The organism is Halorussus limi, from assembly GCF_023238205.1.
Taxonomy (GTDB): domain Archaea; phylum Halobacteriota; class Halobacteria; order Halobacteriales; family Haladaptataceae; genus Halorussus; species Halorussus limi.
The window spans coordinates 223879-333356 of the sequence record NZ_CP096659.1 but is presented as its reverse complement, the minus strand read 5'-3'; the positions used below and the strand labels follow the sequence as shown (position 1 = coordinate 333356).

At 66.6% G+C, this 109478-nt stretch carries 120 protein-coding genes, 1 tRNA gene and 2 pseudogenes (2 of these 123 only partly in view); 68 read left to right on the top strand and 55 right to left on the bottom strand.

Features of this window, described 5'->3' with window-relative positions:
- On the bottom strand, positions 1 to 651 hold the 5' portion of the coding sequence (locus tag M0R89_RS01725; protein ID WP_248650845.1) for a hypothetical protein. The gene continues 21 nt to the left of window position 1, outside the view; the window shows 651 of its 672 coding nt (coding positions 1–651); it begins with the start codon at positions 649 to 651; its stop codon lies beyond the left edge, outside the window.
- A 257-nt stretch (positions 652 to 908) separates the two neighbouring features.
- Here M0R89_RS01725 and M0R89_RS01720 point away from each other — a divergent pair, with 257 nt between their 5' ends.
- The gene (locus tag M0R89_RS01720) at positions 909 to 2096 is read left to right on the top strand and encodes a phosphotransferase family protein (protein WP_248650844.1); all 1188 of its coding nucleotides are present in this window, start codon (positions 909 to 911) and stop codon (positions 2094 to 2096) included.
- A 39-nt stretch (positions 2097 to 2135) separates the two neighbouring features.
- Entirely contained in the window at positions 2136 to 2870 is a 735-nt protein-coding gene (locus M0R89_RS01715) for a metallophosphoesterase family protein (RefSeq protein ID WP_248650843.1), read from the top strand.
- Positions 2871 to 2874: 4 nt separating this feature from the next.
- Here the strand turns inward: M0R89_RS01715 and M0R89_RS01710 are convergent, their stop codons facing one another.
- Together M0R89_RS01710 and M0R89_RS01705 are read right to left on the bottom strand one after the other, a co-directional pair.
- Entirely contained in the window at positions 2875 to 3183 is a 309-nt protein-coding gene (locus M0R89_RS01710; RefSeq protein ID WP_248650842.1) for a DUF8060 family membrane protein, read from the bottom strand.
- On the bottom strand, positions 3180 to 4202 hold the full coding sequence (locus M0R89_RS01705) for a DUF7490 domain-containing protein (protein ID WP_248650841.1): 1023 nt from the start codon (positions 4200 to 4202) through the stop codon (positions 3180 to 3182). The genes M0R89_RS01710 and M0R89_RS01705 overlap by 4 nt, the downstream gene beginning before the upstream one ends.
- 199 nt (positions 4203 to 4401) lie before the next feature.
- Here M0R89_RS01705 and M0R89_RS01700 point away from each other — a divergent pair, with 199 nt between their 5' ends.
- The 6 genes from M0R89_RS01700 (at position 4402) to M0R89_RS01675 (ending at position 7561) form a co-directional block, all read left to right on the top strand.
- Positions 4402 to 5175, top strand: coding sequence for an HAD-IIA family hydrolase (locus M0R89_RS01700; protein ID WP_248650840.1), 774 nt, complete (start codon positions 4402 to 4404; stop codon positions 5173 to 5175).
- A 123-nt stretch (positions 5176 to 5298) separates the two neighbouring features.
- Positions 5299 to 5772 (top strand): Lrp/AsnC family transcriptional regulator, encoded by a 474-nt coding sequence (locus tag M0R89_RS01695; protein WP_248650839.1) that lies wholly within the window; start codon positions 5299 to 5301, stop codon positions 5770 to 5772.
- A gap of 175 nt (positions 5773 to 5947) precedes the next feature.
- Positions 5948 to 6202 (top strand): HalOD1 output domain-containing protein, encoded by a 255-nt coding sequence (locus M0R89_RS01690; RefSeq protein WP_248650838.1) that lies wholly within the window; start codon positions 5948 to 5950, stop codon positions 6200 to 6202.
- Entirely contained in the window at positions 6199 to 6531 is a 333-nt protein-coding gene (locus tag M0R89_RS01685) for a hypothetical protein (RefSeq protein WP_248650837.1), read from the top strand. The genes M0R89_RS01690 and M0R89_RS01685 overlap by 4 nt, the downstream gene beginning before the upstream one ends.
- A gap of 481 nt (positions 6532 to 7012) precedes the next feature.
- A complete protein-coding gene (locus M0R89_RS01680; protein ID WP_248650836.1) occupies positions 7013 to 7210 on the top strand; it encodes a DUF7996 family protein in 198 nt (65 codons plus the stop codon).
- A 90-nt stretch (positions 7211 to 7300) separates the two neighbouring features.
- Positions 7301 to 7561: a DUF8006 family protein gene (locus M0R89_RS01675; RefSeq protein ID WP_248650835.1), complete on the top strand. Its 261-nt coding sequence runs from the start codon at positions 7301 to 7303 to the stop codon at positions 7559 to 7561.
- A gap of 91 nt (positions 7562 to 7652) precedes the next feature.
- Here M0R89_RS01675 and M0R89_RS01670 read toward each other — a convergent pair whose 3' ends face one another.
- Positions 7653 to 8627 carry a succinylglutamate desuccinylase/aspartoacylase family protein gene (locus tag M0R89_RS01670; RefSeq protein WP_248650834.1) on the bottom strand — a complete coding sequence of 325 codons (975 nt, stop codon included), beginning with the start codon at positions 8625 to 8627 and terminating at the stop codon, positions 7653 to 7655.
- Positions 8628 to 8821: 194 nt separating this feature from the next.
- Between M0R89_RS01670 and M0R89_RS01665 the strand changes: the two genes are divergently transcribed.
- Entirely contained in the window at positions 8822 to 10342 is a 1521-nt protein-coding gene (locus M0R89_RS01665) for an outer membrane protein assembly factor BamB family protein (RefSeq protein ID WP_248650833.1), read from the top strand.
- Between the two features lie 214 nt (positions 10343 to 10556).
- Positions 10557 to 10718: a hypothetical protein gene (locus M0R89_RS01660; protein ID WP_248650832.1), complete on the top strand. Its 162-nt coding sequence runs from the start codon at positions 10557 to 10559 to the stop codon at positions 10716 to 10718.
- A 103-nt stretch (positions 10719 to 10821) separates the two neighbouring features.
- On the opposite strand, the gene M0R89_RS01655 is transcribed toward M0R89_RS01660, so the two are convergent.
- The 4 genes from M0R89_RS01655 to M0R89_RS01640 all read right to left on the bottom strand — a co-directional run bounded on the left by M0R89_RS01655 (position 10822) and on the right by M0R89_RS01640 (position 15105).
- The gene (locus M0R89_RS01655) at positions 10822 to 11175 is read right to left on the bottom strand and encodes a DUF7521 family protein (RefSeq protein ID WP_248650831.1); all 354 of its coding nucleotides are present in this window, start codon (positions 11173 to 11175) and stop codon (positions 10822 to 10824) included.
- Position 11176: 1 nt separating this feature from the next.
- A complete protein-coding gene (locus M0R89_RS01650) occupies positions 11177 to 11521 on the bottom strand; it encodes an ArsR/SmtB family transcription factor (protein WP_248650830.1) in 345 nt (114 codons plus the stop codon).
- A 117-nt stretch (positions 11522 to 11638) separates the two neighbouring features.
- The gene (locus tag M0R89_RS01645; RefSeq protein WP_248650829.1) at positions 11639 to 13897 is read right to left on the bottom strand and encodes an NADP-dependent malic enzyme; all 2259 of its coding nucleotides are present in this window, start codon (positions 13895 to 13897) and stop codon (positions 11639 to 11641) included.
- Between the two features lie 89 nt (positions 13898 to 13986).
- Positions 13987 to 15105: a M24 family metallopeptidase gene (locus M0R89_RS01640; protein ID WP_248652304.1), complete on the bottom strand. Its 1119-nt coding sequence runs from the start codon at positions 15103 to 15105 to the stop codon at positions 13987 to 13989.
- A 230-nt stretch (positions 15106 to 15335) separates the two neighbouring features.
- Between M0R89_RS01640 and M0R89_RS01635 the strand changes: the two genes are divergently transcribed.
- The 9 genes and pseudogenes from M0R89_RS01635 to M0R89_RS01595 all read left to right on the top strand — a co-directional run bounded on the left by M0R89_RS01635 (position 15336) and on the right by M0R89_RS01595 (position 23956).
- The gene (locus M0R89_RS01635; RefSeq protein ID WP_248650828.1) at positions 15336 to 15812 is read left to right on the top strand and encodes a COX15/CtaA family protein; all 477 of its coding nucleotides are present in this window, start codon (positions 15336 to 15338) and stop codon (positions 15810 to 15812) included.
- A gap of 94 nt (positions 15813 to 15906) precedes the next feature.
- Positions 15907 to 16704 (top strand): annotated as a pseudogene (locus tag M0R89_RS01630) (basic amino acid ABC transporter substrate-binding protein); the annotation flags it as partial.
- A 144-nt stretch (positions 16705 to 16848) separates the two neighbouring features.
- The gene (locus M0R89_RS01625) at positions 16849 to 17763 is read left to right on the top strand and encodes an amino acid ABC transporter permease (protein ID WP_248650826.1); all 915 of its coding nucleotides are present in this window, start codon (positions 16849 to 16851) and stop codon (positions 17761 to 17763) included.
- Complete coding sequence (locus tag M0R89_RS01620; protein ID WP_303657509.1) at positions 17760 to 18533, top strand: amino acid ABC transporter ATP-binding protein; 774 nt, start codon at positions 17760 to 17762, stop codon at positions 18531 to 18533. The genes M0R89_RS01625 and M0R89_RS01620 overlap by 4 nt, the downstream gene beginning before the upstream one ends.
- A 277-nt stretch (positions 18534 to 18810) precedes the next feature.
- Entirely contained in the window at positions 18811 to 19623 is an 813-nt protein-coding gene (locus tag M0R89_RS01615; RefSeq protein WP_248650825.1) for a basic amino acid ABC transporter substrate-binding protein, read from the top strand.
- 4 nt (positions 19624 to 19627) lie between these two features.
- A complete protein-coding gene (locus M0R89_RS01610) occupies positions 19628 to 20302 on the top strand; it encodes an amino acid ABC transporter permease (protein WP_368408849.1) in 675 nt (224 codons plus the stop codon).
- A complete protein-coding gene (locus M0R89_RS01605; protein WP_303657508.1) occupies positions 20299 to 21048 on the top strand; it encodes an amino acid ABC transporter ATP-binding protein in 750 nt (249 codons plus the stop codon). The genes M0R89_RS01610 and M0R89_RS01605 overlap by 4 nt, the downstream gene beginning before the upstream one ends.
- Positions 21041 to 22021, top strand: coding sequence for an amino acid ABC transporter permease (locus tag M0R89_RS01600; protein ID WP_248650824.1), 981 nt, complete (start codon positions 21041 to 21043; stop codon positions 22019 to 22021). The genes M0R89_RS01605 and M0R89_RS01600 overlap by 8 nt, the downstream gene beginning before the upstream one ends.
- A gap of 201 nt (positions 22022 to 22222) precedes the next feature.
- Complete coding sequence (locus tag M0R89_RS01595) at positions 22223 to 23956, top strand: Na+/H+ antiporter NhaC family protein (protein ID WP_248650823.1); 1734 nt, start codon at positions 22223 to 22225, stop codon at positions 23954 to 23956.
- A gap of 269 nt (positions 23957 to 24225) precedes the next feature.
- Here M0R89_RS01595 and M0R89_RS01590 read toward each other — a convergent pair whose 3' ends face one another.
- Both M0R89_RS01590 and M0R89_RS01585 read right to left on the bottom strand, forming a co-directional pair.
- Complete coding sequence (locus tag M0R89_RS01590; protein WP_248650822.1) at positions 24226 to 24927, bottom strand: DUF7096 domain-containing protein; 702 nt, start codon at positions 24925 to 24927, stop codon at positions 24226 to 24228.
- Positions 24928 to 25000: 73 nt separating this feature from the next.
- Entirely contained in the window at positions 25001 to 26152 is a 1152-nt protein-coding gene (locus M0R89_RS01585) for a helix-turn-helix transcriptional regulator (RefSeq protein WP_248650821.1), read from the bottom strand.
- A 243-nt stretch (positions 26153 to 26395) separates the two neighbouring features.
- Here M0R89_RS01585 and M0R89_RS01580 point away from each other — a divergent pair, with 243 nt between their 5' ends.
- Positions 26396 to 26704: a HalOD1 output domain-containing protein gene (locus tag M0R89_RS01580; RefSeq protein ID WP_248650820.1), complete on the top strand. Its 309-nt coding sequence runs from the start codon at positions 26396 to 26398 to the stop codon at positions 26702 to 26704.
- 36 nt (positions 26705 to 26740) lie between these two features.
- Here M0R89_RS01580 and M0R89_RS01575 read toward each other — a convergent pair whose 3' ends face one another.
- Positions 26741 to 28198 (bottom strand): replication factor C large subunit, encoded by a 1458-nt coding sequence (locus M0R89_RS01575; protein WP_248650819.1) that lies wholly within the window; start codon positions 28196 to 28198, stop codon positions 26741 to 26743.
- A gap of 141 nt (positions 28199 to 28339) precedes the next feature.
- Here M0R89_RS01575 and M0R89_RS01570 point away from each other — a divergent pair, with 141 nt between their 5' ends.
- Positions 28340 to 28939, top strand: a complete 600-nt coding sequence (locus M0R89_RS01570; protein ID WP_248650818.1) for a GNAT family N-acetyltransferase — start codon at positions 28340 to 28342, stop codon at positions 28937 to 28939.
- Between the two features lie 16 nt (positions 28940 to 28955).
- A complete protein-coding gene (locus tag M0R89_RS01565; RefSeq protein ID WP_248650817.1) occupies positions 28956 to 29186 on the top strand; it encodes a DUF7385 family protein in 231 nt (76 codons plus the stop codon).
- On the opposite strand, the gene M0R89_RS01560 is transcribed toward M0R89_RS01565, so the two are convergent.
- The gene (locus M0R89_RS01560; RefSeq protein WP_248650816.1) at positions 29176 to 30378 is read right to left on the bottom strand and encodes a metal-dependent hydrolase family protein; all 1203 of its coding nucleotides are present in this window, start codon (positions 30376 to 30378) and stop codon (positions 29176 to 29178) included. The two genes, M0R89_RS01565 and M0R89_RS01560, sit on opposite strands and share 11 nt — an antisense overlap.
- A gap of 132 nt (positions 30379 to 30510) precedes the next feature.
- Between M0R89_RS01560 and M0R89_RS23615 the strand changes: the two are divergent.
- Positions 30511 to 31103: pseudogene (locus M0R89_RS23615) on the top strand (DUF7978 family protein).
- A 60-nt stretch (positions 31104 to 31163) separates the two neighbouring features.
- Here M0R89_RS23615 and M0R89_RS01550 read toward each other — a convergent pair.
- Both M0R89_RS01550 and M0R89_RS01545 read right to left on the bottom strand, forming a co-directional pair.
- Entirely contained in the window at positions 31164 to 31748 is a 585-nt protein-coding gene (locus M0R89_RS01550) for a GNAT family N-acetyltransferase (RefSeq protein ID WP_248650814.1), read from the bottom strand.
- A gap of 135 nt (positions 31749 to 31883) precedes the next feature.
- On the bottom strand, positions 31884 to 32615 hold the full coding sequence (locus M0R89_RS01545) for a metal-dependent hydrolase (RefSeq protein WP_248650813.1): 732 nt from the start codon (positions 32613 to 32615) through the stop codon (positions 31884 to 31886).
- Positions 32616 to 32722: 107 nt separating this feature from the next.
- On the opposite strand from M0R89_RS01545, the gene M0R89_RS01540 reads away from it, so the two are divergent.
- From M0R89_RS01540 to M0R89_RS01525, 4 genes are all read left to right on the top strand, one after another.
- Positions 32723 to 33436 carry a helix-turn-helix domain-containing protein gene (locus M0R89_RS01540; protein WP_248650812.1) on the top strand — a complete coding sequence of 238 codons (714 nt, stop codon included), beginning with the start codon at positions 32723 to 32725 and terminating at the stop codon, positions 33434 to 33436.
- A gap of 116 nt (positions 33437 to 33552) precedes the next feature.
- Positions 33553 to 34275 carry an Ntn hydrolase family protein gene (locus tag M0R89_RS01535; RefSeq protein ID WP_248650811.1) on the top strand — a complete coding sequence of 241 codons (723 nt, stop codon included), beginning with the start codon at positions 33553 to 33555 and terminating at the stop codon, positions 34273 to 34275.
- A complete protein-coding gene (gene psmA / locus M0R89_RS01530) occupies positions 34275 to 35021 on the top strand; it encodes an archaeal proteasome endopeptidase complex subunit alpha (protein WP_248650810.1) in 747 nt (248 codons plus the stop codon). Before M0R89_RS01535 ends, psmA begins: the two co-directional genes overlap by 1 nt.
- A 135-nt stretch (positions 35022 to 35156) precedes the next feature.
- A complete protein-coding gene (locus M0R89_RS01525) occupies positions 35157 to 35447 on the top strand; it encodes a hypothetical protein (RefSeq protein WP_248650809.1) in 291 nt (96 codons plus the stop codon).
- Positions 35448 to 35762: 315 nt separating this feature from the next.
- On the opposite strand, the gene M0R89_RS01520 is transcribed toward M0R89_RS01525, so the two are convergent.
- The 5 genes from M0R89_RS01520 to M0R89_RS01500 form a co-directional block, all read right to left on the bottom strand.
- Positions 35763 to 36839, bottom strand: coding sequence for a DUF7351 domain-containing protein (locus M0R89_RS01520; RefSeq protein WP_248650808.1), 1077 nt, complete (start codon positions 36837 to 36839; stop codon positions 35763 to 35765).
- 199 nt (positions 36840 to 37038) lie between these two features.
- On the bottom strand, positions 37039 to 38376 hold the full coding sequence (gene hmgB / locus M0R89_RS01515; RefSeq protein WP_248650807.1) for a hydroxymethylglutaryl-CoA synthase: 1338 nt from the start codon (positions 38374 to 38376) through the stop codon (positions 37039 to 37041).
- Between the two features lie 79 nt (positions 38377 to 38455).
- Positions 38456 to 40705, bottom strand: coding sequence for a hypothetical protein (locus M0R89_RS01510; RefSeq protein WP_248650806.1), 2250 nt, complete (start codon positions 40703 to 40705; stop codon positions 38456 to 38458).
- A 79-nt stretch (positions 40706 to 40784) separates the two neighbouring features.
- Positions 40785 to 41369, bottom strand: coding sequence for a DUF2150 family protein (locus M0R89_RS01505; protein WP_248650805.1), 585 nt, complete (start codon positions 41367 to 41369; stop codon positions 40785 to 40787).
- A 153-nt stretch (positions 41370 to 41522) separates the two neighbouring features.
- Complete coding sequence (locus M0R89_RS01500; protein WP_248650804.1) at positions 41523 to 42371, bottom strand: TatD family hydrolase; 849 nt, start codon at positions 42369 to 42371, stop codon at positions 41523 to 41525.
- Between the two features lie 339 nt (positions 42372 to 42710).
- Here M0R89_RS01500 and M0R89_RS01495 point away from each other — a divergent pair, with 339 nt between their 5' ends.
- Positions 42711 to 43217, top strand: a complete 507-nt coding sequence (locus M0R89_RS01495; RefSeq protein ID WP_248650803.1) for a DUF8009 family protein — start codon at positions 42711 to 42713, stop codon at positions 43215 to 43217.
- Positions 43218 to 43232: 15 nt separating this feature from the next.
- Here M0R89_RS01495 and M0R89_RS01490 read toward each other — a convergent pair whose 3' ends face one another.
- The gene (locus tag M0R89_RS01490) at positions 43233 to 43703 is read right to left on the bottom strand and encodes an NYN domain-containing protein (RefSeq protein ID WP_248650802.1); all 471 of its coding nucleotides are present in this window, start codon (positions 43701 to 43703) and stop codon (positions 43233 to 43235) included.
- 175 nt (positions 43704 to 43878) lie between these two features.
- On the opposite strand from M0R89_RS01490, the gene M0R89_RS01485 reads away from it, so the two are divergent.
- The 3 genes from M0R89_RS01485 (at position 43879) to M0R89_RS01475 (ending at position 47843) form a co-directional block, all read left to right on the top strand.
- On the top strand, positions 43879 to 45456 hold the full coding sequence (locus tag M0R89_RS01485) for a S8 family peptidase (RefSeq protein ID WP_248650801.1): 1578 nt from the start codon (positions 43879 to 43881) through the stop codon (positions 45454 to 45456).
- A 181-nt stretch (positions 45457 to 45637) separates the two neighbouring features.
- Entirely contained in the window at positions 45638 to 47365 is a 1728-nt protein-coding gene (locus tag M0R89_RS01480) for a cation:proton antiporter (RefSeq protein ID WP_248650800.1), read from the top strand.
- Positions 47366 to 47507: 142 nt separating this feature from the next.
- Positions 47508 to 47843, top strand: a complete 336-nt coding sequence (locus M0R89_RS01475; RefSeq protein WP_248650799.1) for a hypothetical protein — start codon at positions 47508 to 47510, stop codon at positions 47841 to 47843.
- Here M0R89_RS01475 and M0R89_RS01470 read toward each other — a convergent pair.
- Complete coding sequence (locus M0R89_RS01470) at positions 47819 to 48307, bottom strand: hypothetical protein (protein WP_248650798.1); 489 nt, start codon at positions 48305 to 48307, stop codon at positions 47819 to 47821. The genes M0R89_RS01475 and M0R89_RS01470 overlap by 25 nt on opposite strands.
- 147 nt (positions 48308 to 48454) lie before the next feature.
- On the opposite strand from M0R89_RS01470, the gene M0R89_RS01465 reads away from it, so the two are divergent.
- Positions 48455 to 50548 (top strand): hypothetical protein, encoded by a 2094-nt coding sequence (locus tag M0R89_RS01465; RefSeq protein ID WP_248650797.1) that lies wholly within the window; start codon positions 48455 to 48457, stop codon positions 50546 to 50548.
- A 4-nt stretch (positions 50549 to 50552) separates the two neighbouring features.
- Here the strand turns inward: M0R89_RS01465 and M0R89_RS23525 are convergent, their stop codons facing one another.
- Positions 50553 to 50687: a DUF7503 family protein gene (locus tag M0R89_RS23525; protein WP_438267672.1), complete on the bottom strand. Its 135-nt coding sequence runs from the start codon at positions 50685 to 50687 to the stop codon at positions 50553 to 50555.
- Positions 50688 to 50943: 256 nt separating this feature from the next.
- Here M0R89_RS23525 and M0R89_RS01460 point away from each other — a divergent pair, with 256 nt between their 5' ends.
- The 6 genes from M0R89_RS01460 to gcvPB all read left to right on the top strand — a co-directional run bounded on the left by M0R89_RS01460 (position 50944) and on the right by gcvPB (position 56870).
- Positions 50944 to 51630 carry a DUF7504 family protein gene (locus M0R89_RS01460; RefSeq protein ID WP_248650796.1) on the top strand — a complete coding sequence of 229 codons (687 nt, stop codon included), beginning with the start codon at positions 50944 to 50946 and terminating at the stop codon, positions 51628 to 51630.
- Positions 51631 to 51996: 366 nt separating this feature from the next.
- Complete coding sequence (locus M0R89_RS01455; RefSeq protein ID WP_248650795.1) at positions 51997 to 52176, top strand: AbrB/MazE/SpoVT family DNA-binding domain-containing protein; 180 nt, start codon at positions 51997 to 51999, stop codon at positions 52174 to 52176.
- Between the two features lie 97 nt (positions 52177 to 52273).
- Positions 52274 to 53365, top strand: a complete 1092-nt coding sequence (gene gcvT / locus M0R89_RS01450) for a glycine cleavage system aminomethyltransferase GcvT (protein ID WP_248650794.1) — start codon at positions 52274 to 52276, stop codon at positions 53363 to 53365.
- A gap of 2 nt (positions 53366 to 53367) precedes the next feature.
- Positions 53368 to 53751 carry a glycine cleavage system protein GcvH gene (gene gcvH / locus M0R89_RS01445; protein WP_248650793.1) on the top strand — a complete coding sequence of 128 codons (384 nt, stop codon included), beginning with the start codon at positions 53368 to 53370 and terminating at the stop codon, positions 53749 to 53751.
- A gap of 263 nt (positions 53752 to 54014) precedes the next feature.
- Complete coding sequence (gcvPA, locus tag M0R89_RS01440; protein WP_248650792.1) at positions 54015 to 55358, top strand: aminomethyl-transferring glycine dehydrogenase subunit GcvPA; 1344 nt, start codon at positions 54015 to 54017, stop codon at positions 55356 to 55358.
- Entirely contained in the window at positions 55359 to 56870 is a 1512-nt protein-coding gene (gene gcvPB, locus M0R89_RS01435) for an aminomethyl-transferring glycine dehydrogenase subunit GcvPB (protein WP_248650791.1), read from the top strand.
- Positions 56871 to 56898: 28 nt separating this feature from the next.
- Here the strand turns inward: gcvPB and M0R89_RS01430 are convergent, their stop codons facing one another.
- Positions 56899 to 57255 carry a response regulator gene (locus M0R89_RS01430; RefSeq protein WP_248650790.1) on the bottom strand — a complete coding sequence of 119 codons (357 nt, stop codon included), beginning with the start codon at positions 57253 to 57255 and terminating at the stop codon, positions 56899 to 56901.
- Between the two features lie 150 nt (positions 57256 to 57405).
- Between M0R89_RS01430 and M0R89_RS01425 the strand changes: the two genes are divergently transcribed.
- Entirely contained in the window at positions 57406 to 58266 is an 861-nt protein-coding gene (locus M0R89_RS01425) for a class I SAM-dependent methyltransferase (protein WP_248650789.1), read from the top strand.
- A gap of 185 nt (positions 58267 to 58451) precedes the next feature.
- Here the strand turns inward: M0R89_RS01425 and thrS are convergent, their stop codons facing one another.
- The 4 genes from thrS to M0R89_RS01405 form a co-directional block, all read right to left on the bottom strand.
- Positions 58452 to 60380 (bottom strand): threonine--tRNA ligase, encoded by a 1929-nt coding sequence (gene thrS, locus M0R89_RS01420; RefSeq protein ID WP_248650788.1) that lies wholly within the window; start codon positions 60378 to 60380, stop codon positions 58452 to 58454.
- 201 nt (positions 60381 to 60581) lie between these two features.
- Positions 60582 to 61352, bottom strand: a complete 771-nt coding sequence (locus M0R89_RS01415; protein ID WP_248650787.1) for a hypothetical protein — start codon at positions 61350 to 61352, stop codon at positions 60582 to 60584.
- Positions 61353 to 61468: 116 nt separating this feature from the next.
- A complete protein-coding gene (locus M0R89_RS01410; RefSeq protein WP_248650786.1) occupies positions 61469 to 61651 on the bottom strand; it encodes a hypothetical protein in 183 nt (60 codons plus the stop codon).
- A gap of 192 nt (positions 61652 to 61843) precedes the next feature.
- On the bottom strand, positions 61844 to 62683 hold the full coding sequence (locus M0R89_RS01405; RefSeq protein ID WP_248650785.1) for a hypothetical protein: 840 nt from the start codon (positions 62681 to 62683) through the stop codon (positions 61844 to 61846).
- Positions 62684 to 62863: 180 nt separating this feature from the next.
- Between M0R89_RS01405 and M0R89_RS01400 the strand changes: the two genes are divergently transcribed.
- Positions 62864 to 63637 (top strand): helix-turn-helix transcriptional regulator, encoded by a 774-nt coding sequence (locus tag M0R89_RS01400; protein ID WP_248650784.1) that lies wholly within the window; start codon positions 62864 to 62866, stop codon positions 63635 to 63637.
- 83 nt (positions 63638 to 63720) lie between these two features.
- On the opposite strand, the gene M0R89_RS01395 is transcribed toward M0R89_RS01400, so the two are convergent.
- Positions 63721 to 63888, bottom strand: coding sequence for a DUF7838 family putative zinc beta-ribbon protein (locus M0R89_RS01395; protein WP_248650783.1), 168 nt, complete (start codon positions 63886 to 63888; stop codon positions 63721 to 63723).
- A 401-nt stretch (positions 63889 to 64289) separates the two neighbouring features.
- Between M0R89_RS01395 and M0R89_RS01390 the strand changes: the two genes are divergently transcribed.
- From M0R89_RS01390 to M0R89_RS01370, 5 genes are all read left to right on the top strand, one after another.
- Positions 64290 to 64529, top strand: coding sequence for a glutaredoxin family protein (locus M0R89_RS01390; RefSeq protein ID WP_248650782.1), 240 nt, complete (start codon positions 64290 to 64292; stop codon positions 64527 to 64529).
- Between the two features lie 126 nt (positions 64530 to 64655).
- Positions 64656 to 65189 carry a cob(I)yrinic acid a,c-diamide adenosyltransferase gene (locus M0R89_RS01385; RefSeq protein WP_248650781.1) on the top strand — a complete coding sequence of 178 codons (534 nt, stop codon included), beginning with the start codon at positions 64656 to 64658 and terminating at the stop codon, positions 65187 to 65189.
- A 187-nt stretch (positions 65190 to 65376) separates the two neighbouring features.
- Complete coding sequence (locus M0R89_RS01380) at positions 65377 to 65928, top strand: hypothetical protein (RefSeq protein ID WP_248650780.1); 552 nt, start codon at positions 65377 to 65379, stop codon at positions 65926 to 65928.
- A 97-nt stretch (positions 65929 to 66025) separates the two neighbouring features.
- Positions 66026 to 66481: a nuclear transport factor 2 family protein gene (locus tag M0R89_RS01375; RefSeq protein WP_248650779.1), complete on the top strand. Its 456-nt coding sequence runs from the start codon at positions 66026 to 66028 to the stop codon at positions 66479 to 66481.
- A 2-nt stretch (positions 66482 to 66483) separates the two neighbouring features.
- Positions 66484 to 66681, top strand: coding sequence for a DUF8527 family protein (locus tag M0R89_RS01370; protein ID WP_248650778.1), 198 nt, complete (start codon positions 66484 to 66486; stop codon positions 66679 to 66681).
- A gap of 47 nt (positions 66682 to 66728) precedes the next feature.
- Here M0R89_RS01370 and M0R89_RS01365 read toward each other — a convergent pair whose 3' ends face one another.
- Positions 66729 to 67682 (bottom strand): zinc-dependent metalloprotease, encoded by a 954-nt coding sequence (locus M0R89_RS01365; protein WP_248650777.1) that lies wholly within the window; start codon positions 67680 to 67682, stop codon positions 66729 to 66731.
- A gap of 813 nt (positions 67683 to 68495) precedes the next feature.
- Between M0R89_RS01365 and M0R89_RS01360 the strand changes: the two genes are divergently transcribed.
- The 6 genes from M0R89_RS01360 (at position 68496) to purF (ending at position 75858) form a co-directional block, all read left to right on the top strand.
- Positions 68496 to 69725: a Cdc6/Cdc18 family protein gene (locus M0R89_RS01360; RefSeq protein WP_248650776.1), complete on the top strand. Its 1230-nt coding sequence runs from the start codon at positions 68496 to 68498 to the stop codon at positions 69723 to 69725.
- 193 nt (positions 69726 to 69918) lie between these two features.
- Complete coding sequence (locus M0R89_RS01355) at positions 69919 to 70095, top strand: DUF7501 family protein (protein ID WP_248650775.1); 177 nt, start codon at positions 69919 to 69921, stop codon at positions 70093 to 70095.
- Between the two features lie 552 nt (positions 70096 to 70647).
- The gene (locus M0R89_RS01350; RefSeq protein ID WP_248650774.1) at positions 70648 to 73434 is read left to right on the top strand and encodes an AAA domain-containing protein; all 2787 of its coding nucleotides are present in this window, start codon (positions 70648 to 70650) and stop codon (positions 73432 to 73434) included.
- Positions 73435 to 73548: 114 nt separating this feature from the next.
- Positions 73549 to 73740: an LSM domain-containing protein gene (locus tag M0R89_RS01345; RefSeq protein WP_248650773.1), complete on the top strand. Its 192-nt coding sequence runs from the start codon at positions 73549 to 73551 to the stop codon at positions 73738 to 73740.
- Positions 73737 to 73910 (top strand): 50S ribosomal protein L37e, encoded by a 174-nt coding sequence (locus M0R89_RS01340; RefSeq protein ID WP_128476151.1) that lies wholly within the window; start codon positions 73737 to 73739, stop codon positions 73908 to 73910. Before M0R89_RS01345 ends, M0R89_RS01340 begins: the two co-directional genes overlap by 4 nt.
- A 403-nt stretch (positions 73911 to 74313) precedes the next feature.
- Entirely contained in the window at positions 74314 to 75858 is a 1545-nt protein-coding gene (gene purF, locus M0R89_RS01335; RefSeq protein ID WP_248650772.1) for an amidophosphoribosyltransferase, read from the top strand.
- Between the two features lie 46 nt (positions 75859 to 75904).
- Here purF and M0R89_RS01330 read toward each other — a convergent pair whose 3' ends face one another.
- Positions 75905 to 76648: a YqcI/YcgG family protein gene (locus M0R89_RS01330; RefSeq protein WP_248650771.1), complete on the bottom strand. Its 744-nt coding sequence runs from the start codon at positions 76646 to 76648 to the stop codon at positions 75905 to 75907.
- Positions 76649 to 76747: 99 nt separating this feature from the next.
- Entirely contained in the window at positions 76748 to 77383 is a 636-nt protein-coding gene (locus tag M0R89_RS01325; protein ID WP_248650770.1) for a DUF1989 domain-containing protein, read from the bottom strand.
- 91 nt (positions 77384 to 77474) lie between these two features.
- Here M0R89_RS01325 and M0R89_RS01320 point away from each other — a divergent pair, with 91 nt between their 5' ends.
- The 3 genes from M0R89_RS01320 (at position 77475) to M0R89_RS01310 (ending at position 79014) form a co-directional block, all read left to right on the top strand.
- The gene (locus M0R89_RS01320; protein WP_248650769.1) at positions 77475 to 78203 is read left to right on the top strand and encodes a hypothetical protein; all 729 of its coding nucleotides are present in this window, start codon (positions 77475 to 77477) and stop codon (positions 78201 to 78203) included.
- Between the two features lie 83 nt (positions 78204 to 78286).
- Positions 78287 to 78685: a hypothetical protein gene (locus M0R89_RS01315; protein ID WP_248650768.1), complete on the top strand. Its 399-nt coding sequence runs from the start codon at positions 78287 to 78289 to the stop codon at positions 78683 to 78685.
- Positions 78686 to 78795: 110 nt separating this feature from the next.
- The gene (locus M0R89_RS01310; RefSeq protein ID WP_248650767.1) at positions 78796 to 79014 is read left to right on the top strand and encodes a hypothetical protein; all 219 of its coding nucleotides are present in this window, start codon (positions 78796 to 78798) and stop codon (positions 79012 to 79014) included.
- Here M0R89_RS01310 and M0R89_RS01305 read toward each other — a convergent pair.
- Positions 79011 to 79568: a DUF420 domain-containing protein gene (locus tag M0R89_RS01305; RefSeq protein WP_248650766.1), complete on the bottom strand. Its 558-nt coding sequence runs from the start codon at positions 79566 to 79568 to the stop codon at positions 79011 to 79013. The two genes, M0R89_RS01310 and M0R89_RS01305, sit on opposite strands and share 4 nt — an antisense overlap.
- 175 nt (positions 79569 to 79743) lie before the next feature.
- Between M0R89_RS01305 and M0R89_RS01300 the strand changes: the two genes are divergently transcribed.
- Positions 79744 to 79828: transfer RNA gene (locus M0R89_RS01300), tRNA-Leu, on the top strand.
- A gap of 218 nt (positions 79829 to 80046) precedes the next feature.
- Here M0R89_RS01300 and M0R89_RS01295 read toward each other — a convergent pair.
- The 4 genes from M0R89_RS01295 to M0R89_RS01280 all read right to left on the bottom strand — a co-directional run bounded on the left by M0R89_RS01295 (position 80047) and on the right by M0R89_RS01280 (position 82143).
- Positions 80047 to 80361: a hypothetical protein gene (locus M0R89_RS01295; RefSeq protein WP_248650765.1), complete on the bottom strand. Its 315-nt coding sequence runs from the start codon at positions 80359 to 80361 to the stop codon at positions 80047 to 80049.
- Between the two features lie 134 nt (positions 80362 to 80495).
- Positions 80496 to 80897 carry an acyl-CoA thioesterase gene (locus M0R89_RS01290; RefSeq protein ID WP_248650764.1) on the bottom strand — a complete coding sequence of 134 codons (402 nt, stop codon included), beginning with the start codon at positions 80895 to 80897 and terminating at the stop codon, positions 80496 to 80498.
- Positions 80898 to 81017: 120 nt separating this feature from the next.
- Positions 81018 to 81728, bottom strand: a complete 711-nt coding sequence (locus M0R89_RS01285; RefSeq protein ID WP_248650763.1) for a DICT sensory domain-containing protein — start codon at positions 81726 to 81728, stop codon at positions 81018 to 81020.
- The gene (locus M0R89_RS01280; protein ID WP_248650762.1) at positions 81715 to 82143 is read right to left on the bottom strand and encodes a DUF7344 domain-containing protein; all 429 of its coding nucleotides are present in this window, start codon (positions 82141 to 82143) and stop codon (positions 81715 to 81717) included. The genes M0R89_RS01285 and M0R89_RS01280 overlap by 14 nt, the downstream gene beginning before the upstream one ends.
- 130 nt (positions 82144 to 82273) lie before the next feature.
- Between M0R89_RS01280 and M0R89_RS01275 the strand changes: the two genes are divergently transcribed.
- From M0R89_RS01275 to M0R89_RS01260, 4 genes are all read left to right on the top strand, one after another.
- Entirely contained in the window at positions 82274 to 82774 is a 501-nt protein-coding gene (locus M0R89_RS01275) for a helix-turn-helix domain-containing protein (RefSeq protein ID WP_248650761.1), read from the top strand.
- A gap of 120 nt (positions 82775 to 82894) precedes the next feature.
- Positions 82895 to 83863, top strand: coding sequence for a sugar phosphate isomerase/epimerase family protein (locus M0R89_RS01270; protein ID WP_248650760.1), 969 nt, complete (start codon positions 82895 to 82897; stop codon positions 83861 to 83863).
- Positions 83864 to 83960: 97 nt separating this feature from the next.
- Positions 83961 to 84344, top strand: a complete 384-nt coding sequence (locus M0R89_RS01265; protein ID WP_248650759.1) for a DUF7522 family protein — start codon at positions 83961 to 83963, stop codon at positions 84342 to 84344.
- Positions 84345 to 84419: 75 nt separating this feature from the next.
- Positions 84420 to 85547, top strand: a complete 1128-nt coding sequence (locus M0R89_RS01260; protein WP_248650758.1) for a Gfo/Idh/MocA family protein — start codon at positions 84420 to 84422, stop codon at positions 85545 to 85547.
- A 36-nt stretch (positions 85548 to 85583) separates the two neighbouring features.
- Here the strand turns inward: M0R89_RS01260 and M0R89_RS01255 are convergent, their stop codons facing one another.
- Entirely contained in the window at positions 85584 to 86048 is a 465-nt protein-coding gene (locus M0R89_RS01255; protein ID WP_248650757.1) for a hypothetical protein, read from the bottom strand.
- A gap of 60 nt (positions 86049 to 86108) precedes the next feature.
- Positions 86109 to 86960: an eIF2B alpha/beta/delta subunit family protein gene (locus M0R89_RS01250; RefSeq protein WP_248650756.1), complete on the bottom strand. Its 852-nt coding sequence runs from the start codon at positions 86958 to 86960 to the stop codon at positions 86109 to 86111.
- A 184-nt stretch (positions 86961 to 87144) separates the two neighbouring features.
- Here M0R89_RS01250 and M0R89_RS01245 point away from each other — a divergent pair, with 184 nt between their 5' ends.
- Positions 87145 to 87591 (top strand): DUF7969 family protein, encoded by a 447-nt coding sequence (locus M0R89_RS01245; RefSeq protein WP_248650755.1) that lies wholly within the window; start codon positions 87145 to 87147, stop codon positions 87589 to 87591.
- Between the two features lies 1 nt (position 87592).
- On the opposite strand, the gene M0R89_RS01240 is transcribed toward M0R89_RS01245, so the two are convergent.
- The 7 genes from M0R89_RS01240 to M0R89_RS01210 form a co-directional block, all read right to left on the bottom strand.
- Positions 87593 to 87772, bottom strand: coding sequence for a ribbon-helix-helix protein, CopG family (locus M0R89_RS01240; RefSeq protein ID WP_248650754.1), 180 nt, complete (start codon positions 87770 to 87772; stop codon positions 87593 to 87595).
- Between the two features lie 151 nt (positions 87773 to 87923).
- The gene (locus M0R89_RS01235; protein WP_248650753.1) at positions 87924 to 88133 is read right to left on the bottom strand and encodes a DUF8015 family protein; all 210 of its coding nucleotides are present in this window, start codon (positions 88131 to 88133) and stop codon (positions 87924 to 87926) included.
- 200 nt (positions 88134 to 88333) lie between these two features.
- A complete protein-coding gene (locus tag M0R89_RS01230; RefSeq protein ID WP_248650752.1) occupies positions 88334 to 88987 on the bottom strand; it encodes a hypothetical protein in 654 nt (217 codons plus the stop codon).
- A gap of 68 nt (positions 88988 to 89055) precedes the next feature.
- Positions 89056 to 89310 carry a hypothetical protein gene (locus tag M0R89_RS01225; protein ID WP_248650751.1) on the bottom strand — a complete coding sequence of 85 codons (255 nt, stop codon included), beginning with the start codon at positions 89308 to 89310 and terminating at the stop codon, positions 89056 to 89058.
- A gap of 209 nt (positions 89311 to 89519) precedes the next feature.
- A complete protein-coding gene (locus M0R89_RS01220; protein ID WP_248650750.1) occupies positions 89520 to 90998 on the bottom strand; it encodes an RtcB family protein in 1479 nt (492 codons plus the stop codon).
- The gene (locus tag M0R89_RS01215; RefSeq protein ID WP_248650749.1) at positions 90995 to 92104 is read right to left on the bottom strand and encodes a DoxX family protein; all 1110 of its coding nucleotides are present in this window, start codon (positions 92102 to 92104) and stop codon (positions 90995 to 90997) included. The genes M0R89_RS01220 and M0R89_RS01215 overlap by 4 nt, the downstream gene beginning before the upstream one ends.
- Positions 92105 to 92137: 33 nt before the next feature.
- Positions 92138 to 92551 carry an archease gene (locus M0R89_RS01210; protein ID WP_248650748.1) on the bottom strand — a complete coding sequence of 138 codons (414 nt, stop codon included), beginning with the start codon at positions 92549 to 92551 and terminating at the stop codon, positions 92138 to 92140.
- 165 nt (positions 92552 to 92716) lie between these two features.
- Between M0R89_RS01210 and M0R89_RS01205 the strand changes: the two genes are divergently transcribed.
- From M0R89_RS01205 to M0R89_RS01195, 3 genes are all read left to right on the top strand, one after another.
- Positions 92717 to 93205, top strand: a complete 489-nt coding sequence (locus tag M0R89_RS01205) for a GNAT family N-acetyltransferase (protein ID WP_248650747.1) — start codon at positions 92717 to 92719, stop codon at positions 93203 to 93205.
- Positions 93206 to 93244: 39 nt separating this feature from the next.
- On the top strand, positions 93245 to 94402 hold the full coding sequence (gene priS / locus M0R89_RS01200; protein WP_248650746.1) for a DNA primase small subunit PriS: 1158 nt from the start codon (positions 93245 to 93247) through the stop codon (positions 94400 to 94402).
- Between the two features lie 70 nt (positions 94403 to 94472).
- Positions 94473 to 95396, top strand: coding sequence for a hypothetical protein (locus M0R89_RS01195; RefSeq protein ID WP_248650745.1), 924 nt, complete (start codon positions 94473 to 94475; stop codon positions 95394 to 95396).
- Between the two features lie 338 nt (positions 95397 to 95734).
- On the opposite strand, the gene M0R89_RS01190 is transcribed toward M0R89_RS01195, so the two are convergent.
- Both M0R89_RS01190 and M0R89_RS01185 read right to left on the bottom strand, forming a co-directional pair.
- Entirely contained in the window at positions 95735 to 97999 is a 2265-nt protein-coding gene (locus tag M0R89_RS01190) for a CDC48 family AAA ATPase (RefSeq protein WP_248650744.1), read from the bottom strand.
- Positions 97996 to 98241 carry a DUF7127 family protein gene (locus tag M0R89_RS01185; RefSeq protein WP_248650743.1) on the bottom strand — a complete coding sequence of 82 codons (246 nt, stop codon included), beginning with the start codon at positions 98239 to 98241 and terminating at the stop codon, positions 97996 to 97998. Before M0R89_RS01185 ends, M0R89_RS01190 begins: the two co-directional genes overlap by 4 nt.
- Before the next feature lie 186 nt (positions 98242 to 98427).
- Here M0R89_RS01185 and M0R89_RS01180 point away from each other — a divergent pair, with 186 nt between their 5' ends.
- Positions 98428 to 99207, top strand: a complete 780-nt coding sequence (locus tag M0R89_RS01180) for an alpha/beta fold hydrolase (protein WP_248650742.1) — start codon at positions 98428 to 98430, stop codon at positions 99205 to 99207.
- A 58-nt stretch (positions 99208 to 99265) separates the two neighbouring features.
- Here the strand turns inward: M0R89_RS01180 and panB are convergent, their stop codons facing one another.
- Positions 99266 to 100081 carry a 3-methyl-2-oxobutanoate hydroxymethyltransferase gene (gene panB / locus M0R89_RS01175; protein ID WP_248650741.1) on the bottom strand — a complete coding sequence of 272 codons (816 nt, stop codon included), beginning with the start codon at positions 100079 to 100081 and terminating at the stop codon, positions 99266 to 99268.
- Between the two features lie 124 nt (positions 100082 to 100205).
- On the opposite strand from panB, the gene M0R89_RS01170 reads away from it, so the two are divergent.
- Positions 100206 to 100532 (top strand): hypothetical protein, encoded by a 327-nt coding sequence (locus M0R89_RS01170; RefSeq protein WP_248650740.1) that lies wholly within the window; start codon positions 100206 to 100208, stop codon positions 100530 to 100532.
- Between the two features lie 55 nt (positions 100533 to 100587).
- On the top strand, positions 100588 to 100866 hold the full coding sequence (locus tag M0R89_RS01165) for a DUF5822 domain-containing protein (RefSeq protein ID WP_248650739.1): 279 nt from the start codon (positions 100588 to 100590) through the stop codon (positions 100864 to 100866).
- Here the strand turns inward: M0R89_RS01165 and M0R89_RS01160 are convergent.
- The 5 genes from M0R89_RS01160 to M0R89_RS01140 form a co-directional block, all read right to left on the bottom strand.
- Positions 100863 to 101396: an HAD family hydrolase gene (locus M0R89_RS01160; RefSeq protein WP_248650738.1), complete on the bottom strand. Its 534-nt coding sequence runs from the start codon at positions 101394 to 101396 to the stop codon at positions 100863 to 100865. The genes M0R89_RS01165 and M0R89_RS01160 overlap by 4 nt on opposite strands.
- Before the next feature lie 79 nt (positions 101397 to 101475).
- Entirely contained in the window at positions 101476 to 101883 is a 408-nt protein-coding gene (locus M0R89_RS01155; protein ID WP_248650737.1) for a hypothetical protein, read from the bottom strand.
- A 51-nt stretch (positions 101884 to 101934) separates the two neighbouring features.
- Complete coding sequence (locus M0R89_RS01150; protein ID WP_248650736.1) at positions 101935 to 103062, bottom strand: acyl-CoA dehydrogenase family protein; 1128 nt, start codon at positions 103060 to 103062, stop codon at positions 101935 to 101937.
- A gap of 161 nt (positions 103063 to 103223) precedes the next feature.
- Positions 103224 to 104426, bottom strand: coding sequence for an alanyl-tRNA editing protein (locus M0R89_RS01145; RefSeq protein ID WP_248650735.1), 1203 nt, complete (start codon positions 104424 to 104426; stop codon positions 103224 to 103226).
- A gap of 59 nt (positions 104427 to 104485) precedes the next feature.
- On the bottom strand, positions 104486 to 104935 hold the full coding sequence (locus M0R89_RS01140; RefSeq protein WP_248650734.1) for a hypothetical protein: 450 nt from the start codon (positions 104933 to 104935) through the stop codon (positions 104486 to 104488).
- Positions 104936 to 105055: 120 nt separating this feature from the next.
- Between M0R89_RS01140 and M0R89_RS01135 the strand changes: the two genes are divergently transcribed.
- The gene (locus tag M0R89_RS01135) at positions 105056 to 106234 is read left to right on the top strand and encodes an outer membrane protein assembly factor BamB family protein (protein WP_248650733.1); all 1179 of its coding nucleotides are present in this window, start codon (positions 105056 to 105058) and stop codon (positions 106232 to 106234) included.
- Positions 106235 to 106405: 171 nt separating this feature from the next.
- Here M0R89_RS01135 and M0R89_RS01130 read toward each other — a convergent pair whose 3' ends face one another.
- Positions 106406 to 107737: a class-III pyridoxal-phosphate-dependent aminotransferase gene (locus M0R89_RS01130; RefSeq protein ID WP_248650732.1), complete on the bottom strand. Its 1332-nt coding sequence runs from the start codon at positions 107735 to 107737 to the stop codon at positions 106406 to 106408.
- A 175-nt stretch (positions 107738 to 107912) separates the two neighbouring features.
- Positions 107913 to 109178, bottom strand: a complete 1266-nt coding sequence (locus M0R89_RS01125; protein ID WP_248650731.1) for an MgtC/SapB family protein — start codon at positions 109176 to 109178, stop codon at positions 107913 to 107915.
- 201 nt (positions 109179 to 109379) lie between these two features.
- Between M0R89_RS01125 and M0R89_RS01120 the strand changes: the two genes are divergently transcribed.
- A protein-coding gene (locus tag M0R89_RS01120) for an AI-2E family transporter (protein ID WP_248650730.1) crosses the window boundary here: on the top strand, positions 109380 to 109478 show its 5' end (the start). The gene runs 1182 nt beyond the window's last position; 99 of the gene's 1281 nt are visible here — the first part of the coding sequence; its start codon is at positions 109380 to 109382; its stop codon lies beyond the right edge, outside the window.

Genomic DNA, 109478 nt, shown 5'->3' with positions numbered 1-109478 from the left:
GAACAACCGCCCCGCGTTCCGTTCTGCGACGCCAGTGTCGATTCGGGACTGGACTCGCTCGTCGTTCGTCCGGTGGAGCGTTCCGTTGTCCGCACCCATCACGAAGGCGAGGACGGTCACGTGGAGCGTGAGCGCGACGAGAACACCGGTGAGCGGTGACAGGACTGCGAACAACTCGCCGGCCGTGGCGAGTAGTGCGAGTATCGCCCCGGGACCCGCGAGCGGTGCGTCGTCGTGATGAGCGTCGACGAGATACATCCACGACTGATAGCGACTCGCACCGGTTCCGGGAAGCGTTCCGAACATGTCGTCGGGAAGCCGTCGGAACACCGCGACCGCTGCAAAGAACTCGACGTGCAGATACACGGTCAGTACGACCGCGGTCAACGGCAACGCAACCAGAAGTATTTCGCCGAGGAGGGCTGTCGGTACGCCGGCCGTCAGCGGAAGGTCGAACAGCGTCGCGATAGCGAGCAGGCTCAGGAGGGTAGTCGGGACGGCGATACCGCCGACGAACTGGTGGAATCGCTGGTCGCTGTGGAGAGCGACAGCAACCGCCTGCACTTCCGGACACGACCGCATCCAGTACACGACCGGACTGAGGAAACACACGCCGAGGACGCCCATCGGGATGACTCCGGACGCAAACATGAATCGGACAATTCACGATACCGTCTTATATATTACTGCGTCACGTGTGTCCGCTGGTCGGACGCAGCAGATTCGGCCTGCGGACGGTGAAGAGGTCCGGAACGCTCAGGAGATCTTCATGCGCGAGGCCGAACAGGCGCCGGGCCAGCGAGACGTTCGCGGGTCTCGGGTCGGGCGTCGGTCGTTGACGTGGGCTCGCGACGGGCGATTCGACGGTGGCCGGAACGCTGACGGACATCGCAGTCCTAACTGGTGCGATGACCGAGACGCCCGACGGGACGGACGCCGATTCGGCCGAGGCCCGGTCCGACGCTTCCCCGTCTAACGTCGACTCGACCGGCGCTTCCCTGTCCAGCGTCGAGCAGTCCGACGCCGACCGATCCGGTGCCGAAAGCGACGGCGTCGAGTGGGCGGACGTGCTGGAGATGGTCGCCGCCGTCGCGCCCTCGTGGTCGGTCGAGCGCATCCGACAGTCGGACGGCGGGACCGACGAGGTCGCCTTCCTCACGGTCACGACCCCGGACGGTCTCCGCGAGGTGGTTCTGAAGGCCTTCTCCGGGGACGGCGTTCCCGCGGCGGTCGCGCGCTCGGAACCCAGAGTCCTCGAACTACTCTCCCGAGAGACCGAAATTCCGGTCCCCGAGGTAATCGGATTCGTGGACCAACACCCCGACCTCCCGGCCCCGTTCTTCCTCGCCGAGCGACTCCCGGGCGAGGACGGGTCGGGTCGGTTCCCCGACCTCTCGCCCGCCGCGCTCGAAACCGTCTTCGCCGACGCGGGTACCCACCTCGCGGCACTCCACGAGCGCCGGTCGTTCGACCGCTTCGGACGCGTCGGCGTCGAGGACGGCGACCTCGCCGTGGTCGGCGACCAATTCGGCCCGCGGAAGCAGTGGACCGACTGGTTGCTCGCGGACGCGGAGGACACCCTCGACGGGTTGGCCGGCGGTCGGTTCGACGACCTCGTTGGGCCGCTCCGGAACTACGTCCGTGACGCGATTCCCGCGCTCGACGGACCGGAAACGGCGTCGCTCGTCCACTGGGACTACCGACTCGGGAACATCCTCGTGGACCCCGAGACCGGCGAGACGACCGGCGTCCTCGACTGGGCGGACCTCGTCGCGGGCGACCCCGTCTACAACCTCGTCACTGTCGAAGACCACAACGTCAACTGGCAGACCCGCGACGTGGTCCTGCGCGAGCGACTGCGCGGGGCGCTGCTCGACGCCTACGCCGAGCGTCGGACCGACGGACTCCCGACCGACGCCGAGCGACGGGGCGGCGACCGCTCCGCGGAGTTCCGGGAGCGAAAGCGCGTCTACCACCTCTGCAACAGACTGAACGCGATGGCCTGCCTCCCGGACTGGTACGCCGACGCCGACGAGGCGGTCCGCGAGGAACGCGCGGCCGAGCATCGCATGTTCGTCAGGAGCTATCTCGAGTGAAAGAACAAGCCTATAATCGACCCTCCCTATCCCTCTCCCGTGCCCCGGACGCTCATCGTTTCGGACGTACACGCCAACGCCGCCGCCCTCGACGCCGTTCTCGCCGCTGAACCCGACCGCGAGTCGGTCGTCTTCCTCGGCGACGCCGTCGACAACGGCCCGCACCCCGACGCGGTCTGCGACCGCCTCCGCGAACTGAACCTCGCCGCGGGCGTTCGCGGGAATCACGACCGGACCGTCCTCGACGCCGTATCTTCGCGCGACTCGCGCGGCAGTGCGGGCGACGACCCCTTCGCAGAGTGGCAGGAGTGGACCGGCGAGCGCCTCTCGCCGGAGAACCGCGAGTTTCTCGCGTCGCTCGACAGCACGGCGACGCTGACGCTCGGCTGCCGGACGCTCCGCCTGCACCACGGCGACTTCCCCGCGCCGGACGGTCGGGAGGAGACGTGGCGGACCCGCGTGACCCCAGACGAGGACCCCGCGCCCTTCGAGACGGTCGCCGCCCGCTACGACGAGGACGTGATTCTGCACGGTCACTCGCACTTCCCGTTCGTCGCCACCGTCGCGGGAACGACGTTCGTGAATCCGGGGAGCGTCGGTCTCCAGCGCCCCGGGTGGCCCGCCGACGAGGCGCGCTACGCGGTGGTCGAGGACGGCGCGTTCGACCTCCGGAGCGTCGCCTACGACCCGGGCCCGGTCGCGGCCGACTCGCGGGAACTGAACAGTCCGTTCGTCGATTTGTGGGAACCGCCGAGTGCGACCGTGAGCGACTGAGACGCTACTCCTCGCTCAACTCCCGCACGGTCCACGAGATGCCGATACCCGAGACCAGCAGCACGACCAGATTGAACGCCGCCCGAAAGAGCGACCGGTACTCGCGGGCGACGAACGTGTCGATAGTCGCGTTCACGCTCGTGTAGAGTTGAATCACCGCGACGACCGCGAGCAGGACGAACAGACCCAGCGCGGCCCGGTAGAGGTTCGTCCGCGTCGCGAACCCGCCGGTCGAACTCGCCGAATCGGTCGCGGTCTGGGGTCGTCGAGTCGATTCCTCGGGAATCTCGGTGTCGGTGTTCGTCTCGGTCATGATTGCCTCCGTGCGAGCAAGAGCGCGCCGCCCAGTGCGACGGCGGCCGCTCCGACGCCGAAACCGGGGACGCTGCCCGCGGAGTCTGCCGCGTAGCCTCCTTCGACTGTCGTTTCGGGCGCTCCTCGTCCGTTCTTGCCGTCGCCCTCGAAGTCGCTGACCTCGATGCCGACTTCGCGGACCGTCTCGTTCGCTCGGACGGTCTCGGTCGGGTTCAGGTTCGCCACGCTCCGGGTCGTCCCGACGATGACGCCGTCCTTCCACAGCACCGCGTCGAGGTAGTAGTTGTACCCGTCGGGAACCGTCAGTTCGACGCTCGGGGTCGCGGTCCGACCCGGTCGGACGGTGCCGACCGCGACCGCGGTCCGGTCGGCGACGACGTTCGAGTCGGCCTGTCGCGCGGTGAAGACGACCCGCAACTCCTCGGACGCCGCGTCGCCCTCGTTGGTCAGGTACGTCGACACGTCGAGCGTCACCCGGTCGCTCTCCGCGTTCTTCACGGTGTACTCGACGGGCGGGTGTCCGTCGCCGCCGCGCCAGTGGAACCGGACGCTGGTCCGGGCGTACTCGGGCGTGAGCGTGCCGACGCCCCGGACCTCCTTGCTCCCCTGAGCGATGCGCGCGCCGTCGCGGTAGACGACGGTCTCGATTCGGTAGCCACCCGACCGTTCGACCGAGAGGTTCTGGACGACCGAGACCTCTCGCTCGCCGGTGATGGTCGGGACCGCGGTCTCGCTCGTCGTCTCGACCAGTCCGGAGTCGAGGTGGACCGCCCGGACGCGGACCGTGACGTTCTCGGACGTTCCGTCCGAGTGCGCGAGGCGCGTGTCGACCTGCAGGGTCGCGGTACCGCCCGACACCTCGCCGGGCGCGATGGCGACCTCTTGAATCGAGAGGTGGCCGGGCCGAACCGGGTCGGATTCGGTCTCGGCTAACGCGCCGGGGACCACGGCGACGGCGACGAGCGACACCGCGACGACGGCGACGATTCCGCCCGCCAGCATCGTCTCGCGGTTCATATCGGGAGACTCACAGGAGGGTATGAAGTGTCTTGTGGTCGAGTAGTCTCTCGGCGTACAGTATCGCGGGGCCGCGGACAAATCCAAGTCGAACGAGGCCTAACCCTCCGACGATGGACACCGGGAAGACCCAGACGCCCTGCCGTCGCCGCGACGACTCGGAGGCGAGGGCCGACGCCATCGCGGGGGCGAGCGACAGATGACGGTCCGTAGCGTCGTCCTTGACGTGGACGGGACGCTAGTCCGGGGCGACGAACCCGTACCGGGAGCGATAGCGACCGTGGACCGCCTCCGCGAGCGCGGCGTGGACCTCCTGTTGCTCTCGAACAATCCGACGGAGACGCCCGCGGACTACGCCGCCCGACTCGCGGACCTCGGCTTCGCGGTCGGTCCCAACGACGTGGTGACGTCGGGGTCGCTGACCGCCGACTACGTGGCCGCCGAGTACCCCGGCGCGGCGACCTACCTGCTCGGCGAGGCGGGCCTGCGCGAGATGCTGGCCGCCCGGGGCGTACCGCTGGTGACCGACCCAGACCGCGCCGAGGTGGTCGTCGCCTCCATCGACCGCGAGTTCACCTACGACCGACTCAGGGACGCGCTCTGGGCGCTCGACGGCGCGGCCTTCGTGGCCTCGGACCCCGACCGGACGATTCCCGCGCCCGACCGCCCGGTGCCGGGGTCGGGTGCCATCGTCGCGGCGCTGGCCGAGGCCGCTGACCGCAAGCCGGACGCGACGCTCGGAAAGCCCGGCCGGACCGCCGCCGAGGCGGTCGAATCGCGGGTGGTCGGACGCAACGAAGAGGTCCTCGTCGTCGGTGACCGACTCGACACCGACATCGCGCTCGGCGAGAACGCGGGCCTGACGACCGCGCTGGTCCTCACGGGCGTCACGACGCGGGCGGACGCGGCGTCCTCGCCGGTCTCTCCCGACCACGTCCTCGACTCGGTGGCCGACGTGGACGCGCTGTTGTAGCTTGCGCCGACGGCCTGTCGTCGGACTCGGCCACTGTTTGCAGTCTCGGAGACGGCTTGGGTCTCGGACGGACTCACCAGCGAGTCAGAACGGACTTAAACGGTACGGCCGGTAGCCCCCCACATGGACACCTACGAACTCGACGAGGTGGACAAGGGCATCCTCTACTATCTCCAGCAGGACGCGCGCAACAGCACCAGCACGGAGATGGCCGAGGAGTTGGACATCACGGCCAGCACCGTCCGCAACCGCCTCTCGCGCTTGGAGGACGAGGGCATCATCGAGAAGTACATCCCACAGCTCGACTACGAGAAGGCCGGCTTCCAACTCAGGGTGCTGTTCACTTGCACGGCCCCCGACGAACCCGAGAACTTCGGCCACGACGTCCTCGAACAGGAGGGCGTGGTCGCAGTCCGCGAACTCCTCGCCGGGACCGAGAACCTCCACGTCGAGGCGGTGGGGACCGACACCGACCACCTCACCGAAATCGCCGACTCCCTCCGCGAGATGGGTCTGGACATCGTCCGGTCGGACGTGTTGAAGACCCAACTCCACCAACCGTTCAACCACTTCGGGACGTCCGTCAGCGACGAGTGATGGTTCGACTGTCCGAGTTTCTACACCGCCGATACGTCTGCGCTCGTAACGGGTCTGACGGCGAGGAGGCGAGAAGCTATGCAGGTGACAGAATAGCAGTAAAGTTTGGCTTTTTAGGACGGGAAGATATACGTTCCGCCATATTTTTGCGTCTGTGTCCGAATCACTCGGCCAGATGTGCGACGAGCCACGGCCAATAAGTGAAAAAATAATTACAAAAATTTCGGAACGAAACGGTACGGACCCGACGGACCTGCATCCGCCGCTTTACGAAGTTGTGGACTTGGAGGCGCTGGACGACCTCTTCGCGCCCGGCCGGGGCTCCAACCTCCGGAACTGCGACGGACACGTCGAGTTCGCGTACGGTCCGTGGCGGATTCGAGTCGAGAGCGACGGAAGCGTCGCCGTCAGTCCGGGTGAAGACGAGTGAGCGGCTTTCGATTCGAGTGCGCCTACTGTGACGAACTCGTCGTCAGCGAGAGCGTCGACGCGGTGAAAGCGAACGCCGAAGCCCACCTCGAAGCCCACCGCGACGAGATGCGGGATGTGTTCACCGTCGCGTTCGGCGGCACCGACTGTCAGAACGAGTGCGGATACGTCTTCCCGGAGGACGTAGACGAGGAGGTCGGCTTCGAGTGTCGGGCGTGCGGCCACGACAACTTTCCGCCGTTCGTGACCCAGTACGTCTACTGGCGAATCGAGAAGACGGAGTCGGTCGATACGCCACGCTCCGAGACCGACTCCGACGACGACCGCTGACCGCCCGTCGGTTCGTGACACCGAAACAGCGCCGCTCCTCCGCGGCGGGCCGTGATTCTACGTCGCCGGTATCGGTCCGGTGACTGGTCGCAGGTTCGGAGGTATTCACCCGAGGGACGGAGTCGGTCGACCGCCACCGCTGACAGTCTCCCGCGGACGGGTACTGCTATTGAGTGATATATCGAACAATTAGCGAGGCTTTTGACACCTCGGCGAATCGCTCGAAACGTGGCGTGCTGTCCCGTCCGCCGCGTCGAACGCCGCCGTGAACGGCACCTGTCATCGACTCGCCTCGCACGCCACGAACCAACCAGCCAACGGTCGTCGCCGCGACGTTTCCCGCAGTTCCCCCGCTTTCCCTTTTCGGATTCCGTCCTACGAGCGACCGGTAGCGAATCGGCGGTTCGCCCCGAACCGAGGAGTTGACCTTCTTCGAGTCCGTAGCGCCGCGCATGACCCGACGCAACGGCGGTGGTCGGTGATGGGAAGCGGCGAGAAACTCCGGTTCGGTCTGGCGCTCGCGGCCGGCGTCGTGATTCCGGGGTTCCTCAAGTACGCCTTCACGTCTATCGGCTACGAGGCGTTCGGGACTGCAGTGTGGGTTAGCGGCTACCTGACCGCCATCCTCGTCATCTGGTACGTCTGGATTCGACCGCTCGACCTGCAAGGCACGAGTTAGCGATTTCCGGTTCGACCGAGGGGCCAACGGGCGGCCGACCGGCGTATAGCGGAACTTTAAAGGGTATTTCGGGGTGAGTTTTGAGTAACGATGTTAGAGTTCGCGCCACTGCCCCTCATCGACGACTTCCTGCTCAAGTACAACCTCGGGCAGGTATTCGTGTTCCTGTTCGTCCTGTCGGTGTTGGCGGCAATCCCGCTCGGCTCGCGCAAGGTGCTGTCGCTGAACGCCATCACGTTCGGACTGCTGTTCGTCGTGACCCCGGCGAGCATGGCACCGCTGCCGTTCAAGTTCCTCGGCATCGCGCTCCTCGTCATCGCGCCCGTGCTGTACGTCACGGCGCGAACGTGAGGACGGAGAACCGATTCGGCGTCCCCGTTTCTCGTCACCCGTTCCGGAACCGCGACTGCGACTCGTCCGGACTCGCTGCTTCTCGTCGACGTTACTCCCGTCCGTCTCTGGGGAGAGCGACGCTCAACAGCGTCTCGCCCGCCGAGACGGTCGCCTCTCGCGTCAGCGAGTAGAGGACTCCCGCGCGGTCGGTCTCGGCCTCCTGTAACACCTCGTAGGTCGTCGGGTCGTAGAGCGTGCCGACGCGTTCGCCGGGTTCGACCCGCTGGCCGACCTCGCGGTCGGGGTCCACCCGGAACAGGCCCGCGTCGTCGGCCGTGACCCGGCCGAGGTGGTTGCGCGCCACCCGGCGCTCGCCGTCGGCGTCCGGGTCGCCGTCGAGTACGTCGAGATGTCTGAGGACCGCCAGCGTGCCCGCGACGCCCGCCTCGACGGCGTCCTCCACGAGTTGCTTGTTGTGCGCGAGTTCGGGCGTGATGGTCGGGATGCCCTCGCGGGTCGCCGCCACCCGGAGTTTCCCGTCGAAGTCCCGCTTCGCCCACTCGGCGTCGGCGTCCTCGCCCGCCTCTTCCGAGAGCAGGAGGTCGGTGCCGAACGCCTCCGCGAGGGCGCGGGACTCCTCGTGGCCCTCCATGAACACGACGTGGGTCAGCATGTCGGCGCTCCCGGTGTGGAGGTCCACCACGGCGTCGGCGTCCTCTACGTACTCCCAGAGCGCCGCGGCCATGCGCTCGTGGACGGTGCCGTCGGGGTCGCCGGGCCACACCCGGTTCATGTTCGGGTTGACGCTGTCCAACTGCTCGGGCGTGGTGTACGACACCCGGTCGAACGTGAGGGGGTCGGCGACCGGGACCACGACGCGACCCGCGAGTTCGATTTCGCCCGCGGTCAGTCGGTCGTGGACCCGGCGCAGGGTCTCGGTCCCGTTTATCTCCCGGCCGTGCTGTGCGGCCTGCACGTAGACCGTCGGCCCGTCGGCGTCGCCGTCGTAGGCGTGGACCGTCGTCTCGATTTCGACGCCCGACGGGAGGCGCGCGAGCGTGACGCGCTCTGTGCTGTGTTCCATGGTTGGTACTCCGTCGCGCGATAATTGAAGGTACTGTCTCCGTCGGTCCGCGTCGCTTTCTTTGGTGGACGCGTCGGCGGGAAGCGGCGTCAACGGCGCATCGGCGGGCCGAACCCTCGCGGCGGGTCGGTACGTACAACGCTCGTTTGAGCCTCCGGTGATTACTAATGGGTCGGCTGACACGAGTCGAACCGATGACCACTCCCTCCGACTCTGACGACTCGACGCGGCGGCGGTTCCTCGCGACCGCCGGTCTCCTCGCCGGAACGGCCGGACTCTCGGGATGCCTCTCGGGCACGGGGTCCGAACCGACGACCGGTGTCACCGAGACGACGACCGACGACGGACCGACGGCCGACGACGGGCAGGCGACCGAGGACGCGGCCGAGGAGTCGCCCGGCGCGGCGACCGCGTGGCCGCAGTTCGGGTTCGACGCCCGCAACTCGGGCCACGCGCGGTCGGCCAGCGGTCCCGGCGCGGACGCCGCGATAGCGTGGCGGTTCGACGCCGGGACGCCGACGATGAACACCTCGCCCGTGGTCGCCGACGGTACGGTTTACGCGCCGGGCAGCGGCGGCCCCGGCTACCTCCACGCCGTGGACGCCGAGACCGGCGAGTCCGTGTGGCGCTTCGAACCGGCCGGCTACGCGAACTCGGCCCCTGCGGTCGCCGACGGTCGACTCTACGTCGGCACGTGGGGCAAGACGTTCTACGCGGTGGACGCCGAGACCGGCGAGCAGGTGTGGGCGAACGACGTCGGCCACCGGTTCGGGTCGTCCTCGCCCGCCGTCGCGGACGGCACGGTCTACGTCGGAACCGTCGGCGACGGTCCGATGGTGGTCAGCGGCGAGGACGACGAGGAGAAGTTCGAGTCCTGCGCGGTCCTCGCGCTCGACGCCGAGACCGGCGACGAGCGGTGGCGCTACGACGACTTCGGCGAGAAGGAGAACGTGGAGTCGTCGATTGCGGTCGCCGGGGGCCGGGTCTACTTCGGCGGCGAGTCGGCGGTGTACGCGCTCGACGCCGACTCGGGGTCGGTCGCGTGGTCGCGCGAGATTGCCGCCCACCCGCAGTCCTCGCCCGCAGTCGCGGACGGCACGGTCTACTACGGCGCGCCGTCGTCCGGCGGCGAGGGCGGTCCCCCGGCGAAACTGTTCGCCCTCGACGCCGCGACCGGCGAGACGGTCTGGAGCGCCGGTATCGAGGACATCAGCCTCCGGACCTCGCCCGCCGTCGCCGATGGGACGGTGTACGTCGCGGCGTCCTCGACGCGCGTCTGCGCGTTCGGCGGGGGCGGCGGCGTCTCGACGGAGACCGAAGACGGCGGCGGGACGACAGGGAGCGGCGAGACGACCGACGACAGGACCGAGAGCGGCGCCACGACGACGAGCGACGCGGAGGGTCCCGACTCGAACTGCTCGGGCCGGAATCGGGGTCGCCTCTACGCCATCGACGCCGCCAGCGGCGAACGCGAGTGGACCGCCGAGTTCCGGACCGACACTCGCTCGTCGCCCGCCGTGGCCGATGGCGCGGTCTACGTCGGGAACGGAAACGGCCTCTCTGCGGTGACGACCGACGGCGAGACCCTGTGGCGAATCGGCTTCGAGAGCGACCGGGACGGCGGTCCCTACGTCGACTCGTCGCCCGCGGTCTCCGGCGGCCGTGTCTTCGTCGGCGCGTCGGACGGCCGTCTCCGCGCCGTCGGAACGAAATAGGGTGGGAAAACAATTGTATTTCTGTTTCTAAGAAATATACGTATGTTCACTCAGTAGTTCGCAGAGCGGTTTCTTGCTACCGTCACTGTAACGTCCGCAATACAGGGCGCGGATTGAGCACGAGATAACTGTCGTGTCGCTCCGCCGGTTGGAACTCGACGGAACGATCAGGGGGTATTAATACTCTATTCACCCAGAAAATCACACTACTACGATGACGGTGGGCTACTTCATCCTCGTGAGCCTCGTGATGTTGGTCTTCGGAATGAGTGGGCTCTACCTATCCGCATCCCCGCCGTCACCGGACCCTGACGCGCCGAGTCCGCGCGAGATGATGAGCGCGAGCGTCCGCTACTCCGACGACGCCAACGAGTAGTCTCGTCCTCGCCGATAGAGCGACGATACTCTTCGGGGCGCGTTACGAAACGACGATAGAGCGCGAGACGAGCGCCGACTCGGGTCCGACTCCCCCGGCGCGCTCAACTCGGCATCCGGAGCGCGTAGAGGATACAGCCCAGACCGACCAGCGTGCTGCCGTTCCCGAGGATGACGAACGCCGACACCGCCGCGGGGTTGTCCCCGAACAGCAGCATCGGACCCAGCAGCACGAACGGGAGACCGACGGTCAGCGCGAAACCGATGGCGATGAACAGCATGGGCCTGCTGTCGTTGCGCCGGTAGCCCCGGTAGGCCTGATAGGCGATGAGCAGGCCGATGAACGCCGCGACGAGGTTCATCGACTGCGAGACGATTCGGACCCAACCGGGCACGTCCGGCGGCGTGAGTTGGAGCGGCGTCACCGTCCCGATGAGCGACGCGGGCGACATCGCCATCTCACATCCCCTCCACGAGGTCGGTGAACCGGTCGGCAACGTCCTCGCGGCGCTTCACCGAGAGCGCGAGCGACCCCTCGTTCAGTTCGACGGTCACGCGCTCCAGTCGCGGCGAGTACACCTTGTGGTGGTGGCCCGCGGTCGGGTCGAGTTTGGTCCGCTCTTCGACGAGGTCGCACGCTCGCAGGTCCTCCAGACGCCGGTAGATGGTCGGCTCCGATGCGCCGCATCGTTCGCTCAGTGCGTTGGCTGACATGGGTTCGATGCTCGTTGCTGTGAGGATGTCGCGAACGGTCTCGTCTTCGAGGAGCGCGGCGATGTCCTCGACGTCGCAGTCCTCACTCACTGTTGTCGAATCACTTACGGGACGACCATAAAAACCTGCCGAGAGCTTCAGTGCGTGAAGTTCCGTCGCCCGCCTCTCGACCCGACCGAAAGCGGGTCCGAGGCCGCTAGGGGCCGACTACTCGTTCTGCTGGGCGTCGACCACCGCGACGCCGGCGAGGTTCACGATGTCTTTGACCTCGTCGCCCCGCTGGATGACGTGGACCGGCTTGTCCATCCCGACCAGCATCGGGCCGATGGCGTCCGCGCCGCCCAGTCGCTGGAGGAGTTTGTAGCCGATGTTGCCCGCTTCGAGGTTCGGGAAGACCAGCAGGTTCGCGGGGTCGTCGAGTTCCGAGAACTCGTAGGTCCCCTCCAGAATGTCCTCGACGACCGCGGTGTCGGCCTGCATCTCGCCGTCGACCGGGAAGTCGACGTTCGGGTCCGCGCGGAGTTGCTTGGCGGCTTTCCGGGGCTTGCGGGTGCCCTCGTTGTCCACGCTCCCGAAGTTCGAGTACGACAGCATCGCCGCACGGGGTTCGACGTTGAACCGGCGGGCGAGGTCGGCGGTGTGGCGGGTGATTTCGGCCAGCACGTCCTCGTCGGGGTCCTGGTTCACCGTGGCGTCGGCACAGAAGATGACGCGGTTCTTGAACGTGAGCATGTACACCCCGGCAGCGTAGTCGGCGTCGTCGGCCGTGCCGATGACCTGCAGGGGCGGCCGGAGCGCCGAGGGGTAGTGGTGGGTCAGGCCGGTCAGCATCGCGTCGGCGTCGCCCTGCTCGACCATCACGCTCCCGAAGTAGTTGCTGTCCTTCCGGACGAGGTCCTCGGCCTCGCTCTCGGTGATGCCCTTCCGGCGGCGGAGTTGGTAGAGGCGCTCGCCGTACTCCTCGTAGTCGCCGTTCGCGGGGTCGGCGATTTCGGGGTCGAAGTCGAGGCCGAGGTCGCCCGCGGTCGCCGCGATGGAGTCGCGGTCGCCGATGAGGACCGGGTTGGCGATACCCTCCTCCTGCATCTGGTAGGCCGCCCGAATCATCTTCTCGTCGTCGCCCTCTGCCAGCGCCACGCGCTTGGGGTCGGACTTGGCCTTGTTCAGCACCACCCGCATCATCTCGCGGGACTTGCCGAGGCGGGCCTCCAGCGTCTCGACGTACTGCTCGGTGTCGAGTTCGCTCCGGGCGACGCCGCTCTCCATCGCGGCGTCGGCCACCGCGGGCGCGACCTCGAACAGGACGCGGGGGTCGAGCGGTTTGGGGATGATGTACTCCGGCCCGAACTGGAGCGGTTGGTCGCCGTAGGCCTTGACCACGGCGTCGGGCACGTCCTGCTTGGCGAGGTCGGCGAGGGCTTCCGCCGCGGCAATCTTCATCTCCTCGTTGATTTCGGTCGCCCGCACGTCGAGCGCGCCCCGGAAGATGAACGGGAACCCGAGGACGTTGTTGACCATGTTGGGGTAGTCCGAGCGCCCGGTCGCCATGATGACCGTGTCGTCGCGGGCGGCCTTGGCCTCCTCGTAGCCGATTTCGGGGTCGGGGTTCGCCATGGCGAAGACGACCGGGTCGTCGGCCATCGACCGGACCATCTCCTGAGAGACGATGCCGGCGACCGAGAGGCCGACGAACACGTCCGCGCCCTCCATCGCGTCTTCGAGGTCGCCCTCCGGCACGTCGCGGGCGAACTCGGCCTTGTAGTCGTTCACGTCGCCGTGTTCGGCCCGGTCCTCGGTGATGATGCCCGAGGAGTCGCACATGATGATGTTCTCCTTGCGCGCGCCCAGCGAGACGTAGAACCGCGCGCTGGCGATGGCCGACGCGCCCGCGCCCGAGAAGACGATTTTCAGGTCCTCGATGTCCTTGCCGTTTATCTCGGTGGCGTTGAGCAGGGCCGCGCCCGAGATGATGGCGGTGCCGTGCTGGTCGTCGTGGAAGACGGGGATGTCCATCTCCTCGCGGAGCGTCTCCTCGATTTCGAAGCACTCCGGGGCCTTGATGTCCTCCAGATTAATGCCCCCGAAGGTTGGTTCCATCGCCTTCGTCGTCCGGATTATCTCGTCGGCGCCCTCTTGGTCCAACTCGATGTCGAACACGTCGATGTCGGCGAACCGCTTGAACAGGACGCCCTTGCCCTCCATCACGGGCTTGGACGCCTGCGCGCCGATGTTACCCAGTCCGAGGACCGCCGACCCGTTCGAGACGACGCCCACGAGGTTGCCCTTCGCGGTGTACTTGTAGGCGTCCTCCGGGTTCTCGTCTATCGCGCGGCAGGGCGCGGCCACGCCCGGCGAGTACGCCAGACTCAGGTCGCGCTGTGTGTTCGTCGGTTTCGTCGTGGAAATCTCTATCTTGCCCGGCGGCTCCTCGCGGTGATAGTCGAGTGAGTCCTCGTCTAATCCCATGGTCGGGGGAACCGTTTCCGAGCGTAAAAAGCTACCCGAAGGCGTCGAACCGGTGTTCGACAGACGACGAACTATCCGGCCGTCTTCTCTCAGTTTCCGTCGTCTTCCCGCACCAGCACGTCGGGACGCTCCATCACCGCGTCGTAGTCGTAGGCGTCCACCGGGGTCGTGGGCCACTGGCCGGTGTCGGTCAGCACCTCGAACCCGTCGTCGGTTACCAGCACGGTGTCCTCGCTCTTGGCGCCCCGAATCGTCGGGTTGTACGCGTAGGCCATCGGCGTCGTGATTTCGGCGCTCTCGGGCACCTCGGGCGCGGCGAACCACTCCCGGCCAGCGAACCCGGCCGCGCCGCCCTGATGGTGGTTCTCCCACTCGTCGGCGTGGCCCAGATGCTCGTAGGCGGCCTGAATCGCCTGAAAGACGCTCGCCGGGTCGCCCGAGAGGTCGGCGACCGCCCGCGTCGCGCCGAGCGCGGTCGTCTCCACGATGCGGGCGGCGTGGTGGCGCTCGCCGAGTTCGTTCAGCGCGTCGTCGTCCATCTCGGACTCGAAGGCGACGGTCCGGGTCGCGCTGGCGTGGAGACCGTCGCGCTGGGTCGTGACCGAGACGAGGACGTACTCGCCGATTCGGGCGTTCGTCGGCGTGTAGTGGCGGTACTTCCGGGCGCGCTCGGCCCCGCCGACCAGCGCGACGGGCACCTCGATGTCCCGCGCGGACAGCGCGACCCGGAGCGCCGAGGCGACCTCCGACTCCACGTCGTCGGGTTGGAGTTCCCGACAGACCGACTCGACGGCCTGTGCGGTCTCCCGCCCGAGTTCGCGGTAGTTCTCCACGTCTGCCTCGGTCAGCGGTTGGCGGAGCGGCGAGGCGTCCACCGACGACGTTCCCGGAACGTCGAAGTCGGCCGCGGCCGGGGTCTCGGTGCGGTCGGCGACCGCACCGGAAAGCGACTGCTCGTACCACGGGAACTCGGCGACCGACACGTCGTCGGCCAGTTCCTCCTCGCGGAAGCGGTTGGCCTCGATGTTGCTCGTCACGACTTCGAGTCCGTCGCCGTCGTACCCCACCGCGGCCACGCCGACGTCGCCCTCGCGGTCCACGACGTTGCTCGCGCCGGTCAGCCACGCGAAGGAGTTCGGCCGGGCGAACCAGACGGCTTCGAGGTCGTTCTCGGCGAGGTAGGCGTCGAGGCGCTCCTGCTTGGTCATGTGTGGCCGGTGTGCGCGGACGGCCTTGAAGGAGGTGGATTCGGTGATTCTTCGCCCGCGAACCCGGGCCTCCCCGAGACCGCGAAGCGTCTCGGTCTCTCCGAGTCGTCGCAGTTCGGTCATGCCGCCGAGGCGAAGTCGAACAGACCTAAGTACGACCGGTCGAAATCTCCGGCAAGGGGAGTTCCAACCGTGCAAGTCCATACATTCCGACTGGGAGGCGTCCGCTGATGGTCCGGTTCCGCCACCTCGCCGGGGTCACGACCGGCCTCACGTTCGCGCTCATCCTGCTCGGCGTCTACACCGCCGCGATGGGCGCGGGGTTGTCCTGCTCGGCCCAGTGGCCCTTCTGCGACGGCGGCCTGATTCCGCAGACGTGGCCGAGTTTCGTCGAGTGGTTCCACCGTCTCGTCGCGATGATAACCGGGTTCTTCATCCTCGGGACCGCCGTCGGGTCGTGGAAGTACACCGCCGAGAAGCGCATCCGGGGCGCGGCGACGCTCGCGCTGGCGGTCACGCCGATTCAGGTCGTCCTCGGCGGCGCGACGGTGTTCGTCTACACGCCGCTGGTGCAGGTCGCCCACCACACCGCGGCGCTGGTAATCTTCGGGGCCCTGCTCGCCACGACGCTGTGGTCCTACGAGGCCGCGGGCGCACCCGACTCCCGGTCGGCCGACGCGGCCGCCGGCTATCCGAGCGACGATTAATCGAATTTAGCGGCTCTCTCCTCCGAACGTAGACGTTTCGCGCCACGGTTATGTAGTATCGCGTAGACGCAAGGTTGGGGGAAAACACATGGACATCGACAGGCGGTCGTTTGTCAAGGGGAGTGCAGGAATCGTCGGCGGTCTCTCGCTGGGAGGATTCGCCGGAGCGCAGGACGAAGGGGTCGTCAGAATCGGCTCTGACATCCCGTACAAGCCGTTCGAGTACCGGACCCAGAGCGGGGAACTGACCGGGTTCGACGTGGAACTCGCCGACGCCATCTTCCAGGAACTGGGCCGGGAGTACGAGTTCGTCCAGACCGGGTTCGACACCATCATCCCGAGTCTGAACAACGGGAACTTCCGCATCATCATGTCGGCGATGACTATCAACGACCAGCGCGACCAGCAAGTCGACTTCTCGGAACCGTACTTCATCGCGTACCAGACGGTGGCTATCCTGAAAGGGAGCGACGTCCAGAGCGTCGAGGACCTCGAAGGGAAGACCGTCGCGGTCCAGAAGGGGACGACCGGAGAGGCCGCCGCCCAACAGTTGAAGAAACGACTCAACGGCAACCTCAACATCGACAGCTACGACCAGATTCCGGGCGCGTTCAACGCCCTGCTGAACAATCAGGCCGCGGCGGTCATCAACGACAACGCGGTCAACCTCCAGTACGCCGACGAGCGCGACAGCATCGTCATGCTGGAGGGCGAGGGGCAGGCCGCCCAGGAGTTCGAGAGCGCGCCGCCCTATCTCACGCTGACGGTCGAACGCTACGGAATCGCCTTCCGGCAAGACGACGACGAGTTCCGCCGGCAGGTCAACGAGGCGCTCAACGCGGTCATCGGGAGCGGCCGGTACGCGGAGATTTACAAGGAGTACTTCACCGGCGAACCGCCGCAGGCGATTCTCTCACGTGCGCGTCCGGCACCGGGGACGACCGCGGCCAACGGAACTGCCGGGAACGGGACGACCGCGGCCAACGGAACCGCCGGGAACGCGACCGAAACGACCACGAACGGCGGGTAATTCCGGATGGCGGGGACGTACGCCGAGGAGCGAAGCGGCGAAACCGCGGCCGACGAGGGGTACCTGACCGACGAGCGCGTCAAGTGGGCCGGGATGGCGGTGGCGCTGGTGTTCACCGCGGTCATCCTCGGATTCATCGCGCTCATCCTGCTGGAGTACGTGAACTACGACCTGCTGTTCTCGGTGGTGCCCCGATTCGTCGTCGCGTTCGTCCGCGTGGTGGTCGTGGTCGTCATCTCCAGCGTCCTCGCGGTCACCGCCGGGGTGTTCGTGGGGTTGGGTCGAGTGTCGCGCACCTCGGTCACTCACGCCATCGCCACCGCGTACGTCCAGTTCTTTCGGGGGACGCCGCTGCTCTTCCAACTGTTCATCATCTACCTCGGCATCCCGTCGCTGTGGCCGCCGGGGGAGTTCCCGATTTCGGAGGGGTACGTCGTCGTCCCGGAGGTTCTGGTCGTCGACTGGACGTTCATCACGGCCGTCATCGCGCTGACGCTGAACCACGCCGCGTACGTCGGCGAGGCGGTGAAGGGCGGCATCAACGCGGTTGCGGAGGGCCAGATGGAGGCCGCCCGGTCGCTCGGGATGTCGTACGTCGATTCGATGCGGGAGATAATCCTGCCCCAGGCGTGGCGCAACGCGCTGGCGGCCATCGGCAACGACCAGGTGATTCTGGTCAAGGACACGTCGCTGTTGACCGTCATCGCGTTCCCCGAGATAATCACCGTGTTTCGGGAGATAAACTCGAACCAGTTCGACGCGTGGACGCCCATCGTCCTCGTCGCGGTGACGTATCTGGCCATCACGCTCCCGCTGATGCGGACCGTCCAGTATCTCGAAGACCGCGCCGAGTGGGGGACGGGCGACGACGAGGAGTCCGGCGGACTCCGCGAGCGGTTCGGGTGGGGTGAGCGCCGATGAGCGACCGGAGCGAGATGACGACCGACGACCTCGCGGTCGGCCAACCGATGGTCGAGTTCGACGGCGTGGACAAGTTCTTCGGGAGCGCCCACGTCCTCAAGGACATCGACCTCGCGGTCGAGGAACAGGAGGTCGTGGTCATCGTCGGGCCCAGCGGAAGTGGAAAGTCAACGCTCCTGCGGTGCGTGAACCGACTCGAAGAGATTCAGGACGGCGAGGTCCGAATCGCCGGCGAGGCCATCACCGCACCCGGCGTGGACGTGAATCGACTCCGTCAGAAGGTCGGGATGGTGTTCCAGCACTTCAACCTCTTCCCGCACAAGACGGCGCTCCAGAACGTCACGCTCGCGCCGGTTCGGGTCCGAGGTCTCTCGGAGGCCGACGCCCGACAGCGCGGCGAGAACCTGCTCGAAGAGGTCGGTCTCGGCGACCAACTCGACTCGTTCCCCGCCGAGTTGTCTGGCGGCCAGAAACAGCGGGTCGCCATCGCTCGGGCGCTGGCGATGGACCCCGAGGTGATGCTGTTCGACGAGGTGACGAGCGCGCTCGACCCCGAACTCGTCGGCGAGGTGTTGGGAGTCATGCGGGGACTCGCCGAGGAGGGGATGACGATGCTGGTCGTCACCCACGAGATGGGGTTCGCCCGCGAAGTCGGCGACCGCGTGGTGCTGATGTCGGAGGGCCGCATCGTGGAGGAAGGACCTCCCGACGAGTTCTTCGACCACCCCGAGACCGACCGGGCCAAGCAGTTCCTCCAACGCGTGCTGTAGCGCGAGGCGCTGGACTGCTCGGGTCGCCGGTCCGGCGGCCTGCCGTTCGTCGTCTCCAACTTACACTCGTCCCTGCGACTATCGCCTCTCTCCTTCGGCTATCACTCGCCGACTGCAACCTCGGGAACCCGATTGTCGCATCTAGCGACGCTACCTGAAAGCGTCAATATGCGTATTATTACCGACGAAATGACGGTACGTAACCCGGTTCTCGCAAATTTTGAACGGGCGAACGGGTGAGAAAGGTTCAAAAGCGTAGTCTTCCTCCTATGCCAGTATGGAACGCAGAACTTCCGTCGATATGGACCGTCGTACCTACGTCAAGGTCGTCGGTGCGAGCGGCGTCGCAGGGCTGACCGGAACCGCTGGCTGTATCGGTAGCATCACCGGAAGCGGCGGCGGCAACAAGAAGCTAACCGCCGGTACCGCACCCGGGTTCCCCCCGTTCGAGATGAAGAAGGGCGGCGAACTCGTCGGCTTCGACATCGACCTGCTGGAGGCGGTCGTCTCCGAGAGCGAGTACACGCTCTCGGGGTGGGAGGAGTTCGAGTTCAAGGGACTCATGCCCGCGCTCAGTAGCGAGAAAATCGACGTCATCGCGGGCGCGATGACCATCAACGAGAAGCGCGACAAGAAAATCGACTTCTCGAACCCCTACTACAGCGCCGACCAGTCGATACTCGTGCGCAAGGGCGGCGACTTCTCGCCGTCGAAACTCGGCGACTTCTCGGGCCACCCCGTCGGCGCCCAGAAGGGGACCACGGGCGAGGGCATCATCAAGGACGAACTGATTGCGAAGGGCAAACTGAAGGAGTCGAACTACAACTCCTACGGAAGCTACGTGCTGGCAGTCGAGGACCTCGTGAACGGCAACATCGACGCCATCGTCATCGACAAGCCGGTCGCCAAGACGTTCCAGAGCGAGCGCGACGTCTCCATCGCGTTCACCTACGAGACCGGCGAGAAGTACGGCTTCGGCGTGCGACAGGGCGACAGCGACGTTCAGAAGGCCCTCAACAACGGGCTGAAAGCCGTTCGCGACAGCGGCAAGTACACCGAGATCCGAAACAAGTGGTTCAGCGACTCGTAGAGCCGTGGTGACTCCGCTGCTGTCGGGCGACTGGGCGTTCGTCGCCGACAACCTGTCGTATCTGTTCGGCGGGATAGTGCTGACCGTCGCGCTGACGGCCGCCAGCATCCTGCTCGGCTTCCTCGCCGGATTCCCGGCGGGGGCCGTCGAGGTGTACGGCGGTCGGTACGCCAGCGGTGCGGTCGAGAGCGTCGGCGTCGTCCTCCGGGGGACGCCCATCGTCGTCATCCTGCTGTTCGCCTACTTCGGCACGCCCATCGAGAGCGCGTTCGCCGCGGCCGTCCTCGGTCTCGGACTGCGGAGCGCGGCCTATCAGTCCCAGATATTCCGCGGCGCGATACAGAGCATCGGCGAGGGACAGATGGAGGCCGCTCGCGCCGTCGGGATGTCTCGGCTCCGAGCGATTCGCCACGTCGTCGTCCCGCAGGCGCTGCGCCGGTCGATTCCGGGCTTCCAGAACGAGTTCACCATCGTCCTCAAGGACACGAGCGTCGCGTTCGCCATCGGTCTCTCGGAACTGCTGACCCGAAGCAACGACCTGTTCGTCCAGAACACCAACGCCGTGCTGGAGGTCATCCTGTTCGCCAGCGCGGTGTACTTCGTGCTGACGTTCGCCACCAACCGGACGCTGGACTACGTCGGCAGCGTCTTCGCGATTCCAACAGGTGATTCCACATGAGTCTGCTACGCGTCGAGAACCTCTCGAAGAGTTACGGTGACGAACGCGTCCTCCGGGACGTGAGCTTCGAAATGGACCGGGGAGACGTCGAAGTCGTCGTCGGTCCCAGCGGGAGCGGGAAGTCCACGCTCCTGCGGTGTGTCAACCGCCTCACGGAGTACGACTCCGGCGACATCTACCTCGACGGGGAGAGTACGACGGGTCCGGACGCGGACGTGAACCAGCTTCGGCGGGACGTCGGCATGGTGTTTCAGGACTTCAACCTGTTCGCGCACCTGACAGCCCGCAAGAACATCACGCTCGGTCTGCGGCGAGTCAAGGGACTCTCCAAGGAGGAGGCCCGGAGCGTGGCCGACGAACACCTCGAGATGGTCGGACTCGCGGCGCAGGCTGACTCCTACCCGGCGGAGCTGTCGGGCGGCCAGAAACAGCGGGTCGGCATCGCCCGGGCGCTGGCGATGGAACCCAAACTGATGCTGTTCGACGAACCGACCAGCGCGCTCGACCCCGAACTCATCGGCGAGGTGGTCGGTGTGATGCGCGACTTGGTCGAGCGCGGAATGACGATGCTGGTCGTCACCCACGAGATGGGGTTCGCACGGTCGGCGGCCAGCACCGTCACCTTCCTCGAAGACGGCAACATCGTCGAGCGCGGCCCGCCCGAACAGTTGTTCGAGAGCCCCGAGCAGGCGCGGACCGGGGAGTTCCTCGGTCGCCTCGACGAGGTCCACGGCGACCATGAGTGACGTGACTCGACGCGCGACGGCGGCCCCGCGCTGGCGGTCGTACGGACTCCGCCAGTGGCTCGGCGTCGGGGCCGCGGCGCTGTTCTGGGGGTGGCTGGTCTTCCGGTGGGTCAACGACTGGCTGCTCGGCGGGGCCGTCGTTCCGCCCGGCCAACCGCTAATTCCGGCCGCGACGTTCGCCGGAGTCGCCGAGTCGCTGTCGGCGGCGGCCGACGCGCTCGGCGTCCTCGGGTGGCCCCTCGCACAGGTCGCGGGGCTGTTCTCGTTCCTCGCGACCGGCGCGTCGGCGCTGCCCGCGCTGGCGAAGGGCGCGTGGCTGACCGTCGTACTGACCGTCACCACCATCGCGCTGGGGTTCGTCCTCGCGGTTCCGCTCGCGGTCGCGCGGGTGTACGGCGAGAAGACGGCGTGGCTCTCGCTGGCCTACACCGAACTCATCCGCGGGACGCCGCTGCTGGCCCAACTGTTCGTCCTCTACTACGGCATGGGGCTGTCGGCGTGGATACGCGAACTCCCGCTGGTCGGCGTCGGCATCGTCCCCGGGCAGGCCGTCTGGGTCGCCATCATCGGCTTCACCATCAACGGGTCGGCCTACCAGTCGGAGTACATCCGGGCGGCCATCGAGAGCGTCGACTCCGGGCAGTTGACCGCGGCCCGCGCCGTCGGGATGTCGAAACTCGCGGGGATTCGCCACGTCGTCCTCCCGCAGGGGCTTCGCTACGCCATCCCGGGCTGGTCGAACGAACTGGTCTACCTCATCAAGTACTCGTCGCTGGCGGCGTTCATCACCGTCCCCGAACTGTTCGAGCGCGCCGACGCCATCGCGTCGGAGACGTTCGAGTTCACCACGATGTACGCGTTCGCCGCGCTGCTCTACCTCGGTCTCGTCCTCTCGGCGTCGAAGCTGATGTCGTTCGTCGAACGGCGGTTCGCCATCCCCGGCATCGGCGACGTCGAGGGCCGAGACCGGTAGCCGAACCGTCGAACCGGAACCGGAACCGGACGGGCCAACTCGTTTTGCCGGTCCGCGACCCTTCCGGTGCGTGCTGTCGGTCGGGGCGTGAACGCCTCGCCGGTCTGGAAACGCCAACCCCTTGGTTTTCCTGAAATTCAGACGGCAGAGCGTTTCTTTCAGTCGCAACCCATATGTGGCACCGACTGCCACCGATTGGGTATGGCTCTCGAAAGCATCGACGCCGGCGTCTGGTCGCTCGTCCCAGCGATTCTCGCCATCACGCTGGCGTGGACGACCCGAGACGCGCTCATCGGCCTGTTCGTCGGCGTAGCGAGCGCCGGCCCGATTTACGGCGCGCTGAAACCGGGCGCGGCCGCGGTCGGCGTGCCGCCGGACATGGTGGGTCAAGTGCTCGTCTCGCAGGTACAAACCCCGTGGTTGACGGTCGGTCCGGTCACGACAGGAAACCTCCTCGGCGCGCTGTTCGGCCTGAAACTGATTCCGACGCTCGTCGCCACCGCACCGCTGTTCAGTTCCGCGTGGTACGTCGAGAACGTCCTGCTCGCCATCTTCGCCATCGGCGGGATGATAGGCCTGATGATTCGGGCGGGCGCGATTCAGGGCGTCCTCGAAGCGCTCGCCGAGTGGGCCGACTCCCCGGCGGACGCCGAGAAGGCGGCCTACATCGCGGGAATCGCGGTCCACATCGACGACTACTTCAACTGTCTGGTGGTCGGGTCGATGATGCGTCCGCTGACCGACAAGTACAACGTCTCGCGGGCGAAGTTGGCCTACTACGTGGACTCGGCGGGGAGTCCGGCCGCGCGCCTCGCGTTCTACTCGACGTGGGGCGCGGCGCTCATCGGCTTCATCGGCGCGGGGCTCGAGTCCGCCGCGAGTCAGGACGTGCTTCCGCAGGCGATGAGCGGGTTCGTGACGGCCGGGAGCGACGGCCCGACCGCGGTCACGGCCGAAATCTGGCCGCTGTTCTTCAACAGCCTCTTCTTCGGGTTCTACTCGTGGGTCGCGCTCATCATCGCCGCGCTGGTCGCGTGGCAGGTCTTCCCGAACATCCTCGGGATGAAGCGCGAGGAGGAACGCGCTCGCGCCGGGGACGGCGTCGTCGGCGAGGACCACGACCCGATGATATCCGAGGAGATGGACCGCTACGAGATGGCCGACGCCGCGACGCCCGACTGGCGGAACTTCGCGGTGCCGGTCGCGGTGATGATAGCGGTCGGTCTCGGCGCGATGTTCTGGCGCGGGAGTCCCGTGGTTCACGTGCCCGGCGAACCCGAGAACCTGCTGTTCGCGCTCGGGGGTTACCAGCTCATGCTCCCGCCCGCGGGCGAGTGGGCGTTCAACATCGGCGGCGTCAAGTTGGGACTCGCGGCGACGGCGGCGCTGGTCGTCGCGGCGGTCCTCTACCGCCTGCGCGGCGACATCCCGAGCAACGACGACGCGACCGACGCGATGGTCCACGGCTTCAAGGGCATCTTCCTCGCGGCGCTCATCCTGATGCTCGCGTCGTCCATCCAGAACAGCGTCACCGTGCTGGGCATCTCGAACTTCGTCACCGACTGGTTCCGAGGCGTCCCGTCCGCGGTGATTCCCCTGCTCGTGTTCCTCACCACCGCGAGCATCAGTTTCGCCGACGGGAGTTCGTGGTCCACCTACGGCATCATGTTCCCCATCGCCATTCCGGTGGCGTTCACGACCGGCGCGAACCTGCCGCTCGTTCTCGGCGCGGTGTTCAGCGGCGGCATCTTCGGCGACCACGCCTCGCCCATCTCGGACACGACGGTACTCGCGTCCTCGACCGCCGGGAGCGACCACCTCGTCCACGTCCGGACCCAGATTCCCTACGCGGTCATCACCGCGACTATCGCGGGGAGTCTCTTCCTACTGCTCGGGTTCGTTCTGCCGCAGGGCTTCGAAATCTTCCCTTACTGAGAGCGGTTCGAGGGACCGAGCGGTCTGGGGGTTTTCCCGTCGCGTACGGATTCTCTTACGCCCCGCAGACCCGACCTGACGCCCGGAGGGCGTTGCGTCCTGCTTCGGACGCGAAAATCTATCCGTACTCGAACGACTTCCGTACAGCAAAGCTCTACACCGGACCCGGACGCGTCAGAGCGAGCGCCCGCCGCTCGCCCGACCAGGTCGGAGCGTCGGCAGGACGCCCGTGTCGGACTGACCGGCGACGACTCACGCCCCGCGACCCCTCAGACCGACCGGTCGTCCGCGATAGGGAACCTGCGGCGGTCGCTCCCGTTGTCGAGCGTCTCGTTGACGACCTCGCGCCCGATAGCGTTCTCGAACTGGTAGAGCGCGTGCGCTCGCTCGCTGAGGTTCCAGATGCGCGTCGTGTTGACGCCGTAGATGCGGCGCGTCGATTCCGACAGGTTCTCGGCCGCCCGCGCGGTCCGGTTGGCCCTGCGCTCGACGGTCCGGGCGCGGACGACGAACTCGGTGAGCGCGGCCCGGTACTCGCCCTCGGAGAGTTCGTCGGTCTCCCACGACTCGGTGAGGTTCTCCCGGACGCCTTCGAGTCCGTCGAGGTACGCGGCCATCGACTCGGTCTCGTCGGCGATCACCTCGGCGCGCTCTGCGGGTGTCGTCGCGTTCGACAGTCGCGCCGACAGCGACCGGTTCAGGAGTTCTCCCTGAACGGACGCGCCCTGCGCGCCGACCGCGCCGGTGAGTTGCTGGCCCGGCGAGAGACCGGTCGTCGCGTCGCCGTCCGGCGTACCGTCATTCGCGCTGTCGTCCGCGTCGTCGCTCTGGTTCGTCGTCTCCCCGCCCGGCCAGTCGGGGTGTTCGGCGTCGGTCGCGGGTCGCGCGGAGTGGTCGGCGTCGGCCACCGCCGCTCCGGTTACGCAGGCCAGTCCCACCGCGGCGAAGAGGAGGACGAACGTCGGCTTCATGGGTAGTCTCGACGCGCGCCACGGTCAATAACCCGCCGTCGCTGAATCCGGATTTAGCCGAATTAAGGGTGTTTCAGGACTCCTGTTGTTCGGTCGGCAGCGCGAGTACGTTCTCCCTACCTAGCCTGAAGCTCTCTATCTTCCCCTGTTCGCGCAGGCTCCCGACCACCTGACTCGTCTTGGCCTCGGTCCAGTCGAGTTCGTTCACGACCGCGCGCTGTTTGACCCGACCCCCGCGGCGTTCGAGCAGTCGGAGGACCCGCTCCTCGTTGCTCAGCAGGTCCTCGGGCGGTTCGTCGTCCGGGTCCGGGGTCGGGTCCTCCCGGTCGCGGTAGAGCCACCAGCCACCGGCCGCGAGCGCCGCGACGAGCACGAGTCCACCGGCCCCCGTGGCCACCAGCGTCCACGGCACGCTCGGGACGCCCGTGCCGGGCGCGCTCAGGACGATGCGCGGTTCGTTACCCGCGAACTCGATGGGGCCGTTCCAGATGACCGCGTTCTCGCGCTTCTCGTACCCGGAGTCGGGTCGAGGCCGGACGGTCGTCGCCTCGTACTTCTCGGGCCACTTGACCAGCAGGCGGGTCTTCTCGTTGAGGATGAGCCCCGACAGCGAGTCGCCGACCCGAATCTCACCGTCGGAGACCGCAGCGAAGCCGTGCCACCGGAAGGAGTAGACGACCAGTCCGTAGCGCTGGGGGAACTCCCGAATCTCGGCGCTGACCGAGTAGTTCGTGCCGGACATCTCCCGGTCGGTGGACCGCTCGGCGCTCCGGATGGTGCTGTTCATGCGCTCGACGAACTGCCTGCTGTACTTCGTCGAGTTGGCCTGCACGTCGTTCTTGTAGCTCCGGAAGGCCGCGGTCGTCCGGGCGTCGTCGAGTCGAGTGCGGTAGACCACTTCCCACTTCGCGGAGCCGTTCTCGTACACCCGAACGTCGAGGACGACCGTGTCGGGAGTGACGCGCTGGCTCTGGGTCCGTGTACTTGCGAACCGGTCGGTGACCGCGGACGCGCTGGTCGCACCGCTCGTCGCGTCGGTAGCGACCGCATCACTCGTCGCGTCGGTGCCGACAGCGGCCACACTGGACGTGCCGGTAACGTCGCCGAGCGTGCCCGTATCTCCGCCCGATACGCCGATAGCGGTCGCCCCGCCGACGGCTGTGCCGACCGCGGCCACCAGACAGAGGACCGCGGCGAGCAACGCTGCGGACTGTCGCGTCCCCATTCGTCACGTAGGTCCGACGCGCAAGGAAAAAGGGATTGTGTCGTTTTGGGTCGTCTTACCCTATTCGAGGCGATTCCACGGCTCGTTTCTCGACGGTAGGGAGCCGTTACTCCGGTTAGGAGGGAGTTGGCGCGCTTAATCCGGGTTAACTCGGGAGCAACCCGCGCTCAGAGCCACCAATCGGCTTTCAGCGTTTCGGGGGTTGAAGCACCTGTCCGTCCTTGCCAGAATCGGCGAGACACAATGTCGAAGACGGAAACGCACACGGTCGACGCGGTGGAGTACGAGAGCGAGACACCCCTGCGCGTGCAGGCCGACTGGTCGGGGAGCGAGACCCTCGACTCGGCGGTCACCGGCGCCATCTCGCGGGCGACCGGGGTCTCCGTGACCGAACTCGCGCCACTGTACGAGTACATGGACCCCGACGCCCTCCACGAGTTCGTCGCGTCGATGCGCGACCGCGAGACTGAGACGTCCATCAGTTTCCGGTACGAGGGCCACGACGTGACGGTCAGGGCCGACGGCGAGATACTGGTGTGGCCCGTGCGGTAGCGAGCGAACGCCCGACGGCGACGGTCGGCGCTCGGTTCAGAAGTCGGTCAGGCCCGCTTGGTTGTCGTCGGTGTCGTCCCCGCTGGCCTCGGCCTCCGCGTCGTCGGCCTCCTCCGCCGACGCTTCGGTCTCCGAGTCCGACTCCTCGGCTTCGTCGCCGGCGTCGGACCGGGACCCGTGACTTCCCTCGAACGCGCCCCCGGAGTGGTCTACGGCCGCCTCCTCCCGGAGTTCTTCGGCCGACTTCACGATGTTCTGGACCTTGTTGGTGTCCTTTCCCGACCCGGTGACGAACGAGACGTGTTCGGCGTCGAGGTCGTACTTCGCGGTCATCGCTATCGTCAGGTCCCGATTCTTGCAGTGGTGAGTCATCGCCGAGAGGAACGGCAGCATCTCCCGGCGCGCGGTGGACATGCTCACGCCGTCGGCCTCGGCGATTTTGCGGGCCACGTAGTCGCGCTTGTTCCGGTTGCCCTTGGAACTCCCGAGCTTTCGCCAGTAACTCGGCGGGCCGTAGCGGGTCCACCCGCCCTTGTCGCCCTGTCGGGCGGCGGCGACTCCACCCGCGATGTTGTCGCCCGCGTAGCGCCACAGCGAGTAGTCCTGCGAGGCCCGGACCCGCCCGAGCCACTTGTCGGCGTTCGAGAGGAAGTCGTAGGCGGTGGCGAGTTCCGCGCCCTCGTAGTCCTTGGGCACGTTGTCCTCGACCCAGTTCAGCATGTCGTCGGGCGTCTCGTCCACGTCGTATGACTCTCGAATCGCGCTCTGGGCGTCCTCCTCCTTGAACAGCGCGTCGAGGAAGTCGAAGATGCCGCTGGTCCGGTCGCGGTCCCCCGTCACCTCCACGTCCTCGGCGGTGAGTCGCTCGCTGGTCTCGGCGATGGCCTGCAGGTCGTTGACCGCCGAGCGCAGGTCGCCGTCGTTCTTGTCGGCGATGGCCCGGAGGGCGTCTTTCTCGTAGTCGATGCCCTCCTGCTTGCAGATGTGGCGGAGCGCGGGCACGATGGACCGGGCCTGCACGTCCCGGAACTCTATCTCCTCGCAGGCGTTCCGAAGCGTGTTGGACATGTCGTAGAACTCGTTGGCGATGAGGACCATCGGCTGTCCGGCCTCCTTGACGACCTCCGTGATGGCCTTCGACCCGCCCCGGTCGACGTTGCCGTGGAGGTTGTCGGCCTCGTCCATGATGACGAGCCGGCGGCCGTCGCCGCCCCCGGTCAGCGTGCCGGACTTGGCGGCCTCGCCCGCGACCTTCTCGACCACCGAGGAGGTCCGCTGGTCGCTGGCGTTCAACTCGATGGTCGGCCACCCCATGTCGCTGGCCAGCGCGTGGGCCGCCGAGGTCTTGCCCACGCCGGGGCTTCCGTGGAGGATGGCGGCGTCCTTGTGGTCGTCCCACGTCTGGGCCCACTCCTTCAGGGCGTCGCGGGCCTTGTTGTTCCCGCGGAGTTCGGAGAGAGAGGTGGGCCGATATTTCTCGGTCCAGTCGGTCATTGGGAGTCGGTAGGTGCGAGCGGCGTTTAGTGGTTGCGGAGAGCGAGTCGGAGGCCGAAGCGGCGCTCGCAATCCCGCTGGAACGTTACCCATTCTCACTCTCGGACAACGCTTTTCTCTCCGCCCTCCGACGCACCTATCATGTTTCCGGAGCGGGTCCCGACCGAGCGGTTGGAACTGACCGCGCTGACGCCCGAGAACGTGGACGTGCTGGAGTTCTATCGTCACAGTTCCCACCAGAATCCACACATCGAGGAGATAACCGAGTACCTCCCGTGGGACCCCCATCAGAGTCCGAAGGAGACGCTGGACTTCCTCCGCTCGCGCGCTGACGCGCGCGAGGCGGGCGAGGACGCCGCCTACGTGATTCGCCCGAAGGAGGGCGAGGACGGCGCGGGCGAAATCGCGGGCGCGACAGAACTCCACGCCGACTGGGAGCGCCGGACCGCGATTCTCGGGATGTGGCTCCGCAAGCCCTTCTGGGGCCGGGGCTACTCCGGCGAGCGCGCCGCCGCCCTGATGGGGGTCGCGTTCGAGCGCCTCGACCTCGACGTCGTGGCCGTGCGACACCACGCGGACAACGACAAGTCCCGGCGCGCCATCGAGAAGTACGTCGAGCGGTTCGGCGGCCAGCGCGAGGGCCTGCTCCGGAACTACGGGACCTCGCCCGACGGCCCGGTAGACGTCTCTCGGTACACCGTCACCCGCGAGCAGTGGAGCGAAGCGACGAAGGGGGACTGACCAGAACCGAATCCACATGACCGCCGAGCGATTCGACGTTCACGACCACCGCCACGCGCTGAAACTCCACAAGGACTCCGGCCAGACCCAACTCTGGGAGAACAAGAAGGCCCTCGACTGCCCGGCCTGCGGCGACCCGTTCGCGGAGCTGCTGATTTCTGAGAAGCGTCACAACAGTTTCAACCGACCCGACGGCCGGTTTTGCGCGGTCCGTGAGGAGGACCGGCTACTGGTCTTCACGCACTGAATTCGGCGTCGGAGTCGAGTCTATCGAACGCCGCTCCGGCGACGACTTCGCCGCCCTTGACGACGGTCTCGGGGTCCCGGAGCGCGCCAAGGTCGGCGAGGGGGTCCTCGTCCAGCACGAGGAAGTCGGCGAACGAGTCGGGTTCGAGCGTTCCCGCGCCGTCGAGACCGATTACGTCGGCCGCGCGGCCCGTCATCGCCACGAGCGCGTCGTGGGGGTCCATCCCGTACTCGGCCATGAACGAGATTTCGGTCGCGTTCGCGCCGTGGTAGTTGAACGGCGTCCCGGCGTCGGTGCCCCCGACGATGTCCACGCCCGCCTCGACCGCGTTCCCGAACGATTCGATGTGGCGCTCGTAGACGTCGTTCGTCTTCTGGAGCGACTCGTCGGTGGCGTGGTCGGCGTTGCGCACGATGCGGTACGGGGCCGAGAGCGTCGGCACCAGCACCACGTCCTCGGCGACGAGCAGGTCGATGGTCGCCTCGTCGAGGAACGTGCCGTGTTCGATGGTGTCCACGCCCGCGCGGATGGCCGCCTGCGCGCCCGCCGCGCCGTGGGCGTGGGCCGCGGCGTGGACCCCGCGGCGGTGGGCCTCGTCCACCAGCGCGTCCATCTCCTCCTGCGTGAAGGCGGGCGCGTTCGGGTCCGTACCGGGCGTCGTGACCCCGCCGGTCGCCATGAACTTGACGAACTGCGCGCCCCTCTTGACCTGCTCGCGGACCGCCTTCCGGCACTCGGTCGGGCCGTCTACCTCCCGGCCGAGGTGGTGGCCGTGTCCGCCAGTGATGGTGATAGAGCGGCAGTTCGCGACCATCCGCGGGCCGGGCACGTCGCCCGCGGCGACGCGTTCGGCCAGCACCACGTCGAGGTCGCGGGCGCCCATCGCCCGAACGCCCGTGATTCCGGCTTCGAGGGTCTTGCGGGCGTTGACGGTCTCGGTCAGCATCAGTTCGGCGTCGCTCATCGACACCACGTCGGCCACGCTGGCCTCGCCCGACAGCGAGAAGTGGACGTGGGCGTCGACCAGTCCGGGAACGACGGTCCGGCCGTCGAGGTCGTAGGTCGGTTCGCTCTCTCGCGGGTCGGCGTCGCCGACCGCCTCGACGCGCCCCGATTCGGGGTCGAACCGGAGCGCGGCGTCTTCGAGTACGTCGCCGGTCCCGTCGACGACGCGGGCGTCACGCAGAATCATGTGGTGAGTGTTCCCAGTCGCCGCTCTTGAATCCCGCGAATCGTCGCGCGAAATCGCCGCGCGGCGGCCGGAGTTCGACTTCGCCGTCGTCCGGCCACAAGATACTCCCTCCATCGACGGAACGCCCCGACTATGACTACCGCAGAAGACACGTCTCTCACGACCGGCGACGCGTGGCGGCGCGCGACGCTGACCCGCGGAGCGGTCGCGGGCGTCGGCGCGTGGTTACTCGGGTATCTCGTCACCTACGTCTGGAAGTCGCAGGCCGTCTCGGAGGCGCTCCGGGGTGTCGGGTACGTCTCGCAACTGCTCGGCGGCGAGGCGGTTCCCGCGTGGAAGGGCGTCTCGTGGCTCTTTCTGAACGCCCACTTCGTCGCCACGCGATTCCCGACCGTGACCGGCGGACCCGGACCGCGAACTTCGCCACCGGCGAGGGCGGTTCGACGCTCCTGCTCGCGCTCCCGGCCGTCCTCCTGCTCGCGGCCGGAGCGGTCGCTGGCTACGGGCGGCCCGGCGGTGCGGTCGAACGCGCGAAGTCGGGCGCGGCAGTCGCACTCGGCTATCTCCCGCTCTCGGCCGGGGTCGCGCTGGTCGCCACCCACGGCGTCGGCGACACCGGGGCCGCCATCGCGGCCGACCCCGTGACCGCGACTCTGCTCGCCGGCGCGGTGTATCCGCTGGTCTTCGGTGCCGTCGGCGGTGCGCTGAGTAGCGTGGTGGAGTAGCCTTTCGGGGACCGTCGAGTGAGGTAACCCGTCGGCGAACGGTCGCTGACTGGTAGACGATTACTCCAACTTCCGGGCGACCATCTCGCCCCAGTGTTCGAAGCCGTGGCGGTCGTAGAACGCCTGCGCGCGGTCGTTCTCGCGGTCCACGTCCAGCACGAGGCGGTCGAGCGGGAGGTCTTGGTCCTCGGCCACCGCCACCGCGGCGTCCATCAGGTCGTCGGCGACTCCGGTGCCGCGGTACTCGGGCCGGACGTAAACCTCGTTCAGGACCGCGGCGTCCCAAATCATCGCCAACTGCTGGGGCAGGACGAAGACGTACCCCGCCAGCGCCGGGTCGGAACCGTCCTCGGATTTGTTTTCCGTTTCTCGAGAATCGTCTGTGTTGCTTTGGGAATCGTCTGTGATTCCCTCTCCGTCCGTGACCTCGGCGACGGTCACGCACCGCGGGTCGTGCTTCGTACACCAGAACACCCAGTCGAGGTAGCGCTCGCCGTACGCCTCGGTGAGTTTCTCCTCGTAGACGGCCCGCTTGTCGTCGCCGCCCGTGCCCGACCCGAGTCCCAACTCGAAGGCGCGCTTGAGGTCCCAGAGGTCGCGGGGGTCCCGGTCGGGGTCGTACGGTCGGAGTCGCGTGTCGGTCATGGCCGAGGCTTGACGGACGAGACTGTTAGCGATTGCGAGTTCGACCGAGAGGCGAAGCGGGCGCTCCCGGTCGGTGTCGATTCGGCGTCGGCGGACCGCGGTGGCGCGCCGGCGTCGGCGGGCTTCGTCGCTCGCTCACTCCCGGCGCTCCATCCAGACCCGGAGACCAACCACCGAGTAACCGGTCAGCGCGAGCAGGGCGCGTTCGCCGGTGTAGGCGATGGGGAACAGGCGCTCGACGCTATCCGATTCGGCACCCTTCGTCGGGTCGATGCCCGTGCTGTAGTGGGTGTTCTCGGTCGTCCGCGCGGTGTCGGACTCGCCGCCCGACCCGCCGGTACTGCCACCCGACGCGCCGCCGGACCCGGCGTCAGCCCCCGCGCCGCCGGTCTTGTCGGGGAGCACGGCGTCGGCCAGCGCCCCGAAATCGACGTTCACGAGCGTCTGGACGAACCCCTCCTCGGTCGAGTAGAAGACCTTGCCCGAGAAGGTGTAGAACCGGTCGTGGAGCGGGTAGAACAGGTTCGCGCCGTTGAAGAAGGCGTCGAGGCCGATGCCCGCGAAGACGACGGCGAAGACGCTGACCCACGCGACGCGGACGCCGCGCGCGCCCCACCGCGAACGCAGGAGCGACCGGTCCCGGCGCGTCGAGTCCCACCAGAGCGCGACGCCCGCGAGGAACGGCAACAGGAGCGTGTGGAACGCCGCGCGGTGCGCGCCGGCTATCCAGAACCCGAGAAACACGTCGAAGTCAACCAGCGCCACGGCCGCCATCACGACGACCACCGCCTTCCAGTCGAAGTGGTCGGCGAGCAGTGCGGTCCCGACGAGTCCGGCGAGTGCGACGTGAACGACCGTCGAAGGCATCGATTGCCACATGGGACCGAGGCGCAATATCAGTTTCCCGGCCTGTTCGGCGAACGTCGAACCCCGATTTCGATACGCTTTTCCGCCAGACTCGCGCAGTCGCCACCATGACCGAAGCGACCGACCCCCGCGAGGACCTCGCCGAGCGTATCGCGGGCGAGATAACGCTCAGCGACGACCCCGGCGCGACCCTCCGGAAGTGGCGCACCGACTTCGGGGTCTCTCAGACGGACCTCGCCGACCACCTCGACGTGTCGTCGTCGGTCGTCAGCGACTACGAGAGCGGCCGCCGGGAGAGTCCGGGTATCGGCGTCGTCTCCCGACTCGTGAACGCGCTGCTCGACATCGACGAGCGACGGGGCGGCGACCGCATCCGGCAGTACGTCCGGGTCGTCTCGGCCGGGTTCGAGAGCGACATCGTCAACGACCTCCGGGAGTACCCGACGCAGGTCGCGCTCGACCGGTTCTACGACGCGGTGGGCGCGACCGAACTCGCCCAGGGCGACCACCGAAACGTCACCGGCCACACCGTCATCGACAGCATCGAGGCCATCACGCGACTCTCCAGCGAGGAGTTCTACCGACTCTACGGCCAGAGTACGAACCGGGCGCTGATGTTCACGAACGTCACCAGAGGCGAGTCTCCCCTCGTAGCGATGCGGGTCGTCAACCCGACGCCGAACGCGGTGGTCCTCCACGGTCTCGACCGGGAAGACCTCTGGGACCACGCGCCGAAGATGGCCCGCCTCGACGGGTTCTCGCTGGCCATCACGAACGAACCGATAGACGACGTGTTGCAGTCGCTCCGCGAGTTCCCCTGAGCGTCTGATTTTCACCTCCACCGAGCGTCCGCCGCGCGTCCGACCTTCCGTCCACCGCCCCGGCTAAAATATATTTTAGCTAACACTTTTCGGCGGCTGGCCCCTATCCGTTTTCGATGCCGAACGCCAGACCCCCCACCGACGGAACGCGAACCGAACCGCGAACGGACTCGACGGCGAGCGCCGACGCGGACCTCACCGAGACCGGCACGACGGTCGTCGCCGTCACCGCGACGGACAGCGTCGTCGTGATGGCCGACCGGCGCGCGAGCGCGGGCGGCCGATTCGTCACGAGCAAGGACACCCGGAAAGTCGAGGGAGTCCACCCGACCGCCGCGGTGGCGCTCTCGGGCGCGGTGGGCAGTATACAGGACTACACCCGCCGCCTCCGGTCGCAGGCCGACCGGTACGAGATTCGGCGCGGCGACCCGCCGGGCGTGGCCGCGTTCGCCACGTTCGCGGGCAACCTGCTCCGCGACGGACCGTACCGCATGGTCCGGCCGCTCCTCGGCGGCGTTGACGACGAGGGGCCGCAGGTCTACGACCTCGACGGCGGCGGCGCGGTGATGGAAGCGCCCTACGCCGCGAAGGGGAGCGGCACCCAGTTCGCGCTCGGCGTCCTCGAACGCGAGTTCCGTCCCGACCTCTCTACCGAGGCGGCGACAAACGCCGCGGCCCGCGCGGTCGAGAGCGCCATCGAACGCGACACCGCGAGCGGGAACGGCGTCACCGTCGCCGAGGTGACGACGTCGGGCGTGACTATCGAGGCCCGCGACGACCCGGCCGAACTGTACGACTCCGAATCGCACTCTCCGGCCGGCGACGGGGAGGTGGCCTGATGGAGGGCGACCAGCGCGCCTACGACCGGGGCACCAGCATCTTCTCGCCCGACGGGCGACTCTATCAGGTCGAGTACGCCCGCGAGGCGGTCGAGCGCGGGAGCGCGAGCGTCGGGGTCGAGACCGCCGAGGGCGTCGTCCTCGCGGCCCGACGTCGGGTGCGCTCGCCGCTGATGGACCCCGAGAGCGTCGAGAAACTCCATCAGGTGGACGGCCACCTCGGGGTCGCCTCGGCGGGCAACGCGGCCGACGCTCGACAACTCGTAGAGTTCGCCCGTCAGACCGCCCAGCGCGACCGCCTGACCTACGACGAACCGATGGGCGTCGAACCGCTCGCGAAGGAAATCGCCGACCACGTGCAGGAGTACACGCAGTCGGGCGGCGCGCGGCCCTTCGGGACCGCCCTGCTCGTCGGCGGCGTGGCGGACGGACGGCCCGCGCTCTACGAGACCGACCCCTCGGGGACGCCCTCGGCGTGGAAGGCCGCAGCGGTCGGCCGCGAGAGCGCCGTCATCCGGGAGTTCCTCGAAGCCGAGTACCGCTCCGACGCGGACCTCGACGCGAGCGTGGACCTCGCGCTGGATGCGCTCGCCGCGCCCGACGATGCGTCGTTCTCGCCCGCTGACGTAGCGGTGGCGACGGTGACGGCGGAGTCGGGCTATCGCCGACTTCCGACCGACGAGCGCCGGAACGCCCTCGACTCGCTCGGACTGCTCGACGAGAGCGGGAGTCCGCAGGCGTCCTGACCGACGACGCGAGCGACCCCGTTCGTTCCGGCAACAAGCTTCTACTGTCGGCCTCCTGTACGTGTTCCGGAATGTCAACGGAGGTCTCGACCGGAGCGCCGACGATGGCGACCGCACGACTGGAGCGTGGAAGCGATGGCTGACGAACAGTCACCGCTGAGTCAGGCGGACATCGAGGAGCGAATCGAGCGAGTCGGGCGGTACTCCCGCTTGGTCAAAGCCGGCTTCGCCGTCATCGTAGGCGCGTTCCTGCTGGCCGCGGTCACAGTTCTCCCCGCGAATCTCGACAGCGTCGCCGCGGCGGTAAACGCGATGTTGCTCCCGCTCATCTTCGTGGGGATGGGGCTGTTGCTGTTCGGTATCGGGATGCACCTCCACCTCCTCCACCTCAACCTCGTCCACCAACTCCGCAAGCAGGGCGAGTAGGATTCGCGAGCGACCGAGCGAGACGCCGAGTCGCAGTCGTGAGTCGAAATCGGTCGGGAACAGGTTCGACAGGTCCCTTCGGCGTCGCCCCCGCTCGACCGCTGCCACGGTTGCGCGTTCCGAACGAGCGTCCGCGTTACGTTCGAAGCCGCCGATTTCGTATCGCTTTTATCAGTTTATCGAGCGTATATTGTATACTCTCCCGGTACTACAAAGTAGATTCGAGAGCCTCTGATACGGCTAGAATCGTCCGATCAGGGCGGTTCGGCCGGGTCGAGCAAGCGCGAGCAGTAGCCGAGGCGAGTCTGCCCGGGACTACGACGCCTGCCGGGCCTCGCCCGCGGGACGCCGCCGCGTCCCCGCCACCGAGCAGTCCCCGGCAACGAACACGTCCAGCGCCTCGTCGTCGAGTTCCGCGCTGACGCGGACGCACCACGGTTCGTCGGCGACCACCGTCTCGGTCCACTCGTCGCCGACGTTCCAGATGGGCCGGTCGCGGACGTTCAGGCCGTGGTCGTGGAAGAATGCGACGACGCCGGGATGTTCGAGGACCGCGAGCGTGACGGGGGCGTGGAGTCGGCACCTGCACTGCGCGCAGTCGAGGCGGACCTGCGCGCGCCGGGCGTCGGCGTCGGGCAGGCGCTCGGTCACGGGCTCGGGCGGTTGTGCGAGCGCGGCGTCCATCGTCGCGGCGCACTCCGGGCAGACCCCGTCGGACATCACCGAGAGGCGGTGGCGGTGGTGGCGGTCGAACGCCGAGAGCAGGCGCTCGGGGTCGCGGTCCCGGCGCGCGCCCGGCGGGAACGGGAGCGTGAGGACTCCGCGCCCGCAGTCGTCGCAGGCCACGGTGACGTAGTTGGCCTCGCAGACCGCCGCGAGCGTCCCCGACGCGCAGAGCGGGCAGGCGTCGCCGGTCGGCACGGGACCGAACGACACCCGGTCGGTGTAGGTTCCGGCGGCGATGGCGCGGGCCACCTGCCGTCCGGCGTAGGTCAGCGCGTAGCGGTCGCCGTCCTCGCCGGTCTGACGCAGGAACAGGCCGGTCAACTGCCGGAGATGGTAGGCGAACCCCGCGGTGGTGTCGGCGGGACTGGCCTCGAACAGTTCCGAGAAGGTCGCGGTCCGACCGGAGACCGCGTCGCTCTCGCCGGCGTTTGCCCCACTCGCGCCGCCCGCGAGCGCTCGGAGGACGGCCATCCGGATCTCGTTGCCCAGCGCCTCGAAGGCGTCGCTGGCCTCGCTCGACTCGACTTCCGGGCCGGGCGCGACGACTTCGGCGTCGGCGACCGCGCCGCCGGACTCCGACTCGGCGACATCCGCGTCGTCCCGCGGTTCCGCCGGGGCCGCCCCCGCGGGCGAATCGCTCGCGCCCTCCGTGCCAGCGTCACTCATGCCGACACACTCGGGCGGCGTCGGTTATAAGGCCTCGGACCGCGGCGGATTCGACGCTTCGGTTCGCGCTGTCGGGGACTGGCGGAGTCGCCGGCGGGGAAGAAGAGAGGAGAAGAAAAGTGAGGGAAGGAGAAGAGAGTCGAAGAGGAAAGGCTCGCAGCGAGAAGCGCCGACGAAAAACGACAGTCGGGCGGGGGCGCTACTCCACGAAGTCGTAGAGGCGCTCGTTCATGCGGCCGCGACCGGTGAAGACGAACTCGCCGTCCGGCACGGTGAAGTCCTCCATCTCGATGGTCTTGTCGTGGTTGTGTCGGTCGTGGACGTTCTCGTACTCCTCGAACGAGAGGTCGTAGCGGCCCGCTATCTGGTCGTCGACGTTGAGCTGTTCGATTTCGTCCTTCCAGCCCTCGCTGACCGTCTCGGCGTGGATTTCGGCCTGTGCGCCCGACCCGTACGAACCGACGCCCAACTTCTCGCCCGCGAGGTCGACGCCCTGCTCGGCGGCCTGCTTGAGGGCGGCGGCGCGAGCGATGTGGACCGACCCCGTGTACCAGTTGCCGACTTGTCGGGAGATGGAAAGGGTCGGTTCGACGGTGGCGTCGTACCACTCCTGATACGCCTCGGTCGAACTCAGGTCGTCCATGTGGTCGCGGATGGCCTCCTCGTAGGCCTCGCGGTCCTCGAAGTCCTCCTCGCGGGGTTGGAAGCCGATGTCCTCGGCGAGGTCCTCCTCGATGGACGTCCCGCGAATCATGTGGCGGTAGGCCAGCACGGCGGCCTTCCGGACCATGCCGGGGAACGGCGTGTGGAACGGGATGAACGCGAAGTCGTCGGGGTGGGAGGCGCCCGCGACCGACTCGTAGTCCTCCAACGCCTCGCGCATCCGGGCGAGGTACACCTGCATCGAGCGCTTGCCGTCCACGCTCGGGAACTGCTGGTTGGGCTTGAGGAAGTCGGTCTCGTCGGCGCTCCCGTACCCCTGTTCGGTCGAGAGTTCCACGAGGTTCGGGTCCTCGGTGATGAGCATCGCCACCGCGCCCGCGCCCTGCGTGGCCTCGCCGGGGTCGCCCCGGGCGTAGAGCGCGGTGTCGGTGGCGACGACGAGCGCGGCCCGGCCGCGGTTCCGACCGGCTTTGATCCAGTTGTAGGCGTCGTCGAGACTCTGAGTGCCCGCGATGCAGGCGAACTTGCGCTCGCCCTTGTTGGCGTGGTGGAAGTCGCCGTCGTACACCTGTTCGAGACACCCAGCGATGTACGTCGAGACGGGCTTGGAGTTGTCGAACGCGCTCTCGGTCGCCACGTCGATGCGGCCGATGTCGTCGGGCGTCAGCCCCTTGCGGTCCATCAGGCGCTTGGCGGCGTTCGCGCCCATCGTCACGATGTCCTCGTGGGCGTCCGGGAACGAACTCGCGTGCAGACCGAGTCCCTTGGTGTACTTCTCGGGGTCCTCGCCCTTCTCGGGCGCGAACGTCTCCGCGAGGTCGAGTTTGAGCTTCCCCGTCCAGATTTCGATGGCGTCGATACCGACGGCTGTCATATACGGTTCTGCGGCGACCGGCTATATGGGTTTGTCGATAGGGTCTTCGACGCGCGTCGAAACCGGTCGTCGATTCGGGTTAGCTGGCGGTGTCCGTCTCGGCGCGAACCGCCACGACCGCGCCCTCGTCGTCGAAGACGAGGAGTTTGACGCGGAACTCGGTTCCGCGACCGTATCCGGGTTGCAGGTCGATTCGGCCGGTAGCCGACGTTCGGGTGGCGGCGTCGGCACCGCCGCCGCCCAGACTGATAGCCGCGCCCGAGACCTGACTGAAGTTGCCGTTCTCGGTTATCGCGTAGTCGATGCGGTAGCGCGGCCCCTGTCCGGGGTTCGACCGGTCGGAGACGCCGTAACTGCTCACGGCCGGACTCCCCGCCCGCGAGAGGTCGTCGTTCGTGTTCGGGTTCAGCGCGTCCGCGGTGTCGGTGATGGAGTCGCTCGCCGCGACGTACTCCTCGCCCGCGTCGTTCTCGTAGATGACGCGGGCCGTGACCGTCCAGTCCTCGTCGGCGGCGTAGTCGAGACTGTACCGTTCGTTCCCGCGGACCGCCGTGCTGTTCTCCACGCCGGTCGCCGAGGGGCCGCGGTTCACGTTGTCGAAGACCACGCTGACCCGCTGGAACGAGGCGTTCGTGTTCGACACGTCGTACGAGGCGACGTAATCGACCGCGTTCTCGTTGACGTGCGAGAGGTCGTCGAGTCGTAACTGGACGTTCGGCGCGGGCGGGCCGCCACCGTCACCGGAGTCGTACACCTCGATTCTGAGCGCGTCGCCCGACCCGCCACTGGCGGCGTAGGCGTTCACCACGCCGGTCGAACTGGTGTCGAGTTCGACACTCCTCCGTCCGTCGTCCCACGTGTCCAACTGGTCAGCCGTGAATTCGGCGACGCTCGTATCGCTGACGGAGAACTCGACCGGGGCGTTCTGGGCGGTCGGTGTCGTGTTCGCCGTGAGCGTCACGGACCGCTCTACCGACCGGTCGTATCGACACGTGTCGTTGGCGTAGCAGGTCATGCCGGGTTCCGCCTCGATTGCCGGAACGTCCCAACGCGTCTGGTAGGCGGCGTCGCTCCCGTTCCCGCCCGTCTCGCCGAGTCCGCTCCCGTCGGCGTTGACCGCGGTCAGGTTCGCGCTCAGGTTGGCGGGCGTGCCGGGGTCGAACCCGGAACCGGTCGGCGGCACCGAGTCCATCCCGACCCGGACCTCGACCTCGCTGTTCTCGCCGTCGAAGTCGGTCGGCGGGACGTACCGGACCGTCACACGACCCTCGTCGTCGGTCGTCAAGTCGGTGAGTTGGTCGCCGCGCTGGCCCTGCGCCGCGATGTCGCCGGAGAGACCGCTATCGAGGGTCACGTTCACGGTCGCGCCCGAGACGGGGTTGTTGAACCGGTCGCGGACCTCCACGACGACTTTCTGCTCGCTGTTCTCCGCGACGCTCGCGTCGTCGCCGCGGACGTCGGTGACGTAGCGGGCGCGGGTCTCGGTCACGTCGGTGCCGACGCCGACCTTCGCCAGTTCGAGTTCGTAGGTCGCGTTTTCGAGGACGAGTCGGACCGCGCTCCGGCCCGACACCTCCTCGACCGCCCGCACGTAGCGGTCGTCGCCCGCGGTCCGGTTCATCTCCGCGGCGAGCAGTCGCTCCCACTCGTCGGCCGGGAGCCTCGTCGGGAGGACGAGCGAGAGGTTGCTCGTCTCGTTGCCCACCGTGACGGTCCGCGTGGCGGGGCTGACCGCCCGCATCTCGACGGTGGCGGTTCCGCTGCTCGACTCCGAGAGACTTCCGTTCAGCGCGACCAGCGAGATGGTGTTGCCCTTCACGAGTTGTTGGCCCGCGAGCGTCCGGTTCGCGTCGTCGAATCGGTTGTAGAGGACGCCGTTGTCGTATATCGTGGTCGGCGGGTTCTGATAGACGTGATAGACCGGGTCGTAGGTGAGTCCGCGGGTCGAGAAGTTGTGCGCGCCCCCGGTCCAGTAGTCGCCGGTCTCGCCGCTGGCGGTGGCGTTCCTGAGCGTCAGGTTCGCCGGAGGCGTCGTCCGGAGGGTGCCCGACGGCGGCGCGGGATTGACGAAGAACGCTCGGACGGGGTACTGCGTGCCGAGCGCTATCGAGGTCGACCCGTCGCTGCCGGTGGCGGCGGTCCGGTGGAGTTCGTCCTGCAGGTCCTGCAACTGGCCCTGCACTCGCTGGTTGTGCGTGAACTCCACCTGCTCGTTCTGCTGGGGGACGACCGACGCCTGATAGACCGACAGGAGAATGACGAGCACTGCGAACAGCAGGACGGTCCCGATTTGGACCGTCACTCCGCGCTCGTCGGTTCGAAGTCGCACTACCCGGTTCCTTTCGGGGCAGGTAGTTAAAAATAGCGCCTGCGCGGTCGGAACTCGCCGCTCCGAGCGCCGGACGCGACTACGCTTCGTCTTCCTCTTCGACGACTTCGGGGTCGCTCATCGCGCTCTGGAGGCTGTCGAGACCGTTGACCCACTCGATGACGAGTCCGTACTCGAGGTCCTCGGTCACTTCCATGTCGAGTTCCTCGCCGTCGATGATGCGCGTTCCGGCGGCCGCGACCAGACCGAGCGCCGAGTCGAGGTCCTCGCCCTCCTCGGCGCGTCCGGCCTCCAGGACGTACTCCTCGACGCTCGCTTCCTCGGCGGGACCCTCCGCGACGTACTGGTCGGCCGCGTAGAAGACACAGACCAGACTCGTCTGGACCCCGTCGATGAGCATCGCTTTCTCGTCGTTGTCGAACTCGACCTCTTCGAGGACGACTTCCCGGATGTCGCCGAGTTCGTCGAGCGCCTCCTCGTCGTCGATGTCGCCGTCGTCGTAGGCGGTCACTATCTTGGCGACCGCGATGGCCACGTCGTCCTGCAGGTTGAGGAGGAGACGGGCGGAGTCTTCGTTCTCCGGGTCGATGTCCTCTTCCCGGATGCGGTCGAGCCAGTTCTGCCAGCGTTCGTCGGAGTAGAATTCCTCCGGAGGCGCGCTCATGTATCTTCGGAGTGTTGCGCGCTTCATAAATCCTACGAGGCGAATTTCGACCCCGAAAACGGCGGTATTACGCCGCTCGTCCGCTCGTTCGGCGTTCCTTCCCCGACCCGACTGTCGTTTCGATAGGGGTTCCCCGCCGACGGCGAGAGTTCGCTACCGGTCGAGCGTCGCCTCGGTGTCGAGACCGTACACCGCCTCGGGCGTCTCGACGTGGGCGGTCCGAATCGCGTCGTCGTAGCCCGATTCCTGCATCCAGCGCACCCGCCGGGGCACCGTCTTCGGTCCCATCACCGCGCCGGGCCGGTCGGGGTCGTCCACGAAGTCGGTCTCCATCAGGAAGGGGTCGCCGCGCTCGGCCGCGCGTTCGAGGCGGTCCTTCTCGCTCATCACGCTCGGGGTCGGTCCCGCGAGTCGCCCGGCCGCGTAGTGCTTGACGACTTTCCGGGGGTCGAGACCCCGCTCCTCGGCCCACTCCGCGACCTCCGTCAGGTCCTCGCTGGCCTCGGTGTGGAGTTGGACCGCGCAGTCGTTCTCCGCGCCGAGCGCGAGTCCGTGCCGGAGGACCTCGTTCGAAGCCTCCCAGACCGCGTCGGTGGTGTCGTAGTGCGGGCGACCGGTCTTGAGCGCGACCGCCTCGCCCGACTCGACGTACTCAGCGGCGACGTCCAACCCGGCCCGCATCAAGTCGCTGGCCTCCTCCGGGGAGAATCCGCGGTCGTCGACGAGTTTCGAGACGAGTCCGGGGTGGACTCCGAGGACGGGCCACGCGCGGCCGGGCAGGACCTCGCTGGCGCGCGCGACCACGTCGACGGTCGTCTCGAAGACGGGGCGGAACTCCTCACCGGTCTCGGGTTCGACGCCGAGCAGCCACGAGGGCTTGTTCACCACGAGCAGGTGGGTGCCGCCGCTCCGCGCGAAGTCCTTCACGGCCTCGATGCCCCGACCGTGGTCGGGGTCCAGATGCAGGTGATTGTCGAGTACCGGCGTGCCGAGGTCGTCCATGTCCGCTGATTCGGGGAGCGAAGGAAAAACCTCGGCGATTCGCTTTCGACGGGGACGGCGGTCGTCTCCGACTGCGGGAAACCGGAAAACGACTCCGGCGACTGCGGTGTGCGAACGCGTACGGGCGATGTGAGCGCGAGCGGCAGGGCGAGAACGAGCGATAGCGCGTACGAACGCTGTACGCGAGCGTGCGACGTGTGCGACGCGCTCGTACCGAGCGCGCCCCGCGAGAAGGTATAGATAACCGGCGAAATCTAGATAACCGGGGAGAGAGGCGGGACGACCGACGCGGGACCGTCCGGCGCGAAGTTCAAGGGCGCTCGCGTCCGAGTCGGAGGTATGGACGACGAGGACCCGCGGGCGATTCGCTCGGTCGCGGTCACGGCCGACGACGCGGTGGCGGCCTACGAGGCCCGCCAGCGGAGTCCGCGAAGGCCCGTCCTCCGAGTGACGCCGCCGTTCTCGGGGCGGATGCGGGCGCGACTCCACGACGCAGGTCCGGCAGCGACGGGGTCGGAGAGGGTCGGTGAGACCGGCGAGACCGCTTCAGACGCGTCAGAAGCGGTCGGCGACCGCGACCCGGCGACCGGCGCGCTCTACCTCCCGCCGGGCCGGTTGCTCGACGCGGACGCGATTCCGGCGTTCCCCTCGCCGGACGACACCGAGGACGCGCTTCGCGCGGACCCGGACGCCGAGTTCTCCGTCGAGCGCCACCGCGAGCGTCACGTCGAAGCGGTCGAAGCGTGGCGCGAGACCGTTCGCGAGGCTATCCGTGGCGAGGCGGAGATTCGGTTAGCCGGAGGCGGGACGCACCGAGTCGAAGTCAAGACGCTGGGGGGAGATTAGACTACTCGCGAGCGATTACTCCGACGACTCCTCGGCGTTCCCGTCGGGGTCCACGACCTGCGCCTCGTGGGCCGCGTTCCGGAGCGCGTCCGACCGGCCGTACTCGCCCGGCGCGATGGCGACGGTGCGGACGCCGTTGTGGGCCGCCTTCTCCAACACGGGCTTGAAGTCGGTGTCGCGCGAGGCGATTGCCAACACGTCGAGACCGTCGGTGAGCGCGAACTCGGTGGCGTCCACGGCGAGTTTCACGTCCACGTCGCCGGAGGTCACCGTCACCTCGAACCCGCGGGCCTCCGCCGCCTGAATCAGGCCGGGACTCGCGTGTTCGTCCAGATACAGTCGGGTCGCGGCGAGTCGGCCGAGGTCCTCCGCGGCCGTCCGCACGTCGTCCAAGTCCACGTCGAACTCCTCGCGCAGGACGTTGGGACCGTCCACGAACAGCGCGACGGTGGTCTCCCCGCCGAGGAGCGAACGCAACGGTTGCATACCCTGCCGTAGCGTCCGTTCCGGTTTAGCGGTGCCGGTCTCGCAACGCCGCGGTTCTTTCCACGCCTCGAAACTATTTACTAGTTTGTTTTTTGAGTGATTATAACTTAGTAACACTTTATTACAACCTAAGATTAAGATTTAAATAACTCTGGTGTGTGGAACGTAATGTAGCATGTCAGACGACAGCACGCAGCGATTCGATCGCCGTACGTTCCTCAAGGCCACGGGCGCGGCTGGCGCCGCCGCCGCGACCAGTGGTATCACAGCAGCGACCCCCGGCCGCGACCCCGGCCCCAAGAAAGACGAGATTCTCGTCGGCGTCTCCGCCGGTCACGGCGACGTCGAGGGGAAAGTCTCCTCGTACGTCCCCGGCAACGCGGAAGTCGTTCACACGAACGACACGCTCCGCTACGCCGCGGTGAAGTTCCCGAGTCAGGCCCCCGACAAGGCCAAGCAGAACTTCATCGACGCCATCACCAAGAAGGACGGCATCAAGTACGCCGAGCGCAACCGGACCTTCGAGACTCAGCTCTCCCCGAGCGACCCCCGGTTCGGCGACCAGTACGCTCCCCAGCAGGTCGAGTCCGACGCCGCGTGGGACACCACGCTCGGTGACTCCAGCGTCACCATCGCAGTCGTGGACACGGGCGCTCAGTACAGCCACCCCGACCTGCAGGCCAACTACAAGTCCAACCCCGGCAAGGACTTCGTAGACAGCGACTCGGACCCCGCGCCGGACGCGCCGAGCAACGAGTACCACGCGACCCACGTCTCCGGCTGTGCCGCGGCCGTCGTGGACAACGGCACCGGCGTCGCCGGACAGGGTAACTCCTCGCTCATCAACGGTCGCGCGCTCGACGAGAACGGCTCCGGTTCGACCTCCGACATCGCCGACGCCGTCGAGTGGGCGACCGACCAAGGTGCCGACATCATCAACATGTCGCTCGGTGGCGGCGGCTACTCGTCCACGATGAAGAACGCCGTCCAGTACGCGGTCAACAACGGCTCGCTCCCCATCTGTGCGGCGGGTAACGACGGCTCCAGTTCCGTCTCGTACCCCGCGGCCTACAGCGAGTGTATGGCTATCTCCGCGGTCGACTCCAGCGAGAACCTCGCCTCGTTCTCGCAGTACGGCAGCAAGGTCGACCTCTGTGCGCCCGGCGTGGACATTCTCTCGACCACGACCGAGACCCGCGGCTCCTACGAGAAGCTCTCGGGTACCTCGATGGCGACTCCCGTCACGTCCGGCGTGGCCGGACTGGCGCTCGCCAAGTGGGACCTCACCAACTCCGAACTCCGCAGCCACCTCAAGAACACCGCGAAGGACATCAGTCTCTCCTCGGACAAGCAGGGCGCGGGTCAGGTCAACGCGTACAACGCGGTCACGACCGACCCCGGCAGCGGCGGTGGCGGCGGTGGCGGTGGCGACGGCTCCACTTCCTCGACCGTCAGCGACTCGCTCAGCAGTTCGTCGGACTACGACGACTACGAGTGGAACTGGGAGTACAGCAGTCCGAGCCAGATAGTCGTGGAACTCTCGGGACCGAGCGACGCCGACTTCGACCTCTACGTCAACGAGGGCACGACGACCAACGCCTCCCCGAGCAACTACGACTACCGCTCCATCAGCACGAACAGTCAGGAGTCCATCACCATCGACAGCCCCGACACGTCGACGCCGCTCCAGATCGACGTGGACTCCTACAGCGGGTCGGGCAGTTACGACCTGACCATCACCGAGTACCAGTAGTCCGACCGCCTCGGTTCGGGATTCCTCCTTCTTTCGCGCGCCAGTTCCGACGTAGCCGCCACCGTCACAACGGTCCGGAGACCGCGATGCGGGACAGTACGAATGTTCTCTCCGGGAACGGACGGCGCTGAAATCCGTATCGGTAATTGAGTTTTTACGCGTCGCGCGAGTATCAACGGGCATGGTTGCTGAGACTGGAATCGCGGCCGAACTCATCGACCTGCTCTCGGTGTTCGTCATCGCGGCAGGGGTCGGCGTGTTCGTCGCCAAGATAGGCCGCTTTCCCTACACGATTGCGCTCTTGCTCGCGGGACTCGCGGTGTCGATTCTCGACATCAGCATCGACATCGCGCTCTCTCACGACCTGATTCTGCTGGTGTTCCTCCCGCCGTTGCTGTTTGAGGGCGCGGCGACGACCGACCTCGAACGCTTCCGGAGGAACCTGTGGCACGTCCTCGTGCTGGCAGTCGTCGGACTGATACTCGCCATTCTGTTGCTCGGGGTAGTCGGCCACTTCGCCTTCGGGTTCCCGCTGTTGGTCTCGCTGCTGTTCGCGGCGATGATTCTGCCGACCGACCCGGTGTCGGTGCTGGCGCTGTTCGAGGAGTTGGGCGCGCCCGAGCGACTCTCGGTCCTCGTCGAGGGCGAGAGCCTCGTCAACGACGGCGTCGGCGTCGTCATCTTCTCGACGCTGTTCGCGCTCGTCGTTCAGTCCACCGAGGCCGGCACCGAACTCGCGCAACTCATAACGACGGACACCATCGTCGCCGCCTCGACGGACATCGTCGTCGCCAGTACGGGCGGGGCCATCGTTGGACTGGTCACGGGACTGGCGGTGTATCAGGTGATGTACCGCCTCGACGAACACACGACCGAAATCGTGCTGACGCTGGTGCTGGCCTACGGGAGCTTCCTGCTTGCCGAACACACCCTGAGCGGCGTCATCGGCGACTACTACTTCAGCGGCGTCATCGCCACGGTGACGGCGGGCCTGCTCATCGGGAACCGGGGCGCGGAGTACGCGATGAGCGCCCAGACCAAAATCTCGGTGTTCAACACGTGGGACACCGCGGCGTTCCTCGTCAACACGCTCATCTTCCTGCTCATCGGCGCGAAGACCCCCATCAATCAGGTGCTGACCCACGGTCGACTCATCCTCATCGCCATCCCGCTGGTCGTCCTCGCGCGCGCCGCGGTGGTCTACCCCATCACGACGCTGGTCAACCAGTTCGTGCCGAAGGGCGTCCCGCTCGAATACCAGCACATCATGGTCTGGGGCGGGCTTCACGCCTCGATTCCCATCGCGCTGGTGTTGGGTCTCCCCGAGAACTTCCCGTTCCGGGAGGAGCTTCGCGCGATGGTGTTCGGGGTCGCGGCCTTCAGCCTCGTCGTGCAGGGACTCACGATGGGCCGCGTGATGAACGCGCTCGACATCGTGACCCGTTCGGAGGCCGAGGAGTTGTACGAACTGCTCGTCGGGCGCGCGCGCGCCGTGGACGCCGCGCTCGAATCGGCCGCGGACCTCCACGACGCGGGCGACCTCTCGCCGAGCGTCTACGAGGACTTCCGCGTGGAGTATCAGAACGAGAAGGACGACCTCAAGGAGGCCATCTCGCTCCTGCTCGACGCCAATCCGGAACTCCGGCGCGAGGAACTGCTGGTCGGCGAGCGCCGCGTCCTGAAACAGGAGAAGAGCGCCCTGATGGACGCGATGCGCACCGGCGCGGTCAGCGACGACGTCGGCCACCGCCTGATGGAGGAAGTGGACCTGAAACTCGACCGGGTGGAGTCGGGCGAGAGCACCGTGACCGACCGGCCGGAGGAAGGCTACGAGGAGTTCTGGCGCTCGCGGGCCCGTGAATTCGGTCTCGAAAGTCGTCTGGAAGCGACGGAAGCCGACGACGACTGAATCACCGATTCGGTGGCGGGACGCGTTCCTTCTCGTCGTATCGACGGCCGGACCGCCACCGCCGCGCCGCCAAACTTCAAATGCGATACCGCACGAGTTCGGCCCGACCGGCGCGCCGAACGCACCTGCCGGTCCGACAACCATGACGCACTGCTACAACTGCGGTCACTCCGGTACGTTCGTACTGCTCGCCCAATTCGCGCTCTCGGTTCCCGGCCCCGCCGACGAAGCGCCGACTTCTGCCGAAGGTCCGTCGGACTCCGTCGAAGACCGGTCGGACACGGCGGAACCTCGGTCCGACGCCTCGGGCCGCCGATTTGACGGTCCGCACTGTCCGTCCGACGGCGCAGACTGTCAGCGACTCCCCTCGTCGGGCGACCTCTCGCTGGCGGTCCAGTGCCCGGCCTGCGACAGCACCGACGTCGGCGTCGCGGCCGGTGACCTGCTCGCGCGCTACGGGTCGAGTACCACGTCGTAACCGTCCTCGACCGCCACGTCGTCTTCGACCGCGGTATCGCCATCCTCGCTCGCGTCGTCGTCCGCGCCGTCGCTCGTCCAGACGACGAGTCGCGCGTCCGCCCGGCGTGCGGCCGCGGCGAGTCGGCGTTCGAGCATGTCGGCGATGCCTCGGCCCCACCACGCTCGAATCTGGTCGCGCCCGCAGAGCCACACCGCTCGGGGGTCGCGCTCGACGACCAGTTCCGTCGCGCACTCGGCAACCGCGCGCACGTTCCGGCCGTCGTACTCCCGGATAGTCCGACCGCTCGGAGCCTCGGCCGTCACGTACAGCGGTGAAGTCCGGACGCCGGGACCCACTGATCCGCTGATTCCCGGCGCGACCGTCACGGTTTCGGGCGGCCGCGGCGGCGCTCTCGCGTCCCGAACGAGCGCCGTCCGCGCCCCGGTTTCGTCCAGATGCGAGCGGAGTTGTTTCATCGCCACTTTAGTCATTATTGACTACATCTCTGATAAAGCTACGCGTTCATAACAGTACCGATACAGGTGGTCACGGACGCCACTCCGTAGCGGTCGTTCCCGCCCGTGTCAGTAGATAGAACTATAAATTCGGGCGAGTACGGTTCGGAGTGAATGAGGTTCGACGCGCTCGAGGACCGCACCGGAGTCCGCATCTTCGACCCCATCGAGAGCGTCCGGTTCGAGTTGTACACTCCCGAGTCCGTCGAACCGCAGGCTGCATCGACCGACGAGTTCTACTTCCCCGTGGACGACGCTGTCGGGTTTCGCGCCACGGCGGTCGAGATTCCGAAACTGGTCTCGACGGTCGTTCGGCGACAGGACGGGGAGATGATAGCCGACGCGACCGCGAGCGACGTTCAGCAGTTCGACGACGGGAACTATCTCATCGAACTTCAGAGTACGCCGATGAAAGTCTACCTCGTCGTGGACGGAACCCTGAGAATCGTCCCCGGCGACGAGTCGGTCACGGTGAAGTTCGGCGAGAACCGTCGCGTTCGGGTCGGCGCGCGGTCGTTCCACGAACACCCGGTGGGGACCATTACCGTCACCGACGACGTGGAAGACGCGATGGCGGCGGTCTCGCGGTTCGGGTCCGCGCTGAAGACGACCTCCTGCGAGCGCTCGTTCCCGACGCTTCGGGGCTACCCGCCCCGAATCGAGCGCGGCGACTCGTTCGAAGTGTCGGGCGACATCGACGTTCCGGACACGGACGTCGAACTCGTCCTGCCGCCCGAACGCGAGCGCGTCTATCCGATAGCGTCGCTGGCGTACTATCTCGGTGCGGAAGTCGTCAACGGCGCGGAGCCGCGGCTGGTGGCGGGCGACTTCGAGTATCCGCTCGACGGACCGGACGGCTACGAGGCGACGGTCAATCGGGTCCTCAAGCAGGTCTTCTTCCTCGACTGTCTGACTCGGACAGAGGGCTACTACCCCGTGGACCTCCACGAGCGCGAGCAGGTCGAACCGTCGGTGGACCTCGATTTCGCCGACCTCTACGGGCGACCGCTCGCCGAGCAGTTGCGCGCGTATCTCGCGGTGCCGTACGACGTGCTGGAGCCCCACGTCCTCGACTGGCATCTCACCACTGACATCGTTCCCGAGGCGAAGAACGCGCCCGCGCTCCCGCACTTCGCGCACGAACTCTCGTTGCTGCGGACGCCCGAGAGTCCGAAACCCCGCTCGCCCCAATCCACGCTAGAGGGCATCGAGGAGTTCACCAGAGCGGCAGTCGCCTCGGGTGACTTTACCCGGAGCGCGAGCGACCTCGCCCGAAACGCGGGCGGTGACTGGGAGTCCGACGACGAGATGTTTCAGGTCGAACCGGCCGAGACGGTCGAACACGCGTGGGTCGGCGACGGCTACCCCGTCGGTGCCAACAAAGTGACGATAGACTCCCTGCACCGGGAGGCCGAGCGCACGCCGCCCGACGAGTCGGAAATTGAGGTCCACGTCGTCTGCAACGACTCGCGCATGGCCGAGGAGAACGTGGTCAGCGAGTTTTACGGTCTCCGGGACTTCGTGAACTACGACGTATCGGTTCACGAGGAACTGACGGTCGCCGAACTCGCGAGTCTGCTCGAATCGTCGGCGGATTTCCTCCACTACATCGGCCACGTAGACAAGGAGGGATTCCGATGCGTAGATGGCTCTCTCGACGCCGATTCGCTCGAATCGGTCGGTATAGAGGCCTTCGTCTTGAACGCGTGTCGGTCGTACGAGCAAGGCGCGAAACTGGTCGAAAAGGGCAGTCGCGGCGGCGTGGTCACGCTGGCGGAGGTAGTTCACTCTGCCGCGACGAAGGTGGGTCGGGCGCTTGCACGGTTGCTAAACTCCGGGTTTAGACTTCGCTCGGCGTTGAGTATTGCGAAAATGGAGGTAACGGTATCGATGGAGTACGTAACGGTCGGCCACGGTGGCTTGACGCTGTGTGAGGGTGAAAGTGGTGGACCGGTGAGATTCGACCTTCGGAAGGACAATAACGAATACTTGGTCGATTATTATTCGTATACGAGCTCGTCGTACCGATTAGGAAGCTTAGCTGTTTTTATTGGTGACTCCTCAATTCGATATCTTACCTCCGGACTGCTCGGGACGTTCCGGATGAAGGAAGAAAAATTAAAATTGGTACTGAACTCCGATTTTGCACCGGTTAAAATTGGCGATGAACTCCATTGGAGCGGAGAGTTCTTCGATTTAGATGTTTAAGAATTCATGGACCGTTGGTCAAACCTGCACTGTTTGCCGCAACGTTCCCTGCTTGCGCTAGCACCACTCCAGTAGTAAATAGGAAACCAATCAGCCGCGGATGCTGTTTCAGTTGAGCGAGTACGTTTGTGCTTGGCATGTACTAGTCTTGTATATACGCCGTAAATTATATTTTTCTTAATTATTCTAACTATGAAATATATCAGAAAAGTCGGTGAACGAGGGCGAAGCTAACTCAATGCGACTGTTCGATCTCGGTTGGCAAAACAACTGGGGCCTCCTTCCGGTTCTGTGGCGGCCGAAGCACATCTGACCGAGACGCACCGCCGTACCGGTATCTATCCGGCCCTAAATTCCGGAAATTTTATCATAGTAAACTCCGACAAAATGAGTAAATGACCACCGAACTTCGTTTTCGCGGGAGTGGAGCGAATCCCCGTTTCTCGGAGTGGCTCGCGAAACTCAAGCGAACCGGGAGCAATATCCTGCTCACCGGCGAAGTCCCCGACGCGGTTTCCGCCCGCGCCTCTCGGTCCCTCTTCGGCCGCGAGGACCGCCGGTTCCGCGTCCTCGGACTGACCGACCAGACGATTCGGAACGCGGCCACGCGTCTCCCCGACGACGCCTCCTTCGACGACCCCACGACGTGGATTATCGACCAGCGCCGCGGCGAGCGGTCGGTCCCGGCGACGGCGCAGGGGTTCACGCCCGACTCCGACTCGCTCCGGACCGACGACGCCCGACAGCTCTGCGACGAGATTCAGACCGCCATCAGTTTCTACGACGAGCGAGCCGACGGTCTCGACCCCGCGGAACTCCGCGTCGGCGTCGATTCGCTGTTTCCCCTGGTGCAGGAGGACCGCGCGGCGACTCGTCACGTCCTGGGCACGCTCTGCGCGACGGTCCGGAGCGTTCACGGGATGGCTCACTATCACCTCCGGGTTCCCGACGACGAAATCGTGGACGACCTCATGGGTCTGTTCGACGCGCGCGTCGAACTCCGGAGGCGGCCGCGACGGAACCCCGAACAGCGCTGGTACGCGCCCGAAATCGACGCGAAGACCCCGTGGATGGAGTTGTGAACGCACCCGAGTTCCCTCCCGCAGTTCTCTCTTCTACGACCGCCCCGACGTTTCCTTGCGGTAGCACTCCCGTTCTCCAGTTCTAACTGTAGCACGACGTGACGTTCCGCCGTTAGTTCCGCTCACTCGGTGTCCGCGAGTGCGTGCTTTCGGAGGATGGTCGTCGCCTCCATCCGGAGCCTCCCTACGAGGCACGTGACGGGTTACGACCGGGTTTCACCGCGCAGTTCCTCGGGCGGCCGTCGACGCAAAACAGTCATCGATTTGGCGTGAATGCCGGCGAATAGTTAGTTATCTCACCCGATAGTCGATATAGTCGAAATAGCTAAGAGTCCATAACAACACCGATACCAAAGACGGCGGTAGATGAGTTCAGACGATTCCGACGAAAAGATACTCGGCACGACGACAGTGACCCAGCGGTGGCGCATCAGTCTCATCAAAGCCGTCCGCGAGGAGTTCGCCGAGGAGGGACTCGACGTCGAGGAGGGCGACCGACTCGTCTACAAACTCCGAGACGGCCAGATTGTCATCGAACCGGCGTGACCGCGCGACGCCGACCCAGTTCGTTTCCTCGCAGTCGAGTACCGCTCGTCGGTCCGGAAGACAAAGCATTACGTACCGGGCGGACGACCGTTCCAGTATGACGCTTCGGAAGCCGCCGCTGCGCGACGTACACGACGCCGCGGGTGCGACGTTCACGGAGTTCGGCGGGTGGGACATGCCCGTCGAGTTCGACTCCATCAAGGCCGAACACCGCGCGGTCCGGGAGGAGGCCGGCATCTTCGACGTGTCCCACATGGGCCAAATCGAGGTGTCCGGTCCCGACGCCGAGCGCCTGATGCAACGGCTCACGTCCAACGACGTGACCGAACTCGGCCGCGGTGACTCCCACTACTCGATGATTCTCGACGAGGAGGGGACCATCCTCGACGACACCGTGGTCTACCGACTCCCCGAGGACGACGACGCCGAGTTCCTCTTCGTCCCCAACGCGGGCCACGACGAGCAGATGCACCGGCGGTGGACCGACCGCCGCGACGAGTGGGACCTCGACGCGACCGTCGAGAACGTCACCGACGAGTACGCGATGTACGCGGTGCAGGGGCCGGAGGCTCCGGACCTCGTGACGGGCGCGACCGGGGACTCGCTGTCGGACCTCTCGAAGTTCGAGGGGAAGTACGCCGAGTTCGCCGGAGCGGACTGCTGGACCGCCCGCACGGGCTACACCGGCGAGGACGGTTTCGAACTTATCCTCCCCGCGGGGTCCGCCGAAGCGGTCTGGGACCTGTTCGACTGTCAGCCCTGCGGACTCGGTGCCCGCGACACCCTCCGCATGGAGATGGGCTTTCTGCTCTCCGGGCAGGACTTCGACGCGGAGGACGACCCCCGGAACCCCTACGAGGCGGGCGTCGGGTGGACGGTCAACCTCGACACCGAGTTCGTCGGCCGAGACGCGCTCGAACAGGCCAAAGAGGAGGGTACCGACGAGAAGTTCGTCGGCATCAAACTCGTGGACCGAGGCGTTCCGCGCCACGGCTACGACGTGACCGACACCGACGACCACGTCATCGGCGAAGTGACCAGCGGGACGATGAGTCCGACGCTGGGCGAACCCATCGCGCTGGGCTACGTGCCGACCGACTACGCCGACCCCGGCACGGTCGTCCGCGTGGTGGTCCGCGGCCAGTCGAAAAAAGCAAAGATTGCGAACGTACCATTCCTGAGTGACTAACAATGAGCTTCGAAGTTCCCGACGACCGGAAGTACTTGGAATCGCACGAGTGGGTAGACGACGAGCAAGACACCGCGCGCATCGGCATCTCCGACTTCGCGCAGGACGAACTCGGCGACGTGGTGTTCGTCGAGTTGCCCGATGAAGGCGACGAACTCGCCGCGGGCGACGAGTTCGGCGTCGTGGAGTCCATCAAGGCGGTCTCGGACCTCTACTCACCCGTCAGCGGCACCGTCACCGCTGTCAACGACGCGCTGGCCGACCAGCCGGAACTGGTCAACGAGGACCCCTTCGGCGACGGCTGGATGCTCGAAGTGGAACTGGCCGACGACGGCGAACTCGACGACCTGCTGTCGGCCGACGAGTACCGCGACCAAATCGAGTAACCCCTCGGAACTTCTGATTTCTTTCGTCGAAAGCGTCGAGCGCGAACAGCAACCGCAGTAGCTCTGACGGCCACAAAATCTCTTTCTCCGTTTCGGTTCCCGAGCCAGTTGATTACTGAGCGGTCGCTTCCCATGTGCCGGTCTCCCTCCCGAGATGTCGCTCCGTACTAGCCACGGTTCTCCCACCGGCACCACGAGAGTTAACCGGAGAACGAAACCGAATACCTCCCAATTAAAACGGTACACTCCCTAGCCCCGACTACATGAGCGGACGACACGAGTCTGGGGACCGGGGAAGCCCGTACGCGCCCCACACCGCCGACGAGACCGCGGCGATGCTCGACGCGGTCGGCGCGGACGACGTAACGGAACTGTTCGACATCCCCGAGTCGGTCGCGTTCGACGGGGAGTTCGGCATCGAGGCGCGGAGCGAACGGGAGGCCGAGCGCCACGTCCGGGGCCTGCTCTCGCGCAACGACGACCTGACCGAGTTCCTCGGCCGAGGTCACTACGAACACTACGTGCCCTCGCTGGTCGACCACCTCTCGCTGCGGTCGGAGTTCCTGACCTCCTACACTCAGTACCAACCCGAGATTACGCAGGGGTTCCTGCAGGCCCTGTTCGAGTACCAGTCGATGCTGGTCGAGTTGACCGGACTCGACATCGTCAACGCCTCGATGTACGACCACGCCACCGCGCTGGCGGAGGCGGCCCTGCTCGCGGCGCGCGTCCGGTCGACCGACGGCGACCGAGTGCTGGTGCCCGACTACCTCCTCGACCAGCGCAAGGACGTGTTGGAGAACTACACCGACGGCGCGGGCCTCTCGGTCGAGACGTTCGCCACCGACGACGGGAACGCGGACGCGGACGCGCTGGCCGAGGCAATCGACGACGACGCCGTGATGGTGTACGCCGAGAACCCGACCACGCGCGGGACCGTCGAGGAGGGCCTCGCCGAAATCGGGGCCCTCGCCGACGACCACGACGCGCTGTTCTGTCTCGGCTCCGACCCCGTCGCGCTCTCGATTCTGCAGGAACCCGCCTCGGTCGGCGCGGACGTGGTGGTCGGCGACGCCGCGGCGCTCGGCCTCCCGACCGCCTACGGGATGGGTCTGGGCCTGTTCGCCTGCCGCGAGGACTTCGTCCGGCAGGTGCCGGGCCGCCTCGTCGGCGCGAGCGAGGACGCCGCCGACAAGCGCACCTACACCCTGACGCTCCAGACTCGCGAACAGCACATCCGCCGGGAGCGCGCCACGAGCAACATCTGTACGAATCAGGCGTGGGTCGCGCTCCGGACCGCCATCCACGCGGCGTACCTCGGCCCCGACGGACTCGTGGACCTCGCCAACGACTGCGTGCGACTCGCCGACGACCTCGCCGGGCGACTGGACGACGTGACCGGACTCCGGGCGCCGGTCCACGACCGCCACCACTTCCGGGAGTTCGTCGTCCACACGGACCAACCCGCGAACGCGGTCGTCGAGGATTTGGAAGCCGAAGGGTTCGCGGTCCACGCCGTCGGCGAACACGAAGTGCAGGTGTGCATCACCGACGCGAACGAACACGCCGCGGACCGACTCGTCGCGGCCTTCGAGGAGGTGGCCTGAATGGAATACGACCAAGCACGCTGGACGGACGGAAAGACGAAGGACGGAGAGAGCGCGGAGGGCCAGTACGAACCGCTGCTCTCCGAGAAGAACAGCGAGGAGGTCGAGGTCGATTCCCCCTTGCCCGACGACCTGACCCGCGACAGCCTCGAACTCCCGGCGCTCGAAGAACCCGAACTCGCGCGCCACTACACCCGACTCTCCCAGATGAACTACGGCGTCGACTCCGGGCCGTACCCGCTGGGGAGCTGTACGATGAAGTACAACCCCAAGTTCACCGAGGACGTGGCCGCGCTCCCGAGCGCCGCGGTCCACCACGACCGCTCGGACCGAAGCCTGCAGGGCACGCTCGGACTCATGCACGGCCTCCAGAACTACCTCGCCGAAATCGGCGGGATGGACGCCGTCAGTCTCCAGCCACCGGCGGGCGCGGCGGGCGAGTTCACCGGCATTCTGGTCGCCAAGGCCTACCACGAGGCCAACGGCGAGGGCGACCAGCGCGACGAGATTATCGTCCCCGACAGCGCCCACGGCACCAACTTCGCCAGCGCGGCGCTCGCCGGCTACGAAGTCGTCGAACTCCCGTCGGGCGACGACGGCCGGGTGGACTTGGAAGCGCTCGAAGCCGCGGCGAGCGACCGGACCGCGCTGTTCATGCTCACGAACCCGAACACGCTCGGCCTGTTCGAGCGCGACATCGAGGAGATAGCCGAGACCATCCACGACGCGGGCGGCCTGCTCTACTACGACGGCGCGAACCTCAACGCCTTGCTCGGACAGGCCCGGCCGGGCGACATGGGCTTCGACATCATGCACTACAACGTCCACAAGACGTTCGCCACGCCACACGGCGGCGGCGGTCCGGGAGCGGGTCCGGTCGGCGTGGTCTCGGACCTCGCGGAGTTCCTGCCCGCACCCCGCGTGCGGGAGCGTGAGGACCAGCGAAGCGAGTCCTCGGAACGCGCGAGCGACGGAACGCCGCGAGCGACCGACGGCGGCGCGTACGAGCGGTTCGACCCGGAGAACACGGTCGGCAAGGTCCACGGCTTCGAGGGCAACTGGCTCGTCCTCGTGAAGGCCTACGCCTACATCGCGCGTCTCGGCGACGAGGGCCTCGCGGACGCCGCCGAGAAGGCGGTCCTCAACGCCAACTACCTCGCGAGTCAGGTGGACTACGAAGTGCCCTTCGAACCGTTCCACCACGAGTTCGTCGCGTCGGCGGGCGACCAAGACGCCGCCGACGTGGCCAAGCGCATGCTCGACTACGGCGTCCACCCGCCGACGACCAAGTGGCCGGAAATCGTCCCGGAGGCGCTGATGACCGAACCGACAGAAATCGAGGGGAAAGACACCTTGGACCAACTCGCCGAGGCGTTCGACGCCGTGGCGACCGAGGACGACGAGACGCTGGCGAACGCGCCGAACCGGACCACCGCCCGGCGCATCGACCAGACCAGCGCCGCGCGGAACCTCCGACTCTCGTGGCAGTCGCTCGAAGGCGACGCGGAGTAGTCGAGCGAAGCGAAAGCGACTCCCACTCTCAGAGAACCGACGCGAGTTCGGCTTTCACGTCCTCCGGTTCGAAGGGCTTGGTGACGTAGCCGTCCGCGCCGGCCTTGACCGCCTGTTTCATCTTGCTCTGCTGGTCGACGCTGGTCACCATCACGATTACCGGCGGACTGTCTCCGGACTTGATTCGGGACGTCGCCTCGACGCCGTCCATCTCGGGCATCATGATGTCCATGGTGACCGCCTCCGGCCGGTGGTTCTCGTACTGTTCGACCGCCTCGGCGCCGTTGCTGGCCTCCGCGACGACTTCGAAGTCGTCCTCGACCGCCTGTCGGACCATCGTGCGCTGGAAGTCGCTGTCGTCCACGATTAACAAGGTAGGTGCCATTCGTTACTTGTCGTTCGCTGGAGAGTGGCATCTAAATAAAACCCACCGAATCCCCCGGTCGGCGTCGAAGCGACGCCCGAAAGTCCGGCCGCCAGCCCCGACGAGCGACGCTTTCGGAACGCTTTTTCCCGGCCCGGGCGGGCTACCTCCATGCGCGAACTTCCCCTCGACGACCTGCCGAAACATTCGCCGTGGCCCGCCCGACTCTTCGGGTCGGCGGACGGAGACGGCGACGCGGAGTACAGCGGGACCGGCGTGTCGGCCTACGACGAGGTGTACGCCAACCTGCTCGGACTCCTCGAAGCGAACCCCGAGACGGAGTTCCGGGAGCTACAGCGGTCGGCGAACCACTACGCCGAGGAGAGTCCCGTGCCGATTTCGCGGGCCGAGAGCCTCTACCTCGTGGACGTGGACGAGAAGCAGAAGTTACAGGACGAGGCGCTGGTGGCCTCGCTCGCGGGGACGCTCGACGGCGGCGAGACGGTCGTCGCCTTGGGCTGTGGGTGGGGGTACGAACTCGGCGTCCTCGCGGACGCCTACCCCGACTGCGCGTTCGTCGGGGGCGACCCGGCGGAGAACGGGGTCGCTCTCGGCCGGGAACTGTTCGGCGACCGCGACCGAATTCGTGTCGAGAGCTTCGACTTTCGGGACGACGAGTGGGACCTGCTGGAGCGCGTGCTGGCCGACGAGGGCGGCGACGACGTGGTTCTGTTCTCGCAGGGGTCGCTGACCGCGCTCCCGAGCGTGCGGGACGTCGTGGCCGACACGCTGGCCGAGTACGCGGACCGCGTGCGGGAGGGCGTCCACCTCGAACACGTCTACGAACTCCACGCCGAGGAGTCGCTCTTGGGGCTCCTCCGCCGGAGGTACGCCGACCGCCGGAACTACAACGACGACCTGCTGGCGTCGCTCCGAGCGACCGGCGCCATCGAAGTGACGAGCGCGACTTACGACGTGGTCGGCGGGAACCCGCTCCACCCGCTCTCGGAGATTCGGTGGGAAGCGGTCTGACCGTCGGAGAATGTGGCTTCGGCGCGTCGATTCGCTCGCTGGCCGTGAGGGATTCTCGGTCTAAAGACGACGAACGGGGAGAAGCGGTAGCTAAACCCCGTGCGTTGCTCGCACTCTCCGAGTCGAAAAGGGGAGAATCGAGAGAATCCAGAGGTGAACGTCGAAAGCGTCGAGAGGGACGCGGACTATTCGAGGAAGTTCGGTTCGACCGCCTTGCTCTCGACTTCGTCTTCGAGGTGGTCGCGGAACGCCTCGACGCTCACGTCGTCGCGCTCGCGCTCCAGACGGTCGCGCACCGAGATGGTTCCGGCCTCCTCCTCGTTGTCGCCGACGACGAGCATGTAGGGCACGTTGTCGTCGTGGGCCTGCTGAATCTTCTTGCCGACCGTCCACGACCGGTCCTCGATTTCGACGCGGAAGTCGCCGAGGTACCGGTTCTGAAGCTGTTTCGCGTAGCCGATGTTGTCGTCGCTGACCGGCAGGATGCGGACCTGTTCGGGCGCGAGCCACGTCGGGAAGTTGCCCTTGAAGTGCTCTATCATGACGCCCATGAACCGCTCGAACGACCCGAGCAGCGCGCGGTGGACCATCACCGGGCGGTGGGGTTCGTTGTCCTCGCCCGTGTAGGTCAGGTCGAGGCGCTCGGGGATGTTGAAGTCGAGTTGGACCGTGCCGATGGTCCACTCGCGGCCGATGGCGTCGACGGCGTCGAGCCCGATTTTCGGACCGTAGAAGGCCGCCTCGCCCTCCTCGACGTCGTAGTCGAGGCCTTGAGATTCGAGCGCGTCCTTCAGCGCGTCGGTGGCCTCCGACCAGATTTCGTCGCTACCGACCGCGTTGTCGCCCTTCGTCTCCAGTTTGTACTTGACTTCGAGGTCGAAGTGGCCGTAGATGTCCTCGATGATGCTGAGCGTCTGGGTGATTTCCTCCCGAATCTGGTCCTCCCGGATGAAGGCGTGGCCGTCGTCCTGCGTCAGGCCCCGGACTCGCAGTAATCCGGAGAGTTCGCCCGACTGTTCGTTGCGGTAGACCGTGCCGAACTCCGAGAACCGAACCGGTAGGTCGCGATAGGAGTACTGCTGGTCGTCGTAGATGTGGGCGTGGTTCGCGCAGTTCATGGGCTTGAGGCCGTACTCGGTGTCGTCCTGGTCCCACGCGAACATCTCGCCTTCCTCCTTGAAGTTGTCGTAGTGGCCCGTCGGCTTCCAGAGTTCGGCCTTGTTGAGTTCGGGCGTCCAGACCTCGTCGTAGCCCAACTCGTCGTTCTTCGTCCGGATGTAGTCCTCCAACTCGCGCCGGATGGTCATCCCGTTGGGGTGGTAGTGGGCACACCCCGGCGAGTGGTCGGGGATGGAGAACAGGTCCATCTCGCGGCCGATCTTCCGGTGGTCGCGCTCCTCGGCCTCCTGTCGGCGTTCGAGGAACTCCTCGAGTTCGCCCTCGCTCTCGAAGGCGGTGCCGTAGACGCGGGTCAGCATCTCGTTGTCCTCCTCGCCGCGCCAGTAGGCCCCCGAGATGGAGAGCAGCGCGAACCCGCCGATTTCGCCGGTGGACTCGACGTGGGGTCCCTTGCAGAGGTCCTCGAACTCGCCCTGCTCGTAGAAGGAGATGGACTCCTCGTCGGCGGCCTCCTCGTCCAGAATCTCGCGCTTGAAGCGGTTGTCCTCGTAGAACTCGAAGGCGTCCTCGCGGGAGCGCTCGAACCGCTCGATGTCGAGGTCCTCGTCGATGATGTCGTAGGCCTCGTCCTCGATGGCGTCGAGGTCCTCCTCGTCGAGTTCGACGCCGTAGACGTCGTAGTAGAACCCGTCGTCGGTCCACGGACCGATGGTCAGGCGCGCTTCGGGGTGGAGGCGCTGGAGCGCCTGCGCGAAGACGTGGGCCGCGGAGTGGCGAAGCACGTCGAGGTACTCGTCGCTGGAGGGCGTGACGATTTCCAGTTTCGCACCGTCGGGCAGTTCGCTCGCCTTGTCGACGAGGTCGCCGTTCACGACCCCCGCGACGGTGTCGCGGCCGAGACCGGGGCCGATTTCGAACGCCGCGTCTTCGACCGTGGCTCCCTCCTCCAGTTCGAGTTCCGAACCGTCGGGTAGGACCACCGTGATTTGGCTCATGTTTCGTTTACGGTCCCGGCGAACTGATAACCCTTTCTACCCGTGGGTTGGGGTCGGTCGGCGGTCGCGTCGACAGTAGGTGCTGTCGGTCGCGGACGGGTTCCCCGGAAAAGGGCCGCGGTCGGGAATCGAGGGCAAAACGGCTCGTCGATGGTCGGTCGCGGGACGACGGACCGACGGTTCTGGCGGGTGATAGAACGTTCAGTTGACGACCGTGTTGGTGTGGAGGTAGCTACTCCCTTCGCCGTAGTGGTACGCGCTGGTGTTGTAGTCGCTGGTCCCGTTGGAGTGGCCCGTAATCTGGACGGTGTGTTCGGAGTAGGTCCGCTTGTGGTCGCCGCCGTACTTGTCGTTGTAGTGCTTGCCGAACGCCTCGGAGAAGCATTCGCTCGACGACTCGCTCAGGTCGGTGAACTTCGACTCCTCGGTGTACCAGTTGCGCGCCGACCACGTGCGGGGCGTGACCGTTCGGTCGTTCATGATGGTGGCGTCGTAGTTCGAGTGGTAGTACCACTCCAGCCAGTGGGTGGTCCGACAGAGTTTGTACTCGTACTGATTGTGGGTGGTGTACTGGACGCTCAGGTCGTAGTTCTGCGAGGTTCCGTCGGGGGAGACGGTAGCGGTATTCGGTTCGGTCGCGACGTTCAACTCGCCGACGCCTGCGGTTAGATCGACGACTTCGTAGGTCGCGTTTTCGAGGTCGACCCGCAGGTCGTACTCGACCGGACCAACGGCGCTCGCCGAGACAGTTTGCTCGTAGCCGCCGTCGCGCTTCGTCACGGTCACCGCGTCGATTCCGGCCGCCCGGGCACGCTTGGCGTGGCCCGAAGCGGGCGTGGCTTCGACCAGTTCGTCGTTCGGGAGTGCGGAGGCACTGCTCGCGGCGGGGACCACGCCCGCGAGGCCGCAACCGACCGCGCCGAGTGTCTTCAGATACTGTCGCCGGTTCTGGGTTCGAGAGTCGTCTACCATGGGGCTTCGTCTTTACCTTACCATCTACTAATCTTATAATTACCTAGCGGAGCTTTCTCAAGAATAGGAATCGTTACAGCAGTTGTGCTGTCCGTTCGACTCGAAGGCGATCGCAGTTACTGACGGTTCCGAGACTTCACGAACTCCCCGAACGAGGAGGCGGTTCTTCGGATCGCCCGCGCGAGCGCGACGAAGAAGGCGGCTTCGAGATACAGAATACCGTACGCCACCGCCGTGAAGAGGGGACCGGACCCGAGCCACGGCAGGAGATTGTTTCGTAGACCGGTCGCGACGGCCATGGCGAACCACGCTGGCGGATACCACGTCCCACTCAGAAGTGGAATCGCAGCGAGGAGGGCGAACGTCACGACGATCACTCGACCGAAGAGCGTTCGTTTGGAGTCGGTAGCGGTGACCATACGTAGCATCTGTCGATAAGCGTTATACGTTTTCTGGGTGATTGGTTCGTGAAGATTCTGCGTGGCGAGTCGTCAGACGACCTTGACGTGCATGTGGAGCGCGTCGCCGTCCTCGCCGGTGTGGTCGCCGGTGCCGTAGTAGTCGCTGGTCCCGTTGGAGTGGCCGGTGATGCCGACCTCGTGCCACGACCACGTCCGCTTATCGTTCTTGTGCCAGTTGTCGCAGTAGTACTGGCCTTCGGCCTGTGAGAAGCACTCGCTCGACCCCTCGCTACGGTCCGTGAACTTGTTGTAGTCCTCGTACCACGTCGTGAGGTCGGCAGGGTCGCAGGTGTTCTCCCACGCCCGGCCGTCGACGCCACGGTTGTCGATGATGGTGGCGTCGTAGTTCGTGTGGTAGTACCACTCGAGCATGTGCGTCGTCCGGCAGAGCTTGCACTCGGCCCCGTCGTGCGTCGTCGCCTGCACCGTCAGGTCGTAGATCTGCGACGTGGCGTTCGTGCCGACGGTCGACTGCGTGCCGACCTCGCCGGGCTTGATAACGTTGAGTTCTCCACCGAGTACGTCGAGTTCGGGGATGCTGTAAGTGCCGCGCTGGGCGTCGACCTGCACGTCGTACTCGACCGGGATGACTGCAGTTCCGTCGACGCGCACCGCACGCCGGTCGCCGTCCGTCGACTCGACGAGCGTGACGTTGTTGATGAACGCTTTCTCGGCTTTCTCGGCCGCCCCGTTGGCGGGCGTCAGGTCGGTGGTTTGGACGCCCTCGGAACCGTTGCTGGCGGGCGCCGTCTCCGTCCGACCGGTGACCGCACTCGCGCCGAGGCCCGTAGCAGCAAGGCCTGCTACGCCGAGGTTGCGGAGGAGTCGTCGTCGGTTCGTCTTCGTCGGTTCGGGTTCGTTCGATGTCATGCCTCCTTTTCCCGTTGGCCGGCCCGAGTGTTATATACAACTATTTACTATAAAACAATAAATGAAATATGCTCAAATAAATCTATCACTTCTTAGTGAACTAATGTCTGGTTACAATAATAATAAATGGGCTGACTCGAAGATACGTTCATGAACCGGCCAGACGATAAATTCGAAGTGATGCGACTGATCTCGAAGAACGGACGGCTCATCTCGGAACTCCGCGAAGAGGTCAGGTCCAAACCGGAACTCGCGGCGCAGCTTGACGTTTCGTCCCAGACCATCTATCGGAAGATGCGCCAGTTGAACGAGTTCGGCCTCGCCACTCGGACGCCGGACGGATACCGTCTCACCGAAATCGGCGAGTTTCACGCGCGTCGCTTCGTTGCGTTATGTGACGCTTCGGAGACCGTGTTCGAGGTCGGCGAGGTCCTCTACGAGATTCCCGGCGATGACTTGCCCGAAATCGAGGAGTTCGCGGTCGCCGAGGTGACTCCTTGTAGACGGCACGCTCCGGACGCCCCGGTCGAACAAGTCACGCAGTTCATCTCGGGCGCACAGTCGCTACGGGTTCTCCTCCCCGTCTTCCGGCGTGGGTACGTCGACGCGATGGCCGAGCGGTCGGACCTCGGGACGATTCCGGTCGTCCTCGAAGACCACGCGGGAGATCGGTCGAACGGCGCAGTCGAGCGGAAACTCGACGAACTCGTTTCGATCGACGCAGTTCGGGTCACTCGGACGGACAGTCGGATTCCGGTCGGTCTCTTCCTCGACGAGGCGGCCAAACGCGTGGCGATCACAGCCATCGGAGAGCGCGGGAACGTCGCGGGCGCGATCGTCAGTTCCTCCTCGTCGGTCTACGACTGGGCCGAAGCTACCTACGACAGCTACGACGGTCAGGTCGATAACACCTCCGACGCTGTTCGGCCCACTGCCAGAGATTCGCCCGTCTAACTCGTCCACGAGCGAACTCCATTTCGGTTCCCCCCACGGTCGCCCGACTGTCGGTTCGTGCGACAGTCGAAGAATCGTCGTCCTTAAGCCTCGGCCGAGTCGATGTCGCCGTCGATGCGGACGAACCGGAAGTCACACTCCGGACAGCCCCACTTGGTCTTCTCGCCGAGGTGGAGGTTGGTGCTGGCGGTGCGATAGAACGTCCGCTCGGTGCCACACTGGGGACAGTCGTGGTCGAGTTCCTGAGCCATGGTTCGATTTCGAACCGCGCGACATTTGAGGATACTGGTTTGGTTGCGGTCCCCCGACCTTTGAGGACGAACGGGCGCTCGGGCCTCAGGGCCGGCCGTATCGTGCGCTCGGCGGTACCGGTAGCGGAATTCTCACTGGTGTCCTCCGTCGAGTCTTCTCGGAGAGCGCCGCAGTTGGCCCCAGTAAACTCTTTTTCGCTATATCAATCTCGGCGTCTATCTCGAATTGGTCGGGTCCAGTTTCCGGGCAGAGCGGGCGTCTTCCGGACGAAACGGAGTTTTCGGTGGAGGAACCCGCACGGAGACCCAACTGGCCTCGTTCGTGAGTCGCAGTTCGACGCCTTCGGAGAGGGCCCGCCGTCGGCATCAACTTCTTGCCGACCGAAGCCCAACGCTCGGGCATGTCCGTAATCCTGTACGCGCTCGACGGGTGTCCGTACTGCGAGAAAGTCCACGACGCGCTCGACGACCACGGCGTCGAGTACGAGACCGAATGGGTCGAGGCGCTCCACTCCGAGCGCGACGAGGTCAAACGTATCAGCGGTCAGCGCGGCGTTCCAGTCCTCGTAGACGAGGAGCGAGGCGTGACGATGGCCGAGAGCGACAAGATAGTGGAGTACGTCGAAACCTCGTTGGCCTGAGCGGAATGGAATACCGGTCGACGAAGATAATTTCTGCGGGACGGAAATCGGCGGTCGGGCGTGGCCAGACGACGCTCTCGCCCGTTCGGGAGGGGAGTTAAGTGCGGTCGGTCGGTAATCGAGAGCATGAAAATCTACACCGGTCGCGGTGACGAGGGCCAGACCGACCTCCGGGACATGTCGCGGGTCTCGAAGGCCAGCCCCCGAATCGAGGCCTACGGCACGGTGGACGAGGTGAACGCGCTCGTCGGGCGCGTCCGGCCGACGGGTCACGACGACGTGGACGACCAGTTGCGGGAGATTCAGAACCACCTCCACGTCGTGCAGGCGGACTTCGCCAACCCCGACCCGGACGAGGACGACCCGGAAGTCCTCGAGGAACACGTCGAGCAGTTGGAGGAGTGGATAGACGCCTACGACGACGAACTCGCGCCCCTCCAGTCGTTCATCCTGCCCGGCGGCGGCGACTCGGGTGCGCGACTCCACCACGCCCGGACGGTCTGTCGCCGCGCCGAGCGCCGCGCCGTCGCGCTCGAAGTCGAGGAGGACGTCAACGACACCGCGGTCACCTACCTCAATCGACTCTCGGACGCGCTCTTCGTCCTCGGCCGTATCGTCAACCAACGCGAGGACGTGTCCGAGGAGTCGCCGACCTACTGACCCTCCGCACTCTTCGGAAGACCGACCGTCCGCTCTCTTTCACCGAAGTCCGAAAGCTGACGCTGTCCGCTTCGGATTCGCGCGTAGTTCGGGTTCGCGCGTAGCTGTGAGCGTATCGGAGACGAAACGACGGGACGGCGCCGGACCGACACGTTAATTCTCTCTCGGCCGCATGCGATAGGTAGGCATGCGGATACGCGAGTGGAAGGACATCGTCGAAGACGTGGTCGAGAAGGACGTGGACCCCGACGACTGGCGGGCGGTCGGCGGCAAGCGGGCCGGCGGCGTCGGCGAAGACCTCTATCTCGGGCATCCGCGCGGCGGGGTCTACCACCTGAAGACGTACGCGAAGAACCCCTTCGAGGTGAAGGGCGTCGGCACGCGCGTCGCACGCAAACTCGACGACGAAATCGGTTCGTTCCTCCCCCAGCAGGAGACCGGAGGTCGGTTCGCGGTCCAGAACCCGCCCGAGGACGAGGACGACGCCGAGCAGAAGGCCAAACACCTCGAAGCGGTCGTCAAGGCGCACGCCGACGCGCCGACCACCCCGAACGATTTCTTCGACGACGTGATGGAGGCCCTCGACAGTCCTGCGTTCGGTCCCATCGACTTCGACCGCTACGACCGGCCCGACCCCGCCGACGAACTCTCCGATCGGTTCGAGGAAGCCGAGGACCTCCTGAACGAGGAACTGGACGACCTCATCGAGGACGACGACGTCGGCCGGGGCTTCCAGTAGACCCGGGGGTCTTCGGTCGGTCGCCTCGGACCGCGATTCGTCGACGAGGTGACGAGACAGTGAGTAGGCTTAAGCGAGTCCATCCGCACAATTCTCCATGAGCGCGACCGAAACCGTCGAAGAGTACTACGAGGCGCTTCGGCGCGGCGAACCCCTCTCGCCCTACTTCGCCGAGCGCGAGGACGTGGTGAAGTTCGGCATCAGCGACCGTCTCGTCGGCCACGAGGCGGTCGCCGAGGGACTGCGCGACCAGACCCGGACCACCGAGGACTGGCTGGTCGAGAGTCGGAACCCCCGAATGGTTACACCCGAGTCGTCGGCGGATTCTGCGGGCGGGTCTTCGGTAGGCGAATCGACGACAGGCGAGTCGGTAGCGTGGTTTACCGACGACGTCGGACTGTCGTGGGCCGACGATGCCGGGTCTCGGCGGTCGTTCGACACGCGTTGGAGCGGCGTTCTCGAACGCGAGGATGGTGAGGAGGAAACCGGCGAGAGAGACGACCGACGCTGGCAGTTCGTCCAGATGCACGTCAGCGCGCCTCGCGAACTCTGACGATGGTCGGGCCAGCATCCCAAGAGGACAAGCGCGAGGCGATGAACCGCCTCAAGGTCGCCATCGTCTTGCTGGTCGGCGTGTCGGCGGGTCTCGTCGCGTTCTCCAGCGGCGGGTCGCTGTTGCACGTCGCGGTCGCGGTCGGCGCGGGACTGGTACTCGGCGTGGCGCTTCTCGCGTATCTGATTCGAATCACGTGAGGACGAGAACGGTTCCGTCGCTGCTTCGTATCGTCGGTTACGTCCGATCAGGGGTTCACGCGGGCGAGCCACTGCTCGGGGTCGTCGAGTTCCGCGTCGGTCGGCAGGTTCTCCGGCCGGTCCCAGACGACCGTCGCGCCCTCGATGCCGCGTCGGGCGGCGACCGCCTCGAAGAACGCCTTGCCGCGCTCGTACTGGCGGCGCTTCAGGCCCAGACCGAGCATCCGCCGGACGAGTCGCGAGAGCGGGTCGCCGCCCTGTCTGCGGGCCTCCATCTTCTCGCGGAGGTCGGCGTACTCGTCGTCGAACGCGCCGTCCATCAGGAGTTCGGCGTACCCCTCGACGGCAGTCATCGCGGCGTCCAGTTCCTTGAAGGCCTCGCGGTCGAGGTGGCCCTGCGCCAGCGCGTCGATACCCGACTCCATCCGGGTTTCGAGGTGTTCGGAGAGCCATGGGGCCGCACCGAACTCCGCGGCGTGGGTCACCTCGTGGAAGGCTATCCAGCGCCGGAACCGGTCGTAGTTCACGTCGAGTTCGCGGGCGATGCGCTCGATGTTCGGTCGGACGAAGTAGAGGGCGTGTTCGTCGCCGTCAGCGAGCAGTAGCGGGTCGTACTGTCCGAGGACGTTCTTGCCCAGCACCGACAGCATCAGCGACATCGTCCCAGTGTTGATGGTCCGAGCGACCCCCGGCATGATGTCCGGGCCGTGTTCCTCGATGGGTTCCATCACTCGCCGGAAGGTGTCGATGTTGGCGTCGATCCAGTGGTGGCGGTTCTGCACTTCGATGGTGTCCGGAACGTCGAACTCGGCCCCGGAGACCTCGCGGACGCGGGCGCGAGCGTCGCGTACGTCGGTCGCGTATCCCTCCTGCTCGCTCGGCGACATCTCGATCGAACCGGGGTCCGTCGACGCTTTCGCGGCCTCGGCGACGGCGTGCCAGTCGATGGGGCCGGTTCCGGAGGCGTCGGCGATTGCCCGGACGCTACGGTAGAGACTCACGGATTTCAGTTGGGGCCGAGCGGTCAAAATCTTTCTGCTGGTCGGGTTACGGTCCGTATCGTGGCGATGACGAGGGGGAGTGGGGTGGGACACACCACCGTCGCGTTTGTAAGCGGGTTGGTGGGGGTTTCGATTGTCGGGGCGACGCTCAGCCGCTGTCACCACTCTCGCGGACGCACTGAAACGTTCCGAAGGAAAGATTATTTAGAAATACTGTATTCTCGTTTCAGGCTGTGAGAATAGTATATTGTGGACATTTACATACGAGATGGTGGCGTGTGTTGTCTCTCTAGAGAGGCGTTTCGTTACAGACGCGACGGAGGTGTGTCAGTCCGTCTCTGTTTTCCGACCGTACTCGGCGTCTCCGCCGTTTTTCTCGTCTGGTTCTCGGTTCGTTTCGGTTTTCTCCCCCTCGAGATTCCGGATTTTCCTCGACGCTTCAGATTCCCCTTCGCCACGCTTACCCGCCTCTTCTTCGTCCCTCTTTCCGCTTCTCTTGGTGCCTTTCTTCCCACCCTCTTCGTCCGCTTTCTTCCCGCCTTTGTTCGTCCTCCTCAGCTCTACCAGTCTATCTTACCTTTCGTCGGTCCACCCACCCCTCCCACCCTTTCGCTTACATCCGCGAGGTAGGTGTCTGTCCCAGTTGAACTGATTCCCCCGCGGCGCTGGCCAGAACATCCGCGAGGGTACTTTCGAGCCTACGACTCGCTCGAAGGGGCGACAACCGACGCTGGCCCCTCATTTGCCCCCGAGTTACATCCGCGACGATACCCCCTCCATTTATGTGCTGAAGTACGAAGGGAGTGGCAACTGATGGCTACCGACGACGAGGCGGACCGCGACCCGCTGTTCCGCTACGACGAGCCGATATTCGCCGACGAGGACCTGTTGCGTATCTCTCACCTCCCGGGTCCGAACCGCATCGTGGGACGCGACGAACACATGCAGAAGGTGGCCGAGGCCCTCAACCCCGCCATCTTCGGTCAGGAACCGACTCACCTCTTTATCTTCGGCAAGACCGGAACCGGAAAGTCGCTCATCTCCCGCAGCGTCTCCAAGCGCGTCGAGAACGAGGCCCAACACGAGAACGTGAACGTGAAGACCGCGTTCATCGACTGCGGCGAGCAGACCACCGAGGCGTCGGTCATCAAGACCATCGGGCGCGAACTCAACGACCCGAACGAGACCGGCATCAAGGTCCCCCAGCGGGGTCTCGGCACCGGCGACTACTACGACCGACTCTGGCAGATTATCGACACCTGTAGCGACGTGGTCATCGTCATCCTCGACGAAATCGACATGCTGGAGGACGACGAAGTTCTGCGGAAACTCTCTCGGGCGGGCGAGAACCGCCGCGTCACCGACTCGACCATCGGCATCATCGGCATCTCGAACAAGATAGACTTCCCGGACGAACTCAACGAGCGCGTCAAGTCGAGTTTCGCCCACGACGAACTGGTCTTCCCGCCGTACGACGCCCACCAACTCGTGGACATCCTCCAGAACCGCGCCGACGCCTTCCGCGACGGCGTCCTCTCGGACGACGCCGTTCCGCTGACCGCCGCGCTCGCGGCCCAAGAACACGGCGACGCCCGGAAGGCCATCGACATCCTGCGGAACGCGGGCCGAATCGCTACCAAGCAGGAGGACGAGGAGGTCACGGAGGAACACGTCTACGCCGCCAAGGAGAAGACCGAGGCCGACCGCTTCGCCGAACTCATCGAGGGCGCGCCGACGCAGGCGAAGGCCATCCTGCTCGCGCTGACCCTCCTGACCGAGAACAAGCCCCGCGACCAGTTCCCGACCCAGCAGATATACCGCCAGTACCAGACCATCGCGTCGGACCTCGACATGGACCCGCTCTCGGAGCGCCGCGTGCAGGAGATTCTACAGGAACAGGACTTCCTCAACGTCATCAACTCCGAGACGAAGGGTCGGGGTCGGGGACGGGGCGTCCACACCAAGCACCGACTCCTCGAGGAACCGGAAATCGTCAAGAAGGTCCTCAACCGGGACTCCAGAATCGCGGACCTCGGCATATAGTCGGCGTCTCGCCGTCGCATCTGATTGGCGTCTCACAGTCGCATCTGATCGGCATCTCGTCCCTCCGTTTCGTCGCTCCGCTTCCCTCCTCGGACGACACTGTCGAGCGTATATTAGGCACATATTATGCCAATGAAGGTATTTTAGACATATCCGCACAGAGCTTATATGCCAGAACGTCGGCGTAGTATCCATGTCAACGACACCGACGTGGAACGACCCGAACGACTGCCCCTTCTGCGGCAGCGAACTCCGGAACCCCGGCGCGGGTTTCATCGACCACATTCACGAGAACCCGGACTGCGAGGACGGGTTCGAGACGTGGCGGAGCAACATCAACGACGACATCTGCGCTGGCTGGTCGGGATAACCGCCGAACGACCGGCTCGAACCGCTTCTCGCGTCCTGTTCTCACTGTCCGTCCCGAGAACTAACTCGCCTCGGTTTCGGCGGACGGACTGCCGTTTCGCCGACCGAGAGTACATTCTAGAGCGCGAAGTCGTCGATGGTCAACGACTCGCTTTTGGCGAATGTAATAGGTGTCCTTATACGGATACTGAGAACTTAACCCGTCTTATAGGAAGGCTTATAGCCGCGTCTCGGCTACCGACTCTCACGATGAGATGCCCCCAATGCAGCGGTGAACTCGCAGATACGCGCGGTTACGAGTCCTGTACGTCGTGCGGCCACATCCCGCCCCGCGGTGCCGACTGACGGCCGCCGGCCGGACTGACCGCGACCGTCGAACCGCACCGACCGTATCGACCGCATCGACCGCGACTGTCGAACTGCACACTGCGAACGTCGTATCGCCAGACGACTACCTCCTTTTTTCGAAACCGAGCGTCTTCCGCCGACCGTCGTAATCGACCCCGCCGCCGACCGACGGGATTTTTCTACCGGCGGGCGCTACCACTGTCGCGTGAACGTTCGGGGAGAAGTCACGGAAGTCGGTGAGGTTCGCACGGTCAGCACGCAGTACGGCGAACGTGACCTCGCGGAGGTCACTGTCCGCGAGGACACCGGTCCCCGACAGGTCACGCTGTGGGGGAAGTGGACCGAGAGCGCCGACCTCCTCGAACCGGGGATGGAACTGCTCGTGACCGACGTCGAGGAGGGCGAGTACCGCGGCGAGACGACCTACTCCACCGGCGGGGACTCGTACGTCGTCGTGGAACCGTCGTTCCTCGTGGACGTGACCGACGTCCGGTCGTGGGTCCAGTGCCCGCGGATGTACTATCTGAACAAGCTCTCGGGCATTCCCCTGGCGTACCCCGTCGTCAAGGGGACCATCGTCCACGAGGTGTTCGGCGACCTGCTTCGAGGTCGCGACCTCGACGAGTCCATCCAGGAGCGGGTCGGGGAGGCCGGACTCGAACTCGGGTTGCTCGGGCGCGACCGCGACGAGGTCGCCGAGGAGGTCCGCCAGAACGCCGCCGCAATCGAGGGTTGGCTGGCGCAAGGCGCACTCACGGAGGACACCGCTGAGCAAAGCTCAGCGAGCGATGCGACGTGGTCGCATAACGACGACTGGCGGAGCGAGCAGACGCTCATCAGTGACCGGTTCGGCATCAAGGGCCGGGCCGACGCGCTCCGGCGCGGGATGCCCGTCGAACTCAAGACCGGCAAGAACCTCAAGCGCGACCCCAGATTTCAGGACAAGATTCAGGCGGCCTGCTACGCGCTCCTGCTACAGGAGAAGGGCGTGCCCGCCGACACCGGCACGCTGCTCTACACGAAGAACTCCGCGCTCGACCGGACCGAGGAGGACGGCGACCTCTCGCCCGCCAAGGAGTTCTCCATCGGCGACGGCCTGCTGGACTTCGTCGTGCGCACGCGCAACGAAATTGCGGCGATGGAGTACGACGCGGTCAACTCCGAGGCGTCGGACCGAGAGAACCCCGGCGTCCCGACCGGCTACGAGGCCGACGCGACCTGCGAATACTGCTTCGAGCAGGACACCTGCATGGTGGTCTCGGGCCGACTCGACCAGGAGTCGAAGGCCGGCCAAATCGGCAACGCGATTCCCGAGGAGGAGCGCGACTACTTCGAGCGCTTCTACCGCCTCGTCGAGGAGGAGCGCCGGGCGACCCACGCCGAGTACGCCAAGCTCTGGGAGCAGACCGCCGAAGAACGCGCCGACGACGACCGGGCGCTCGTGGGTCTCGAACCCGCGGGTCGCCGCCAACTCGACGGCGGCCGGTGGGAGTTGCGCGCCGAGCGCGCGGGCGACGCGGTGTCGAAAATCCGGGAGGGCGACGTGGTGCTGGCCAGCGACGGCGACCCGGTGAACGGCCACGCCGAGTTGGCCCGCGTCGAGCGACTGGGCCGCGAGTCGGGGAGCGACTCGGACGGGTCGAGCGGGGAGCGAAGCGACCCGCGAGACGGAAACGTCGTCGTCACCGCCGACGAACCGGTGGAACTCCGGCGGCTCGACGTCTACCCCTCGGAACTCTCGGCCGACCGGATGCTCACGGCGCTCCACGACCACCTGCTCAAGGGCGACGAGCGCCGGAAAGACGTGCTGTTCGGCCGCGCCGACCCCGAGTTCGAGGACGCCCGCGAGACGTACATCGACAACAACGAGGCCCAGAACGACGCGGTGAACCTCGCGGTGAACGCCGAGGACTTCGCGCTGGTCCACGGTCCGCCGGGCACGGGCAAGACCTACACCATCGCGCGGACGATCCGGGCGTTGGTGGAGCGGGGGAACCGCGTCCTCCTCTCGGCGTTCACGAACCGCGCGGTGGACAACGCGCTCGAAGCGCTCCGGGACCAAGGCTTCGAGGATATCGTCCGCGTCGGCACCGAGAGCGGCGTCCGCGAGGACATGCAGGACCTCCGATTGGAGCAGGCGGGCGACCCCGGCGAGCGCGTCGCGGAGCTACGGGACGCCGGCGTCGTCGCGGCGACCACGGCGACCTGCGGGTCTCGAATCATGCGCGAGCAGTCGTTCGACGTGGCGCTGGTGGACGAGGCGTCCCAACTCACGGAACCCAACACGCTCGCGGCGGTCAACCTCGCCGACCGCTTCGTGCTGGTCGGCGACCACCAGCAACTCCCGCCGGTCGTCCGCACCGAGAACGACCTCTCGACCTCGCTGTTCGAGCGCCTCATCGAGACCTACCCCGAGGCCGGCGTGATGCTCGACCGCCAGTACCGGATGAGCCAGCGGATTCAGGCGTTCGCCTCTCGGGAGTTCTACGACGGCGAGTTGCGGCCCGCCAGCGGCGAGGTGGCCGCCCAGCGTCTCGCGGACCTGCCCCACCTCGCGGAGACCGACCTCCCCGACGAACTGCGGAGCAACGGCGGCGTCTCGTTCGTCGACCCCGACGGCGACGCCGACGGGAACACCAACCCCGCCGAGGCCGAACGCGTGGCCGAAATCGTCGGCGACTTCCTCGAGGCGGGCGCGGACCCTGCCGAAATCGGCGTCATCGCGCCCTTCCGCGCGCAGGTCGCGGAAATCGGTCGCAGAGTGCCCGACGCGGTGACGGTGGACACGGTGGACCGCTTTCAGGGGTCGAGCAAGGAGGTCATCGTGGTCTCGTTCGTCGCCACCGGGGACCTCGAGAGCCCCATCTTCGAGGACCACCGCCGGGTGAACGTGGCGCTGACGCGCGCGAAGAAATCGCTCGTGCTGGTCGGCGACGAGGCGGCCTTGCGGACCGACGACCTCTACGCGCGGATGGTCGAGTGGGCGCGGTGAGCCGTCCGGCCCGCTCAGACGTGTCAGTATTCTATTCAGAGCGCGCTCGATGAAAGTTTCCTCCAGAGAGGTGTTTCCGGTACGTTTAAGGCTTAGACGGGTGGCGCTAATGATATGAGTGGACGACCGCTCGACGTGCTGGAAGCCTCCCTGCAAGAGGAGGTTACGGTGCGATTGAAAGGCGGCGAGGAGTACGAGGGCGTTCTCACCGGCTACGACCAGCACATGAACCTGGTGCTGGAAGACACCGAGGAGGAAGACACAACCATTATACGCGGCGATAACCTCGTTTCGATTAACCCATGACTGGTGCAGGTACCCCGAGCCAAGGGAAGAAGAACACCACGACCCACACCAAGTGCCGTCGGTGTGGCGAGAAATCGTATCACACGAAAAAGAAGGAGTGTTCGAGTTGCGGCTTCGGCAAGTCCGCCAAGCGCCGCGACTACGAGTGGCAGAGCAAGTCCGGCGAGTAATCGTCGGCTTCGCTCGTCGCCGAAATCTCCGTTCTCTCTGCGGTTTCCCGTTTCGACCAGCCGTCGGTACGGTCGAGAGCGACAGCTATCGAATGCGCTCGTTCCGCCCGCGTGACCGTACTCGGGCGGCCATTTCAGTCCGTCTAGACGATTTCTGGGGAAGCGAGTGAATTCTGTTAGTGACTTCACCGAGCGCATTTTGTGGACACATCACTGAGCGCCTTCTGGTGGACGCGTCGCCGAGCGCACCCGACACTGCCAGTCGGGCGGCGTCGGGGCCGGAATCGGAGGTTTCACTGGCGCAACTGGAAGTGTGCGCAAACGTGCATACTTCTCCGGAGACGGACGCGATTTTCGACACGATAGCGAGGGTTTTTACTACGGTGGCGCAGTACGTTCAGCCATGCCAAACGGCCGGGACGCGGCCCGAAGCGGTTCGACCGAGAACGCCCAGTCGGGCGAGTCAGCGCCGTCCTCTCCGGAATCGACTCGCCCGGACCTGTCGGGTCCGACCGAGAAGTGCGGCGTCGTCGGCGTCTCGCTCACGGAACGGGACGCCGCGCGCCCTCTCTACTACTCGCTGTACGCGCTCCAGCACCGCGGACAGGAGTCGGCGGGCATCGTCACCCACGACGGGTTCCAACAGCACGACCACGTCGAGATGGGACTCGTCGGCGACGCCTTCGAACAGGACGACGTCGAGGCCCTGCGCGGGAGCGCGGGCATCGGCCACGTTCGCTACCCCACCGCGGGGAGCGTGGACAAGTCCTGCGCCCAACCGTTCACGGTCTCGTTCCGGAGCGGCGCCTTGGGACTGAGCCACAACGGCAACCTCGTCAACGCCGAGGACGTGCGCGACGAGTTGGCGGCCGAGGGCCACGCCTTCACCTCCGACGGCGACACCGAGGTCATCGCCCACGACTTGGCGCGCAACCTGCTGGAGGCCGACCTCGTTCGCGCGGTCAAGCGGACGATGGGCCGCATCCACGGGTCGTACTCTCTGACCATCATGCACGACGACACCGTGCTGGGCGTCCGGGACCCCGAGGGCAACCGCCCGCTCTGTATCGGCGAACTCGACGACGGCTACGTCCTCGCCAGCGAGTCGGCGGCCATCGACACCCTCGACGGCGAACTCGTCCGCGACGTTCGCCCCGGCGAACTCGTCGTCCTCCAACCGAACGGCGAGGGGTTCGACTCCTACCAACTGTTCGAGCGCGAGAACACCGCTCACTGCTTCTTCGAACACGTCTACTTCGCGCGCCCGGACAGCGTCATCGACGACCACCTCGTCTACGAGGTCCGCCGCGAGTTGGGCCGCAAGTTGTGGGAGGAGAGCGGCATCGACAGCGACGTGGTGATGCCGGTCCCCGACTCCGGGCGCGCGTTCGCCTCCGGGTACGCCGAGGCCGCACAGGAGGAGGGCGCGAACGTCGAGTTCGCCGAGGGACTGATGAAGAACCGGTACGTCGGCCGGACGTTCATCATGCCGACGCAGGACGAACGCGAGCGCGCGGTCCGCCTGAAACTCAACCCTATCAAGTCCACCGTCGAGGGCAAGACCGTGACCATCATCGACGACTCCATCGTCCGGGGGACCACCTCGACCCAACTCGTCGCCCTGCTCCGGGACTGCGGCGCGGAGGAGGTCCACATGCGCGTCGGCGCGCCGCCCATCGTCGCGCCCTGCTACATGGGAATCGACATGGCGACCCGCGAGGAACTCATCGCGTCGGACAAGTCGGTCGAGGAGATTCGGGAGGCAATCGAGGCCGATAGCCTCGCGTACCTCTCGAACGACGCGGTCGCCGACGCGCTAGACGCCTCGCGCGCCGACCTCTGCATGGGTTGTGTCACCGGGGAGTACCCCTACGACATCGACGGCGAGGCGACCGACCGCGACGTCTCGCGGCCCGAGGTCGGAACGGCCGCGAACGCCGACGACTGAGTCGGTCTCGCTCCCTTCCGCTTCGATTCTCGTCGCACTTCCTCGCTCAGGCGGCCCAGTCGTCCGCCGGGAACTCCTCGACCGTCTCGTCGTTGTCGTCCGGGAGGACGTACTGCTTCCACTCCCTGACGTCCGGGTCGCCGTAGTCCCCGATGGCCGGGTGACGGGGCACGTCGTCGAACTCGGCCAGTCGCTGCCGGATGACCTCCCGCGCGCGCTGTCCGGCCTCCGTGTCGGGACCGAGGCCGTCGAACACCCACCGGGGCTGGACGGTGAGTTCGAGTCCGTGGGGCGCGTGCCGACTGTTTCGCCGGTCGTAGGCCGGCGCTCGGGCGACGACGAACATCGGTTCCCCCGCGTAACAGAACTCCCACTCGGGGTTCGCTGGGTCGGTCGGAATCGATTCGGGCCACGGTTCGGGGTCGTTCCGGCGGAGAGACACGAGCAGGTCCCAGACCCGCTCGCGGTAGTCGGCGACCGAGAGGTTCCCGTCGTCGGGCTCGAAGAAGACCGCGAGCGCGGTGACGTCTGCGATGGCGCGCGCTCCGTCGAGGTACTCCGCGAGACCGTCGGCGACGACCGACTCGCCCGCCTCGGTCGTCGGCCCGGGCGCGAACAGGTACCGCAGGTCGCCGTCGCAGTGGGCGTCGACCGCGAAGTAACACGGGAACGGGGCCACCTCGTCCGTCATCGTCTCGTGGAACGACAGGTAGCGTTCGGCCTTCCACGCCGCGAGGTCGCCCTCGCCGATGGCGGACTCGATTCGCGTTCGAGTGGTAGGACCCTTCATTCTGGCTCTACCTTGGATTTCGCGCAATTAAGCGCGGTGGCCTCGGTGACACGCGGTGACACGATGCAGGTAATTCGTCTGGAGGGAGGGCGGGGACCGTCATGGACGGTCGTCGTGGACGGAGGCGAGCGAGACCTCGGTCCCGTCGGGCACGGCCACGTCGATGGGCGTCAGCGTCGTCCCGCTGGCGACGCCCTTCGCCGAGCAGGCCGACACCGCGACGACGGCGTCGCGCTCGGCCCGGAACGTCACCGCGTCGCCGGCCGACGCCGGACTCTCGCGCACGTCGAAGTGGACTTGGTCGGTGACCGTCGAGCGCTGGAACACGTTCATGGTGTTCGGGACGGCGGTGTCCAGTCCGTACGCGTCGAGCGCGAGCGCGAGGTTCTCCCGACAGCCGCCGGGTTCGTTCTGGTACCCCTCGTCGGTCGGCCGGTCGGTGAGCATCCACTCGGTGCAGGGGCCGAACATGATGTCGTGGACGCCACAGTCGTCGTCGGTTATCGTCAGTAGTTCGCGGCCAGCAGTGGTGTAGAGGGCGTCGCCGGTCGAGATGCGGAGGCGACCGTTGAGGTCTCGCGTGTACGACTGGGCGAACGCTTCGGCGGGGTTCCCGCGGACGAACGCGACCAAGTCGGCGACCTGTCTCGGCTCCGGGGTGACGACCGAGAACGACGCGTCGGCCTCGACAGCGAACGCGCCGGCGCTCTTCGCCGGGATGCGATGGGTCTCCACGGGGCGGCTGACGGTCGCCTGACGGAAAAGCCGCTCGGCAGTCTCGATGCCCGGCCAGAGCGCCTAAGCCTTCCAGTCGCGGAGTCACCCCGTGAGAGTCAAAGAGTTCTCGAACGTGCCGAGGCCGAGCGACTCCGCGCGACCGGCCGACTCCGCGAAGCCGACCGACTCCGCGCGGGGTTCCTCCGCACGACCGACCGTCGAGGTGTCCGTCCGTCAGACCGGCGACCTCTCGAAGCGGGCGAAGGGCCACCCCGAGGAGCTGGTCGCCAAGTACGTCGAACGGGCGTTCGAGCGACTCGGCGTCCCGTACCGCGTGACGTGGGACCTCCCGCCGGTCCAAGAGATCGCGCCGTCGAGACCCGGCCGGGAGAACAAGCGCCGCCAGCTCGACCAGTGGTCGGAGCGTCTCGCCGACGAGCGCACGCCGCACGTCCGGAAGGACTCGAACCTCCTGCTCACCGACCGTTCGGGCGGCGGCATTTCGATACTCGGGAAACGGGCGGCCGTCGCGCCCGCCGGGACGCTCACCGAGGACGCCGACATGGCCGAGTGGGTGGCTCCCGACGACCCGCGTCACTGCGTCTACGGGACGCTCCACGAACTCGGGCACAACCTCCACGCGGGCGGCCACGAGCGCAGTTGGGGCCGCACGTGGGTCGACGAGGAGACGAAGTCGTGGAACCGGACGCCGATGGGACACGGCGGCGGTGGCGTCAATCTCTGTGGCGAACGGAACGACCCGCGCCCGGAGGGGTACCCCAAACGCGACCACCTCTACTTCGCCGACTGCGCGCGCGAGCATATCCAGATTCGGTGACTGGCGACGAACCTCGAACCACCCGAACCGCTCGCCATCGCTCGGCCACAGTTGCTACCCGTCTCCAAGCCGACGTTTTCGGTATGGTCGAAGAAGACCTCGGAGAGGCGACTATCGTGTACGAGGGACCGGACGGCGAAACCGTCGAGAAGAACGTCCAGAACGAACACGTCGCGTACTTTCAGGACCACTGGATACTCAAAACCGGCGAAGACGACGAGGGACGTGACCTCGTGCGCCGCATCCCGGCCTCGCGGGTCTACCACGTCGAGCGAACCGTCGAGCAGTTCGAGGAGGAGGTCAGCACGCTCCGCGACCAAGTCCAATCGGTCGCCGACGACCTCCGGACGAGACTCCTCGGCGGCGGCAGCAGCGGCGGGGACGAGCGAACTACCCGGAGCGAATCTACGAATCGGTCCGAGAGCATCAGCATCGACGTAGAGAGCGGCGAGACCGGCGACGGCGACCCGAGCGACGAGTAGTAGCGTCCGACGCGCGACCCGAACGAGACCTTCGCTTCGCGCCGTCTGACCGTTCTCGGCGTCCCTCGCGGGCAAAACAGTTAATCGCCGGGCGACCGTGGCACTCGAAGATGGCCGAGGGTCACGACGCGACCGGCCGTCGAGCGAGCGACGAGGAGGACCGCCCGGCCCCCGAACTCAGGTGGGTGCAGGTCCGCGAACCGAGGCGCGCGCTCGAAATCGGCCGGAACGGTCGCATCGTCGCCAGCGAGTACCACGAGGAGTACGACGCGTGGGAAGTGCTGCTGGAGACCTACGACGAGTACGAGCGCGGTGGCGACGAGGGTTAAAACAGGTAGAGCAGGAGATACACGACCACGCCGAGCGCGAACGAGGTCAGCCACAGCGAGGCCGCGACCCGACCCACTCGCGGGTGGTTCGTCGCCGAGAGTTCCGAGACGGGCCGAGTCAGCGCGAGCAGGAGGACGTAGTAGAGCAGCGGGATACAGACCACAGCGAGCAGGATGTGAATCCCCAGAATCGGATAGTAGACGAACTGCTCGACCACTGCGGGCCCATCGAAGTGAGTCGGCCCGAGGAGCGCGACGCGGTAGAGGTAGAGTACCAGAAACGCCGCGAAGAGGACGACGCCCGCGAGCATCCCCTTCCGGTGGCGCTCGACCTCGCCGCGTCGAATCGCGCGCCACGAGGCTCCGACGACGCCGAACGCGACGACGCTGATGACGGCGTTGACGTGCGGGACGGCCGAGAGTACCGCTTCGGGCGCTCGGGGGAGCGCGCCCGCGGGCACGACGCGGAGTGCGGCCGCGAACACCAGCGCGAGCGAGACCACGGTCAGTAGCCCGGTCACTGCCGGGACGTGACGCTCGACGAGTCGCTGCATGTCCGAACGTTGGGAGCGGTCCGACATACGCCTTGTCGTCTGCTTTCGGTTCCGTCGGTCGTCGGAGACCGGTCGGACTCTCGTCGCCGTGCGGGTACGTGCCGACCCGCCGTCGAAACGAAAGGCATTTTATCTGCTTGGCCACTACGTTTGAGTGCAGTAAGAGACACCGCGAGCGTGGGTAGCCAAGCTAGGCCAACGGCGCAGCGTTGAGGGCGCTGTCCCGTAGGGGTCCGCCGGTTCAAATCCGGTCCCACGCATCGCAAGCGCGATACACTCGCGCGACGTGGCTCAGCCACGGAATACGATGCAGGTGGAGTCCCTTGGGACTGCACCCACGCACAATTCCTTTCGGACGTTACCTTCCGAGCGAGAGCGACGTCCATCCTTTTCGGGGACGACATCGCCGACGAGCAGTCAATCTGTTCCGTCTTCGCTCGGCGTCTCTTTCACTCGGTCTCTCCTCGTTACGCGTCCTCTACTCCGCGTCAGCGTCGGTCGCGCGGAATCGAACCGTCGCCAACCCGCCAGAGGGAACCTCCCGTACCGCCTCGATTCGGTACGCCCGGGACGCTGGCGCGTCGAACCACGGACCGACCACGAGCGTCGTGGGGGCGCTCTCGACCCGGACCGGGACCGCTCGGTACATCCTCGTCGGCCCCGACTCCTCGCCCGGGCGACGAGCGAACGTCGCTCCGTTCCGGGCGTGGTCGCGCGGCAGGAGTCCGGCGTCGAAGCGGTCGGCGTCCGGGACGCGGGTCGGGCCGTCGAGTTCGGCGTCGAAGTCGTTCACTGAGTGGCGATTCCACTGGCGGTCGAATAAACCGCGCTGACGGTTCACTCCGCGCTCGTCGCGGCGGTCGGAACGGCGGCCGGTAAACGATACTCACCGGATACGAACGGTCCGAACGCTTCGGAAAGCCGCGATTACAACCCCTCGAACGTCCGAATCTGCTCGCGCCACGAGTCCGGAATCGGCCGCGAGGACTTGGTCTCGCCGTCGACCGCGACCTGCACCGTCTCGCCCGTGGCCGCGACCGCACCGTCGGCCCGGACCTCGTACTCCATCGGTATCGAGGTCTCGCCGAGTTCGGGGACGCGCAGGGCGACGGTCACGTCGTGGTCCATCTCGACCGGCCGCCGGAAGTCGATTTCGAGGTTGGCGAGGACGGACTCTATCTCGTCGACCGGCACGTCGAGCACCTCCTCGAAGTAGGCGATTCGGGCCTGCTCGAAGTAACTGGCGTAGACGGCGTTGTTCACGTGACCCATCGGGTCGAGGTCGTGATAGCGCACCTCTACGTCGTGGGTAAACGAGTAGTCGCTCATCGACCGAGGGTCGGAGTGGCGGACAGTTCGGTCTATCGCTTTCGGAACGGCGCGGTCGGTCGAAATCGGTCCGGGTTCGGCGTTCGGACGCGCGATGCTACGCCGACCGAGCGCCGGGTCTCAGCCGTACGTCCGTTCCAGATACGCGTCGATGTCGGCGACCAGTTCGGTGTCGTAGGTCCAGAAGCCGTGGAAGGAACCGGGGTTCTCCTCGGCCTCCTCGGCGAGGAGCGCGCAGGCCTGTCGCTCCTCGTCGCCGCCGTCGAAGACCACGAACCAGAACGCTCCGAGTTCGCCGTCGTCCTCGGCGTGAATCGTCGCGCCCGGCAGGTCGGGTTCCCAGTCGAGGTCGCCGTAGATGTGAACGTCGAGGAGACTCTCTGTACTCAACGCGGCGTACACGTCGTGCTGAGACTCTAATGCCGCGGACGACTGAAAGCCGGCCCGGAGCGTACCGTGGCCTACTCGGTAGGCGCGGTCCTCGAACTCGCGGGTGGCCGCGAGCAGATTGCGCTTCTCGAACGCGACGAAGGTGGTCTCGGCGAGGAGGTCCAGCGTCACGCGGAGTGCCTCGTTCGCACCGGGTTCGAGGTCCGCGTCGGTCGGCGAGACGAGGTGGCGAACCGCTTCCATGCTCGCGCTTCCGGCGAACTCGCCGTCCACGTTCAGGACGACGAACCCTCCGGAACCGTCGTCGGGAATCGGTTCGTACTCGACGGTCACGTTCCGACTCTCGAAGTACGTCTCGACGGACTCGCAGGGCCGGGGTGCGAATATCGTGACGGCTCTGCCCGACGAGGCGACCCCGTCGAGAAATTCACGGAGCGTCATCGGTCTTGGAGTCGTGCCAGTCGGAACTCCGCCGGGACCCCGGTCCGGTCTCGCGCCGTCGCTGGTCGAGCGAGCGCGTCAGCACGGTTTCGAGCAGGTCCGGCATCTCTGCGAGTTCGACTTCACCCGTCTCGCGGTCGTAGCGGACGAACCCCTCGCGTTCGAGTCGCGGCAGGTGCGTGTGGTGGAGCGACACCCGCACGTCCTCGCGGTCCTCGGGCGTCACCACCGCGGACGGGTCCGCGCGCGTCCGCGCCCACCCCGCGACGACGGTCGACAGCGTCTCGACGTCGGTCGCGCCCCGGTCGGAGAGGTAGTAGAGCGCGTAGCGGCGTCGGGGATTCGAGACGGCACCGAACACCGCGTCGACCCGCGCCGAGTCGTCGGTCGGGGGTTCGGTCGAGTGGTCCGCCATTGTTCAGAGTGTTGTTGGCACACCGAAAAGAGTGTTTGGGCCTCGCCGGTCTGTCGAGAGCGGAACGGAACCGGTCGCTCCGACTGGCAAGCGGGGTATTCAAATGCTTCGTGTCCCTACTGGTTCGCATATGGCTAAGTATTCGACCGGCGGGTCGTCCGGCAGTGGTGGCGGCGACTCGTGCGAACTCTGTGGCACGTCGAGCGAGTCGCTGACCGAGGCCAACGTGGCCGGCGCGCAGTTGCAGGTCTGTTCGGACTGCGCCTCCTCGCACAACGACAACCAGCAGACGAAGTCCGACGGTGACGAGGAACGCGACCGCAAGCGGAAGGCGGCCCAGAACGCCGCCAAGGCCAGCGGCGTCTACGACGGCGACTCGCGCCACTGGGAGGAGGAGGGAACCAACTACGACGACGACCCGCTCCCGTATCTCGTCTCGAACTACGGCGACGTGGTCGAGCAGGCCCGACAGGACGAGGGCCTCCAGCGAGACGAACTCGCCGAGGAACTCGACGCGGCCGAGAACGACCTGCTGGCGGTCGAACAGGGCCGGGCGAATCAGGCCAACGTCGGCGGCACGCTGATAGAGGCGCTCGAAGACCGCCTCGACGTGCAGTTGGCCGAGGAGTAGGCGTCGCCGACGCGTTCGAGCGGGGCGGGGGTTCGAGTCCCGGGTGTTTCCGCGGGACGGGGGCACGTCGCGGTCCGGGACTCCCGTAATCTTATTCAATGCGTCCGTGGTGGTCGAGGTATGGACATCGGTGTACTCACGGTTCCGCTCGGCGGGAAATCGCTAGAGGACGCCATGGCGTACCTCCACGGCATCGGCGTGGACGCGGTCGAACTCGGGTGCGGCGGCCACCCGGGGGACTCTCACCTGCCGCGAGAGGAGTACCTGAACGACGACGAGGCACAGAACCACCTGTTCGACCTGCTCGACGAGTACGAGATGCGAATCTCGGCGCTGGCGACGCACAACAACCCGCTTCATCCCGACGAAGAAATTGCAGAGGAGGCGGACACCGAACTCCGGGAGGCTATCGAACTCGCCGACCAACTGGACGTGAACACGGTCACGTGTTTCTCGGGACTTCCTGCTGGCAGTCCGAACGACGAGACGCCGAACTGGGTGACGGCACCGTGGCCGGGCGAACACGCCGACGCCCACGACTACCAGTGGGAAGAAGTCGCCATTCCGTACTGGTCAGACCTCGCCTCCCACGCGGCCGACCACGGTGTCGATATCGCCATCGAGATGCATCCCAACATGCTGGTGTACGAACCATCGGGGATGGCCCGCCTGCGCGAAGAGACCAACGAACACGTCGGCGCGAACTTCGACCCGAGTCACCTCTACTGGCAAGGCATCGACGTGACCGACGCCATCCGATTCTTGGGCGAGCGCGACGCCATCCACCACTTCCACGCCAAGGACACCAAGGTCTACGACGCCGAAGCGCGCACTAAAGGCGTCCTCGACACGACGCCGTACGACGAGGAGGCCGACCGCTCGTGGCTGTTCCGGTCGGTCGGCTACGGCCACGGCGAGGAACACTGGAAGGACGTCGTCTCGACCCTCCGGATGGTGGGTTACGACGGCGCGCTCTCCATCGAACACGAGGACTCGCTGACCAGTTCCAACGAGGGTCTCGAAAAGGCGGTCAACCTGCTCCAGCGCGCGGTCTTCCGCGAGCAACCCGGCGAAGCCTACTGGGCGTAACCGGTCGCCGTCCCGGTCCTCTAAACTACCGCGGTCGATTCCCGAACCCCGGCGACCGCCAATAGAACTTTTCCTGCTGTGGGTCGACGTGGCGACCATGGGGGAAACAGTCTCAGACGACCTCAGCGACCAACTCGTCAGCGCCACCCGAACGTCCGTCGGCGACGAACTCCGGAGCGTGACCTACTTCACCGAGGACGCCGAGGAGCAACTCTACCTCCGCGAGGACCTCGACGCCGACGCGGACCTCGTGGGGTTCGCGGACAACGAGCGACTCGGCTTCCGGACGCAGGCGGTGTATCAGGACACCGAACTCGGCGGATATCGGTTCAACATCCGCGTGTTCGAGCGGGGCTACCTGACCCGGGTCATCGTCGGCGACCACGGCGCGTTCGTGACCACCGACGAGATGGAGATGGACCTGTTCAAGGAACTCGCCTCGGCGGTCGAGTCCGTCCTCGCCGAGGAAGACCCGGGGTGAGTCCCCTCCGAGCGGACGACCCGAACCGGGCGATTCCCTGAAACGTTAAGCGTCTCCCCCGAGTACCCCGACCACATGACGCTCAAGGTCGGAGTTCTCGGCTACCGATTCATGGGAAAAGCCCACGCGAACGCGATGGCTCGGCTTCCGATGTTCTTCCCGGACGCGCCCGAAGTCGAGCGCCACGTCCTCGTCGGCCGCGACGAGGACGCCCTCGCGGACGCGGCCGACCGCCTCGGATTCGAGAACACGGCGACCGATTGGGAGGACGTGGTCGGCGAGGTGGACGCCTTCTACAACCTCGGCCCGAACCACGTCCACGCCGACCCCGCCGTCGCCGCCCTCGAAGCGGGCACGCCGGTCCTCTCCGAGAAGCCGCTGGCCAACGACTTAGAGAGCGCCGAGCGCATGGCCGAGGCCGCCGAGTCGGCCGGGGTGCCGACCGCCACCGCGTTCAACTACCGGTTCGTCCCGGCGCTCCGGTACGCGAAGAACCTCGTCGAGGACGGTGAAATCGGGGAAATCCGGCACTTCCGTGGTCAGTACCTACAGGACTGGCTGGTGGACCCCGAGGCCCCGTGGTCGTGGCGCAACAGCGAGGAGATGGCCGGGAGCGGAGCGCTCGGCGACTTGGGCGCTCACACCATCGACCTCGCGCGCTTCCTCGTGGGCGACGTAGAGCGCGTGAGCGGGCACCTCCGGACGTTCGTGGACGAGCGTCCCGTGGAAGGCGAGAACGAGACCCGGCCGGTGACGGTGGACGACGCCTACTCCGCGCAGGCCGAACTAGAGGGCGGCGCGATGGCGACGTTCGAGGCGTCGCGGTTCGCCGACGGGCACAAGAACGACCACACCATCGAGATTCACGGCTCCGAGGGAAGCCTCCGGTTCTCGCTCGAACGGCTGAACGAGTTGGAGGTCCTGCGCGAGGGGAACCGGGGCTACGAGACGATTCTGGTGACCGACGAGGACGACCCGTACCTCGACCACTGGTGGCCGCCGGGCCACGTCCTCGGGTGGGAACACACCTTCGTCCACGAGAACTACGAGTTCCTGAGCGCCGTCGATAGCGCGGCGTCGGAGTCGTCGGGAAGCGGAGGCGGCGACTACCGTCCCGACTTCGAGGACGGTCTCGCGGTCCAGCGGGTCCTCGCGGCGATTCAGGAGAGCGACGAGCGCGGCGAGTGGGTTTCGGTGGCGTAGCGCGGGACGGAGCAGGCGAAGCGAGTTACGGACCGCTCACTCCACTTCTTCCACGTCGTCCACGTCCTCGCCGAACCGGGTATCCTCGACCAACCGCTCCGAGAGGAAGTCCTCCAGCAGGAGCAAGACGTTGTAGAGGACGGTCGCCTGAAATCCTACGAGGGGGAAGGCCAGCCACCGCGGCGTCGAGTGGGACACGACGAACCGGACCAACAGATAGGCCACGACGAGATTGCCGAGCGTCGAGACCAGATGCACCATCGAGGTGACGACCAACGGAGTGTCTCCCTGTTCTGGTTCCCGGACCATCTGTTGGAAGGCGAACGCCCCGAGGACCGCGAACCCGAGAATCGCACCGAACGCGAGGAGGAGGATGTGAAACAGGTCCGGCGTCTGAACTTTGTAGATGAGCATCGCGCCGGACCCCCAGATGGTCAGGGTGTAGCCGTAGGCCTCCGACTCCGCGGTGAGGTTGTGGGCGAGTCGCCCTCTCGGGTCCATGGACACGACCGACGACGGGGCGGTCCTTCGGCCTACTGGCCCGCGCCCCGCGAGTTCGCTTCAGAACTCCCGGATGCCCTCGTCGGTGACCACGGCGTCGAGCAGGTCGGTCGGGGTCGCGTCGTAGGCGGGGTTCTCCACCGAGAAGCCCTCGGCGGGTTCGAGCAGGACCTCGCTGGGCGACCGGAAGTCGTTCTCGAACCGGAAGCCCTCGCCGACCAACTTCGCGGAGGACCCGACGACCGTGACCGGAACGTCGAGGTTGTCCGCGGTCGCGGCCAGCGGGAAGGTTCCGATGCGGTTGTAGAGGGTGTCGTCGACGATGCAGTCCATCCCCAGCAGCACGCGGTCGCACTCGGGGAGGTAGTGGCCGGAGGCTCCGTCCACGAGGAGGTGGGCGTCCACGCGGTCCATCTCCGCGAGGGCGCGAGCGGTCTTGCGCCCGAGGTAGCGCGGCCGGGCCTCCGTGACGTACACCGTGACGTACCGACCGTCCGAGACCGCCCGTTCGATGGCCTCCAGCACCGTCGAGGAGTAGTCGTGTGTCAGGATGGTCGCGCCGTCCTCCACGAAGTCCATCGCGTTCTCGGCGGCCCGGCGCTTGGCGGTCTCGACCTGCTCGACAACCTGTTCGACCGCGGCGTCGAGCGCGGCCGTCGCCTCCTCGACCGTCCCCGCGTCGGCGTCCTCGACCATCGAGACGATGGCGCGCTGGGTCGTCACCAGCGAGGCGTGGGAGGGGTTCGCCCGCCGGAGCGCCGACGAGTTGCGTTCGAGGTCGCGCTCGAAGTCCTCGACCGAGGCGAACTCGCGGTCGCGCAGGTCCTCCAGCGCCCGGGCGGCCTTCACGGCGACGACGGAGGAGCTATGGGTCTGCATCTCCCGAATCTCCTCGACCGTCTCGTCTATCATACCCGAACCGTCTCCGCCGCGGGCCAAAGGTCTTGCTTCTCGGGCCGCGAGACGGTGAGTCAGGGGATTCGGAGTCGGCGGTCGCTCGCTTCTAAGACCGGCCACCGGAGTCCCGCGAGCGAGAACCGAACGTCGAACGCACCTCGGCGACAGTCGAAAGTAGACGCCGCCCGAACGACCACCCATGACCGAGGTTCGGTACTACTGCCCGCGGTGCGGAGCCATCGCCGCGCTCGAACGCGAGGGCTACCTCGCCGACAAGTGCGTGACGCCCTACCCGCTCGACGGATGGGAGTACGCCGACGCGTACGACGGCTTCGAAGATAGCGCGGAACGAAGTTCCGCGGACCATTCGAGCGGGCGGCGAGGCGGTGAAACCGCCTCGAACGAGACGGCAGGGCCGTCTCGCAACCCGCGAGAAGACGCCGACGGCGTGGAAATCGTCTGCGGGGCCGACGAGACCGAAGGCGAGGGCTGTGGCGAACTCTACTACCTGAGTTTCGTGAAGTACGAGGACGGCGAGGAGGTGGATCCGAAGGACCGGTCGTTCGTGCCGCCGACGGTGGACGGTCCCGCGATAGCCGAGTCGGAGGACGAAGACGACGGCCCGCGATTCGACTTCAAACCGTAGCTCACGATTCCCCGCCCGAATCCTCCGACTTTTGCGCTTTCAGCCACTCGTCGAGGAGTTCGCGTATCGCGGCCTCGCGGTTGTCCCGGTGGTCGGCGAACGCGATGTCGTCGATGCGGTCGAGTTCCTCCTCGTCGAGTTCGAGCGTGACCGACTCCATGTCGAGGTGGTCCTGATGCATATTGAGAATCCACCGAAGCACGTACACAAATAAATTCGTCAGACGGGCGGCCGACGCACGTCGAAGTGGTCGGACTGTTTGAAGAAACGAGAGCGACGAGAGAGGGCGCCGAAAAGAGCGGAAAGGAAAAGCGAGAGAGCGGACGGCCGGTTTACTGGCGGACGGCCGAAGTCGCGGAGGCGTCGGTCCCGAGAGCGTCGGTCGGGGTCCGGACGAACATCGCGTGACCGATCATCCCGACCGAGACCGCGCCAGCGACCGGGACGGCGGCCGTGAGGCCCACGCCGACGGTCGTGAGGAGGGCGGTGAGACCGAGGAGAGCGAGCGGAATCAGGCCGAGGATGAGGTCGTAGTAGTTCATGCGTACTTCGCACTACGTGCTATGGGTACATAAATCCATAGGGTTAGAAACACGATGGATTAGAAAATAATATCTATAACTTATGGACTCGCTGGGAATTGAAAACGAATCGAGATTTTCTTCTTGCGGCACCGTCTCGCTCCGAGCGTGCCCTCCAGACGCGACCTGCTCGCCTCACTCTCGGCCGCCGGTCACTGCCTCTACTGAACCTCAACCGGACTTCGTCGTGGTGAGGTGGTCCCGCACGACGTACTCGCTGGCTGGAGCGGCGGCGTCCCGCGAGAACGCGATGCCGTCGCACTCGTTGCGGAGAAACTCGATGCCAGCGTCGCGCATCCGGCCATCGCGTCAGTGTTGAGGGTCGGGTCGTCCTCGGGCGTTCGCGGTTCCTGCGTGGGCGTGCCGTACTCCGAGCAGTCCGTCACGGCCCACGCGAACGCCCGCCATTCGCCGCCGGGCAGTCGCGTTTCGACGTCGTAGGTGTTCCCGGCCACGACGAGGTTCGAGAGTTCGAGCGCCGAACCGGCCGGGACCTCGTACCGCCGAGAAAGCAGGCGCTCGTCGGAACCGTTCGTTCGACGCGTCACGCGCAGGTCGAGGAGTCGGTCGTCCGACAGCCGGTTCGTCAGAAAGAGGTCGTCCGTGCGCTTTCGCTTCCCGGTGGTCCGGTCGGTCTCGTCGGTTACCGCGGGTCTGGCTTCGGTCTCGTCGGTCGTGGCGGATGTCGTCCTGCCAGCGGTGGGTCGGGTGGTAGTCTCCGACTCCCGAGTGTCGGTCCGGAGGCATCCCGCACCTGTCCCGACCGCGGCCAGTCCGACGGCTCCGAGGAGGGCACGCCGTCGCGGGGAGTCCATGTCCCGGAGTGTGCGGACGGCGGGTAAATGTCTTGTCGTTGTCCGGTTCGCGGACTCCCGACCGCGACTCACTCCCGGCGCTCGACTACCACCTCCCTCGTCCTCTCGGCGTCGATGCCGAACAGGAACCCGGAGATGAACAGCAGTTCGTTGCCGAGGTAGTACCGGTCGACGACTTCGTTCACGAGACCGATTTCGGGCGTGGCAAGCCCGAGGACGACTAACGCGAGCGCGACGACTGCCGCGAGGCCCGCGACCCATCGGACCACGGTGCCCGAGACGAACCCGACGACGAAAACGAGGACGGCGCTGACGAGACTCATCCCTCGAAGGGACGTTCGATTCGGGCTTCAAACTATCGCGGGCCGAACGTCTCAGCTCTCGGCGACTTCCAACACGGCGAACAGGTCGAGGCAGATGCCGAGGAGACAGACGAGCGCCCCGAATTGCGCCACTCCCATGTCACGCTGATAGCCGCTCGAAACCCAGACGCTGTCCGCGACTCCGATACCGACGAGAACCGGCGTCCGAGCTACCCCTTGATGTTACAGACGGGGAACGTCCGGGCAACCTTGTCGCCGATGCCCAGCGCGTCCGAGACCCGGACGACTTCGTCCACGTCCTTGTAGACGCCCGGCGCTTCCTCGGCCACCGTGGCACCGCTCTGAGCCTTGACGTAGATATGTTCCTGCTCCAGTTCGTCCTGCACGTCGCCGCCCCAGTAGTCCTGCTTGGCCTGCGTCCGACTCATCGTCCGGCCCGCGCCGTGGGCCGTCGACCCGAAGGTCAGGTCCATCGAGTCCTCGCCGCCCCGGAGGACGTAGCTCCCCGCGCCCATGCTCCCGGGGATGATGATCGGCTGGCCCACGTCGAGGTACGCGCCGGGGACCTCCTCGTGGCCCGCGGGGAAGGCTCTGGTCGCGCCCTTCCGGTGGACGTAGAGTTCGCGCTCCTCTCCGTCCTCCACCGTGTGGGTCTCCTTCTTGGCGATGTTGTGGGACACGTCGTAGAGCAGGTCCATGCCCAGCGACTCCCAGTCCGAGTCGAACACCTTCTCGAACACCTGCCGCGTGCGGTGCATGATGAGTTGTCGGTTCACCCACGCGAAGTTGATGCACGCGCACATCGCGTCGTAGTAGTCCTCGGCGAGTTGGCTCCCGGCGGGCGCGGCCGCGAGTTCCTTGTCCGGGAGTTGCGAGAGCATCCCGGCGTGGGCCTTCTCGATGTCCCGGAGGTAGTCGCTACAGACCTGATGGCCGAGTCCGCGGCTCCCGCAGTGGATGAGGACGACGATTTGACCCTCCTCCAGTCCGTAGGCGTCGGCCACGTCGTCGAGATACGTGTCGGTCACGCGCTGGACTTCGAGGAAGTGGTTGCCCGACCCGAGGCTCCCGATTTGGTTCTTCCCCCTGTCTTTCGCCTTCTGAGACACTTTCGCGGGGTCGCTGTCGTGGCGCACGCCCTCGTCCTCGCAGTGAGCCAAGTCTTCCTCGACTGCCCATCCCTCTTCGAGCGCCCACTCCATCCCGCGGTCGAGGATGGCCTCCACGGCGTCCATGTCGCCCTCGACGATGCCGCCGCCGCCGAGGCCCGACGGAACGTTCGCGAACAGGGCGTCCAAAAGCTCCTCCTCGCGGCCCTGCACGTCCTCGTAGGAGAGGTTCGTCTTCATCATCCGGACGCCGCAGTTGATGTCGTAGCCGACCGCCCCCGGCGAGATACAGCCCTCCTCGGCGTCGATTCCGGCCACGCCGCCGACCGGGAAGCCGTAGCCCTGATGGCCGTCGGGCATGCAGACGTTGTACTTCCGGACGCCCGGCAGGTGCGTCGAGTTTTTGAGCTGTTCGAGCGTCTTGTCGTCGGCTATCTGGTCGAGCAGGCTCTCGCTGGCCAGCACCCGCGCCGGGACGCGCATCTCGCCATCTCGGGGAATCTCCCAGACGTAGTCACGGACCTTGTGGAGCGTGACGTCGCCCGCGTCGTAGGTGTCGCTCGCGTCGTCGGTTGTCATACTCGTTGGTTCGGCTCGGACGCCGAAGACGTTTCGCCATCCGCCCCCGTGCGTGACCTCTCACCAAACGCGGCCGCCCGAAGCCGCTCGTCGGCCGCGAGCGGACCCGACCCCGTGATGAACAGCATCGACACCATCCCGAAGAGGGTCACGTGAGCCAGCACCGGGTCGTCGGGCAGTCCGAACAGCGTGAGCGTCAGCATGGTGAACGCCGTCGCCGCCGTCGCGCGGGTGAAGAGGCCGACGAACAGCGCGACCCCGACCGCCATCTCGGTGAGTCCCGCTCCGACGACCCACAGTCCCGGGTCCACCGGAACGACGGCCGTGAGGTCGTACTTCTCGACCACTGCGAGCGCCGGGCCGGGCGCGAACAGCTTCTGGGTGAACCCCAGATAGAAGAAGTTGAACCCGAGCGCCAGTCGAACCAGCGTCGGCGCGTACTCCCGGTAGGGGTCGGTCCGGGCGTGTAGCCACGACGCCACGCGGTGAACCGGGTCGAACCGACCGTACAGCGTCCGCTCGTCCTCGGCGACCCGCTGGAGCATGTGGTCGGCGCTCGGTCGGCCGCCGCCCAGCAGCGCGATGGCCAGAAAGCCGCCGACGTACTCGCTGGACAACACCAGCGCCGGTTCGGCGACCAGCCCCGCCAGATACGCCAGCAGGCCGACCAGCGCCACGACCCGCGTGGCCAGTCCGAACAGCAGGAGGAAGCCGACCGCGACCTGTAACACCCGCAGGTCGGCGGTCACGAGCGGCGTGAAGAAGTAGCCCGCGAAGCCGGCGCCGACCAGCGGAAGGCCCACCGAGAGCCTGAGCATCCACGGCACGAGGTCGTCGTAGCCCGACAGCGTCCGGCGCAGGACCGCGAGGTCCCGGGCCGCGGGCCGGAACCGGAGGTACGCGAGCGCGGCGACGGCGACAGCGAGTGCGCCGCCGCCGACCAGCGCGGCGTTGAACGGGTCCGAGAGAACGTCGAGGAGGAACCGGAGCGCGTTCGCCACGTCTTCGGCGCTGTCCACGACGTAGCGGACGTGAGCGCTCGCGGTCCCGGAAACCGAGAGGAGCGTCGCCAGCACGACCAGCGGCGTCACTCGTCGCCAGTTCATGCGTCCACCAACGTCACGTCGCGCCGTAAGTGTTCATACGTCGAGGACGACGTAGGCCCGCCACCCGTCGTCGGTCTCGACCAGTTCCATGTCGGAGTAGGTAACGGCCTTGATTTCGCGGGCCTCCACGTCGCCGAGCGGGACGCCGCGGGCGCTCCCGGTCAAGACGAACCCCTCGTCTCTCGCTCGAATCTCGGCCTCGTTGTCCACGGGCAGGACCGCCCGCACGTCGCGCTCGTAGATGAGTCGGTCGAGGTAGTCGAACAGGAGCGCCTCGCGGTTCTCGGCTTCGACCGAGACGTCGAATCGCTCGCCGCCCGTCTCGGGAATCTCGTCGCACATCGCGGCGGCCATTCCGTCGCCCGCGGCGGCGACGACGGCGTCGAGAGTCGGCCCGGTCGCCGCCACAGCGACGTCCGCGGTGTGGTCGCGGAGTTCGTAGCTCATGTCTCGCTCTCGGAGGTCGCGCGGGAAATGTCTCGCCCTTCCGCGGCGCGCACTCGTTCGCGGTGCCCGTTCACTCGGGTCGCGAACCCCTCCCCGGCGCGCGCCGGTCGCCACCGCGACCCGGGGGCGGTGGAATTATATTGCCCACGGGCTTACCCCAATCTAGTGAGCGTCAACGTCGATACCGAAATCGCTCGCCCCGGCGACGACAGCTACGTCGAGGCGGCGTGGAAGCTCAAAGAGCGCATCCGCCACGAGGAAGACGTGCTCAAGCAGCGCAAGGGCTTTTTCACCGACGCCTACCGACGCTCGACGGTCTACCTCCTGGTCAGCAAGGAGGGCGGCGACGAGCGACTGATGGGGTTCGCGGCGGTCCGGCGCGACGGCTACATCCTCTTTCTGGCGGTCTCGCCCGAGTTCCGCGGCGAAGGAGTCGGCAAGCGACTCGTGGGACAGGTAGCGGAGAACCACGACAGCGTCACCTGCCACGCGCGAGCGAGCAATCGGAACGCGCTCGGCTTCTACGAGCATCTGGGCTTCGAGGTGGACCGCCACATCGAGAACTACTACGAGGACGGCGGCGACGCCTACTACCTGAAACTCGGGGGCGGCGGCGGTCTCACCGAGAAGCTCTCGGAGTTCATGCGCGGATAGGTAATCTTAAAGACGCGGCCCGAGCATGGACGAGACAGCATGGAAGAGCGCACCCTGAGATACCTCCGTGGTCGGTTCCGCGACCACTACCGGGGCACGGACCTCACGCCGCCCCCGGACCCGCAGTTCCGCGAGTGGGGTTACATCCCGTGGACCCACGGGCCGACGACGATGGTCCGCCACCAGTCGCTGCTGGAACTGGGCGAACTCGGGGACTTCCTCCGGCGCGAGCGCCCCCGCCACGTCTACTTCTCGGCCGGGCGCTACGACGACCCCGGCGCCGACGACATGGAGGAGAAGGGCTGGCGCGACTCCGATTTGGTGTTCGACATCGACGCCGACCACCTGACCGGCGTGGACCCCCAGCGAGACTCCTACGGCGAGATGCTCGCGGCCGGGAAGGCGGAGGTCGAGAACCTCATCGACATCCTCGACGCCGACTTCGGGTTCGACGACCTGACCGTCGTCTTCTCGGGCGGCCGGGGCTACCACGTCCACGTCCGCGACGAGGGAATCCGGGGCCTCGACCGGGACGAGCGACGCGAAATCGTCGACTACATCCGGGGCGACGGCATCGAACTCGACGCCATCCAGCGCACCGAGATGGGCGGCACCGCGACCCGGCGGGTCCTCAAGGCCGACGGCGGTTGGGGGCGGCGGGTCCACCGGAAACTGCTCGCGCTGGCGGACGAACTGCTCGAACTGGACGAGGAGGACGCCCTCGACCGACTCAAGGAGTTCGACCGCATCGGCGACGGCCGGGCGAAGACCATCCTCGGGGCGGTCTCGGAGGACTACGAGAAGTTAGAGAGCGGGAACATCGAGCGCGGCGGGCCGGGCATCCGGCAGTTGGCGAAGGTCATCACCCAGTCGGTCGTCGCCGACCAGTCGGCCGCCATCGACGAACCCGTGACCACCGACCTCCGGCGGCTCATCCGCCTGCCGGGGAGCCTCCACGGCGGCACCGGTCTCGAAGTGACGCGCATCCCCCGCGACGAGGTGGCCGCCTTCGACCCGCTCGTGGACCCGGTCCCCGAGACGTTCACCGGCAACGAGATAGCGGTCGAAGTGACCGACCCCGGCCCGGTCGAACTCGGCGACGAAAGCTTTAGGCTCTCGGAGGGTGACGTATCGCTTCCGGAACACGTGGCCGTCTTCCTGATGGCCCGCGGCCGTGCGGAGAAGGGCCGCGAATGACCGACGGCCGACAGACCGAACGACGCGACGCGCGAGACGAACGAAACTCACCGACGATGACAGGACGACGATGAATCTGGACGAACTCCGCACGGTACAGAGCAAGGAGCGGTCGAAGGACAGCCTCCAGCACCTGCGGGAGTCGTTCTACGCGGACGTGGCCGACTACATCGCCGACCTGAAAGACCAGCGCGACCGGGCGGCCGAGCGCGCCGACAACCCGTTCGACGACCCGGAGGTCAACCGCCTGACCGACGAGAAAAAGACCGCCGAGGACGTGGTCGAGGCGATATACGAGCGCCGCGTCGGGAAGATAGTCAAGCGCGCAAGCCTCGCCGCGGCGGGGATGCCCGCCGACGAGGAGGGGTTGACCAGCGAGGAACAGGACCTGTTCGACGGACTGGTCGGGCGCATCGAGTCGAACAAGCAGGACGTGTTGGACGTGCTGGCTGGCGAGGCCGACGACCCCGTCGGGTCCGAACCGACGCCGACGCCCGCCGAGAGCGCGTCGGACGCCGCGGGCGGGCCGACCGGCTCTGACCCCGCGACCGACTCGAACGCCGCGCCCGACCCCGGTGACCCGCCCGCCGAGACAGCGGGCGCCTCGGGCGAGGACGTGAGCGCTGCCGACGTGATGGGTGGCGGGGACGGTTCGACGCCCGCCGACGGCGCTACGTCCGACGGCCAGCGCCCGGCGGCCGCGGAGGCGGCCGCCATCGCGGACAGTCCGGACGACGGTGCCGATTCGACCGGCGAATCGCCCGATTCGTCCTCCGAGTCCGCGGACGAGGCGTCAGCGTCGGAGTCCGGCGACGACGCCGACCCGCTCGCGGGTCTCGACGAGCGTACGACCGTCCGTATCACCGACGACGTGGGCGAAATCTTCGGCGTGGACGAGCGCACCTACGACCTCGCCACCGAGGACGTGGTGACGCTCCCCGAGGCCAACGCCGCACCGCTCGTGGAACGCGGCGCGGCCGAGGAGTTAGAGTAGTAGAGACCAAAGCGGTTCTGCGGTCGGAACCGAGCGAGAAGTGAGCGGCTCGGAAATGTCTGTATTGCTCTGTTAATTGAGAATATTTCTCTACCGAGTGTCTGTCTGTCTGTCCAAAAAGCGAGTTTCGCTCGATAAACCGTTTTACGGACGTAGCCCGGTGAATCGTTCCACCAAAGTACACCGTAACTCACCGCGAGCGGACCGAGGGACGACCGCCGTGTCGTCGTGAGCGTAGCGAACGATGGCTCGTCAGAGCGAAGCTCTGACGGTGTTTTCGTGAACGTTTTGCCAGCGAGAAATCGCGGCGTTGCCGCGCTCTCCCGCAGCAAAAGTTTCTACTGGAACGTGCGTCCCAGTTGGTCCTGCTCTTTGGCGGGTTCGGCCGTGTCGAACTGCTCTTCGATTTCCTCGTAGCGCTCCTTGGTCTTCTCGGTGACGCTCGGGGTCACTTCTTCGAGCGCCTGCTCGAAGTGTTCCCTGCTGATGCGGACGTTTCCGACGCTCTCGCCGATGTCCTCGGGGTCCACGCTCTGGATGAACTCCCGGCTGGCGGCCATCGAGGCCTCGCGGGTGACGGCCTCGATGTCCGCGCCGACGTAGCCCTCGGTCTCGCTCGCGAGCCAGTCGAGGTCGATGTCGTCGGCGACGGGCTTGTCGCGGGTGTGGACCTCGAAGATGGCCTTGCGGGCCTCCTCGTCGGGCACCGGCACGTGGACGTGGCGGTCCAAGCGTCCGGGCCGCAGCAGCGCGCTGTCGATGAGGTCCGGCCGGTTCGAGGTGGCGATGACGACCACGTCTTCGAGTTCCTCGAGGCCGTCGAGTTCGGTCAGCAGTTGGGAGACGACCCGTTCGCTGACCTCGGCACCGCCGCCACCGCCGCTTCCGCGCTCGGTGGCGATGGAGTCTATCTCGTCGAAGAACACCACCGTCGGGGCGTTCTCCCGGGCCTTGCTGAACACCTCGCGGACGCCCTTCTCGGACTCGCCGACCCACTTGCTCAGCAGTTCGGGACCCTTGATCGAGATGAAGTTGCTGTCGCTCTCGTTGGCGACGGCCTTCGCCATCAGCGTCTTACCGGTGCCGGGCGGGCCGTACATCAGCACGCCCTTGGCGGCCTCCATGTCGAGGGCCTCGAACACCTCGGGGTAGTCGAGCGGCCACTGGATGGTCTCCCGGAGGCGCTCTTTGGTGTCTTCGAGTCCGCCGACTTGGTCCCACGTCACGTCGGGGACCTCGACGAACACCTCGCGGAGCGCCGAGGGTTCGATGCCCTTCAGCGCCTCCTTGAGGTCGCGCTCGGTCACTTGCAGCGAGTCGAGCACGTCGGCCGGAATCTCGTCCTCTTCGAGGTCGATTTCGGGCCGGATGCGCCGGAGCGCGTTCATCGCGCCCTCCTTGGCGAGACTCTCTAAGTCCGCGCCGACGAAGCCGTGGGTGTTGTCGGCGTACGCTTCGAGGTCCACGCCGTCCGCGAGGGGCATCCCGCGGGTGTGGACCTGCATGATTTCGAGGCGGCCCTCGCGGTCCGGGACGCCGATGTCGATTTCGCGGTCGAAGCGGCCCGGGCGACGGAGCGCCGGGTCGATGGCGTCCACGCGGTTGGTCGCCGCGATGACGGTGACCTCACCGCGCTCTTCGAGGCCGTCCATCAGCGAGAGCAGTTGGGCCACGACGCGGCGTTCCACGTCGCCGCCGGCCTCCTCGCGCTTGGGCGCGATGGAGTCCAACTCGTCGATGAAGATGATGGCCGGAGCGTTCTGCTCGGCGTCCTCGAACACCTCGCGGAGTTTCTCCTCGGACTCCCCGTAGTACTTGCTCATGATTTCGGGGCCCGAGATGGTCTGGAAGTGCGCGTCGATTTCGTTGGCGACGGCCTTCGCCATCAGGGTCTTGCCCGTGCCCGGCGGGCCGTGGAGCAGGACGCCCTTCGGCGGGTCGATACCCAACCTGCTGAACAGTTCGGGGTGGCGCATCGGCAGCTCTATCATCTCCCGAACCTGCTCGAGTTCGCCTTCGAGACCGCCGATGTCCTCGTAGGTCACGCTCGGCGTGCCCTCGGGACCGCCGCTCGCGCCCTGCGCGATCTCCTCGGCGGCGCGCTCGCTGATGTTTATCGTGGTCGAGTCGGTCACGACCACCGTCCCCTCGGGGTCGGTGCTAGCGACCTTGAGCGGGATGGACTGGCCCGACCCCATGCCCATCAGGCCGAAGCCGAAGGGCACGTTCTGGCCCTGCGTGATGGCCTGTCCGCTGAGCTTGTCGCGGATGTGGGGCGTGATGTCGCCCCGAATCTGGAGGTTCTGGGGGAGCGCGATGGTGACGGAGTTGGCCGGTTTCACGTCGGCCTTCTCGATAGTCACCTTGTCGTCGATGCCGACCCCGGCCTCCTGTCGGAGTTGCCCGTCGATGCGGACGATGCTCCGTCCCTCGTCTTCGGGGTAGCCCGGCCAGACGCGGGCCACCGCCCGACCCTGATTCTTCCCCTCGATGACGATGTAATCGCCGTTTTCGACGCCGAGTTCGTGCATCGACTGGCGGTCTACCGCGGCCAGTCCGCGCCCGGCGTCCTTCTGTTTCAACGGCTTGACGGTGAGCTTCATAGTCCCACCTCGATAGTGAGGACGCCGTTGGTGATAAACGCTTCCGCCCCTCCGTCGGGCAGTTGGAACTCGACCTGCTGAGTCTCCTCGTCGCCGTCGAAGACGACGATTGCGGTGTCGTCGAGAACGTCCACGGAGGCGTCGCCCGTGACCCCGAGGTCGGCCGCGAGGACCTCGGCGTCTTCGTACTCGTAGCGCCGGGTGAACACGTCGTCACGTTCGGTGATGTGCTTCAATGACATTCTAATCCTAACCAGAAGTTAGTGGTTCAAGTACTTAAACCTTTCCCCGACTAATCACGGTAAGGCGTAGGGGTGGGATTTCGAGAGGTGAATTGCGGTTCAGGAAGCGGTCGGGCGCGAAGAATCGTCTCGACCCTCCGCGAACCGACCGGGGGTGTTTTGTCTCGCGCACACGAACCTCGTCGCATGCAACAGGTCACGCACCACGGACGCACGACGGCCTACCGAGTGGCCGACCGCGGCGGCGAGGGGTCGCCGCTCCTCTGTGTCCACGGGTCCGGCGGCACGCACGAGGTCTGGAAGGGGCAACTCGGAAGACTGGCGAGCCGGCGACCGGTGGTCGCGCTCGACCTGAGCGGCCACGGCGAGTCCGAGGACTTCGACGCCGACCCCGGGTGGGAGACCCTCTCGGCCTACGCCGACGACGTGCTGGCGGTCGCCGAGGAGACCGACGCGGGCGTGCTGGTCGGCAACTCGCTGGGCGGCGCGGTCGCGCTCCAACTCGCAATCGAGCGCGACCACGGCCTCGACGGTCTCGTCCTCGCCGGGACGGGGGCGAAACTCCCCGTGCTGGCCGACCTCCGGCGCTGGCTCGACTCTGACTTCGACCGCGCGGTCGAGTTCCTCCACGGCGAGGACCGCCTGTTCCACGACGCCGACTCGCGGTACGTCGAGCTTTCGACCGAGGCGATGAAGGAGGTCGGCCAGCGCGTGACCCGCCGGGACTTCGAGACCTGCCACGTCTTCGACGTTCGGGACGACCTCTCCCGAATCGAGGTCCCGACGCTCGCGCTCGTCGGCGAACACGACCACCTCACCCCGCCGGAGTACCACGAGTCGCTCGCCGACGCGATTCCCGGCGGCCGGTACCGCGAGGTGCAGGGCGCGGCCCACCTCGCCATGCTGGAGGACCCCGAGGGGTTCAACGCCGCTCTCGGCGAGTTTCTGGACGACGCGGGAATTTGACGGGCACCACCGGACGCGATGCTCGTCTCGAAAGAAAGACGCCGGTCGGTGAGCGCGCTCAGTAAATCTCGTCTATCTCGTCTTCGCTGTAGCTGTGTTCCTCGGCCGGGAACTCGCCCGACTCGACCGCCTCGCGGAAGCCGGCGACGGCCCGCTCCATCTCGCTTTTCACGTCGCCGAACTGCTCGGAGAAGTACGGACTCCGGTCGCTCAGGCCGAACACGTCGTTCAACACGAGGACCTGTCCGTCGGTGTCCGGACCGGCGCCGATGCCGATGGTGGGGATGTCGATGGCCTCGGTTATCTGTGCCGCGACGTTCGAGGGGACGTGTTCGAGGACCAGCGAGAAGGCTCCGGCCTCCTCGTGGGCCTTAGCGAGTTCAAGCATCTCCCCGGCGCTCTCCTCGTCGGTGCCCTGCCGGAAGTAGCCCCCGAGTTGGTTGACGCGCTGGGGCGTCAGACCGAGGTGCGCCATCACGGGAATCCCGAGGTCCACGAGTCGCTCGGTGAGTTCGACGGTGTGCGGACCGCTCTCCAGTTTGACCGCGTTGGCCTCGGCCTCCTTGAGCATTCGGCCGCAGTTCTCGACGGCCTCGCCCTCGTCCACGCCGTAGCTCAGAAACGGCATGTCCGCGACCACCATCGCGTCGCCGGTCGCGCGGGCGACCGCGGCGGTCCGGCTCTGCATCTCCGACACGGTCACGGGGAGCGTCGAGTCGTGGCCCAGCACCGCGTTGCCCATGCTGTCGCCGACCAGAATCACGTCGACGCCGGCCTCGTCTACGATTGCCGCGGTCGGCGCGTCGTAGGCGGTCAGCATCGTTATCTCCTCGTCCCCTGCCATCTCCGCGAGGTCCTGAACCGTCGTCGCCATGTTCGGGAACTGGTACGCGGTGTGTTAAACCTGTTCGGTTCCGGTCGTTCGTGATAGTTCCGCCGGGCGACCGGCGGTTTCCTGGCCAGAGAATGCAAGTGTGGGTCGGTACTAGGCGGACGCGATGGTTGCCGGAGAGACGACGAACTCCGAGACGGTCGAGGGGTACGTCATCGACAACGGCTGCGTGCGCAAGAACGCCCGCGACGACCTGCTGGCGGCGGCCCGCTCTCACACCCGCGACTGCGCGCTCATGGGCCACTGCGTCGAGAGCGGTTACAGCCTCGTCAACGAGGGCGAGGAGATGACGATGCTCGACGCCGCCGCGACGCCGAAGGTGGTCCACACTGTCGAGGAGAGCGACCGCGAGCAGGGCATCCAACTGCGGGTCGAACGGGAGCGAGAGGACGACGAGATGCGGACGGTCTCGGTCGAGGAAGTCGAGAGTTGAGCCGTGTCGGAACGAGAGTGCAACGTTTAAGCCCCGAGCGTCCCGCCTTTCGGACGTGCCCGAACCAGTCGAGACTCACGACCCCGAAGGCGTCGATTACGGGTGGGTGATGCAGACCACCTTCGTCGTCACCATCGTCGTCGGTGCGCCCGTGGTCGCCGTCGTCGCGTGGCTCGTCGGGGTCTCGCTGCCGACGTGGGCGGCCCGGGCCGAGTTCGCGATTCGGGTCGGCGCACTCGTCTGGTTCGTCGTCGCGGTAGGGGTTTTCCTGTACGCGAGACGGGTGGAAGACGCCTCAGCGGCGGAAGACACCGCCTCGAAGTCCGAAAATTAGACCCACTCGAACTGCGTCCCGGCCCGTTCTGCGGTCTCCTCGTCGCTCGCCGAGTCGCCGACGAACAGCACGTCCTCGGGTTCGACGCCCAACTCCTCGACCGCCGCCAGCAACGCCCTCGGATGGGGCTTGCGCTCGGGCACGGTGCCCCGACCCACGACGCTCTCGACGTGTTCGGTGAGGTCGTGGCGGTCGAGCGCGATTCGGACCGCCTCCTCGTGGTTGAGCGAGCAGACGCCCACCGGCATCTCGCGGTCGAGGAGTTCGTCGGCGAGGGGCAGGCGCTCGGAGACCTCGGCCCCGTCGCGTTCCGCCGCCGCGATGAGGGCGTCGGCCTCGCCGCCGACGCCCAACTCCTCGGCGGCCGAGAGGAGGTCCCACGCGCTCAGCGGGTCGGCGTCCACGCCCTCGCGTTCCAGCAGGTCGGCCAGTCGGCGCTCCACGTCTTCCCAGTCCACCGCGAGGCGGACGAGCGTCCCGTCCAAGTCGTAGACGACCGCCTCTGCGTCGCTGGCGTCAGTTTCGGTCACGCCCTGCGATACGGTAGGCGCCGAAAAAGGGGTGTCGGTCGTGGTCGTCACGCCCGGCGTCGGCGCGGTCCGTCGCCGACTACTCCACTCGCGATTCGACCGCCTGTACGACCGCCGTGACATCGGTATCGGGGGCCAGCGAGAGGAACAGTCCCTGCTGGCCGAGCAGAGTCCGGACGAACGTGCCGTTCTCCGCGTAGGTCACGAACGCCCGAATCTCGCCGGCGTCGCGGAGGATGTCGGCGAACAGGTCACGCTCGGTGAAATCCACGTGGACGTACCTGTGGACCTCCTCGAAGTGGTCGCGCATCTCGTCTTCGTCCCCGGCGTACGTCGCCATCGTCGTCTCGTCGGCCCAGAGCGTGTGAAACTCCTCGGGCGTGTACTCCACGCAGAGCCGAACCGACTCGTCGCTCGCCTCGCGGGCGGCCGCGAGCGCGGCGTCGGCGTCGAAGTCCACCAGGACCGATTCTTCGGAAACGACCATTTCGTTTATCGGCGTTTCGGCGGACCCCGATAAGTCTGCCGGGAAGCGGCGCTATTCCAACACGTTCCGGGCGATGACCTTCTTCTGAATTTCGGAAGTGCCCTCGTAGATGGTCGTAATCTTCGAGTCCCGATAGAGTCGTTCCACGTCGAAGTCGGTGGTGTAGCCGTAGCCGCCGTGAATCTGGACCGCCTCGTTGGTCACGTCCACCGCGGCCTCGCTGGCGAAGTACTTCGCCATGCTGGCGGCCATCTCGACGCTCTCTCCCTCGTCGTCGCGCCGGGCGGCGTCGCGGGTCAGCAGGCGCGCGGCCTCCAGTTGGGTCTTCATGTCGGCGATTTTGTGCCGGATGGTCTGGATGTCGGCGATGGGCTTGTCGAACTGCTCGCGGTCCTTGGCGTACGCGACGGCCTCGTCGAGCGCGGACTGGGCCAGTCCGACCGACTGACTGGCGATGCCGATGCGCCCGCCGGTCAGGATGTGGAACGCCGCCGACAGTCCCTTGCCCTCCTCGGTCAGGCGGTTCTCCGCCGGAATGCGCACGTCGTCGAAAATCAGGCTGGTGGTGTCGCTCGCCCGCAGGCCGAGTTTGTCCTCCTTCTTGCCGACCTCCAGTCCGTCGGCGTCTTTGGGGACGACGAACTGCGTGACCGACCGGGGGTCGTCGCGGTCGGTCTTGGCGAACAGGACGACGACGCCCGCGCGCTGGCCGTTGGTTATCCACTGCTTCTTGCCGTTTATGACGTACTCGTCGCCCTCTCGCTTCGCCTCGGTGGTCATCTCGGCGGGGTTCGACCCGGCCTGCGGTTCCGAGAGCGCGAACGCGCCGACCGGGCGGCCCTCGGCCATGTCGGGGAGCCACCGCTCTTTCTGGTCCTCGTCGCCGAACTCCGCGATGCAGGAGGTCGCGAGGCTGTGGACCGAGAGCGCGGTCGCTACCGAGAGCATCCCGTAGGCGACCTCCTCGTTGACGACGCTGTAGGTCAGGCGGTCCACGTCGAGACCCCCGTACTCCTCGGGGACCGTGAGGCTGGTCATGTCGAGGTCGGCGAGGCCGTCCCAGACGTCTTCGGGGAACGACTGCTCCTCGTCGCACTCGGCCGCGGTCGGGCGAATCTCCTCGACCGCGAACTCCCGCACGACCTCGCGGATGGCCCGTTGCTCGTCGGAGAGGTTCATACCGCTACCGTCGGGGAGAGCGTGGAAAAAGTTGCCTGTTCTCGGTTCGGTGCGAAAGCGGTCGGTGGGGAGACGGTGCGGAGAGTCGAACGGAGGAAAGAAATGAAATTCATTCTCTCAGGTGCAAAAATATTGCCTAGAGAACGAACTATATATCTCGATTATTCCCGCAGGAACGACACGACCGCCTCCGGGCCGGCGTCGAGACCGCCGCCCTGCGCGAAGGTCGGACTGCCGCCGCCCCCGCCGCCGAACTCCGCGGTCACGTCGTCCACCACGTCGCCGGCGTCGGGGTCGCCGCCGGTCGCGGCCACGACGAACGTCGCGCCGTCCTCGCCCGCGAGGACCACCGCGTCGGGCGAACCGCCGTCGTCGCCGACCGCCTCGCGGGCGCGGTCGGCGACCTCGTTCGGGCCGAACTCCGAGACGGTGCCGACCAACCACTCCCCGCCGTCGCGCTCGACCGACTCCTCCCGGAGGTCCGCGAGGCGCGCGTCGAGCAGGTCCTCTTTGGCGTCCGCGAGGTCGGCCTCTAGTCGTTCGACCTGCTCGGCGACGCGCTCGGCCGCTTCGGGGAGTTCGCCCATGCCCACGTCGAGGGTTCGGGCGGCCTCGCGGGCGGCGCGCACGTCCGCGGCCCGGCGGCGGATGGCGGTCGGGCCGACCGCGAACTCCACGCGGGTCAGCCCTTCTCCGGGGTTCGACCGGCCGAGGAGGGTCACGGGACCGATTTCGCGGGTGTTGGTGACGTGGGTGCCCCCGCAGGCCGCCCAGTCCCACCCGTCCACGCTGACCACGCGCACGGTGTCGGACTCGCTCATCACGCCCTCCTCGGTCTTGGTGTTGAACGCCACCTCGTCGCGTTCGCGCGCCTCCGCCTCGGGAATCTCCTCCCACGACACGGCCAGCGAGTCCCAGACCGCCCGGTTGGTCAGGCGCTCCAGTTCGGCCAGCGTCTCGTCGGTGATGTCGGTCGCGGTGGTGAAGTCCACCCTGACCTTCTCCTCGCCGATGTCGAACCCGCCGTAGCCCAGTTCGTCCAGCACCTTGCGGCCGGCGCCGTAGAGGACGTGGCTCGCGGTGTGAGCGCGGGCACAGTAGGTCCGGAACTCGTCGTCTATCTCCGCCCGGACCGTCTCGCCGACCGCGAAGTCGGGGTCGTCGGCGAGGCGGTGGACGATTTCGCCGTCACGCTTCTGGACGTCCGCGACTGCGACTCCGCCGAGGGTTCCGCGGTCGGCGGGTTGGCCGCCGCTCTCGGCGTAGAAGTGGCTCTCGTCCAGCGTGACCGCGCGGCCGTCCACGTCCGTGACGGTCGCCTCGAAGCTCCGCACTTCGGGTTCGCGTGCTGCGAGTTGACTCATACCGCGAGAGAAGTAGCCGGGGTGACTAAAACGTCACGTCGGTCGGCGGGGCCGGCGAGTCACGTCGCCGACTCGCTCCCGAGCAGGTCGGCCTGCACCCGCGCCTTGAGGTAGTCGAGCGCGGCGATGGCGGCCGGTCCCGAGAGGCAGAACCCGGCCAACAGCGCCCGGTCGCGCGGCCCGAGGTCCACGCCGAGCGCGGCCATGGCGACGACGAACAGCGCGGCCGCCGCGGCGACGCCGCCGACTCGTCTGCTCGCGCGCGCCCAGTCGAACCGCTTGGCGGGCCGCCACATGAGGTTCTCGGCCGCGACCGCGAGACCGATACCTTCGACCGCGCCCACGACCGCGTAGGCCCCGGGCGGGAGCGCCGGGAGCGGGTCCGGAAGCGCGACGACGGCGAGGACCGCGACCACGCCGAGCGCGCCCGCGACCCGACTCCGAATCGCGCCGAGGAGCCTCGCAACCGGGGAGGACTCCTCGCGGAGGGAATCGCTGAGCTGATACATGGTCGTAACATCGGGGATTCCCGTTATCAATCTTGTCGGGAATCTGGCGAAGCGCCCGCCGGGGACCGACGCCCGAAACGTGTGAGAAAACCTATCCTCCTCGAACGAGACGGCGAGCGTATGCCCTCTCGACGGACGTTCCTCGCCGCCCTCGGAGCGACGACGCTCGCCGGATGCACCGCGACGCCGAACGACCCGCCGAAGTCCGGCGTCGAAGAGCTACCGGACCCCGACGGACACGCCTACGGCGCGAACGGCGACTGGTCGAGTTTCGGCTGTAACGCCGGAAACACCCGCGCGGTCGGGGACGGGAAGGCCCCGACCGACGGCGTGACCGAGCGGTGGCGCGTCGAGGTGCCTCAACTGCGCCAGCACGAACCAATCGCGGCGGGCGGCCGCGTCTACTACCTCTCCGACGGCCTCCGCGCCCTCGACGCCGCCGACGGGTCCGAGGCGTGGCGCGCCCCCGAGATTCGGACGCTCCCGCTCGTTCGCGGCGAGACGCTCTACGCCGGGACGACGGACGGCGTCGTCGCGCTCGACGCCCCGACCGGCGAACCGCGCTGGAAGCGGACGCTCGGCGAGGATGTCTCGGTGCGAGCGCCCGCGACCTACGCCGGAAAGCGACTCTACGTCCCCGCGGACGAGACCCTCTTCGCTCTCGACCCCGAGACCGGCGAGACCGACTGGTCGCGCCAGTTGTTCGGTCGACTCCTCGGGTCCCCCGCCGTCCACTTCGGGCACTACGTCGCGGTCGCCAGCGAGGCCGGGAAACTGTTTCTCGTCGGTCCCGAGGGCGTCGCCGCGGGCGAGTGGAACTTTCCCGCCGTGCCGAGGTCCCCGCCGACGGCCGACACCGACGCGGTCTACGTCAACTGTCGCGACGGCCGGACGTACGGCATCCTCCTCGAAAACGTGCCCCGACGAGACGTCGACTGGGCGACGGAGACGGGATGGGCGGACGGCGGCTTGGCCGTCGAAGACCATCTCTACGCGAACGGCACGGACGACCTCCGCGCGCTCGACACGGACACCGGCGAGGAGCGGTGGCGGTTCGACACGGGCGACTGGCGACACACCGCGCCGGCGCTCGGCCGCGACACGCTGTTCGTCGGCGGCGACGCCCTCTACGCGCTCGACCCGACACCGAAGTCGGTGCCGCTGGCCGACGGTCCGGCGGTCCGGTTCGAACGGAGTTTCCACGGCCGCGTCGGCCCCGGCCCGACGCTCGACGACGGCGTCCTCTACGTCGTCGCTCAGACCGGCGAGTCGGCGTATCACCTTCTGGCGCTGGAGTAGCATGGCGGAGCAGCGATTCGGAAGAGGGAGGCCCAGCGAACCAAACTGAGGCTGAGAGTACCGAGACCGTTGCCGAGCGAACCGAGACCGAGAGAGGACGAATGTTCGACGGAGAACGACGGCCCGCGAGAGAACCAGTAGCCGAGAGAGAACGAACGCCCGAGAGACCGCTCAGGCCACGTCTTCGACCGCGGCGCTGAACAGGTCGAAGGCGAGTTCGATTTCGCGCTCGGTCACGTCGAGCGGCGGCAGGAGTCGGAGCGTCTTGTGGCCACAGCCGAGGGTCAGCAGGCCGCGCTTGAGGGCGGCCTTGACGACCGCTTCGCGGCGCTCCTGGGTGTCGAACTCGACCGCGAGCATCAGGCCGCGGCCCCGCACGTCGATGACGTTCGGGAGTTCGGCGTCTTCGAGGAGTTCGGTCATCTGGCGGCCGCGCTCGGTCACGTTGTCGAGCAGGTCGTACTCGCGGATGGCGTCGACGGTGAACACGCCCTGCATCGAGTCCACGATTTTGCCCGCGCCCCACGTCGAGGAGAGCCGCGCCTTCTCCTTCGGGAACACTTCGGAGTTAGCGACCGTCGCGCCGGCCCGGAGACCCTTCGCCGAGGTGATGACGTCCGGTTCGAGGTCGAGGTGGTCGATGCCCCACATCTCGCCCGTCCGGCCCATTCCGGCCTGAATCTCGTCGCTGATGACGTTCACGTCGTACCGCTCGCGAATCTCGGCGAGGTCGCTGACGAACCCGTCGTGGGGGACGCGGTAGCCGCCCTCGCCCTGCACGGGTTCGAGGATGATGTACGCCACCTCGTCGGGGTCGATGACGCCCTGCTTGGGGTCGAGTTTGTCCGCCACGACGTTGCCGCCGGGACCGTCGGTGAGCCACTTCTCCTCGTACTCCTTCGATGTGGAGGGGTACGGGACCGAGACGACGCCCCCGATTTCGGGGTAGCCCTTCCGGTGGTTGACCTTCGAGCGGTTGAGGCTGAGCGCGCCGAGGGTCCGGCCGTGGAACGCGCCGTCGAAGGTGAACGCCCGGTGGCCGCCCTGCGCGTAGCAGATTTTGATGGCGTTCTCGACCGCCTCCGCGCCCGAGTTCGAGAGGAAGACGGTGTCCATGTCGTAGTGGCTGGTCAGGTCGGTCAGCCGGTCCATCAACTGGGTCGGGCCGGGGAGTTCCGGGTCCTCGGGCGGCCAGCCACCCGAGGCGTAGAAGTCCTGCCCCGCGATTTTCGTCGGGTCCACGAGGTCGAACTCCTCGAACTTCTCCATGATTTTGGGGTTGTTGTACCCCAGCGGCGCGGCCGCGACGTGGCTGGTGAAGTCCATCAGGACGTTGCCGTCCACGTCGGTACAGAACGGTCCCTCCGCCTCCGCGGTGAAGTCCCAGACGAAGTCGTAGACGTAGGTGCTCGGTGCAGAGAACTGGTGGTGGTAGTCGGCCCACTCTTCCGCTCGCTTTCCGGGCATGTCTTCGACCGCCGGTTCTGCGGTGTCTCTGTCCATGACACGGGGTATGAAGAGACACCCTTTAATTGAATTGGTTTCTTGCGCTTCGGGCAACAATTGCAAGAGGTCCGAACTCTCCGTCCGAAGTTCGACTTCTGCTGGCACTGCGCCGCGCGGAATCACCGACGGCGTCACGGTCGAGGTTCCGCCGCCGACGGAACCGGGGACGGAACTACACCGCCGCCAGCGCCGCGACGACCGCCGACCCCGCGAGCAGGACGCCGCTCCACGCCGCGACCCGATAGCTGAAGCTCTTGTCGGGAGCCGAGACAGTCAGCGCGGCCTTCACGACGATGGACGAGGCGGTCGCCAGCAGGATGCCGAAGACGGAGGTCTGAGCGTCGATAGTGCCGCCCATGTAGAGCAGGACCGCCGAGGAGGTCGCGCCCGCGCTGGAGACCAGTCCCGAGAGAATCGCGGTGACGTAGAACCCGGCGGAGCCGAACTGCTGTTGGGCGAGCGCGCCGCCCACGATGACCAGCAGGAAGATGGCTCCGAACCCGAGCGCGTTCCGGAGCGAGAACGGGCTCTCGAGGTCGATGTCCACCTGCTCGGACCAGTCGGCCGCGTACGCCGCGATGGCCACGCTTCCGAGGATGACCGTGCCCAGCGGGAGTATCGCGCCGTAGAGAATCGGCTTCGGGCTGCCGAAGGTGAACGCCAGCGCGATGGCGAGGTTCCGGACCGCCATTGCGGCGTCGGCGAGCAGGATGGCCGCCACGCCGTAGGACGCCGCTTCGGGGCGCTGGCGCACGTGGTCGAGCATCGTCCCGACGACCGCGGTCGAGGACGCGAGTCCGCCGAAGAACCCCGTGACCGCGATTCCTCGGCCGCCGTAGGTCGTCACGACGGCGTAGTTGACGATGCCGATGGCCGCGACCGTGACGACCATCAGCCAGACCACGCGGGGTTCGATGCCGAAGGCGAACTGCTCGTCGGGCAAGAGCGGGTAGATGACGAACGCGAGGATGGCGAACTCGACGGCCGACCGGAGCTCCTGCCGGGACATCCCCCACGCGAGACTGTGGAGTTCGCGCTTGAGGACGAGCAGCAGCGACGACAGCACCGCCACCGTCACGCCCACGAGGATGTGCCCCTGCATCACGAGCGCGCCGACGCCGAACGAGACCAGCATCGACACCGAAGTCGTCAGCGACAGGCCCTCCTCTTCCTCCTCGTCGGCCATCAGCCCCTGCACGCCGAGCATGATACCCTGCACGATGACGAGCAGGCCACCGAGCAGGAGGAGAACGTCCTCGTCGAGCAGGGTGAACACCGCACCGAGCAGGCTGATGAGCGTGAAGGTCCGGATGCCGGCGGGCTTGTGTGACCACTCGCGCTCCAGTCCGAGGAACAGTCCCAGCGCGCCGGCCAGCGCGATGCGAACCACCTCGCTGTCGAGGGGAACCTGCGTCAGGAAGTCGGCGATACCCGGCACTCTCTCGCCACCTCTATGTAGTGATAGCTATGTCTCCCCGGTCTAATAGGTGTGACGGCGTACCGTCGCGCCGTCACCCGGTCTGGCGGACTCGGGGCGGCCGGCCGGACCGCCATCGGTCGGTTGGCGAACTTGCGTCGGTTCGAAACCGAACCCCACGGACTGCGAACATTTTTACCAGAGCGCCCGAGTGGCTTGGGTATGGTCGGCGGTCTGGACATCGACCGGACGCGAATCGGCTGGTGGCTGGTCGGGTTGGTGCTGGGAGCGGCGGTGCTGTACGTCGTCTACTCGTTCGTC

Coding starts and splice junctions, on each gene's coding strand:
- M0R89_RS01615 (WP_248650825.1), top strand. CDS start 18,811: ATGGAACGCAGAACTTCCGTCGATATGGACCGTCGTACCTACGTCAAG.
- hmgB (WP_248650807.1), bottom strand. CDS start 38,376: ATGACAGCCGTCGGTATCGACGCCATCGAAATCTGGACGGGGAAGCTC.
- M0R89_RS01145 (WP_248650735.1), bottom strand. CDS start 104,426: ATGAGTCAACTCGCAGCACGCGAACCCGAAGTGCGGAGCTTCGAGGCG.
- M0R89_RS01465 (WP_248650797.1), top strand. CDS start 48,455: ATGAGGTTCGACGCGCTCGAGGACCGCACCGGAGTCCGCATCTTCGAC.
- M0R89_RS01260 (WP_248650758.1), top strand. CDS start 84,420: ATGACGCTCAAGGTCGGAGTTCTCGGCTACCGATTCATGGGAAAAGCC.
- psmA (WP_248650810.1), top strand. CDS start 34,275: ATGGAGGGCGACCAGCGCGCCTACGACCGGGGCACCAGCATCTTCTCG.
- M0R89_RS01560 (WP_248650816.1), bottom strand. CDS start 30,378: ATGATTCTGCGTGACGCCCGCGTCGTCGACGGGACCGGCGACGTACTC.
- M0R89_RS01225 (WP_248650751.1), bottom strand. CDS start 89,310: ATGAGTCTCGTCAGCGCCGTCCTCGTTTTCGTCGTCGGGTTCGTCTCG.
- M0R89_RS01415 (WP_248650787.1), bottom strand. CDS start 61,352: ATGGTAGACGACTCTCGAACCCAGAACCGGCGACAGTATCTGAAGACA.
- M0R89_RS01220 (WP_248650750.1), bottom strand. CDS start 90,998: ATGACAACCGACGACGCGAGCGACACCTACGACGCGGGCGACGTCACG.
- M0R89_RS01285 (WP_248650763.1), bottom strand. CDS start 81,728: ATGACGCTCCGTGAATTTCTCGACGGGGTCGCCTCGTCGGGCAGAGCC.
- M0R89_RS23525 (WP_438267672.1), bottom strand. CDS start 50,687: ATGCCAAGCACAAACGTACTCGCTCAACTGAAACAGCATCCGCGGCTG.
- M0R89_RS01245 (WP_248650755.1), top strand. CDS start 87,145: ATGACCGAGGTTCGGTACTACTGCCCGCGGTGCGGAGCCATCGCCGCG.
- M0R89_RS01385 (WP_248650781.1), top strand. CDS start 64,656: ATGAAAATCTACACCGGTCGCGGTGACGAGGGCCAGACCGACCTCCGG.
- gcvH (WP_248650793.1), top strand. CDS start 53,368: ATGAGCTTCGAAGTTCCCGACGACCGGAAGTACTTGGAATCGCACGAG.
- M0R89_RS01290 (WP_248650764.1), bottom strand. CDS start 80,897: ATGAGCGACTACTCGTTTACCCACGACGTAGAGGTGCGCTATCACGAC.
- M0R89_RS01140 (WP_248650734.1), bottom strand. CDS start 104,935: ATGTATCAGCTCAGCGATTCCCTCCGCGAGGAGTCCTCCCCGGTTGCG.
- M0R89_RS01495 (WP_248650803.1), top strand. CDS start 42,711: ATGGACGACGAGGACCCGCGGGCGATTCGCTCGGTCGCGGTCACGGCC.
- M0R89_RS01575 (WP_248650819.1), bottom strand. CDS start 28,198: ATGACCGACTGGACCGAGAAATATCGGCCCACCTCTCTCTCCGAACTC.
- M0R89_RS01305 (WP_248650766.1), bottom strand. CDS start 79,568: ATGCAGCGACTCGTCGAGCGTCACGTCCCGGCAGTGACCGGGCTACTG.
- M0R89_RS01390 (WP_248650782.1), top strand. CDS start 64,290: ATGTCCGTAATCCTGTACGCGCTCGACGGGTGTCCGTACTGCGAGAAA.
- M0R89_RS01275 (WP_248650761.1), top strand. CDS start 82,274: ATGGCTAAGTATTCGACCGGCGGGTCGTCCGGCAGTGGTGGCGGCGAC.
- M0R89_RS01380 (WP_248650780.1), top strand. CDS start 65,377: ATGCGGATACGCGAGTGGAAGGACATCGTCGAAGACGTGGTCGAGAAG.
- M0R89_RS01375 (WP_248650779.1), top strand. CDS start 66,026: ATGAGCGCGACCGAAACCGTCGAAGAGTACTACGAGGCGCTTCGGCGC.
- M0R89_RS01430 (WP_248650790.1), bottom strand. CDS start 57,255: ATGGCACCTACCTTGTTAATCGTGGACGACAGCGACTTCCAGCGCACG.
- M0R89_RS01600 (WP_248650824.1), top strand. CDS start 21,041: ATGAGTGACGTGACTCGACGCGCGACGGCGGCCCCGCGCTGGCGGTCG.
- M0R89_RS01545 (WP_248650813.1), bottom strand. CDS start 32,615: ATGCCTTCGACGGTCGTTCACGTCGCACTCGCCGGACTCGTCGGGACC.
- M0R89_RS01595 (WP_248650823.1), top strand. CDS start 22,223: ATGGCTCTCGAAAGCATCGACGCCGGCGTCTGGTCGCTCGTCCCAGCG.
- M0R89_RS01520 (WP_248650808.1), bottom strand. CDS start 36,839: ATGAGTGACGCTGGCACGGAGGGCGCGAGCGATTCGCCCGCGGGGGCG.
- M0R89_RS01480 (WP_248650800.1), top strand. CDS start 45,638: ATGGTTGCTGAGACTGGAATCGCGGCCGAACTCATCGACCTGCTCTCG.
- M0R89_RS01585 (WP_248650821.1), bottom strand. CDS start 26,152: ATGGGGACGCGACAGTCCGCAGCGTTGCTCGCCGCGGTCCTCTGTCTG.
- M0R89_RS01215 (WP_248650749.1), bottom strand. CDS start 92,104: ATGAACTGGCGACGAGTGACGCCGCTGGTCGTGCTGGCGACGCTCCTC.
- M0R89_RS01635 (WP_248650828.1), top strand. CDS start 15,336: ATGGTCCGGTTCCGCCACCTCGCCGGGGTCACGACCGGCCTCACGTTC.
- M0R89_RS01265 (WP_248650759.1), top strand. CDS start 83,961: ATGGGGGAAACAGTCTCAGACGACCTCAGCGACCAACTCGTCAGCGCC.
- gcvT (WP_248650794.1), top strand. CDS start 52,274: ATGACGCTTCGGAAGCCGCCGCTGCGCGACGTACACGACGCCGCGGGT.
- M0R89_RS01645 (WP_248650829.1), bottom strand. CDS start 13,897: ATGGGATTAGACGAGGACTCACTCGACTATCACCGCGAGGAGCCGCCG.
- M0R89_RS01150 (WP_248650736.1), bottom strand. CDS start 103,062: ATGAACCTCTCCGACGAGCAACGGGCCATCCGCGAGGTCGTGCGGGAG.
- M0R89_RS01565 (WP_248650817.1), top strand. CDS start 28,956: ATGACCGCCGAGCGATTCGACGTTCACGACCACCGCCACGCGCTGAAA.
- M0R89_RS01395 (WP_248650783.1), bottom strand. CDS start 63,888: ATGGCTCAGGAACTCGACCACGACTGTCCCCAGTGTGGCACCGAGCGG.
- priS (WP_248650746.1), top strand. CDS start 93,245: ATGGAAGAGCGCACCCTGAGATACCTCCGTGGTCGGTTCCGCGACCAC.
- M0R89_RS01525 (WP_248650809.1), top strand. CDS start 35,157: ATGGCTGACGAACAGTCACCGCTGAGTCAGGCGGACATCGAGGAGCGA.
- M0R89_RS01355 (WP_248650775.1), top strand. CDS start 69,919: ATGTCAACGACACCGACGTGGAACGACCCGAACGACTGCCCCTTCTGC.
- M0R89_RS01195 (WP_248650745.1), top strand. CDS start 94,473: ATGAATCTGGACGAACTCCGCACGGTACAGAGCAAGGAGCGGTCGAAG.
- gcvPB (WP_248650791.1), top strand. CDS start 55,359: ATGGAATACGACCAAGCACGCTGGACGGACGGAAAGACGAAGGACGGA.
- M0R89_RS01570 (WP_248650818.1), top strand. CDS start 28,340: ATGTTTCCGGAGCGGGTCCCGACCGAGCGGTTGGAACTGACCGCGCTG.
- M0R89_RS01270 (WP_248650760.1), top strand. CDS start 82,895: ATGGACATCGGTGTACTCACGGTTCCGCTCGGCGGGAAATCGCTAGAG.
- M0R89_RS01655 (WP_248650831.1), bottom strand. CDS start 11,175: ATGGCGATGTCGCCCGCGTCGCTCATCGGGACGGTGACGCCGCTCCAA.
- M0R89_RS01170 (WP_248650740.1), top strand. CDS start 100,206: ATGGTTGCCGGAGAGACGACGAACTCCGAGACGGTCGAGGGGTACGTC.
- M0R89_RS01670 (WP_248650834.1), bottom strand. CDS start 8,627: ATGGAACACAGCACAGAGCGCGTCACGCTCGCGCGCCTCCCGTCGGGC.
- M0R89_RS01425 (WP_248650789.1), top strand. CDS start 57,406: ATGCGCGAACTTCCCCTCGACGACCTGCCGAAACATTCGCCGTGGCCC.
- M0R89_RS01605 (WP_303657508.1), top strand. CDS start 20,299: ATGAGTCTGCTACGCGTCGAGAACCTCTCGAAGAGTTACGGTGACGAA.
- M0R89_RS01155 (WP_248650737.1), bottom strand. CDS start 101,883: ATGGTCGTTTCCGAAGAATCGGTCCTGGTGGACTTCGACGCCGACGCC.
- M0R89_RS01475 (WP_248650799.1), top strand. CDS start 47,508: ATGACGCACTGCTACAACTGCGGTCACTCCGGTACGTTCGTACTGCTC.
- M0R89_RS01625 (WP_248650826.1), top strand. CDS start 16,849: ATGGCGGGGACGTACGCCGAGGAGCGAAGCGGCGAAACCGCGGCCGAC.
- M0R89_RS01250 (WP_248650756.1), bottom strand. CDS start 86,960: ATGATAGACGAGACGGTCGAGGAGATTCGGGAGATGCAGACCCATAGC.
- M0R89_RS01705 (WP_248650841.1), bottom strand. CDS start 4,202: ATGAACCGCGAGACGATGCTGGCGGGCGGAATCGTCGCCGTCGTCGCG.
- M0R89_RS01210 (WP_248650748.1), bottom strand. CDS start 92,551: ATGAGCTACGAACTCCGCGACCACACCGCGGACGTCGCTGTGGCGGCG.
- M0R89_RS01410 (WP_248650786.1), bottom strand. CDS start 61,651: ATGGCCGTCGCGACCGGTCTACGAAACAATCTCCTGCCGTGGCTCGGG.
- M0R89_RS01310 (WP_248650767.1), top strand. CDS start 78,796: ATGGCCGAGGGTCACGACGCGACCGGCCGTCGAGCGAGCGACGAGGAG.
- M0R89_RS01180 (WP_248650742.1), top strand. CDS start 98,428: ATGCAACAGGTCACGCACCACGGACGCACGACGGCCTACCGAGTGGCC.
- M0R89_RS01485 (WP_248650801.1), top strand. CDS start 43,879: ATGTCAGACGACAGCACGCAGCGATTCGATCGCCGTACGTTCCTCAAG.
- M0R89_RS01690 (WP_248650838.1), top strand. CDS start 5,948: ATGTGCGACGAGCCACGGCCAATAAGTGAAAAAATAATTACAAAAATT.
- M0R89_RS01330 (WP_248650771.1), bottom strand. CDS start 76,648: ATGAAGGGTCCTACCACTCGAACGCGAATCGAGTCCGCCATCGGCGAG.
- M0R89_RS01240 (WP_248650754.1), bottom strand. CDS start 87,772: ATGCATCAGGACCACCTCGACATGGAGTCGGTCACGCTCGAACTCGAC.
- M0R89_RS01490 (WP_248650802.1), bottom strand. CDS start 43,703: ATGCAACCGTTGCGTTCGCTCCTCGGCGGGGAGACCACCGTCGCGCTG.
- M0R89_RS01345 (WP_248650773.1), top strand. CDS start 73,549: ATGAGTGGACGACCGCTCGACGTGCTGGAAGCCTCCCTGCAAGAGGAG.
- M0R89_RS01360 (WP_248650776.1), top strand. CDS start 68,496: ATGGCTACCGACGACGAGGCGGACCGCGACCCGCTGTTCCGCTACGAC.
- M0R89_RS01455 (WP_248650795.1), top strand. CDS start 51,997: ATGAGTTCAGACGATTCCGACGAAAAGATACTCGGCACGACGACAGTG.
- M0R89_RS01235 (WP_248650753.1), bottom strand. CDS start 88,133: ATGAACTACTACGACCTCATCCTCGGCCTGATTCCGCTCGCTCTCCTC.
- M0R89_RS01255 (WP_248650757.1), bottom strand. CDS start 86,048: ATGGACCCGAGAGGGCGACTCGCCCACAACCTCACCGCGGAGTCGGAG.
- M0R89_RS01405 (WP_248650785.1), bottom strand. CDS start 62,683: ATGACATCGAACGAACCCGAACCGACGAAGACGAACCGACGACGACTC.
- M0R89_RS01700 (WP_248650840.1), top strand. CDS start 4,402: ATGACGGTCCGTAGCGTCGTCCTTGACGTGGACGGGACGCTAGTCCGG.
- M0R89_RS01185 (WP_248650743.1), bottom strand. CDS start 98,241: ATGTCATTGAAGCACATCACCGAACGTGACGACGTGTTCACCCGGCGC.
- M0R89_RS01660 (WP_248650832.1), top strand. CDS start 10,557: ATGACGGTGGGCTACTTCATCCTCGTGAGCCTCGTGATGTTGGTCTTC.
- M0R89_RS01135 (WP_248650733.1), top strand. CDS start 105,056: ATGCCCTCTCGACGGACGTTCCTCGCCGCCCTCGGAGCGACGACGCTC.
- M0R89_RS01190 (WP_248650744.1), bottom strand. CDS start 97,999: ATGAAGCTCACCGTCAAGCCGTTGAAACAGAAGGACGCCGGGCGCGGA.
- M0R89_RS01665 (WP_248650833.1), top strand. CDS start 8,822: ATGACCACTCCCTCCGACTCTGACGACTCGACGCGGCGGCGGTTCCTC.
- panB (WP_248650741.1), bottom strand. CDS start 100,081: ATGGCGACGACGGTTCAGGACCTCGCGGAGATGGCAGGGGACGAGGAG.
- purF (WP_248650772.1), top strand. CDS start 74,314: ATGCCAAACGGCCGGGACGCGGCCCGAAGCGGTTCGACCGAGAACGCC.
- M0R89_RS01460 (WP_248650796.1), top strand. CDS start 50,944: ATGACCACCGAACTTCGTTTTCGCGGGAGTGGAGCGAATCCCCGTTTC.
- M0R89_RS01620 (WP_303657509.1), top strand. CDS start 17,760: ATGAGCGACCGGAGCGAGATGACGACCGACGACCTCGCGGTCGGCCAA.
- M0R89_RS01130 (WP_248650732.1), bottom strand. CDS start 107,737: ATGGACAGAGACACCGCAGAACCGGCGGTCGAAGACATGCCCGGAAAG.
- M0R89_RS01230 (WP_248650752.1), bottom strand. CDS start 88,987: ATGGACTCCCCGCGACGGCGTGCCCTCCTCGGAGCCGTCGGACTGGCC.
- M0R89_RS01695 (WP_248650839.1), top strand. CDS start 5,299: ATGGACACCTACGAACTCGACGAGGTGGACAAGGGCATCCTCTACTAT.
- M0R89_RS01720 (WP_248650844.1), top strand. CDS start 909: ATGACCGAGACGCCCGACGGGACGGACGCCGATTCGGCCGAGGCCCGG.
- M0R89_RS01505 (WP_248650805.1), bottom strand. CDS start 41,369: ATGAGCGCGCCTCCGGAGGAATTCTACTCCGACGAACGCTGGCAGAAC.
- M0R89_RS01590 (WP_248650822.1), bottom strand. CDS start 24,927: ATGAAGCCGACGTTCGTCCTCCTCTTCGCCGCGGTGGGACTGGCCTGC.
- M0R89_RS01580 (WP_248650820.1), top strand. CDS start 26,396: ATGTCGAAGACGGAAACGCACACGGTCGACGCGGTGGAGTACGAGAGC.
- M0R89_RS01550 (WP_248650814.1), bottom strand. CDS start 31,748: ATGACCGACACGCGACTCCGACCGTACGACCCCGACCGGGACCCCCGC.
- M0R89_RS01640 (WP_248652304.1), bottom strand. CDS start 15,105: ATGACCAAGCAGGAGCGCCTCGACGCCTACCTCGCCGAGAACGACCTC.
- M0R89_RS01370 (WP_248650778.1), top strand. CDS start 66,484: ATGGTCGGGCCAGCATCCCAAGAGGACAAGCGCGAGGCGATGAACCGC.
- M0R89_RS01535 (WP_248650811.1), top strand. CDS start 33,553: ATGCCGAACGCCAGACCCCCCACCGACGGAACGCGAACCGAACCGCGA.
- M0R89_RS01280 (WP_248650762.1), bottom strand. CDS start 82,143: ATGGCGGACCACTCGACCGAACCCCCGACCGACGACTCGGCGCGGGTC.
- gcvPA (WP_248650792.1), top strand. CDS start 54,015: ATGAGCGGACGACACGAGTCTGGGGACCGGGGAAGCCCGTACGCGCCC.
- M0R89_RS01315 (WP_248650768.1), top strand. CDS start 78,287: ATGGTCGAAGAAGACCTCGGAGAGGCGACTATCGTGTACGAGGGACCG.
- M0R89_RS01680 (WP_248650836.1), top strand. CDS start 7,013: ATGGGAAGCGGCGAGAAACTCCGGTTCGGTCTGGCGCTCGCGGCCGGC.
- M0R89_RS01540 (WP_248650812.1), top strand. CDS start 32,723: ATGACCGAAGCGACCGACCCCCGCGAGGACCTCGCCGAGCGTATCGCG.
- thrS (WP_248650788.1), bottom strand. CDS start 60,380: ATGAGCCAAATCACGGTGGTCCTACCCGACGGTTCGGAACTCGAACTG.
- M0R89_RS01675 (WP_248650835.1), top strand. CDS start 7,301: ATGTTAGAGTTCGCGCCACTGCCCCTCATCGACGACTTCCTGCTCAAG.
- M0R89_RS01400 (WP_248650784.1), top strand. CDS start 62,864: ATGCGACTGATCTCGAAGAACGGACGGCTCATCTCGGAACTCCGCGAA.
- M0R89_RS01340 (WP_128476151.1), top strand. CDS start 73,737: ATGACTGGTGCAGGTACCCCGAGCCAAGGGAAGAAGAACACCACGACC.
- M0R89_RS01710 (WP_248650842.1), bottom strand. CDS start 3,183: ATGACCGAGACGAACACCGACACCGAGATTCCCGAGGAATCGACTCGA.
- M0R89_RS01500 (WP_248650804.1), bottom strand. CDS start 42,371: ATGGACGACCTCGGCACGCCGGTACTCGACAATCACCTGCATCTGGAC.